Here is a 115,343-nt window from a genome sequence, read left to right on the forward strand (position 1 = left end):
AGGCGACGACCACGCCGATCACGACCACGGGAACGAGGGCGACGACCACGAGGGCCACAACCACGGCCCCGAGGACCCGCACGTCTTCCTGGACGCCGGGCGCATGGCGACCGCTGCCGAACTGATCGGCGCCAAGCTGACCGAGGTCACCGGCGATGACAAGTTCACGGAGTGTGGCAAGCAGGTCAGCGGCGAGCTGAAGAAGACCGACGAAGAGGTCAAGAAGACCCTGTCGGCGGTGCCGGCCGACAAGCGTGTGATCATCACCGACCACGATGCTTTCGCCTACTTCGCCAAGGCTTACGACTTCCAGGTCGCCGGCGTGGTGATCCCGGGTGGTTCGACCGACGGTGATGCGTCCTCGTCGCACCTGGCCGAACTGGTCAAGGTGATCAAGGAGCGCAACATCTCCACGATCTTCTCCAACTCCGCGGTGAGCCCGAAGCTGGTGGAATCCCTGGCCGCCGAAACCGGTCGTGACGTCAAGGTTGTCGAGCTGTACGTCGGTTCGGTCGGGCCCGAGGGTTCGGGTGCCGAGACCTACTCCGGCATGATGACCACCAACGCCACCCGGATCGCCGACGCGTTGAAGTAGGCTGACCGTTCGTGGATTGGTTCTTGGAGCCCTTCGCCCTCGGGTTCCAGCAGCGAGCTCTGCTCGGCGGCTTGATCGCGGTCTCGATGACCTCGGTCGTGGGCGTGTGGCTGGTACTGCGAGGGATGAACTTCTTCGGTGACGCCTTCGTACACGGGGTGCTGCCGGGCATTGCCGCAGCCGTGCTGTTCGACTTCTCGCCCTACCTGGGCGCAGCGGTGGCCGCCTTCGCGATGGTGTTGGGCGTGGAGGCGGTACACCGGTGGACCACCTTGAAGGAGGACACCGGCATCGGGCTGCTCTTCGTCGGCATGATGGCCTTGGGGGTGACGATCATCTCCAAGGCCACCAGCTACACCGGCAGCCTGACCAGCATCCTGTTCGGCGACATCATGGGCGTCACCAGAACCGATCTGATCGCCCAGACGGTGATGGCGGTGGTGATCATCGCGGCATCGCTGGTGCTGTACCGGCCGCTGCTGGCGCTGTCGTTCTCACCGCAGAAGGCCCGTTCGCTGGGCATGCACCCCAAACTGACCCACATCCTGCTGTTGGTACTGATCGCCGCTGCGGTGATCGGCTCCTTCCGAGCGGTGGGCACCCTGCTGGTGTTCGGCCTGCTGGTTGGTCCGCCGGCCTTCGCCGCGCTGGTGGCCCGCACGGTGAAGCAGATGTTCGTGATCTCGCTGCTGGTCGGTGCTTTCTCGGTGTGGCTCGGGCTGATGATCAGCTACCACCTGGGCACCGCCGGGTCGGCCACGATGGCCCTGGTGCCGATCACGATGTTCTTCGTCATGCTGATCGCCAAGCAGATCTTCCGGCAGGTGCGCGACCGGCAGGACCGCCGCGCGTCCAGTGCGCTGGACCCGTTGAAGGGAACCCTGGAATGAGCTGGTTCGCCAAGGCCGAAGACCTGGTGCTCGCCTACGGCAACCACGTGGCGATGAGCGCGTCCAGCTTCACCCTGCCGGCGCAGTCGGTGGTGGCGATCATCGGCCCGAACGGGTCGGGCAAATCGACCCTGCTGCATGCCCTGGCCGGGGTGATCGAACCCCGCTCCGGATCCCTCACGATCACCGAGTTGCCCGAGGCGGGGCACCGGATCAGCTATGTGATGCAGTCGGTGCAGTACCCCGAGGGCACCCCGATCACGGTGCGCGAAACCGTCGCGATGGGCCGCTACGCCCAACTTGGCTGGTTCGGCCGGATGGGCCGCAGCGACCGGGCCAAGGTGGCCGAGGCGATGGAGCGGCTGGAGATCACCGATCTGGCCAAGCGGCATCTCGGCGAACTCTCCGGTGGCCAGCGGCAGCGGGTGTATGTGGCCCAAGGGCTGGCCCAGGGCCATGAGGTGCTGCTGCTCGATGAGCCGTTGACCGGGCTGGACCTGCTGTCGGCGCGCAAGATCGACAAGATCATTCACGACGAGCGGGAGCATGGCCACACGGTCGTGCTCACCACCCACGATCTGGACGAGGCCCGTGCCGCCGATCACGTGGTGTTGATGAGTGGCCGGGTGGTGGCCAACGGCACCCCGGAGGAAGTGCTGACCCGGCACAACCTGGAAATCGCCTACGGCCTCGGCGCCCTGCACGATCACGAGGACCGGATCAACGGTGGCCGACTGTTCCTCGATGATCCGACCCACCCGAAACACGATTAACGTGTGACTTCTTGTTCACCCCGCAGACAAAATGTCACACGATATCGACCGGGTTGAGGCTCAGGCGTCCATGATCAGGGTGACCGGGCCGTCATTGACCAGTTCCACCGCCATCATTGCGCCGAACCGCCCGGTGGCAACCTCGGCCCCCAACTCGCGCAGGGCCTCGACGAAGGCCTCGTAGAGCGGTTCGCCCACCGCAGCGGGGGCGGCCTCGTTCCAGGAGGGGCGGCGGCCCTTGCGGGTGTCGGCGTACAGGGTGAACTGGCTGATCACCAGCAGCGGGGCACCGATATCGGAGCAGGACACCTCATCACGCAGAATTCGCTGCTTCCATACCTTGGCGGCCAGCCGGGTGGCGGTTTCGGGGGTGTCACTGTGGGTCACCCCGAGCAACACCACCAATCCCGGCCGGTCGATCTCACCAACGATTTGGTCGTCCACCCGAACCGCGGCCCGGGTCACCCGCTGCAACACCACTCGCATGCCAGCGAGGGTAACCCGTTGAACCGGCACCGCCGATGCGGCCCGAGCGCCTAGACTCGGGTGGTCCACCGATGAGGAGCAAACCTATGTTCGAGATCCCGTCCGATCTGAGCCCGGAACTGGTCGCGCTGGCCTGGATGCGTGGCCGCTGGGTCGGCGAAGGCCACGGCGAGTGGCCGGGCGTCGGCAAGTTCGAGTTCGGCCAGCAGGTGGAGTTCACCGACAACGGCGGGGATTACCTGCACTACATGTCCCAGACCTGGGAACTGGACGAGAAGCGCCAGCCGAAGAGCGCCCGCTCGATGGAGACCGGGTTCTGGCGCCCGCAGCGGGACGGCACGGTCGAGGTGGTGATGTGCCACCCGGAGGGCTACTCCGAGATCTGGTTCGGCAATATCACCGGCGCGCGGGTCGACCTGACCACCGATGCGGTGGCCCGCACCCGCACCGCAATGGCCTACACCGGCGGCACCCGGCTGTACGGGCAGGTCGAGGGCGACCTGATGTACGCCTTCGACCGCCAGACCGAGGAGCACCAATTGCAGCCCTACATGTGGGCCCGGTTGAAGAAGGTGGCGCAGTGAGGGTCGAAGTTGTCGAGGGCATCGACACCGGAGCGCTGTGGCACAGCGGCGACCCGATCCGCGAGCAGCGCACGCTGAGCGCCGGGGACGGATTCGTCGACCTCAGCCACTACGACCTGTGCACCATCGAGGGGGTCGACCGGCTGACCTGGCTGCACGCCCTGACCACCCAACACCTCACCAACTTGGCTCCCGGGCAGGCCACCACCGCCTTCGTGCTCTCCCCCACCGGGCACATCGAGCACGGTCTGGAGATGGTCGACGACGGCACCCGGCTGTGGGTGCACACCGCCCCCGGCCACGGCGAGGCACTGCTGACCTGGTTGGAATCGATGAAGTTCATGTCCCGGGTGGAGATGAGTGCACGTCCGGACGCCGGTCTGCTGTGGACCCCACGTGTCCCCGAGGACGTGGCCGACCTGTTGACCACCGGGGTACTTGCCCTGCGTGCCTGCCCGTGGGGTGGCACCGAGGTGTTCTTCGAGGCCGATGCCCGTGCCGCGGTGACCGAGCAGCTCGGCGACGAGGCCGGCATGTGGGCCTACACCGCCCTGCGGGTCGCGGCCGGGTATCCGCGATTCGGGGTGGATACCGATCACCGCACCATTCCCAATGAGATCGGGCTGGTCGGCACCCACCTGGACAAGGGCTGTTATCGCGGCCAGGAGACCGTCGCCCGCGTGCACACCCTGGGACGCCCGCCCCGCCGGCTGGTGCGGTTGTTGCTGGACGGGTCGGTCGACGTACTGCCCCCCACCGGCAGCCCGGTGGCCAACGCCGACCGGGAGATCGGCTTCGTCGGTTCGGTCGCCCAGCACTGGGAACTCGGACCGGTGGCGCTGGCGCTGGTGAAGCGCAATGTGCCGGTGGACGCGACGCTCACCTGCGGGCCGGAGAACGAGGTCTCGGCCGCCCAGGAGGTGCTGGTCGACCCGGACGTCGGCCTGCACGTCCGCGCCCGGCTCTAAGCGCTCAGGGGGTGCAGTCGACCAGGCCGAGGTCGGACTTCAAGCTCAGCACCCTGGTGGCCGAGGTCGCGACCTGTTCGGCGAACTCCGGATCGTCCTGCATCTGCCCGATCATTTTCTCCGACATGGCCGCAGCCTTGGCCGGGTCGGCATTGATCACCAGATCTCCCCCGGCGGCCACGAACTGCCATCCGCGATCGGCCACCGGCACCGAGGCCAGGTTCTCGGCCACGCCGAGGTCGTCGGAGATCACCACACCGTCGAAGTTGAGATCACCGCGGATCATCTCCTGCAGGATCACCTTCGAGAACACCGCTTGATGATCGGGGTCGATCTTGGTGTAGGTCGCCGATGAGACCATCAGCATCGAGGCGCCCGCTTCCAGTCCGGTGGCGAAGGGGGCCAACCCCGGATCGTCCCGGGTGGTGCGGTCATCGACCACCCGGTCGGCGAAGTCGGGGTTGCCGACGACCCGGCCCAAGCCCGGGTAGTGCTTCAAGGTGGTGCCCACCCCGGCCTCGCTCATGCCGCGCACGTAGTCGGTGACCGCCGCCCCGATCTCGTCCGGGTCGGAGGAGTAGCCCCGGCGCAGTTTGGCGACCGGCTCATTGGCGCTCGCCATCTCCTCGGGTACGTGGTCGGCCACCGGGGCCAGGTTCACGTTCACCCCGGCCTCGGCGAGTTGTTCACCCCAGCGTTGGGCGTCGGCGGCCAAGTCGTCGGCTTGGGCCTGCTCGACCGCGTCCGGCATCGAGTCGAAGCCGGGGCCCTGCAGGCGCTGCACCTGCCCACCCTCCTGGTCGACGGCGATCAGCACGTCCTCGCCGACCTCCTCGCGCAGCAGGTCGGTGAACTCACGGACCTGTTCGACCCCTTGGGTGGTGTTGCCGAGCAACACCACGCTGCCGATCTCGTGATCGGTGATGACCTGCATGGTGGCGGCATCCGGGACGGCGTCGTTGGTGATCGCGACCATGAACAGCAGCCCGGACTGTTCCTGCGGCGACATCCGGTCAACCATTGCCCGACACGACGATGCACCCGCGGGGGTTTCGGAGGCCGGACTCGACTCGGGTGCCGGGCTGCTGTCCGATACCGGGCTCTCCGGCGCGCGGGTCGGGGTGCCACCGCTTTGTGGCGCTCCGGCGCAGGCGGCCAGCACCAGACTCAGCGCAGCCAGCCCGGCCCAGCGCAGCCGGGTCACGAATCTTCCAGGGGCAGCGAGAGCAGGGCGTTCTCGATCAGCTCGGGCATGGCCGGGTGGATCCAGTACTGACCGGTGGCCATCTCGCGCGCTCCCAGGTCGAAGTGCAGGGCCTGGATGACCGGCTGGATCAGGGTCGCGGCCTGGGGGCCCATGATGTGTCCGCCGAGCAGTTTGCCGGTGCTGCGGTCGGCGATCAGCTTGGCGAAGTGTTCGGTGTCCTCCATCGCCCAGCCGTACGCGATCGAGCCGTACTCCTGGACGGCGGTGACGTAGTCGAGGCCCTGGTCCTTGGCATCGGCCTCGGTGAGTCCGACCGAGGCGACCTGCGGCTTGCTGAACACCGCACCGGGGACGTAGCGGTGGTCGCTGGCGATCAGGTTGTCGGGGTGCAGCAGATTGTGTTGCACCACCTTCGCCTCGTGGTTGGCAACATGCTTCAACTGGTGCTCCGAGCTGACATCGCCCAGCGCCCACACCCCGTCGGCAGTGGTGCGCTGGTATTCGTCGACGATCACCAGTCCGCCCTCGTCCACCTCGACACCGCCGGCCGACAGGTTGAGGGTGTCACTGTTCGGTACCCGGCCGACCGCGAGCAGCACCACGTCGGCCTCGTAGCTGTGGTCGGTGCCGTTCTCGTCGTCGCCGGCGCGGGTGTGGATCCGCACCCGGTCGCCGTCGAGGGGTTCGACCCGGGTGACCGACTCGCTCATCCGCAGGTTCCACTTGCCGGCGGCCAGTTCGGTGAAGCGGCGCGCGACCTCCTCGTCCTGCTGGCGCAGCATCAGCGGGGAGCGGTTGATGATCGTCACGTCGACGCCGAAGGAACCAAAGATGTGGGCGAACTCGGCGGCGATGAACCCGCCACCCAGAATCACCATGGTTTCGGGCAACTCGGACAGGTGCATCACGGTGTCGGAGGTATGGCAGACGATCTGGTCCGCACCGGGGCAATCGAGCCTGCGCGGCCGGCTGCCGGCGGCCAGCACGATCCGGTCGGCGGTGAACTCGGTGTCCCCGACCCGCAGCCGCTTGTCGGCCACGAACTCGGCGGTGCCGCGGTAGAGGTCGACGTTGCCGGCGCGGTATTCCTCGCCACCCTGCGCGATCGGATCGATTCGGCCGAAGATCCGGTCGTGGATCTGCTTCCAGGCGACCCCGTCCAGGCTCAAGTCAACCCCGAGCGCGCGGGCGTGGTCGACCGAGGCGGCCAGGTCTGCGGGGTGGACGAACATCTTGGTCGGGATGCAGCCGACATTGAGGCAGGTGCCGCCGAAGACGTCTTCGATGCCGACCCCGCGGTCGACCATGGCGACCTTCCAGTCGGCGAATCGTTCGTCGGGAATGGAGTTGCCCGAGCCGGATCCGATGATGCAGAGGTCGTAGTGCAGGTCAGCCATGGGCACCATCGTAGGCATATCCACCGACTGCACCGGTGCCGTGCAGGGTGCTTGGGGATCAGATTCCGGCGTAGGAGTGCAGGCCGGGGATCAGCATGTTGACCCCGATGTAGTTGAACCAGAAGGTGGCCACACCGATCAGGGCGATCACCGCCGCCTTGCGTCCGCGCCACCCGGCGGTGGCCCGGGCGTGCAGGTAGGCGGCGTAGGCGACCCAGGTGATCAGCGACCAGGTTTCCTTCGGGTCCCAACCCCAGAACCGGCCCCAGGCGAACTGGGCCCAGACCGCTCCGGCGGCGATGGTGAAGGTCCACAGCGGGAAGGAGAAGGCGTGGAAGCGGTAGGCGATCACGTCGAGACGTTCAGCACTGGGCAGCTTGGCCAGGTAACCGCGGACGGTGCCCTTGCGTTCGGCCCGATCCCGCACCAGGTACAGGATCGTGGCGACCGCGCCCAGGTTGAAGGCGGCCGCCGACACCGCTGCGGTGACGATGTGGATCACGAACCACACCGAGTGCAGGGCCGGCACCAGCGGTGCGACGTCGACGTAGAAGACCGTGACGGCCAGACCGATGCCGATGGTGCTCAGGAGGGTCACGAACAGGCCGGCCCAGCGCATGCCGAAGCGCACCGCACCGACCAGGTAGGCGGCCACCACGAACAGCAGGGTGCTGGTGATGAACTCGTACATGTTCGCCCAGGGGAAGCGGTCGCCCGCCAAGCCGCGGGTGACGACACCAACCAGGTGAAAGACGAAGGCGACGGTGGTCAACAACAGACCGACCTTGCCGAATCGGGCGAGCCGCGGGTCTTCGGTGGTCTCGACCCGGGTTTCCTCGGTGGCGGTCGGCAGGTCGGCACCCGCTGCTGCGCCGGCACCGACCAGCACCCGGCGCCGTTTGCGCTCGACCTTGGTGCTGAGGTTGCGCGCCACCGACCACTCCAAGGCATGGGCAACCATCGCGATCAGGTACACGACCCAGGCGGTGGTCATGGCTTGGGTGGACAGAGTCGACAGGTCCATCAGTGGATCCTTCCCGGCGTTATCGCCCCTTCAAGTGCCCCATCATGATGCATGAAGACTGATTTCGTCGCATCCACGTTCCGTTTCAGGCCTCGCGCATGTTCCGCGCCTGCATCAGTACCCGGTGGATCAGGTCGCGCAGGGTCACCAGTTCGTCCTCATCGAACTGTCCCAACAAACGTTCGGCCACGCCGACGCGCATCCGGGCGATCACCGCGGAGGTTTCGCGTCCCTCGTCGGTCAGGTCGATCAGCACCGCGCGGCCGTCCTCGGGGTCTCGGGTGCGGCTGACCAGACCGCGCTCCACCAGGGCGTCCACCAGCACACTGACTTGCTGGGGGCTCATCGCCATTGCCTCACAGAGCTGGGTCAGCCGTTGGTTACCGCGCACGCTGAGTTCGTGGAGCACTGCGGTGCGCACCGGTGTGAGTGAGACGCGCTTGGATCCGGCGGAAAACTGCTGTCCCAGCTCCACGGTCAGTTCGGACATCACGTCCATGGTTTCTTCACGCAACTGCGACACGCGCTCAGCGTAGGTCATCGAAACCGTCCATTGACGTGGCACGCGAAACTATTCAATAGTGTTGAATAATGTTTTCCGATGATCGAGGAGCCCCAGACATGCAGATCACCGTTCTCGGAGCCGGCGGGATCTCCCGTGGCATCGCGGCGGAGTTGTCCCGCCGAATATCCGCCGGAGAGTTGCCCGGTTGCTCGCTCACCGTCGCCGACATCGACGTGGATCGGGCCCGAACCGTGGCCGGTGAGGTCGGTGCCGAAGCCCGTCAGGTCGACATCACCGACCCGGAAGCCCTCGCCGCTCTGGTCGCCGACTGCGACCTGGTTGCCAGCGCGGTGGGCCCGTTCAGCCGTTTCGGTTCGGTGGTGTTGCGGGCCTGTGTAGCCGCCGGAACCCACTACCTCGACGTCTGTGATGAGGACGTCGTGGCCGCCGAAGTGCTGTTGGACGCCGACCTCGACCGGGCGGCCGCCGCCGCCGACGCCACCGTGGTGATCGGCTGTGGGGCCACCCCGGGGATCTCGAATGTGGTGGCCCGCTGGGGCATCGAAAGCCTCGATGTCGCCGACAGCGTCGACATCTTCTTGGGCATTCCCCCGATGGCCAGCTTCGGCGTCACCATCAACGAGCACATGCTGGACTCCCTGTCGGGACAGGTCACCCAGTACCTGGACGGCCGCTTCGAGCAGGTGGACGCCTGGACCGGCACCCGGGACGAGCAGATGGCCGAGGGCTACGGCGGTGGCTCCTTCGGCTACCTGGGCCACCCCGAGCCGCTGTGCCTGGGCCGGTCGTACCCCGACCTGCAGCGGGCCACGATCCGTTGGTCGTGGCTGGAACCGGAGGCCAACGAAACCTGGCAACTGTTCAACCGGCTCGGCCTGAACTCCGACGAACCGGTGCCGAGCCTGGGCCTGTCCCCGCGCACCTTCCTGGCGCACCTGCTGGACAGCCCCCAGGGTGCCCGGATCCCGGGCCTGACCCCGCAGCGCAGTCACCGCGGGGTGCCGCTGCGCACCATCGTTGAGGGCACCTTGGACCAGAAACCCACCCGCGTGGTGCTGGACCAGTTGATCGAGTGGGCGACCAAGAAGGGCAGCCCCGGTGCCGAAACGGCCTGGCCGGCCGCCGAGACCGTCGCCCGGATTGCCACCGGTGCGATCACCCGGCGCGGCGTCCTGAGCCCGGAACAGGTGCTGGATCCCGATTCGATTCTGCCCAGGTATGCCGAGGTCACCGGGGTGAGCTTCGCCCGCTCGATCGAAACGACGGGGAAGGCCTGGCTGACCGAGGGCTGAGTTCGGTGTGCTGTGGGGCGGTTCGCATCGGCGGCCGCCCCACGGTCATGTGCGGCGGTCAATCCTCGGGCTGTTCGGCCTCGGGGAAAAGGTCGACGAGAGCTTGAACTTCATCGACCAGGCCGAGGCGGGCGTCGGCGCGGTCGAGGCCGCCGATGCTGAGGGTGTGTCCGCCGTCGGACGGGGTGAGCCGGGCCCAGATCCGGCGGGGCCGGATGAACAGCGACAGCAGCAGGCCGGCGATGGCGATGACCACGCCGATCACGATCACCGGCACCCCGGGTTGTTCGGAGACCTGGAGTTTCACCCAGCGGTTCCAGCCGACGAAGCTGATCGTGCCCAGGTTGTCGGGCAGTTCGACCTCGGTGCCGGGTTTGAGCCGCAGCCGCAGCACGTCCCCGTCCTTGGTGATCTGTTCCAGGCCGGTGGTGTCGAGGGTGTAGACGTTCTCGGGCACGCCGGATTCGGTCTCCTTGGGCGGGCCGTGCCACACGTTGAGGAACAACTCGGGGGACGTGGCGTCGGGGAAGGTTGATCGCGGGCCCTGATCATCCACGGTGGCCGAGGGCAGGAAGAAGCCTTCGAAGGCGAGCCGCTGGGGGCGGGCGTCGGGGGCCTTGATCACCCCGAGTGAGGTGAACATGCCGTCCTGGGGCAGGAAGACCACCGGGCCGGCGAAGGCGATGTTGCCGTCACCGTCGCGCACCTCGACGATGGGGGCATAGCCGTGGGCGTTCAGGTGCACCTGGGTGCTGCCCACCATCACCGGGTGGTTCACCTCGAGGGCTTCGTTGCGCGGTTCGGCTCCCGGATGGTCGGTGACGGTGACGTCGGCGGTGAAGACCCGGGCCGCGCCGTGCTGGACGGGGCCGGTTTCGAACTCGGCATGGAAGGAGTTCACCTTCACCGAGAAGGGTTTGAGGTCGCGTTCGCTGAACCGGGCGCCGGCGGAGATGTCGTCGTACTGGCTGAGGTTGTTCGAGAAGCCGTACCCCTCCACCACGATCGCGGTGCCCTTGAAACCCCACAGCGCACCGACCGCCACACCGACCAGCAGCAGGGTGAGGCTGAGGTGGAAGATCAGGTTGCCCATCTCGCGCAGGTAGCCGCGTTCGGCCGACACGGTGGTGTCGGTGGTGGCCACCCGGAATCGGCGGCGGCGCAGTTCCTCGGCGATCCGGGGCAGGGCGGACGGGTCGTCCAGGGTGATGGTGGCCGAGACCGGCAGCCGGTTCAACCGGGCGGGGGCGGCCGGTGGTTGACGGCGCAGGGCCTTGGCGTAGACGCCGATTCGGGGCACGATGCAGCCGATCAGCGACACCAACAGCAGCAGGTAGATCGCCGAGAACCAGGGTGAGGAGTAGACGTCGAAGAAGCCCAGGGCGTCGTAGATCTTGCCCAGGGTGGGGTTGTCGGTGAGGAACTCGTTGACCTGAATCGGGGTGACCGGACGCTGCGGCACCAGCGATCCGGGGATCGCGGCGATCGCGAGCAGGAACAGCAGGATCAGCGCGGTGCGCATGCTGGTCAGCGCACCCCAGGCCCAGCGTCCCAGGGCCCGCAGGCCGGGTTCCTTGGTCGGCGGGGCCGGACGGGTTTCCTCGGTGGCGGTGTGCGACATCAGATCAGTACCTCGAATCCGCTCACCCACTGGCGGGCCATCCCCATCAGCCAGTCCCAGCCGCCGGTGACCATCAGTACCCCGACCGCCACCATCACCAGGCCACCGATGCGCATCACGATCTGCTGGTGGCGTTGCACGAACTGCACCAGTCGGCGCATCCGGCCGAAGGCCAAAGCGGCGACCAGGAAGGGGACGCCCAGTCCGAGGCAGTAGGCCAGGGCGAGCACACCGCCACGCAGGGCGCTGCCCTCGGTCAGGGCCATGGTGAGCACCACCGACAGTGCGGGGCCGATGCAGGGGGTCCAGCCCAGGCCGAGGACGACCCCGAGCAGCGGGGCGGCGGCGAGCCCGGCCCGGGGCACCCAGCGCAGCCGGACGTCGGATCTGCCCAGCGGCAACAGCCCGGCGAAGGCCAGGCCGAGCAGAATCACCAGTACGCCGAAGATGCGGGTGAGTACCGGGGAGTACTCCATCAGCCAGCGCCCGGCGGTGCCGGCCAGTACCCCGGTGGTGACGAAGACCGCGGTGAACCCGAGGATGAACAAGGCGGTGCCGAGCAGCAACCGTCCGCGTGGGCCCTTACCGCCGGTGACCTCCTGGGCACCCAGGCCGGTGGCATAGGACAGGTAGCCCGGCAGCAGCGGCACCACGCACGGGGAGAAGAAGGACACCAGCCCGGCGAAGGCGGCCACCGGCAGGGCGAGCAGCAGTGACCCGGTCAACAGACCGGACACGCTCAGGTCCAACAACACCATCGACATCACTTACCGGCCGCGATGTCCTCGACCAGGCCGACCAGGGTGGTCTTGTTGACCTCCCCGATCACCCGGGCGGCGACCCGTCCTTCCTTGTCGATCACCAACGTGGTGGGGATGCCGCTGGGCGGGATGGTGCCGGAGAACTCCAACAGCAACTCGCCCTGCGGGTCGAAGATGCTGGGATAGGGAATGCCCTGTTCGGCGACGAACTTCATGCCCTGGGCCTTGCCGAGGTCGCGGGTGTTCAACCCGACGAACTGCGCGGTGCCCTCGGTTTCGGCGGCCGCGGCCACCAGGTCGGGGGCTTCGGCGCGGCACGGGGCACACCACGATCCCCAGACGTTCAGCACGATCACCTTGCCGGCGTGGTCGGCGAGCGAGATCTCGCCCTCGGAGGCCAGGTCGGGCCCCGAGATCATCGGTGCCGGTTCGCGCTCGTCGGGCGGGACGATGGTGAGGCCGCCGTCCCCGCCCACGAAACCTTCCTGGGTGGTGGGTCGGTCATTGCCGCAGGCCGACAGCACCAAGCCCAGGGTGAGCACCCCGAACAGCACCAGGGCGCGCCGCAGAATGCTCATCACAGACCGGCCAGCAGCTTCTTGTCCTTGGGCGGCAGCAGGTCGGCGACGGGCTCGCGGTACTCGGTGCCGGCCAGTCGTCCGTCCACGAAGATCAGCGTGGTGACGCTGGCCAGGGTGCATTCGCGGCGGGCCGGGTTGTGCACCAACCGGCGTCCCTCGGCCGACAGGCGGGCCAGCCAGATCGGCAACTGATGGGTGACGATCAGCGCTTCGTGGCCGTCGGCGGCACTCGCGGCGTCCACCACGGCCGCGCGCATCCGGGCGGCGATGTCCTGGTAGCTCTCGCCCCAGCTCGGACGCAGCGGGTTGCGCAGATGCCACCACACCCAGGGCTTGAACAGGTCGCTGCGGCGGGAGTTGATCACCCGGCCCTGCAGGGTGTTCGCGGCCTCGATCACCCGGTGGTCGATGGTCGGCTCCAGGCCGAGGCGCTCGGCGGTGGGGGCGATGGTCTGCCGGGCACGTTCCAGCGGCGAGCAGACCAGGTGGGTGATGTCGTGCTGGGCCCAGTGGTCGGCCATCCGCTCGGCCATCTGCCGGCCACGTTCGGAGAGGTTGTACCCGGGCAGGCGCCCGTACAGCACCCGGCCGGGGTTGTGTACCTCGCCGTGACGCATCAAGTGGACGCGGGTGGTGGTCACTGGTCGACTCCTGTCGCGGGAAACTTCATCGGCATGTGGCGGACGCGGGCCCGCTCAGCCCTCGAGCGTGCTCGCTGCTGCCCGGGCGGCCGCGGGCAACGCCTCGACGATACGTGACAACGCAACGTCATCGTGTGCCGCGGACACGAACCAGGCCTCGAAGGCACTCGGGGCAAGATTGACGCCCGCGTCCAACATGGCGTGGAAGAAGGCCCCGTAGGCCTTGGACGACTGGCGTTGCGCGGTCGGGTAGTCGGGCACCGAGGTGATCTCGGCGGGGGTGAAGAAGACGCTGAACAGGTTCGCAGTGTGCTGAATCACATGCGGGACGCCGGCGGCGGTCAGCGCTTCAGCGACCTCGGCGCGAAGTTTCTCGGCCGCCACGTCCAGGTGGGCGTAGACCTCGGGGGTGGCCAGTTCCAGGGTGGTGCGCCCGGCGGCGGCCGCGACCGGGTTACCCGACAGGGTGCCGGCCTGGTAGACCGATCCGACCGGTGACAGGTGGGCCATGTACTCGGCCGCCCCACCGAAAGCGGCAGCGGGGAATCCACCGCCCATCACCTTGCCGAAAGTCATCAGATCGGGCTGGACCCCGTCCAGGCCGTACATGCCCGAGGCGGAGACCCGGAAGCCGGTCATCACCTCGTCGGAGATGAACAGCGCGCCGTGTTCGTGGGCGACGCGGCGCAGGTAGGCGTTGAAGTTCTCCCCGTCCACGATCGACGGTGGCACGACACCCATGTTGCCGGGGGTGGCCTCGGTGATCACTGCGGCGATGGAGTCACCGTGGGCGGCGAAGGCGGCGGCCACGGCGTCCCGGTCGTTGTACTCGCAGACGATGGTGTCGCCGACAGTGGCAGCGGTGACGCCGGGCGATCCGGGATGCCCGAAGGTCGCCACACCGGAGCCGGCCGCGACGAGCAGGGAGTCGACGTGGCCGTGGTAGCAGCCGGCGAATTTGATGATCTTGTCGCGGCCGGTGATGCCGCGGGCCAGCCGCAATACCGACATGGTCGCCTCGGTGCCGGAGTTGACCAGCCGCACCTGTTCGATCGGGGTGCGCTCGACGATCGCCTCGGCCAGCGCCACCTCGTCCTCGGTGGGGGCCCCGTAGGAGGTTCCCTTCGCCGCGGCCCGGCTGACCGCCTCCAGTACTGCGGGGTGAGCGTGGCCGAGCAGCATCGGGCCCCAGGAACCGACCAGGTCGACCAACTCGTTGCCGTCGGCATCGGTGAGGTAGGCGCCCCGGGCGGCGGTGATGAACCGGGGTGTGCCGCCGACCGCCCCGTAGGCGCGCACCGGGGAGTTGACGCCCCCGGGAATCACCCGCTGGGCACGGGCGAACAGATCGGCGGAACGCGAGTCGGTCATGTCTTCCTTCTGGTTACGAACGGTGCCGGCGGGCCCATTCGAGGGCCCAGTAGGTCAGGATCAGGTCGGCGCCGGCCCGGCGGATCGAGAGCAGGGATTCGTCGATGGTGCGGTCGCGGTCGAGCCAGCCGCGTTCGGCGGCAGCTTCGATCATCGAGTACTCCCCCGACACGTTGTAGGCCGCGATCGGCAGGTGGTGTTCGGCGCGCAGTCGGGTGATCACGTCCAGGTAGCCCAGGGCGGGTTTGACCATGATCACGTCGGCACCCTCGGCGACGTCGAGTTCGGCCTCGTGCATCGATTCGCGGACGTTGGCCGGGTCTTGCTGGTAGGTCTTGCGGTCACCGGTGAGGGTGGACGCGACGGCCTCGCGGAAGGGCCCATAGAAGGCCGAGGCGTATTTCGCGGTGTAGGCCAGGATCGCCACATCGGTGCGTCCGGCCCCGTCCAGGCCGCGGCGGATCGCGTCGACCTGACCGTCCATCATGCCGGACGGACCGACCATGTGGACGCCGCACTCGGCGTGCAGCAGGGCCATCTCGACGTACTTGTCGAGGGTGTGGTCGTTGTCGACGGTGCCGTCGTCGGTGAGCAGCCCGCAGTGGCCGTGGTCGGTGAACTCGTCGAGGCAAACGTCGCTCATCACCACCAAGTCGTCACCGACCTCGGCGCGTACCGCGCGCAGACCCTCGGCCAGGATCCCGTCGGGGTCGGTGGCGCCGGAGCCCTCGGCGTCCTTCTGCTCGGGCACCCCGAACAGCATGATGCCGCCCAGACCGGCCTCAACCGAGTCGGCCGCGGCCCGTTTCAGGCTGTCCAGGGTGTGCTGGACGACCCCGGGCATGGACGAGATCGGCCGGGGCTCGGTGATGCCCTCGGCGACGAAGACCGGCAGGATCAACTGCCGGGGTGCCAGGGAGGTTTCGGCGACCAGGCCACGGATCGCGGGGTTGGCGCGCAGCCTGCGGGGACGGTGCGGCAGGGACATGACCACCTCAGGAACGACGCCGGCCGCGGGCTCGCGTCTGCGAGGGGCGCAGCACCGGTGTTCCGTTGGCGATGAACTCGTCGCGGCGTTCGGCGGCGAAGCTGGCCAGGGCGTCGGCCAGTTCCAGGGCGCTCGGTTCGGCGGCCATCACGTCCACCCGCAGGCCGTGTTCGGAGCAGGTCTTCGCGGTCTGCGGGCCGATCGCGGCGATCACGGTGGTGGCATGCGGCTTGCCGGCGATGCCGACCAGGTTGCGCACCGTCGACGACGAGGTGAAGACCACCGCGTCGAACTTGCCGGTCTTGATCGCTTCGCGGATCGGCGCCGGGGGCGGCGAGGCCCGCACGGTGCGGTAGGCGGTGATGTCCTCGACCTCCCAGCCGAGTTCGACCAGGGCCGCCGACAGGGTTTCGGTGGCGATATCGGCCCGCGGCAGGAAGACCCGGTTGATCGGGTCGAGCACCTCGTCGTAGGGCGGGAACTCCGCAGCCAGGCCGGCCGCCGACTGGTCACCGACCGGGATCAGGTCGGGTTCGATGCCCCAGTCCTGCAGCGACTTGGCGGTGGTGCGGCCCACCGCGGCGACCTTCAGGCCGGAGAAGTCGCGGGCGTCCAGGCCGACGGCCTCGAAACGTTCGCGCACCGCCTTGACCGCGTTGACCGAGGTGAACGCGACCCATTCGTAGCGGCCCTCGACCAGCCCGCGGATCGCCTTCTCCATCTGCTGGGGTGAGCGCGGCGGCTCGACCGAGATGGTCGGTACTTCTTCCGAGGACGCACCGTAGGAGCGCAGCCGGTTGGTCATCGGGCCGGCCTGGTCCTTGGTGCGTGGCACCAGCACCCGCCAGCCGAACAGCGGCTTGGATTCGTACCACGACAGTTCCTGGTCGTTGCCGGCCACGCCGGGGCCGATCACCAGATGGACGTGGGCATTCTCGTCGACCCCGGCCGCGGCGACCGCGTCGGCCAACTGCGCCAAGGTGGACGGGATGGTGGTCTGGGCGGTGGAGCCACCGGAGATGATCACCATCGCCGGGTCATCGCTGACGCGTCCGGCCAGGGCGGTGGCGGCGGCGATCTCACCGACCATGCCGGCCCGGGCGTTGATCACCAGGGTGCCGGCCAGGGCCCAGTGGGCGGCCTGGCTCTTGGTGAAGCTCTCCCCCACGGTGACGAAGTGCATGCCGTCGACGGTGTTCAGCGAGATGCCGGCGTATTCGGGTACCGCGGTGAGGCTGGAGACCCCGGGGACGATCTCGAACTCGATGCCGCCCTTGACGCATTCGGCGGCTTCCTCGGCCACTCCGGCGTCCATGAACGGGTCGCCCTTGACCAGACGCACCACGCGGGAACCGTCCCGGGCGTGGTTCAGTACGGCGCGGGCGCGTTGCAGCGGGGTGAGCTGGCGCTGGTTGGAGCGCGGGGTGATCACCTGCACTTCGGCCTTGGGGTTCACCTTGACAGCGGGGTGTTCCAGGATGGAGGTGAGTTCCTCGTCCTCGATCACCACCGCACTGGCATCGGCCAGCGCGGCGACGGCACCGAGCGTGAGCAGATCGGGATCTCCCGGACCGGTTCCGACGAAGATCACCCGTCCGCGCGGGGCAGGCGTGGCAGTCGTCAGCGGTGAGGGGGTCGATGCCGGATTAGCGCTCACGTTTGCCTCTTTCGTCTTGCTGCTACAGACCGGGGGTCTTGGGATGTAGTTGTCGTACCGGACCGATTTCGGTCAGAGCCTCCTCGGCCAGCCGTTGCCCGGCGCCGGATGCGTCGGTAGCAGTGCCGCGACCAGTTACCCGAACCATCGACTCACCGGCCGGTGAATCAACAGCGATAACCGCGCTCATGTGTAAATCATGGCCCTTATCATGCCCACTTTCCAGTCGGGCAGCCACCCCCACCGGTGCGAGGCATCCGGCTTCGAGGGTATTGAGGAATGCGCGTTCGGCTACGGCAGTTGCCCTGGCGGTGGGGTCATCGATCGGTAAGACCGCCTCGCGGAGGGCCTCATCGTCGGCCCGGATTTCGACACCGAGGGCACCCTGGCCGGCCGCCGGCAGCATCACCGAAAGGTCGAGGGCGTGGGCCTGTAGATCGCGGACGGTCAGCCGGTCGCCGTCGTGCAGATAGCCGAGGCGATGGACGCCGGCGGCGGCCAGCAGCACCGCGTCCAGCTCGCCGTGGGCGACCAGGTCGAGGCGGGTGTCGACGTTGCCGCGGATCGGCACAATCTCGAAATCGATGCCACTGCTGCGGGAGTACTCGCGCAGCTGCGCGGCGCGGCGCGGGGATCCGGTACCGACCCGTTTACCGGCCAGCTCGGCCAGCGGGGTGCCGACCACCACGTCGTGCACGGGGGCACGTTCGGGGATGGCGGCGATGTCGAGGCCCGGGGCTTCGGCGGTGGGCAGGTCTTTGAGGGAGTGCACCGCCACGTCGATGGTTTTGTCGCGCAGTCGGTCGCGTACCGCGATCGCGAATACCCCTGTGCCGCCGATCTCGGTCAGGTGGCGACGATCGGTGTCACCCTCGGTGGTGATGCCGACCATCTCGATGTCGTGGCCGGCTGCCCGGAGCATGTCGGCGATGCTGTCCGCTTGGGCGCGGGCCAGCGGGGAGCGTCGAGCGCCAACCCTGATCAGCATGAAATCTCCGTGGGTCGAGCCGTCACGGCACCTCCGGTGCCCGGCTGACCGCCTCGACGGCTTGTTGGTCCAATGCGAACAAATCCCGCAGGGCTGCGGCGTAGTCGACCACCTCGTCACCGGCGAACTGCTTCACCCGCACGGTGGGGCGGTGCAGCAGTTTGTCGACGATGCGGTGCATGGTGATCTCCACCTCGGCACGCTGGGCGTCGGTGAGGTCACCGGCGCGGCGGTGCAGACGTTCGAGTTCGGTGTCCATCACCTCGGTGGCCATGGTGCGCAGGGCGACCACGGTGGGGGTGACCTGGGCGGCGCGGCGCGCCGACAGGAAGGCGGTCACCTCGTCGGCCACCAACTGGCGGGCGGCGGCGACCTCGGCGGCGGTGGTCTCGTCCAGATCCTGGGTCATCAGGCGGCGCAGGTTCACCAACGGGATCTGCTCACCGACCGACTCGTCGATGTCGGCGGGCAGGGCGAGGTCGATCGCACCGATGATGTGGGTGCCGATCTGGTCGGCGTGCAGTACTCGGCCGCGGGCGCCGGTGCAGGTGATCAGTACATCGGCTTCGGCCAGGGCTTGTTCGAGTTCGGCCATCGGACGGGCTCGGCCACCGACCTGTTCGGCCAACCGGACGGCCTTGTCGTGGGTGCGGTTGACCAGGGTGACCCGTCCGCCGACGTCGGTGACGGTGTGCGCGGCGAGGGTGGCCATCGAACCGGCGCCGAGCACCAGCACCTGGCGGTCGGCCAGGCTGACGCCGTCGCCGGCCAGCGCGCTGACCGCGGCGGTGATCAGGGAGCGTCCGGCACCACCGATGCCGGTGGCGGTCTGGACCTTCTTACCGACCCGCAGGCCCTGCTGGAAGAGGGCGTTGAGGGCCGAACCGACCGAGCCGATGGCCTGGGCGCGGGTCAACGCCTCGCGCACCTGGCCCAGGATCTGGCTTTCGCCGACCACCATCGAGTCGAGCCCGCTGGCGACTTGGAAGAGGTGCCCGACCGCGGCGCCGTCGTAGAAAACCCGACAGCCGGCGGTGACGTCGCCGACGTCGAGCCCGCTGATCGAGGCGAGTTCGGAGATTGCGTCGTCGAGGCCGCCGTGGAAGCGGGTGACATCGAGGTAGAGCTCGGTGCGGTTGCAGGTGGATACCACGACGGCTTCGTTGATCACGTCGCTGTCGAGCAGTGCGGTGGTGAGCTTCTCGCCGTCCGCAGCGTCCATCGACACTCGTCCGAGGAGGTCGATCGACGCAGATCTGTGAGAGAGGCTGACCGCGAGAATGCTCACCGAATATTCACTTCCTCCCGGCCGGCACCGGGATGGGCACGATGCTCATGGTAGGCGAGAATCTGTAGTTCTTGGGCCAAGTCGACATCTCGGATATGTACCCCAGGGGCTACCCGGACGGGAGTGGCTGAGAAGTTCAGGATTCCAGTGATTCCCGCGGCAATCAAATCGTCACAGACCTGCTGGGCCGCCGACGGCGGGGTTGCGACGACGGCGAGCACCGCCCCGGTCTGCGCCACGATGGTGGGCAGGTCGCTCGGATGGCGAACCGTGACGGTGCCGTCCCCGACCCGGAAGGTGCGTCCGATGAGCTTGGGGTCGATGTCGAAGGCGGCCACCACTTTGAAGCCCTGCAGGCCCCGTCCGGCGTGGTTCGCCACCGCCAGGCCGAGGTTGCCCATGCCGGCCACGATCAGCGGGTGGATCACGTCGGCGCCGGTGTGCTCGGACAGTTCGGCGAGCAGGGTGCCGGCCACATAGCCGACCCCACGGGTGCCGTGGAGGCCCAGAACGGACAGGTCTTTGCGCACCTGGGCGGGATTGACGCCGGTCGCTTCGGCCAGTTCGGCCGAGTTGACGGTGGCGTCGGGGTCAAGGGCAGCCAAGGCCCGTTGGTACAACGGGAGGCGGGTGATCGTCGCCGCCGGAATCGGCGGTGCAGTCGGCGCGCTGTCTGTCAACGGCCCTCCTCGACGAGATGACGCCTCTCAACCTAAGGGCTTGTGAAGAAATACACAAAGTGGTTCGTCGGGTGGAATGTGCGCTGTTATCGCCCGGTGGGTCGATCGAGGGCAGCGGCCAGGCGTTCGGGATCGACCCGCCAGATGTCGTGCTGCTCACCGTCGACGAAGGTGACCGGTACTTGGTCGGTGAAGCGGCGGCGCAGTTCGACGTCGGCGTCGATGTCCTTGGTCTGCCAGGTGATGCCGCGCGGGGTGCAGACTTCTGCGATCACCTCGAGTGCCACCTCGCACAGGTGGCAGTTGTCTCTGACCATGACCAAGACCCGGGGTTCGCTCACCCGGGCACTGTATGCCACGTGGGTGATCTCGGGCCGTGACTGCTGCGCTGGTTGCAGCAGGCGTGGCACAGGGTGGGCCGGTTGGTGATGATGGAGAGCATGGAACCGCCGGTGACCGATGCCGCCACCTCGGCGCGGATGTCACGGCAGAAGACGCGTGACACCGGGCCCGAGTTGGCGCTGCGTCGTGCCCTGCACCGGATGGGATATCGGTATCGGGTGGACGCCGCCCTGCCGGGCATGCCGAGGCGTCGCGCGGATCTGTTGTTCCCGGGCCCGAAGGTGGCGGTGTTCGTGGACGGCTGCTTCTGGCACGGCTGCCCGGAACACGCCACCCGGCCCACGCGCAACAGCACGTGGTGGGAGCAGAAGCTGACCGGCAACGTCGAACGCGACCGGGACACCACCGAACACCTCACCGCACTGGGCTGGACGGTGGTTCGGGTGTGGGAACACGAGAGCGCCGAGGACGCCTTGGCGTTGGTGCTGGCTCATTTACCCGCGCGATGAATGGGGCCGGATTCGGGCCTCGAGGGTTCGGGTGGGACGTGTAAGTTTTCTGGCATGGCGATCGGCGCTTTCTTCGACCTGGACAACACCTTGGTTCGGGGTACCTGTCTGGTGCATGTCGCCACTGCCATGTACCGGCGGGGCTATTTCTCCACCCGCAAGATGGCGCACGGGTTGTTGCTGGAGGCGCAGTTTCGGGTGCAGGGCCGCGAGGATATGAACGGCGCCAACTTCGTGCGGCAGAACTTCCTGGACTCGATCACCGGCACGAAAGCCGCTGACCTGGAAGAACTCGTCGCCGAGGTTTTCGAGGCGAAGCTGTCGGACCGAATCTGGCCCGGGGTGCACGAGCTCGCCGATGCCCATCTGGCTGCCGGTCATGAGGTCTGGATCATGACCGCCTCCCCCGTCGAGGTGGCCCGAATCATCGCCGACCGTTTCGGTTTCACCGGTGCGATGGGAACCTTGGCCGAACGCGACGAAAACGACGTCTACACCGGCCAGATGGACAACTTTCTGCATGGGGCGCAGAAGGCCAAGGCGGTCGAGGAGTTGATAGCCGAGCGCGGCATCGATGCAGCCGCCAGCCACGCTTACTCCGACTCGATCAACGATCTGGGGATGTTGGAGTTGGTCGGCAATCCGCATGCGGTGAACCCGGACGCCGCGCTGCGCGAGGTGGCCGAGCTGCACAGTTGGCCGATACACGACTACCGGTCTCGTGCCCAGTGGAAGAACTGGGTCGGCATGGGAGCGGCGGCATCGGTGGTTACTGCCGGTTATCTGGCGCGGCGGGCGTCCAAGGCGAAGAAGGCATTGGCACAGCAGTTGAAGTGAGAAGCCAGCGTCGCTCCAAGGCAGCACGAGTGCCCTAACCAAGCAGAGGCATCCATGCCGATAACTCCCGTTCCCATTTCTGTCACACCCGTGTATTAGTGGAGTAAGGAGAACCACTCTCAAGATACGGCACGACGTTGGAGCCACAAATGGATGAGCAGTTCCTGATCGACATTCTCAAGGGGCGAATGCGTCGGCACGGTGAAACTTTGGACCAAGCAGTCGCATCGACATTCAAGGGGCTGCAGGGGTTGCCGCCCGACCAAACCCCGATCCAAGAGGCTGCAGAGACTCTCGAGCAGGAAGCGCGGAAGAACAAGACTCTGCAACAGCTTCCCACTGTGCAAAGGGCCGAAGTGGAGGATGAAGCCAGAATCCACAACTGGTATATAGGCCCAGTCGAAGGCGATATCTACTGGCCCCGCCTGAAACAGCGCTTGGAGTCTTCGGGCGCTGACTTCGTTTCGAGCTTGGATGTGGAATCCACCGCTGTTGTCAGCCAACTGGCGAATCCCCGCATTAGGGGCCTCAAGAAGAAGGGGCTTGTTCTCGGTTACGTTCAAGCGGGGAAGACCGGTAACTACACAGCTGTGATGGCCAAGGCGGCCGATGCCGGATACAGACTGGTGATCGTGTTGGCGGGGCTCCACAACAACTTGCGCCGCCAGACTCAGGGACGCCTCGAAGATGATCTCTGCGGTCAGGGTTGGATCAAGCTAACTACTCGGGATGAGGACTTCGGGCGGGCAGAGGCAGATCTCCTGGGTGGGACGAAGAAGCCCATGATTGCCGTAGTCAAGAAGAACCCCTCTCGTCTGAGCAGGCTCCGAGATTGGCTACTGGACGCACCCGTCGATGTTCGCGAACGTAACGCCGTTCTGATCATCGATGACGAAGCGGACCAAGCAACCCCAAATGGCGCGAAGCTCCAAGCCGAAAGGACTGCGATCAACCGTCTGGTGGCGGAGATCTGGGGCGCAGTCAAAACCGGTACTTACGTGGGTTACACAGCGACGCCGTATGCCAACGTCTTCATGGATCCGGCGGATGAAGCGGACGTTTACCCTTCCGATTTCATTTCCGAGATTCCTCGCTCCGATAACTACTTCGGCGCCGAACGCCTTTTCGGACGCCAAGCGCTGGACAACGCGGACGATCCGGACGATGGCCTCGACATGATCCGCCATGTCACCGAGGAGGAAGAGGAGAGCCTCAGAGTCAGCGGCCTGACAGCCGAAGAGCGGAAGCTCTTCGATCCAGAGCTCCCCGCGTCCTTGGAGGACGCCATCCGCTGGTTCCTCCTGGCCACGGCCATTCGTCGACTGCGGGGGCACCAGAAGCACAGCTCCATGCTCATCCACACCACGCACTACGTGGACCCGCATTTCCTCATGCGCGATCGCGTTCAGCAATTCTTGGACGACGTAGATCTGGCGGACGGCGAGTTCGAGCGCTTATTTCATGCCGAGATCGACCGCGCCAGAGAGGTGGCCACGGAGCGAATCCCCAGCTGGAGCGAGGTCGCTCCGATGTTGCCCTCAGTGATAGACGAGACATTGGTCGTTGTCGACAACGGCAGCTCCGATCTTCGCCTCAGCTATGACTCAGAGGAACCCTTGACTGTGATCGCGATCGGCGGAGCAACGCTTTCCCGGGGCCTAACACTGGAGGGGTTGGTTGTGTCGTACTTCATCAGGTCCGCCAGTACCTACGACACTTTGATGCAAATGGGACGCTGGTTCGGGTACCGAGGCGGCTATGAGGATCTCCCTCGAATCTGGATGCCCTCGGACCTGGAGAATGACTTCCAGTTCTTGGCACTCATAGAAGAAGAGATCCGCCGGGACATGCGCACCATGCAGGAGTTGGGCCTTACCCCTGAACAGTTCGGCGTCAGGGTGAGAACCCATCCCGGCCGTTTGGAAATCACCGGAAAGATGGGCGCTGCAGTACCGGTTCGCGTGTCTTTCTCGGGTCAACGGAAGCAGACCTTCATTCTCTTCGAGAAGAATGCCGACAAACTGGCCAAAAACCTGCAGGCGACCCGCGATTTCATCGCTCGCGTGGGAGTCACAAGTTTCGCACGGGACCCCGAAGTGAATGACCGTTGGGTCGCACGTGGTGTGAGCGCCAACGAGGTGGCGCGCTTCATTGAGCAGTACGAGTTTCACCCGGATCAACCTTCGCTTACCAGTGATCTCGTAGCTGGGTGGCTCAAACGAGTAGCGCCGGAGATCCCTTGGAACGTGGTGATCCTGGAGCCTTCTCAGAGTCACAAGGGTGTCGCAGGAAGCCTCGATCTGGGCCTGCCGGACTTGGTGACCAGAACAAATCGTGCCCCACTGAAGAGTTCAAAGGCTGGAGTCGCGAACATCAAAGCACTCTTATCCGCGTCCGACTGGACGGCTGACATTCCCCGCGACAAAGTGAACATGGCCCTGGCCGACGGAAAGTCGCACGAACAGATCCGCCGACAGTCCAGTGAAGGCCGATCAGGGCTGCTGCTGGTAGTACCACTCAACCCAGCGTCGACCCCGCGTCAGTCCGCAAAGCTGTACGGTACGCGCCGCGAGATGGCCGCAGCGGACGAGGTCATCGGACTGGGGCTGGTATTTCCTTTGGCGTCGGAAGAGGCGGACCGATTTGACGCCAAGTACTACTCGGTGCACCCGGAATGGTCCGATGCCCCCGACGATCTCGACCTCCCGGTCGACACCGAGAAGTCGAGCGAGATTCGCGCCGAAGATCTGGAAGATGACTGATATGACCAACATCGCGGACGCCTTCCTGTACTTGACCGCCTTCGGATCCACCGCACGACAGTTCGAACTCAAGACGCGCGAGCTCGATATGGCTCTACCCGCCGGACCAGTCTTGGTGGGTGTCGATGCCGTGAATGGCCTCCACCTCCTGCTCCCTATAGGAGGTGCAAAAACCGAAGAGGATCGCCGCAGCAAGCACGTAGTGGTTGTCGAGAGCACGTACGGCACCAATGAGAACCCGGCTCGCTACGTCGATCTGCACTGCCGAACCCCATCCCTCGGACGAATGTTCGAACAGTTGGCTGAAGATGTCGTCACGCGTTTGAAGGAGGGAGATGATCCCGCAACGGTGTGTCAGCGAACTCTCGACGACTGGAGATATCTCCTGGAGCGAGAGCGAGGTTCTCTCGGATTCGAAGAAATCTTGGGCCTTCACGGCGAGTTGCATGTTCTTCAGCTCTTGGCTCAGCACTCGCCTCTTAGGGCGGTAGATATCTGGCAAGGCCCCCTTGGCAGTCCCCAAGACTTCTTGAGTCACGGGCGGGCGTTGGAAGTCAAGACCACTCGAAGCGTCGACGCGTCGACCATACGTGTTTCGAACGCTGCCCAGCTGGACCCCGAGGGTTTGGAGTCCCTCGATCTATTGCTCATCCAGGTCAGCGAGGATGACCGCGGCCAAACGCTCGATGAGCGAGTGGAAAAGGCCTTGGCAGCGGGCGCTCCCCAACGTCACCTGATCGAACGGGTTCAGCAGGCGGGCTATGACTACGGTAGCGGACAGTCAACGGAACCGATCCTGGTACGTGAGTGCTTCCACTGGCGCGTCACACCCGACTTCCCGAGTCTGCGGGCTGCCGATATCGACCCGACCAGGCGAATGGCTATCTCACACGTCTCCTATGACTTGACCCTGACCGGATCGGCAGACCACACCGGGGAGGACGAGATTCGCGCATTTCTGTCCCATTGGATCGAGCGAGATGGGGATGCAGCGTGACCCACAGAGCAAAGGACTCAGGTCGAGCAAGCGTTCTATTCTACAGTGCTAGCGGACGAATTGCTTGTCGGAGACGATGGGGAGGATGAACCCGTGGTTATTCTCAACACTGGCTTGGCTCCACGCTTGGACTGGTTCGCGAAACCCTATGGCCCCGGTGACATAGATGGCGCGGGCACGCTGAAGCTGCTGGGCTCCCCGGCTCTCGACCTAACCGAGTTGTTCGTTCGAGAAACCGCACAGAACAGTTGGGATGCGCGACTTCCGAGTTCGGATCTTTCCTACACGATTCATCTGCGATCTTTGGCATCCTCGGAACTGGAGGTGTTGCGAAGCGCCTTGGGCAGCGGAGCCTCACGGTTACCCTTGGCTGCGTCCCTCGCCAAGAAGAACCTGATGGTGCTCGAGGTATCCGACCGCGGAACTTGGGGACTGACGGGACCAACCCGAAATGATGTGGTGATCCCGCCGGGGGTTTCCAGGAACTACATAGACTTGGTTCTGAATGTTGGAGCGCCGCCAGACGCCTTGGGTGCAGGCACCTACGGGTTCGGTAAGACCGTCGCATTCACTGCAAGCAGGGCGCAGACTGCCGTTTATTGGACAAGGGCACGCGAACCCCACGGTTTGGAGCATCGGCTTATCGCCTGCGGTATCGGCGACAACTTCGAGATCAACCGGCAACGGTACACCGGTCGGCACTGGTGGGGAGTGCAAGCCGACAACCAACGAATCGAACCCCTGAAGGGGCCCATGGCACAGCGTTTGGGAGAGCGGTTTTTTCGTGCACGCTATGGCCCGAACGAATCAGGCACATCCATCATGATCATTGATCCGATCCTTACCGAGGGTACTCCCCTGCAGATGATGGAGGCGATTCGGAACAAGGTCGTGGAGCACTTGTGGCCGAAGTTGGTGCCTGATCATCGACGTCCCAACATGGCCATCAACTTGCGCTTCGAAGACATTGAGGTGGAAATCCCCAAGCCCGAGACGATTCCGTTCCTGCAGCCTTTCGTCGATTGCCTTCGCGCGGTTCGTGCTCAACAAAGCGGAGAGACGCCACAAAGTCAATTCAACGTCAAAGTCCACGCCCTGAAGACACAAAGACCGGCCGAAACAGTGGGTCATTTGGCCCTGACGAAGGCGCCGATCTCTCTCGGGCAACCTTCTGGGCTGACGCCACCGGCTCATCACGTCTGCTATATGCGCCACGAGGCAGAACTGGTCGTGAAGTACCAAGAATTCCCGGTTCTGGACGTCGATGGCTTCCACTGGGCGGGTGTTTTCAAGTGCACACCGCAGGTGGAGGAGTTCTTCGCCGAAGCCGAACCTCCAGCACACGATGACTGGCAGCCAAAGCTTCTGCCTCGTCCTGGTAGCACGTACGTGAATCAGGCTTTAGGCAAAACGCGAGCAGCTGTCACCGATTTCCTGCGCCCATTTCAGCCTCTGGCCAATACCACCGGCGAGACTCCGTCGGCTGCCGCTCTTGCCGATAGGTTGGCTGGCCTCTTGGGCACCGCATGTGGGACTCGACCGTTGTCAACCGGCAAGGCCGCGAAAACGCGTAGACCATCCCGGCCTCGAGTCGTGAAACCGCGTGCACGGGTGATCGACGTCCAGACGTTGACCCGCGAAGGCACATTTCGTCACATGGCCGCCTTGATCGAGTTGGACGCCGGCTCCGCAACTGCCGCACGTATCCATGCAATGGTCAGCGTTGGAGTCGACGGAGCCCGGGAACACGATCCAGATGTTGCACGGGTCATTGGGTGGTCGGATCATCCCACGGGAGCGCTTTTCGAAGACAACGAGTTTTGTTACCTGCCTCCCGGCGGCAACGCCTGGCTCCGGATCATGGCGCGCCATGACTTGGCTGTCGACGTCCAACTGGGGGTTGAAGCCATATGACACTGCGGATCATGCCGTATCGGACTGCGTGCGAGGGCTCAGTGACCTGGGGCGACTGGAATGTCAGCGTCGATGGGCAGCCGTTTGCTCCAGTGGGAGATACTCTTCCCAGTTGGGATTACCAATCCACGTTGCAGTTGGAACTCCGGCCCAGCGTCGAATGGTTACCTCTGTTCGAATCCACCCATTTGGACAATGCCGATCAAGTGTGCTTCACCGCTACAGTCGACTGCGCAGCCACCAACCGCCGCATAACTGCTTCAGAGCCCGGCCGCGCGTTCTTGAATGGCCCTTCTCCCATCAGAGTCGATGTGCCGGCTGGTTCTGTGGCCGAGCAGATCAATCTGCAGTGTCATTTGGTGCTGGCACAAGACCTACCGCACCAAGTTGGGCGAACTGGCCACACAAGCTGGGGCATACCTTCATAGCAGCGCCTCGACCCGGCTGACACTCGAAGGTCACGGGTCACGGTTTCCGGTCGAGGTTGTCTCGTTTCGCTCCTTGGCCTACGAAGATGGGCTCTGGTCGTTACAGGTGAATCCCATCTCCTTGGACTCAAGGTTCGTTTCAGCCACGCGCTTGTTCATCAACCAAGATCATGCCTCATCAGCGAGCCTGCTCGAATCGGGTGATGACTCACACATCTTCCGGTTTCTGCAACTTGACGTCGCCCGCCAACTGATGCATGCCGTAGCGCGTCTAAAGCCTTCCGACTCAGAGCTGATGGCAGATTGGGAAGAAGGAACGATTGGACAGGTCGCGCAAGAGATGGCCAGCGACGCGCTCGGGACGGATTTGGTTACCTGCATCCGGCTCATCGACCACGACCTCGTTTCTTTCGAGTTGATGCTGCAAAGCGCATTCAGGCCTTGGGAGACAACGTGAGATATGTATATCCCCGCATGTCGGATGCCGATGGGCTACACCGACTGGCCTTGATGCGTCAAACCCACAGCCAAGCGGAGATGGTGGAGCTCATCAGCTTCGAACACGATCGCGCCAGCACTGTCCCCACTGGGGGTACACCGATTCGCCCAAGCCAACTGGAGCGACTCCGACACGACGTCATGGGAGTCATGTCAGTCTGGCTCAGTGGCTCAACCCTGCGACGACAAGGGGTAGCCAACTTCGATAGAGAGCTCGGACGGGTGTTGTTCGAGCACATGAACATCGTCCCTGCCGACGCTGCTCACGATGGTGTCTGGACATTCCTGTCCACCATGATCTTTCCCGACCTGGTTTCCCTGCGTTTCCCAGATCTGCCCGACAGTCGTGTCCTGGGCGGCCTCCGGAATGCGCTGCGACGCACTTGGGTGCGGGAGTCGGTCCTTGGCGGAATCCTGCATCAGGCATCGAAGCCACTCGGCGAGGATGAACTCGTAGGGATCTTCGAGCGTGGCCGTATGGCGCGAAACGATCGTCTCGTCCGCTCTCTGGCTCGCCGGCTGATAGCCTACGAAGGCCCGAACCGCTCCGAGTTTGCGCGGCGACTCTACCGTGAGGCCCGCTACTCGACCGGAACCCGCCTGTTGGATGCCCTCTCGAATGAGCAATTGCAGTTGCACGTCGAGAGCTTGGCCAGGGAGTAACAACGCCGATGCGCCAGCCTTTGAATGCTGATTCAGACACAGCGGGCAACGAGACTTCGCAACCCACGCGGTCCATCGGCGTAAAGCTGGTTCGCGGGCCGTTCATCTCCCTGTCACACCACCCAATGCACGTGGACGACGAAGGCGCGCTCAAACGTCTGTGCAAGCGCCTGAAGAAGAAGGAGCCTGAAGGCTTACTGGCTGCGGACCTCTTCGCCGGCGGTGGTGGGTTGAGTTTGGGGCTGAGCCAAGCAGGCATCAACGTTGTACTCGGCGTGGATCATTACCGAGAAGCCGTCGAGACCCACGCACACCATTTTCCCGGCCTGAGTGTGGACTGGGACTTGGCCGACGTCGCGGTCATCGAACGCATCGCCTCTCTGATGACCGACTGTGGCATAGACGTGCTGTGCGGCGGCCCGCCCTGCCAGCCCTTCTCCAAGGCAGGTCGCTCGAAAATTCGTCACCGAGTTCGGACCGGGCAACGAGACCCCAATGACGAACGACGCGACCTGTGGCGTTCCTTCATGGAGATCGTCCGCCTGGCCCGGCCGAAAGCGGTCATTATGGAGAACGTTCCGGATATGGCCTTGGACCGAGAGATGTTCATCTTCCGGTCCATCGTGCAGGACTTCGAAACGGCCGGGTACTCGGTGTACAGCCGGATTATCGATACATCGGATTACGGCGTTCCCCAGTTTCGACAGCGCCTCATCATCGTTGCGATGGCCGATGGCAACAGCTTCACATGGCCGACGAGAGTGACACAGCAGGTAACGCTCTGGAACGCGATCGGCGATATGCCACCCGTCGAAGGTGGTTGGCGACCGGACGGTGGTCAGGACGGCTGGGCCGAATACGACGGTCCTGTCACGACGTTCCAGCATCAGATGCGGGAAGGCGTGGCACCCCGGGATCGGAGGAAGCTGTTCGACCACATCACCCGACCGGTCAGAGAAGACGACGCACGCGCCTTCGAGATGATGGACTCGAATACCAAATACTCGGATCTACCCGACGAACTCAAGCGATATCGCGACGACATCTTCACCGACAAATACAAGCGCCTGGATGAGCACGACCTGTCGCGGACCATCACCGCCCACATCGCCAAGGACGGGTACGGCTATATCCATCCACGCCAGCCCCGAACTTTGACAGTCCGCGAGGCAGCTCGCATCCAGACTTTCCCCGACTGGTACCGCTTCTCGGGTGGGCCCTCCGCTGCCTTCAAACAGATCGGTAACGCAGTTCCTCCTGCTCTGGGACGACACCTGGCGACGGCAGTGGTCCACGCGTTGGAGGCTCCCCAGCTCGAAACCCGTCAGACCTCGGACGTGGCGAAACGGCTCGCAGATTGGTTCGATTCCCTTCCTCAGTTGGTCCGGCCCTGGTTCCGCGGTGCGACCCGCTGGCAGGTCGTAGTGGCAGAAATGCTGCTTTCCCGGACCGGGCGGCGAGACACCGGTTTTGCTTGGTCAATCATTGAGCGGTGGGCGGCACCCGCCGACACGTTGGCGGAAGCGACATACTTCGGGTCGCTGGCCCGGATTGTGGGGAGCCATAGCCAAGGCAAGCGGGTGATCAAGCTCGCCGAGGACCTGCGGGACACACCCGAGCGCTTGGACGACGACACCCGAATCGCTGACATCCATGGTTTGTCCCGCCGAACTGCCGAGATGTGCGTCCTGACCGTCCCGCCGTCCGACGAGGTGGAGGGTGAGCAGCCCATTCTCGCGATCCAGGCAGCCTTGCGGGTCGCAGCCCGCTTCACCGGTCAGCCTGTTGATCGACAGAACAAGCTCACGGACGGACGCATCGCGCTGGCTCGCATGATCGGTGCCGGAGGAAACGCGCGCTCCGCTCAACTCGGTCTTCTCGAACTGGGGATGTCACTGTGCCGTGTGGAAGATCCCCTTTGCACGCTGTGCCCGCTGTTCAATGATTGCCCGGAGGCTCAGAAACCCAGTGGCCCACAAAGTGAACTGCTGACCTTATTGGTCAAAGACGGTCAAGGCCCAAGCGCCGAGCAACACCGGGGGCCTCGTCCTTGAGGACGTGCGCAATCTGAGCCAAGGAATCGTAATGGCCACCCTTCACCGCCGCCGCCAGTAGTGCCAGCGCAGCGGATTCGTCCGTAGTGGCTTCCCTGGCAGGTGAGGACGCCCGACCGCCACGTCCAGGCGAATTGCGACGGTACCGCTCATTGGCTACCTGACAGATCTCGTGCAGCGGCTTCTCGAGCCGACGCTTCAGCGACACGGGAACACTGACCCTCATCTTGGCGACGTTGATCCCGAATACAGAGTCCAAGTCGGTCGAGAAATCCAGGCTGCACCTGGCAAGCTTCGTGTGCTCGTCGATGGCGCGGATGCCGGCCCAGCCGCCCCATTGCACGAGGCGGTTCGCGCGATAGATGTAAATGCCTTGCTGACGATTCCACTTCAACGGACCGCCCATTCGTTCGAACTCGGCCGCAGAGCCGAAGGAGCTTCGGGCAGGCAGGATCCAACGGCGCAAACCGACCGTCCCGGATTGGTTGTCCTCTTGGATGTCGAAGGTCAACGGATCCAGCTCAAGCGTCTCGCTTTCACCGGTCGCAAACGGATCCCAAGGTTCGATGGGCACCTGATCAATGGTGATCGCGACCCGTCGTCCGGCACTACCGTCGATGAACCGCTGGAAGACCAGTTCCAAGTGCTCCTTGGCCTTCGCCTTCAGCATCTCAACCCGTCGAACAGCCCACGCACCTTCCTTGTAGCGTCCCGCGAAGGCTCGGTCCAGCTTCTCCCAGACCACAATCGTGCCGGCACTATCGGCTAAGCGACCCAACGCCTCCTCAACAGCCGGAGTGCGGCCCGGATCAACGATCAGCCACTCGTCCCACTTATCGATGATGTCCAAGTCGAGCTGGCGGGCATGCGGGGTGCCGAGGCGTGAATCACGAGTAACAACTGTCAGAGATCGGCATTGGGACAACGAAGCGGTCTTCAGCCCCAAGCCATAGCGGCCCAAGTCGCCTACCGAGTAGTCGCGACGACTACCGAAGCGCAGAGCCTCGTTCAGGTTGTTGCGCGTCATTCCAGAGCCGTCGTCGGAGATCACGACTCTTGGTGGGTCGGCGTTGAAAGAGATGTCCACGTTGGCAGCGCCCGCAGCAATACTGTTGTCGACCACGTCGGCAACAGCGGTTGAAAAGTCGTACCCGATGTCCCGGAGCGAAGTGGCCAGCCGCGCTGCCGACGGGGTCACGGTGTACTGCCGCGTCGCCATGGTGTTCTCCTTGCTGAGTTCTTACCTACACCCCCTTTTACCAGGGGGCACCGTCAAAAGCGCGCTCTGACACGGCCGAGGCCGAATGGATCACCTTAGGGGCTGGACAAGTTAGGGAAAACAGCATGGATGATCCTCACCAGCTCAGCTGCGCAACTCTCGTCCAGTTGCATCGACTGACTGCTCTTGGGACGCCTGGAGCGCGCGTCCGAGCCGAAAGTGGTGAGATGCAAGTACTTCGTGCCATCGCCCCCGGTCACCACTTGGTGATAACACGTGACAGCGGTCGGGTGAACTTTGACGTTCTGCTTCCCTTTCGCATAGTCCTTCAGGCGCGCCATGGCGTTTCCAATCGCAAGCTGTGGTTCCCGGCACGGTACAGGCTTCCAAGTAAGAGGGGTTGAAGGCTCACTGGAAACCCCAAGCCGACATGGTGTTGCAACGAGATGTGCCACCTACCCGATCGAGTCGATCACGTTCTTGGCCTCCATCAGCCCCGCCCCGGTTCGTTCGCGATATGCCTTGATGGCCTCGATCTTCTTGCCGCGCGCCACGAGATCGTGTTCCTTGGCTGAGATGCCCATCGGCTGAGCCCATTCCACAGCGACGCCGGACTTGTTGGCCAGCATCTCCACCACGGATTCCAGGTGGGCAATCCTGCGCTCGAGCTTGTCGATGCGTTCGGTGTCGCCGCTCTTGAGCCAGCCCATGCCTACTCCTTCATCACTGACCAGACAGGTGCCTTCAAGCTAGTACGTATTGAACGACCCCGCAGTAGGCCTGGCCGTTGAGGGATTGAGGTCACCGCTGGTGAAACGTCAACTTGGCGCTGACTGTGGATAAGGGCTCTTCGGGCACGGGCTTTCCACAATTCTGTCGCACACCCTCCGAATGGCACCTCGGCCGTGCCAGAGTGACATTCGTCGAACGGGGGTGAGTCCATGAAACGACGGAGTGTCTGGGCGATCACGATGATCAGCGTGATGGCTTTTGTCGGCTGCGCCGGCGCTGGTGCTGATACTCCGACACCCACACCGACTTCGACGCCATCAGCCTCTGACAAGCCGTCCGCGACGCCGACCCCAACACCGACTCCGGAGAGTGAAGAAGAGCGGGCTGCAACGGATGCCATCGACACGTACAAGGCGTTCATCCATGCAGCTCACGCCTTCTTGAATGATCCAGACAATCAGTCCGTCGAAGATGCGCTCGTGCTCACAACGGACGACGGCTCCGCACGGTCCGGACTACTGGCCGAGGCCTCCCAAATCGAGGAGTCTGGATTTGAGTTCGAAGGAGTTCCAACCATCAAGCGTGCGGCGCCCACCTCTATCGATGTCGAAGCTGGCGTGGTCATTTTATCGGCTTGCGTAGATGTTCGAGCCTTGCGAGTTAATGGCGAGGCTGCGCCTGATCGTCCTGATTTCTTTATCGAGAGTCCAGAACTCCATAGGGTGAACGGTCGCTGGCTAGTGCACAAGATCGACGGGGAACCGGGATCATGCTGAAGACCGTCGTCGTAATGATCGCCTCGTCACTTATGGCGTTGCCCATCATGTCGCCGCTATCAAATCCGTACCGTACCGGCAGTTGCGATCACATGAGTTCCTCTCGCTACGGAAAGACCATCCGTTGCGAGCACAGCGCTCCCTCGACCACAACCACAACGCGCGACAGCAGCCGCCGTCCGGCCAGTACATCGACCGCACCACGCATCGGCCGGCCTTCATTCGGCCCGGGCCCGGCCGCAATCAAAGCGGTCTTCGACCAGGTGGTCTGCGTGGGGCACGGCGCAGTCGACGGACGCGAAGGCCGCCTCTGCGGCGTCGAGGGCAAGCCCGCTGCCGGCGGCCGTCCGGTTGATCGCGCCCGTCCCGCCGCTCCGACGATCACCTCTCATGAGGCAGCCCGGCGAGCCGTGGCCACACTCGACCTGAAAGTGCCCGAACCGCATCTCGGCCCCACCCCCGACGATCTCGAATGGGGCTTCGTCCCGGTCGGGTATCCGGTCTGGTTGTGGACCACCGGCGGGTCCACGTCCACCAGCCAGGTCACGACCACGGTCGAAGGCATCACCGTCTCCATCCGCCACGACCCGCCGGTACTGACCTGGTCGATGGGTGACGGCACCCCATCGTTCAGTTGTCCCAGTGACGCGCCTCGTTACCAGCCACCCGCAGACGGTGTGGTCACCGAGCCGACCACCTGCGGCCACCGATTCACCAAGCTCGGCCGTTACACCCCGACGGTCACGGCCACCTGGACGATCCACTGGCAGGCCGGCCCCGATTCGGGCACGTTCACCGAAACACTGACCCGGTCCATGAACGAGATTCCCGTGGGCGAATTGCAGTCGGTGGTCACCCGCCGCGGCTGACGGCGGCGCCACCCCGGCTCACCAGAAGACCGAGCGGCGTTCTTCGAGCAGGTCGTGCAGGGTGCGCTGGATCGTATGGCGCACCTGATCGGTGAGCCGCAACACGGTGGCGGGATCGTCCTCGAAGCCCTGCAGAACCTCGGTGTAGATCGGCTCGCCGAACTTGATCGACCACTTCGACGGCAGCGGCACCGCACCCAGCACCCCCAGCCAGGGGAAGGTCGGGGTCACCGGGAAATACGGCAGATCGAACACCCTGGCGATCGCGGGCACCTGGCTGAGCATCGGGTAGATCTCTTCCGACCCGACGATCGACACCGGCACGATCGGCACCCCGGCCTTCAAAGCGGTGGAGACGAATCCACCCCGACCGAAACGCTGCAGGCGATACCGCTCGGCATACAACTTGCCCAGGCCCTTGAAGCCCTCGGGGAAGGCCGCGACCAGGTGGCCCTCCGACAACAGCCGCAGCGCGTCCTCCTGGCAGGCGTAGGTCGAACCGGTGCGGCGGGCGAACTCGGCGATGAACGGCGTCCGAAAGGCCAGATCGGCGGCCAGCGGCCGGACCCATCGATCGGCCTCGTCGTGCACCAGGGTCTGCAGCACCAGAGAGTCCCAGGGCAGCGCGCCGGCGTGGTTCGACACCAGCAGCGCCGGGCCGTCGGGCAAGTTTTCGATGCCGGTGGCCTCGACCCGGAACCACTGCCGGACGATGGGGCGCATCATCGGCAGGAAGACCCGTTCGGCGTATTCGGGGTCGAACCCGAACTCGTCCACGGCATACTCGCCCAGCCAGCGGTTGCGGGCGAACTCGATCGTCGCCTCGGGCCCGTCCTGCCAGTCGACGCCGAACCGTTCCGCGAGCCGCACCAGTCCGGCGATCGGGTCGTCCAGCCAGCCGCGAAGATCGTCGGGCGAGATTTGGCGCAGATTGTCCAGCAGCGCCCCGGCCGATTGCAGGGTCTCGACCAGCAGGCCGGCCACGTCGGGCATCGGAGGACCGTCGGTGGGAGCCGAACCGGTGAACGAGGGCTCGTCCTGGGCCGCGGCGTCGGGCTCGGGCCCGACCTCATCGCGGTGGTCGTCGAACTCGGCGGCGCTCATCGCTCATCTCCGGTGAACTTGGCCAACCCGGCCAGTACTCCGTCCAGCCGGTCGGCCGACCACAGCCCCGGACGGACGAAGGCGGCGAACTCCTCCACCGCCCGCCGGCTGGAGGTGCGGGCCGTCCAACCGGTCGCCTCGGTCAACCGGGACGAATCGACCACCCGGCCATAGGCGAGCTCGTCGAAATCGCGGCCCGGAATCGGTTGCTTCAAGGTGCGGGCCACCACGGGCGCCAACGGTTTGGGCACCGGCAGCGGCGGACGTCCGACCAGACGCAACACCAGCGACAACGGCAACACATCGGGGGCGGCGGCATTGAACACCCCGGACTCCCCGGTCGCCACAACCGCTTCCACCGCAGCCACGGCGTCGGCCGGATGCAGGAACTGCACTCTGGCGTCGAAGCCCGCCAACCGGATCACGGCCCGCTGGGACAGGAATCGCGACCAGACCGTGTCGACTCCCGACCCCATCAGGGCACCCAGGCGCAGCACGGTCACCGCCATCTCGGGATGACGGCGGGCCAATCCGGCCACGGCTGTTTCCACCTCGATCAGGTGGCGTCGGGCCCCATCGGTGGGCCGTGAATCCATTGGCACCGATTCGGTCAGGTAGGTGACCTGGGAGGCGGAGGCGGAGTAGACCGACACCGAGGACAACATCACGAACTGCTCGATACCGGCCTGTTCGACCGCCGAGATCAGGTTCAAGGTGCCCATCACGGCCAGTTCCTTGGCCGTGGCCGGCAGGTTCGCGGGCAGATCGGGCCCCGCGGTGGAGGCATGATGAATCACCGTGGTCGGGTTCAGCCGACGCACGGTCTCAGTCAGTGCCGGGCTGCGCAGATCTGCGCGAATGAAAGTACCGCGCCCCAGATCACGGCGAGGCGCGGTGACGTCGATACCGACGACTTCATGGGTGGCTGACAGGGCCCGGGCGCAGCGAGCTGCCACATCCCGAGATACGCCGGTGACCAGGACCACCCCTGTCATCGCCGGCCCCCGGGCTCACTTGCCGGCGCGGCGACGCTGGATGCGAGTCCTCTTGAGCATCTTGCGGTGCTTCTTCTTCGCCATGCGCTTACGGCGCTTCTTGATAACAGACCCCACAGGTCACCCTCTCGTCAACGAAGCCCTTCTCGGGCGGACAACTATCCAATGATACTCAGGCGGCGAAAGCCAATGCCAATCGTGCCCGTCGAACAGCCTCGGCAGACGGCTAGCCGGTCTCGTAGTACGAGTCGTCGAGATAGTTCTGCACCGCCGACTCCGGCACCCGGAAGTTGCGCCCAAATCGCACGGCTTCGAGTTCTCCGGAGTGAATCAGCCGATACACCGACATGCGTGACACCCGCATCACCGACGCCACTTCGGCGACCGTCAAGAACTTCACCTCGGACAGCGGCGCCGGACGGCCCTTCGCCTCGCTCATGGGTTTGCCCACACTTTCTGGATGCGGTGCGTCGCCGGCTTCCCCTCCGGCGCACGCCCGCACTTGGGCGAAAGCCTAGTGGTTCACGTGCCGCCTGTGAAACCTGGGGCAGAAGAAAGTGAGGATTATCGCATCACGAGCCACTGAAACCAGTACGACACGCCGAGAAGACTGTCTCCGGACGGGTTCGGCTACATCGTCGCGGGGTCGAGGCCCAGTTCGGGAAACACTGCCCGCCGGGTGGCGCGGATGGCCTGGTCCAGCCTGCTGGCCGGGTCGAATCCCTCGTCGAAGGAGGTGAAAACCGGGACGGTGCCCTCCCCCATCGTTTCGGGAGCGGATTCACCCAGCGGTTCCTGCCAATCCGCCGGTACCGGCGTGGTCGGATCGATCGGGCTACCGGCCACGGTGGCGATCAGGTGCGCCCAGGCCCGGGGCACCACGTCGGGCATCGCGTATCCGCCGCCGCCGAGAGCGGCCCACCGTCCGCCGGCGTATTTCTCGGCCAGCTCGGCAACCCACCGGTACGACAGCGCCATCCCGTCCAGGGTGAGTTGCAGGTCGGTCAGCGGGTCGTACCGGTGCGCGTCGGCACCGTGCTGGGTGACCAAGAGATCGGGGCCGAACGCCTCCAGCACGTGCGGGACGATCGCGTCGAAGGCCCGCAACCAGTCCTCGTCGCCGGTGGTGGCCGGCAGCGCCACGTTCACCGCCGTGCCCATCGCATCGCGTCCGCCGACCTCGTGGGCGAAGCCGGTGCCGGGAAACAGGTGCAGCGGGGTTTCGTGCAGGCTGATCGTCATCACATTGGGGTCGTTCCAGAAGACCTCCTGCACCCCGTCGCCGTGGTGGGCGTCGATATCGAGGTAGGCGATCCGGATACCGGGATGGTCGGCCTGCACCTTGCGGATCGCGATCGCGGCATCGTTGTAGACACAGAATCCCGAGGCTCCGGACGGCATCGCGTGGTGCAGTCCGCCGGAGATGTTCACCGCCCGGTCGACGTCACCGGAGGCCACCGACTGCACCGCCTCGACCGTGGCGATCGCCACCTGGGCGGAGATCTCGTGCATCCGGGGAAACAGCGGGTTGTCGGGGGTGCCGATGCCGAACATCGCCTGGGGTGTGCCGGACTGCACCGCGGCGATGTACTCGTCGCTGTGCACCAGGCGCAGCAGGTCGTCGTCGGGGGGTGCCGGGCGGGTCAACAGCATCCGATCGAGTACCCCGAGGGATTCGGCCAACTCGAAGGAACGCAGCACCCGATTCGGCCCCATCGGGTGGTCGGGCCCGAATGAGTACTCGGTCAGCACCGGGCTGTACATCAATCGGCTCGACACCATTGTCGTTCCCCTCTCCGCGCGCGGGCTCGCGGCCCGCACCCCTCAGTCGCCGGACAGTTCCCGACTGCGGTCGCGGGCGGCGACCATCGCTTCGGCCACCGCGGCGCGCATCGCCCGGGCGTCCAACACGTGCAATCCGGCGGCGGTGGTGCCTCCCGGGGAGGTGACCCGCTCGCGCAGCAGCACCGGATGATCACCGGTGTCACGGGCCAGGGTGGCCGACCCCAACACGGTCTGTACCGCCAGGGTGGTGGCGACCTCTCGGGTCAGCCCCATCATCACGCCGCCCTCGATCATCGCATCGATGAAGGCGAACACGTAGGCCGGGCCCGACCCCGACAGGGCGGTGACCGCGTCCTGATCCTTCTCGTCGACGGTGACGACCTCACCCATCCCGCTCAGCAGGGCAGCCACCTGGTTGAGGTGGTCGTCGGTGGCATGCGAGCCCTTCGACACCGCTGCCACCCCGGCCCCGATCACCGCCGGAGTGTTGGGCATCACCCGAATCACCGGCAGTTCGGACGGCCCGCCGGCCTCGGCGATCGCCGCCTCGTACCGTGCTGTGCCGACGCCGGCGGCCAGCGACACGACCAGGGTGCCGGGACGAAGGTGCGGGGCGACCTCGGCCAGCACCGCAACCGCGTCGGCGGGTTTGACCACCACCGCGACCACGGTGGCATCGGCCACTGCCTCGACCGCCGAGCTCGTGGCCGACACCCGGTACACCTCGGTCAGTTCGTCCAACCGGTCGGCGCGGCGCTCGCAGATGGTCAACTGGGAGCGCTGCCAACCGTCGCGCAGCAGTGCGGCGAGCAGGGTCTCCCCCATCACCCCCGCGCCGAGGATGGCGATTCTGTGTTCGGGTGTCGGCGCCATGATCAGCTCCTGGCTGCGATGATTTCGGCGATCTGGATGGCGTTCAGTGCCGCGCCCTTGCGCAGGTTGTCGTTGGAGACGAATAGCACCAAGCCGTGGCCCTCCGGGGCGGATTGGTCGCGGCGGATCCGGCCGACATAGGAGGCGTCCTTGCCGGCGGCGGCCAACGGGTTGGGTACTTCGGTCAGCTCGACCCCGGGGGCGGAGGCGAGCACCTCGCGGGCCTGTTCGGGGCTGATCGGGTCGGCGAACTCGGCGTGCAGGGCCAACGAGTGGCCGGTGAACACCGGCACCCGCACGCAGGTGCCAGACACCAGCAGGTCGGGGATGTGCAGGATCTTGCGCGACTCGTTGCGCAGCTTCTGTTCCTCGTCGGTCTCGTCCGAGCCGTCGTCGACGATCGAGCCGGCGACCGGCACCACGTTGAACCCGATCGGGGCCCGGTAGGGGCCCAATTCGGTGATGCCGTGGGCCGACCCGTCGAAGGTCAGCTGCTTCGGGTCGGAGACCTGGGCGATCTGGTCGGCGAGGGTGTCCACCCCGGCCAGGCCCGACCCGGAGGTCGCCTGGTAGGTGGCCACGATCAGTCGGCGCAGGGAGGCGACGTCGTGCAGGGCCTTGAGCACCGGCATCGCCGCCATCGTGGTGCAGTTCGGGTTGGCGATGATGCCCTTGGGCGGGTTGATCGTGTCCTCGGGGTTCACCTCGGAGACGACCAGCGGCACCTCGGGGTCGAGCCGCCAGGCCGAGGAGTTGTCGACCACGGTCGCGCCGGCCTCGGCGACCTTGGGGGCGTACTGCTTCGACATCGTGCCCCCGGCGGAGAACATCGCCAGGTCGAGACCGCTGAAATCGGCGGTGGCGGTGTCCTCGACGGTCACCTCGCCATCACGCCACGGCAGCTTCTTGCCGGCCGATCGGGCCGAGGAGAAGAACCGGATTTCGTCGACGGGGAAGTTCCGCTGGTCGAGCAGCTCACGCATCACATTGCCGACCTGACCGGTTGCCCCAAATACTCCAACACGCATGTGGCCCAGACTATCCCGCCGGGCGGTGGGCCAGATAGCACCGGCTGCGCGGTGGGCGTCGATCGCCGGACGCGAACCGGCCCGGGGTCACGGTTCAGGCGTCGGCGGCGAGCCGGAAGCCCAGGTGCCCGGTGCCGGCATCGGGGGTGTTCTGGGTGCGGGCGGCGACCCGGTAGCGGTTGCAGTAGGAGTCGTGGCACATGTAGGAGCCGCCGCGCATCACCTTGGCTGTGCCGTCGGCCGGGCCCGTCGGGTCGGTGAACGGCCCCGCGCCGTGGTCGGTGCCCCACCAGTCGGCGACCCATTCCCACACATTGCCGGCGGTGTTGTACAGCCCGTACCCGTTGGGTTCGAAGGTGTCCACCGGGGCGGTGCCGAGGTGGCCGTCCTCGACGGTGTTGGTCACCGGGAACCGGCCCTGCCAGATATTGCACCGATGCTCGCCGTTGGGGGTCAGTTCGTCACCCCACGGGTAGCGGGCCTGGTCGAGACCGCCGCGGGCGGCGAACTCCCATTCGGCCTCGGTGGGTAGTCGTTTGCCGACCCATGACGCATAGGCATTGGCGTCGCGCCACGACACGTGCACGACCGGATGGTTGCCGCGGCCGTCCAGGTTGCTGTCGGGTCCTTCGGGGCGGGACCACATCGCCCCGGCCTGGCCGATCCACCACGGTGCCCCGTAGGGACGCGGCGCGTCCGGGCCCTGCAGCTCGGGTGGCAGGAAGCCGGCGAACACGTACGACCAGCCGAACTCTTCCGACTCGGTGCGGTAGCCGGTGGCCTCCACGAAGGCGGCGAACTGATCGTTGGTGACCGCGCAGGTATCGATCCAGAACGGGGACAGGGTTACTTCACGGATCGGGCCCTCCCCGTCGGAGGGGAACCCGATCCTGTCGTCGGTGCCCATCCGGAAGGTGCCCTCCAGCCGCACCATGCCGGTGGTGTCGACCGGCCCTGCCGCGGGGGCGGCCGTCGCCGGGCTGGACGGGACTTGCTCGCGCCGCGGTGTGCAGCAATCTCCCGCGTCACCCATGGTGTTCTCCCTCAGCCATCCAGTTCGATATCCACATAGCGTAGGGAACCATCCACGAATGGGTAATGGGCCGGGAAGGCTCCGACCGGGGAACCGTGGGTGTGGCCGACGTCGAAGGTCTCGTCGATCGAGAAGAACACCAGCGGGGTGGCCTTCACCGAACCCTCAGCCACCACGTCGCCGTCCACCACCATGGTGAAGTCGGCGGGCTTGGCGAACCCCGGGCCCTGGTAACGGCAGGTGACTTCAATGAGCCGTTCGCCGTCGGCGAGAGGTTCTCCGCGCAGGGTGAGGTGGTCGAACTCGAAGGTGTGGAAGTCGAAGACCGGCACCGCGCCCTCGTCCAGCCACAGTGCCGTACCGGCCGGGCGGCCACCGACGGTCAGGATCACGCCCCGGGTGCGTCCGGCCTGCACCTCGACCTTGGCCTTCAGGTGCCAGGACCGGCCGACCAGCTTCGGGGCCTGGCCCTCGGGGAAGCCGACCGCGCCGGGGTGGAAGCGGAACGAGGTGCGACCCTCGCTCATCGGCCGCTGGGGCGGCTGACCCCGATGGTCGCGGGTGTCGCTCATCGGCCAGATACCGACCCGCTCGGCCTCGTCCTGGAACATGGCGGTGAGTTCGGCCAACTTCTCGGGGTGTTCGGCGGCCAGATCGTGGGCCTGGCTGAAGTCGTTGTCCAGGTGGTACAGCTCCCACACGTCTTCCTCGAAGGGCCGGGTCTTCGAACCGACGCCGACCGTCCACGGCACCCCGCCGTGATGGGCCGAGGCCCACCAGCCGTCGGCGTAGATCGCGCGGTGCCCGAACACCTCGAAGTACTGGCGGTGGTGCACCTCGGCGGCGTCGGCATCGTTGAAGGTCGGTTGCAGGCTGACCCCGTCGATGGGCAATTGCTCGGCCCCGTCGACGGTGTCGGGCATGGTGATGCCTGCCAGATCCAGGATCGTGGGGACGATGTCGTTGACGTGTCCGAACTGGCTGCGCACCTCACCGGGGGTGTCGATTCCGGCGGGGTAGCTGAGCACCATTGCGTTGCGAGTGCCGCCCAGGTGGGAGGCGATCTGCTTCACCCACTGCAGCGGCGTCGACATCGCCCACGCCCATCCGGCCGGGTATTGGGCGTAGGAGTTGGGTCCGCCGAGCTCGTCGAGTTTGGCCAGTTGGGTCTCCAACGGCTCCTGAAGACCCTGCAGGGCACCCATGTAGTTGATCGACCCGGGCGGGCCGCCCTCGGCAGAGCCGCCGTTGTCGCCGACGATGTAGACGAACAGGGTGTTGTCGAAGATGCCCTGTTCCTTGAGTTCGGTGACGACCTTGCCGATCTGGACGTCGGTGTGTTCCAGGAAGCCGGCGTAGACCTCCATCATCCGGGTGGCGACCTTGCGTTCGTCGGCGCTGAGGGTGTCCCATGCCGGAATTGCATCGGGCCGGGGGGTGAGGTCGGTGCCCTCGGGTACCGTCCCGGCGGCGATCTGGTCGGCCAGCATCTGCTCGCGGATCGCGTCCCAGCCCTGATCGAAACGTCCGGCGTACTTGTCGGCCCAGCGCATCGGCACGTGGAGAGGTGCGTGGGTGGCACCGGGGGCGAAGTAGGCGAAGAAGGGACGCTCGGGGTTGGCGGCACGCTGCAGTCGGATCCAGTCGATCGTCTTGGCGGCCAGGTCTTCGGTGACGTGATAGTCGGGGTCGGTGGACGGCTCGACCGGTGCGGTGCCCTCGTACAGCGACGGCTCGAACTGGTTGGTCTCCCCGCCGAGGAAGCCGTAGAAACTGTCGAATCCGACCCCGGTGGGCCAGCGGTCGAAGGGGCCGGCCTGCGAGCATTCCCAGGCCGGGGCGAGGTGCCATTTACCGAAGCAGCCGGTGGCGTACCCGTTCATCTGCAGGACGCGGGCGATGGTGGCGGTCTCGTCGCGCAGCACACCGCAGTAGCCGGGGTGATCCCACGAGGAGTTCAGCACCGTACCCACCCCGGTGACGTGCGCGTCGCGTCCGGTGAGCAGGCTGGCACGGGTCGGGGAGCAGATCGCGGTGGTGTGGAAGCGGTTGTAACGCAGACCGTCGCGGGCCAGTTCGTCCAGCGCGGGGGTTTCGACGACCCCGCCGAAGGCGCCCGGCGCCCCGAATCCGACGTCGTCGAGCAGTACGACGACAACGTTGGGGGCGGTGGTCTGGGTTGCTTCAGCCATGTGTTCTGTCCTGTCCCTTGGTTGCACCTCGTCCGCGACCTTAAGGGCAGAGACTTAAGTGAGCGAGAATCCTTCCCGGCCACCGGCCGGGGTCACAGCCAGGACAGGTGCGGGGCGAGCAGGGCGTATCCGACGAAGGCGAAGATGTCGAGCAGGGTGTGGCAGATCACCAGTGGCATCACCCGGCGCCAGCGCCAGTAGACCAGGCCCAGGACGATGCCCATCAACACATTGCCGACCGCCATACCGGGGCCCTGGTAGAGGTGGTAGCTGCCGCGGATCAGCGCCGAGGTGATGATCACCACCGGCCAGCGCCACTGCAGTTGCCGCAGCCGGGTGAACAGCCAGCCGACCATCACGACCTCTTCGGCCGCGCCGTTCATGAAGGCCGCCCCGATCAGCACCGGGATCGTCCACCAGTTCTCGGCCAGGTTCGCCGCGACGATCTGGGTGCTGAGGCCCAGTTCGCGGGCGATCAGATAGACCCCCAACCCGGGGATGCCGATCGCCGCAGCCAGGCCCACCGCGACGAGCAGGTCGCGGGCCGGGCGGCGCAGGTCGAAGCCGATCGTGGCGAAGGGACGGCCGTGGCTGAGATGGAGCAGGTACAGCACCAGCACCACCGGCATCAGGCCGAAGCCGATGTTGGCGATTTGGTACAGCAGATCGAGCCAGGGACGCTCGGGCACCGCCGAGGAGTTCATCGTGGCCTGTTGCCGGGCGAGTGCTTCGGGACGGGTCAGGCGTTCGGTCAGCCGCAGGATCGCGTACACCGCGCTCTGACCGAAGGTGACCCCGAGCACCACCCACACTTCGATGCCGGGACGGGGTCGTCCGGGCTTTTCGGCTGGTTCGGCTCGCGCGGTTCGTTCGGCTCGCGCGGCTCGCTCGGCCGGGTTGGCATCTGTGCTCGGCTTCGGCGCCGATTCGGGTGCCGGGTCGGTCGGGGAGGTCATCGGTCCGCCCGGGTGCGGTAGTGGTAGCGATGATGTTCGGTGAACCCGAGCCGGTCGTACAGCGCCAGGGCGGGCTCATTGCCCGACTCGACCTGGAGATACGCGAAGTCGGCGGTGGTGTCGGCGGCCAGTAGTTGGGTGACCATGCGGCCCAGGCCGCGACGGCGGTGTTGCGGGTGCACCTCGATACACGAGATGCCGAGCCAGTTCTCGGCCGCGGCTCCGCGTCCGATCGCGACCGGGCCGTGTTCATCGACCAGAGTCAGGTAGCGCGCCGGGCCCGCGGTGAGCACCGGCACCGCTCGCGGGTCCTCCCCCTCGCCGCCGCGCAGCAGGGTCAGCCATTGCGGTGTCGGCGCGTGGTGCCAGACCGGACGCAGCCCGTCGGGAAGAGCGGCCGGGGCCAGCGAATCTTCGGTGAGGTCGCGCACCATGACATGGACGGGGTCGCTCGCCCGCCAGCCGCCGGCGGCTGCCGCGGCGTCGACCTCGGCGATCGAAGGGCCGGCGTCGCGGGTCGGGCCGAGAGGTTCCCCGTCGTTGGTCAGGGTGATCTGCAGCCGTCCCGGCAGGTCACGGTGGCGGTAGAAGTCGTCGACCGCGGCCAGGGCCTCGGGTACCGGTAGCCCGGGGTCGCCGGCGACCAGGGTGGAGTTCGCCCGGCTCGTCCAGCCCGAACCGGCGCGCAGCAGCCAGCCGCCCAGCCGGAACCGTTCCACCCCGGGCCAGCCGTGGGTGGCGACGCGCTGCAGATCGAGCGGGGTGGAGACGGGGCGCACCATCCGGGGGCCGGTTTCGCGGCGGTGGGTGATCTTGGACCGTTCCACCCACTGGGGCCCGGCGTCGGCCGGCAACACGATCAGGTGTGGCCCGTCCACGCCGAGGGGGTGGCCGACCAGGTCACGAGCTCCGGTGTCGTCGGCGATCCGCAACGACACCCGTGGGGCGTCGGCCGGTGGGGCCGACACCAAGGTGACGGCCTGGTTCACCGCTGGCCCAGGTGGGTGCGGGTGAACTCGAGGGCCTCGGCCAGATCCTTCTCCCGTTGCGCCCGGGAGCCCGATTTGCGGGTGTTCACCTCCAACACCACATGACCCCGGTAGCCGCGTTCGGTGAGGGCCTGCAGCACCTTGTCGGCCTGCTGGTTGCCGCGTCCGGGAATCAGGTGCTCGTCGTTGAACGAGCCCATCCCGTCGGTGAGGTGCAGGTGCTGCAGTCGGTCGCCCCAGCTCTCCACCAGGTTCAGGGACTGCATCCGGGCGGTGGCGGCATGCGACAGGTCGAGGGTGAGGGCGTCGTAGTCCAGGTCGGTGGGGTCCCAGCCGGGCTGGTAGGCCTTCAGCTCACCGGCGGGGGTGCGCCAGGGGAACATGTTCTCGACACAGAAGGTGACATGGTGTTCCTCGTTCAGTCGGCGCACCCCGGCGATGAAGTCGGAGGCGTAGCCGCGCTGCCAGATGAACGGCGGGTGCACCACCACCACGTCGGCGCCGAGCCGTTCGGCGACTTCGGCCGAGCGCACCAGTTTGTCCCACGGGTCACTGCCCCAGACGCGCTGGGTGACCAGCAGGGTGGGGGCGTGGATCGCCACCACCGGGATCTGGTGGTAGTCGCGCAGCTTTTCCACCGCGTCCACGTCGGCGGCCACGGGGTCGATGCCGACCATCACCTCGACCCCGTCGTACCCGAGGCGTCCGGCCAGTTCGAACGCACTGGACGTCGACTCGGGGTAGACCGAGGACGTCGACAGGGACACCTTGGGGCTGGGGTGGTCGTTGCTCACGGAGCCCACTTTAGTGGGGTGCGGGTAAGCCGGGGTCAAGCCGTCGTACCGGCCGATCGGCGGGTTTCGGGTGCCGGACTCGACCCGGTTAACGCTTCTGAAGCTTCGTCGGGAACAATAGGCGCATGCGATTCGACCACCTCTCCTATGCAGCCGGACCAGAAGGGTTGGCGGCGGCGGCCGCCATGCTCAGTGAGCAATTGGGAGTGGACACGATCGATGGTGGGTTCCACCCCAGATTCGGCACCCGTAACCGACTCATCCCGTTCCGCGACAACAAGTACCTCGAGATCGTCGAGGTGCTCGAGCATCCGGTCGCCGACAAGGCCCCCTTCGGCCAAGTGGTGCGTGCGCGCAGCGAAGCCGGCGGTGGCTGGCTGTCGTGGGCGGTGTCGGTGAGCGATATTGCTCCCTTCGAGTCGCGGTTGGGCCGCAAGGCGGTGCAGGGTTCGCGGCAGTTCCCCGATGGACGGCGCCTGGAGTGGCGCCAGTTGGGGGTCAAGGGCACCCAGGCAGACCCGCAGTTGCCGTTCTTCCTGCAGTGGGTCAGCGAACCCGAACTGCAGCCCAGCGCCCTGCCCGGTGAACTCGACCTGGTGCGTCTGGAGATCGGCGGCGACCGGGATCGGCTCGAGGAATGGCTCGGCGGTGACGTCGACGAGTTGCTCAACGGCGAACCGATGATCGAATGGACCGCCCCGCACGGTCTGCCCGGCATCGTGGCGGTGCACTTCAACACCCCGCGCGGGATGATCCGGCTCTGATTTTTCGGACCGCTGCTGTGGTGGCGGTCGGGCGCGTAAGGTTCGGGCTGTGAGCGTGCGTTTTCGTCCCGAAGTTGCGGCCATGCCCCGTTATGTCCCGGGCAAGCCGCCCGGCCCGGGCCCGGATGGTCGCGCCTACAAGCTGGCCAGCAACGAGAATCCCTTCGACCCGCTGCCCAGTGTGCGGGCGGCGTTGGCCGAGTGTGCGCTGAACCGATACCCCGACCCGGGCAATGCCGCGATCACCGCCGCGCTGAGTGCGCGGCTGGGAGTTGCCGGCGAATCGTTGGTCTTCGGCACCGGGTCGGTGCAGGTGCTGGCCCAGTTGCTCAGCGCCACCTGTGGGCCCGGCGACGAGGTGGTCTTTCCGTGGCGGAGTTTCGAGGCCTACCCCTTGGCGGTGCAGATGACCGGGGCGAGCGCAGTGCCGGTGCCGCTGGCCGGAGCCGAACACGACCTGGCCGCAATGGCGGACGCGATCACCGACCGCACCCGGGCAGTGTTGCTGTGCAGCCCGAACAACCCGACCGGCCCGGCCCTGGGTGCCGATGCGGTGGAGTCATTCGTGACGGCGGTGCCCGACGATGTGTTGGTGGTGCTGGATGAGGCCTATGTCGAGTACGTCACCGACCCGGCCGCGGTGCGCGGGCTGGACGTGCTCGCCCGGCACCGCAATGTGGTGTCGTTGCGGACCTTCTCCAAGGCTTACGGACTGGCCGGGTTGCGGGTGGGGTTCGCGGTCGCGGACCCGTCCATCACCGAGGTGATCCAAGCCGCAACGATGCCGTTCGCGACCTCGGTGCCGGCACAGGTTGCGGTGCTGGCCTCGCTGGCGGCGAGCGACGAACTGGATGAGCGGGTGCGTTCGATCGTCGCCGAACGGGAACGGGTGCTGGCCGGATTGGCCGAGTTGTCCGTGCCGGTGCCGGACAGCCAGGGCAACTTCTTCTGGCTCGCTGCCGGAATCAAGGGTTTGGACGCGGCCGCTTGGGCCGAACGTTTCGACGCCGTCGGGTTGTCGGTGCGGGCCTTCCACACCGGTGGGCCCGGCGACGGGGTGCGGGTGTCGATCGGTGAGGTGGAGGCCAACGACCGGACCCTCGAGGTGATCGCCGCGGCCGGCTGAGGGTTTCGTCCGCCTTCGGGGTTCATTCGCCGTGGGGGTGCGGTCGCCGATGCGGTGGATTGTCGGTGTGGGTACATAGTCTGAAGCCATGGCGAAGAGCAGGTCGGAGTACCGGTGCACCGAATGCGGTTGGACCACGGTGCGGTGGGTCGGTCGGTGTGGTGAATGCCAGACCTGGGGCTCGGTGGTCGAATCGAGCGGACCGGCTGCAGCGGCGGCGGTGCAGGCGCGGACCCCGGCGACCGCTGCGGTACCGATCGGCGAGGTGCCGCTGGCCGCGGCGAAACGCGACCTGACCCGGATCGGGGAACTGGACCGGGTGTTGGGTGGCGGTTTGGTGCCCGGGGCGGTGGTGTTGCTGGCCGGGGAACCCGGGGTGGGCAAATCAACCCTGCTGCTGGACGTGGCCGCGCACTGGGCCCGGGCGGAGCGTCCGACTTTGTATGTCACCGGTGAGGAGTCGGCCGCCCAGGTGCGGTTGCGGGCCGAACGAACCGGAGCGTTGACCGACAACCTGTGGTTGGCCGCCGAGGACGACCTGGAAGTGATCCTGGGCCATATCGAGCAGGTCGAACCGTCGCTGATGGTGCTGGACTCGGTGCAGACCGTCCGGGCCAGTGCCGACGGGTCCTCGGGATCGGTGACCCAGGTGCGCGAGGTCACCGGCGCCCTGGTGCGGGTGGCGAAACGACGCGGAATGGCGGTGATGATCGTGGGTCACGTCACCAAGGACGGTGCGATCGCCGGGCCCCGGCTGCTGGAGCATCTGGTGGATGTCGTGTTGTCGTTCGAGGGTGACCGGCACTCGGGCTTTCGGATGGTGCGGGCCACCAAGAACCGGTTCGGGCCGGCCGATGAGGTGGGCTGTTTCGAGATGGCCGAGGGCGGCATCGTCGAGGTGACCGACCCGTCGGGGCTGTTCACCTCCCATCATGAAGAGCCCGTGCCGGGTACGGCGGTGACGGTGACCCTGGAGGGTCGCCGGCCCTTGCTGGCCGAGGTGCAGGCCCTGCTGGCCCCGACCGAACAGCACGCCCGGCGCACCACCCAGGGGGTCGACTCGGCCCGGGTCGCGATGATCGTGGCGGTGTTGCAGCGGCGGGTGCGGGTGCTGGCGGGCATCAATGACGTGTATGTCTCCACTGTGGGTGGGGCGCGGGTGGTGGACCCGGCCGCGGACCTGGCGATCGCGTTGGCACTGGCCTCGGCCAATGCCAAGGAAGCCCCGTGGGGCCGGGTGGTGGCGTTGGGTGAGGTGGGGCTGGCCGGTGAACTCCGTCCGGTGCCGGCGATCTCGCGGCGGCTGAACGAGGCAGCCCGGTTGGGCTTCAATCTGGCCGTGGTGCCGGCGCGCAGTGAGTTCACCCCGCCGGCCGGGATGCGGGTGATCGCCGCGCCGACCCTGGCCCGGGCCCTGGCCGAACTCGACGGTTGAACATCCCCTTGGGTGTAGGTGCCCAACAGGGGGTTAATACACTTGACCCCTTGGCCGTCGGCGACAAGGGAGTACAACGGTGTCAACCAACCCCGATCAACTGCGGCGCGTTCAGGCCCTGGTGGCCCCGGGCACGCCGCTGCGCGACGGCCTGGAACGCATCCTGCGCGGGCAGACCGGCGCCTTGGTGGTGCTCGGGGCGGGACGGGCGGTCACCCAACTGTCGACCGGCGGGTTCGATCTGGACACCCCCTTCACCCCCACCGCGTTGCGGGAGCTGGCCAAGATGGACGGGGCGATCATCGCCACCGCCGACCTGACCCGGATCGTGGCCGCGGGCGTGCACCTGATGCCGTCACCGACCCTGGCCACCGACGAGGTGGGTACCCGGCACCGGACCGCCGACCGGGTCAGCCAGCAGACCGGGGTGCCGGTGGTGACGGTGTCGTCGTCGATGTCGACCATCGCCTTGTTCCTGGACGGCGAACGACATTTGGTGGACACCTCCTTCCAGATCATCTCCCGGGCGAACCAGGCGCTGGCCACCTACGCCCGCTACACCGAACGACTGCTGGACGTGTCGCGCCGGCTGTCGATCCTCGAGGCCCAGGATCAGGTGACGTTGAAGGACCTGGCCTACGTGCTGCAACGGCTGGAGATGGTGCGACGCCTGGGTGACGAGTTGGAGGGCTATGTGGTCGAGCTCGGCACCGACGGGCGCCTCCTGGCACTGCAGCTGCACGAACTGGAGCCCGGCACCGACTACCTGCGCGACCTGCTGCTGCGCGACTATCCGCCGAACGAGGAACACCGTCCCGAACAACTGGCCGCACTGAGCGGGGACGAACTGCTGGATCCGCAGGCGGTCGCCAAGGCGGCCGGCTACTCCGACGCCCTCGACGCCCGACTTTCCGTGCACGGCTACCGGCAACTCGCCCAGATCCACCGACTGCCGAGCAGTGTGGCCGAACGCCTGCTGGACCATTTCGGCGGACTGCAGGGGTTGATGGGCGCGACGATGGCCGAACTGCTCGATGTCGACGGCATCGGGGAGAGCCGGGCTCGCCTGGTGCGCGACGGACTGATGCGGCTGTCGGAGTCGATCTACGAGACCTGAGCCCGCAGCGATCGACGGGACGATTCCTCGCGCACTATGTGCTGCAGTTCGACGTGCACCCGGGCGCTCAAGGACTCTCGTCCCCGGCAGGCTCCGTCCTCGCGATTCAGCGCAGGCTCATCACGTGCTGCACGGCCTTGGCGCCTTCCAGTTGGGCGGTGGCCACATAGGTACCCGGTCGCAGGACCTCGTCACGGATCTTGCACTTGTCGGCCGAGCGTTTCGCCGGCCAGGCCATCGTCCACGTGGTCGCCTTCTCCGGCGGCAGTTCCGCGGCCAGCTTCGGCACCCAGTCGGCGCAGTTCTTGGTGGTCCAGATCCGGTCGGTACCCGAGTACACCTTCAGCTCGAAGTTGTCGGGACCGATCTTCAGCGCGCACGGGCCGGAACCACCGTTGATCACCGACAGTTCGAAGTCCACAGTTTTTCCGGCGGTGACCTTGGGCGGCCCCGTGAGGGTTACCCGCAGGTCGTCCGGTTTACAGGCCGCAACCGCCGTCGGAGTCGGCGTCGGCGTGGCGGTGGGGGTAGCGCTGGGCGATGGTTGCGTGGTCGTCGGAGGGGCCGACGAGGACGGTGCCTGTGTCGGCGACGGAGCCGGCGTGGGGCTGCTTCCGGCCGGCGGGCTCGTCTCTTGGCCGGCCGTCTCGCTCGGATCCGGCGTGGGCTCGGAAGCGGCGGGTGTTTGCGGGGTCGACGGCGCGGTGGCCACGGGCTCGCTGCCCTTGGGCCACAACAACCACATCAACAGGGCAACCGCCACCAGCACCGCCAGCAGGACCACAACTCGTCGGGCCCAGTAGGTGCGCGGACTGTCGGGACCGACCGGGCGCACCAAGCTACTCATGACGACATGCTAGGCACTGCGAACGTCCCCGCTCGGCCTCGACGCGCCGTTGTGCCCGACTCAGGCGGCCCTGTCGCGGGCTGTTTCGACGCTCTGGGCCCCGGTCGCCATCCGCCGGTGACGCAACGGTCTTCGCTGGGGGTCGACCCGCTGTGGTGGCAACACTTCTGCCAACCCGTCTGCTCCCATCCTGACCTGCCACCGGCTACCCGGGATCGACCGCACATGGGGTTCGACCAAGCGGTGATGGTGCGGGCACAGCAGCGTCAGATTCGACATGTCCGTCGAACCGCCCTTGACCCACGGCACGATGTGGTGGGCCTCGCAGTCACCAGGGGGCCGGTCACAGCCCGGGAAGACGCAGCCGCCGTCGCGAATCACCAGCGCACGGCGCAGATCCGGGGTGACCAGGCGTTGCTCCCGGCCGAGGTCCAGCACCGTCGAGTCTCCGCCGAGCACCGCGGGCAGTACCCCGGCATCACAGGCCAGTCGCCGCAACTCCGCCGGGTCGATCTGCTCCCCGGATTCGGCCAGGGTGCCCATCCCGAGATCGTCGAGCAGGTTCTCCACCGGCACCAGCACCGTCAGCGTGGGCCGTCCGGGTGATCCTTCCGGACCACGTCCGGCGAGCTCGATCAGGGCATCGGCCCGCAATTGGCTCATCGTGGACGATTCGGTTTCGTCCACCGCGCCGGTGCCGCGTGCGGCCGCCCGGGTCGCGGCCTCGCTGCGCCACGCCTTGTGCGCGATCGCGTTGATCGCATTGACCAACACCTCCCCGTCGGCAAGTGGCACCCGGCCGCGGAACCACATCACACCGTCGGCCTCGTCGCGACCGTAGGACAGGTAGCGGCCACGCCGGGCCCGCTGCTGCTGTTCGATGGCGGCATCGGCCTGACTGGCAGCGGCCTGTTCGGGCAACACCACTTCCGCGACCGTCTGGGCGGCCCGGTGCAGTCCCTTCAGGTCGAGTCGCTGAGCTTCCCGCAACAGATGGGTCTGGGCGTCGGTGATCGCCTCCGCCGGGGCGTCGGACGGTAGCCGCACCAGCCCCGACACCACGGCCGCAGCCTGTTCCCCCGACAACTCTCCGGCCGCCAACGCGGCCTGCACCAACCCGAAGGCGGGCAACTCCCGGGCCAACCGCACCCGCAACCGCGTTGCCCGGCCACTGACCTGGCCCTGAGCCTGCCACCATTCTGCAGTGTCCAGGCCGTGACGCTGCCCGGTGGTCTTGCGACGTTCCAGTTCACCGAGCAGGTTCAGTTCCAGGGCACGCACCATCGACGCCAGCACCTGGGTGCCGGCGAACCGGTCCATCAACTCGTCGTCGCCGGTGTCGGTCCACGCTTTGTCGGCCAGGCGCCGCAACAGGGCGATGGCCTCATCCACCTCATCGGCGGGTTCGATTTCTTCTCCGCTCACACCCCATACGGTGGGCACCCATCCCGAGAACTTCCCTCCCACCCGCTTCCCTGTGGACAACCACCTCAACCCGCCGACCCGACACCTGTGCACAACTGGTCTACGCTGTGCCCGATGCCCACCGACCCCCAACGCAGCGACCCGGCCACCCGTCGGCGATCCAGCCGGATCGTGACCGCGGTGAACAGCTGGTTCGCCGATGCCGCCCGCGATCTGCCCTGGCGGCCCACCCCGACCCGTACCGTCACCCCCTGGCAGGTCATGGTCAGCGAGTTCATGCTGCAGCAGACCCCGGTCTCCCGGGTTCTCGAACCATGGACGAACTGGGTGCACCGTTGGCCCTCCCCGGCGGCACTGGCCGATGCGCCGGTGGCCGAGGCGATCCGGGCCTGGGGACGGCTCGGCTACCCGCGCCGGGCACTGCGCCTGCACCGGGCCGCCACCGAGATCACCGACCGATTCGACGGTCGGGTACCGGCAAAGTTCGACGATCTGCGTTCCCTACCGGGAGTCGGCGACTACACCGCCGCCGCGATCGCGACCTTCGCCTTCGGGCAGCGCCATGCGGTGTGTGATGTGAACGTGCGTCGCGTCCTGGCCCGGGCCATCGACGGCCGGGCCCAACCTGCCCCCAACCCCAAGGTCGAACAAGCCATCGCCGAACAGATGCTGCCGCGCGACACCGAGCGCGCGGTCACCTGGGCCGCCGCAGCGATGGAACTCGGCGCCCTGGTCTGTACCTCCCGCTCCCCCGACTGCCCCTCCTGCCCGATCGCGAAACACTGCGCCTGGCGGGCCGCCGGCCATCCGGCCGCCGAGGTTGTGCAACGTACCCAGGCCTGGCACGGCACCGACCGGCAATGCCGGGGCCGATTGATGGCCCATCTGCGCAGCACCGATCAGCCCGTTCCCGCCGCTGATCTGATCCATTGCTGGCCCGACGACGATGATCAACGAGACCGCTGTCTGTCCTCCCTGGTCGAGGACGGTCTGGTCGTCGAGGTCGAGAACAGGTTCGCACTACCCCACTGAGCCACCTTCGACACGACCCAACCGGCGCACACCCTGCCTGGTGGCCCCGACGCTGGCCACCACCACACACACCACGGCCAACCATTCCCGTCCGGTCAGGATCTCCCCGAGCAGCACCAGGGCCGCCAGTGCGGCAGCGGCCGGTTCCAGGCTCATCAGGATTCCGAACACCCCGGCACGCAGCTTCTGCAGGGCCGCGATTTCCAGACTGTAGGGCAGCACCGAACTGAGCAGGCCGACCAGCGCCGCCATCGCCAACAGCCGGACGTCCACCAGACCCGCACCGTCCACCCAAACGGCCGGCACCGCCAACACCACCGCCCCGAAGATGCTCGCCATGGTTACCGCCGATGCCCCCGACCAGCGCGCCCCGGTCGGACCCGACAAGATGATGTAGCCCGCCCATGAGGCCCCGGCCAGCAGCGCCAGCAGCACCCCGACCGGATCGAGGACGGTCGGTGACCAGCCGAGCAGCACCACCCCGCCCCCGGCCAGCACCACCCACACCAGATCCCGCATTCGCCGTGACCCGAGCAGTGCCACGGTCAACGGCCCGAGAAACTCGATGGTGACCGCCAATCCCAGTGGGATCCGGGCGAAGCTGTGGTAGATCGCCACGTTCATCGTCACCAGGCACACCGAGTAGCCGAGCACCAGCAGCCAGTCGGTACGGCTCCGGCCGGTCAGTCGGGGCCGGGCGATCACCAGCAGCATCAGCGCGGCCATGGTGAGTCGCAGCCAGGCCATCGACAGGGGGCTGACCTGCTCGAACAGCCCCTTGGCGAAGGCGGCCCCGACCTGCACCGACACGATCGCGGCCAGCACCAGCAGCACCGGCCGCCCGGTCATACCGTGTTCGCCCCGCACCGCCCCATCGTCCTATCCCCGGCAACAACAACGGGCCCGGGGTCACACCCCGGGCCCGTCACTGTTGGAATCTCAGGCTTCCTCGGCCGATCCCGATTCGCCCTCTTCGGTGCCGCTCGGCACCAGGTCGGGCACCTCGGCCTTGCGGTTGCCGGTGAAGGAGAACGGCAGTTCCGAGCCTTCCTCGGCCACGTCGACCACGACGATCTCGCCGGCCCCGACCTCACCGAACAGGATCTTCTCGGCCAACTGGTCCTCGACATCGCGCTGCAGGGCGCGACGCAGCGGACGCGCACCGAGCACCGGGTCGAAGCCACGGTCGGCGATCAGTTCCTTGGCGGCCTGGGTCAGCTCGATACCCATGTCCTTGTCGCGCAGGCGCTCCTCGATGTCGCGCACCATCAGGTCCACGATCCGCAGGATGTCGTCCTTGCTGAGCTGGTGGAAGACCACCACCTCGTCGATGCGGTTCAAGAACTCGGGACGGAAATGCTGCTTCAGTTCGTCGGAAACCTTCGCCTTCATCTTCTCGTACGAACCCTCGACATCACCGGCCTGGGAGAACCCGAGATTGACCGACTTGTTGATATCGCGAGTACCGAGGTTCGTGGTCATCACGATCACGGTGTTCTTGAAGTCGACCACCCGACCCTGTGCGTCGGTGAGGCGACCCTCGTCGAGAATCTGCAACAGCGAGTTGAAGATATCCGGGTGGGCCTTTTCGATCTCGTCGAACAGCACCACCGAGAACGGCTTGCGGCGCACCTTTTCGGTGAGCTGGCCACCCTCTTCGTATCCGACATATCCCGGTGGGGAACCGAACATCCGCGAAGCGGTGTGCTTTTCGGAGTATTCACTCATGTCGAGCGAAATCAGCGCATCCTCGTCCCCGAACAGGAATTCGGTCAACGCCTTGGTCAGCTCGGTCTTACCCACACCCGACGGTCCGGCGAAAATGAACGAACCGCTGGGTCGCTTCGGGTCCTTCAACCCGGCTCGGGTACGACGGATCGACCGCGACAGCGCGCGCACCGCATCGTCCTGACCGATGTAGCGTTTGCCGATTTCCTCTTCCATGTGCAGCAGTCGCGAGGATTCCTCCTCGGTCAGCTTGAACACCGGAATACCGGTGGCACTCGACAGCACCTCGGCGATGGTTTCCTCATCGACCTCGGCCACCACATCGGCGTCCCCGGCCTTCCAGGCCTCTTCCTTCTCCTGGCGCGCCGAAATGAGCTTCTTCTCGTCGTCGCGCAGGGCGGCGGCACGCTCGAAGTCCTGGGCGTCGATCGCGGCTTCCTTCTCCAGCCGCACCGCCGAGATCTTCTCGTCGAACTCGCGCAGGTCCGGCGGGGCGGTCATCCGGCGGATCCGCAACCGGGCACCGGCCTCGTCGATCAGGTCGATCGCCTTGTCCGGCAGGAAGCGGTCGGAGATGTACCGGTCGGCCATCTGCGCGGCCCCGGCCAGCGCCTCGTCGGTGATCGTCACGCGGTGGTGGGCCTCGTAACGGTCCCGCAGGCCACGCAGGATGTCGATGGTCTGGGCGATCGACGGCTCGTTGACCTGGATCGGCTGGAATCGTCGCTCCAGCGCGGCGTCCTTCTCGATGTGCTTGCGGTACTCGTCCAGGGTGGTCGCACCGATGGTCTGCAGTTCACCGCGGGCCAGCATCGGCTTCAGGATCGAGGCCGCGTCGATCGCGCCCTCGGCCGCGCCGGCACCCACCAGGGTGTGGATCTCGTCGATGAACAGCACGATGTCACCGCGGGTGCGGATCTCCTTGAGCACCTTCTTCAGGCGTTCCTCGAAGTCACCGCGGTACCGCGAACCGGCCACCAGCGCACCCAAGTCGAGGGTGTAGATCTGCTTGTCGCGCAGCGTCTCGGGAACATCACCGCGCACGATCGCCTGGGACAGGCCCTCGACCACCGCGGTCTTGCCCACACCGGGCTCACCGATCAGCACCGGGTTGTTCTTGGTACGCCGCGACAGCACGGTCATCACGCGCTCGATCTCGGTCTCGCGGCCGATCACCGGGTCCAGCTTGTTCTCGCGCGCGGCCTGGGTCAGGTTGCGGCCGAACTGGTCCAGCACCGCCGACGAGGACGGCGAACCGGCCCCCTCGGGCGCCCCGGAGGTGGCGGATTCCTTGCCCTGGTAACCGCTGAGCAGCTGCAACACCTGGTTGCGCACCCGGGTCTGGTCGGCGCCGAGCTGCACCAGCACCTTGGACGCCACGCCCTCACCTTCGCGGATCAGGCCCAGCAGGATGTGCTCGGTGCCGATGTAGGAGTGGTTCAGCTGCAGCGCTTCGCGCAGGCTCAGCTCCAGCACCTTCTTGGCGCGCGGGGTGAACGGGATGTGTCCCTTGGGCGAGTTCTGGCCGGGGCCGATGATCTCCTCGACCTTCTCCCGGACGGCCTCCAGCGAGATCCCCAGCGACTCCAGCGCCTTCGCCGCCACACCCTCACCCTCGTGAATCAGCCCCAGCAGGATGTGCTCGGTGCCGATGTAGTTGTGGTTGAGCAGCCGGGCTTCCTCCTGGGCAAGCACGACCACCCGACGGGCTCGGTCGGTGAAACGCTCGAACATGGGCAACTCCTCTCGGTTGGCTCAACTGTAGTCGTCCCCTCGGACAATCAGGCCGGAATTATTCCGCCCCAGCTGACCCATGCCCTAGACAACACCGATTCGGTGCCGGATTGTTCCCGTTTCACCTCGTGGGTTTTTTCACGCCCCCACCGGCATCCCTCACGGGTGGGCGGCGGCGTAGGCCTCGCGGATCTCCTTCGGCACCCGGCCCCGGGGGCTCAGCTCGTGGCCGGCTTCGATCGCCCAGGCCCGGATCTCGGCTGCCGAGGCACCCGAGGCCGACGACGCGGCGGGCGCCGACGACTTGCGGGGGGTGCGGGCCGAAACCTTGCGGGCATGGCCGATATACAGTGCCAGGGCATCGCGCAGCTTCGCGGCATTGTCGGCCGAGAGATCGATTTCATAAGTGGTGTTGTCAAGGGCGAAGGTAATGGTCTCTTCCGCCACGGAGCCGTCAATATCGTCTTCCAACGACACATGAATACGCTTGACCATGATTTCCTCCTTGCACCGTTTAACGAATTGAATACTAAGCCTTCCAGGACCTGATGTGCCAAATCATGAGCCAATTATCCCCTCGGATCCCGCCGGGTCGGCATTTCATGATTCCACCCAGCACAGTTTCGCCCGCCAATCCGCCGTCAACCGGCATGACCCGGTATCGGCTTGGCAATCGGCCAGTACCGGCCCCGATGGCTGGTGGCACACCCGGCATCCGCATGATCATTTCCGAACCTCTTTGTTCGCCGCCGATCAGGTGGCCGAAATCATTTGCACGATGGTGAACCGATTCCTGCCCGACCACAACCCGGCTTTCCTCGATCTCGGTGCGGGATCGGGCGAACTCACCGCGGCGCTGACGAATGCCCGGCCACAATCCCCGTTCGCCGGGGTGGACCTCCGCGCCGGCCCGACCGACGTCACCTGGCTGGTCGACACCTGGGACGTCCTGCGCGGTGAATGGTCGACCGGTGCGGTGGAGAAATGGTGGACCAACCGGGACGGCCCGGTGGTGGTGATCGGGCACGAGTTCCTGGACGAGCTGCCCTGCCCCATCGGCCCGGACGCCGACCCGGAGTGGGCCGCGCACTGGTGGCCGAACGCCGACCACCCGCACCTACCCGAAAATGGCCGCACCCGCGACCTGGCCTGGGCCGATGTGATCCGGCGGCTGCGCCGCACCGGCGGCCTGGCGGTGATGGTCGATTACGGCCATGTGCTCCCCGACCGCCCGACCGATCCCACCTTGCGGGGTTTCCGGGACGGCCGCCTGGTCGAGGCGGTCTTCGACGGTTCGGTGAACCTGACCGCGGACGTGGCGGTGGACGCGGTGGCCGCCGCGGCCGAGGCCGAGGGTGCCGAACGGGTCTGGTTCGCCCGCCAATCCGCCACCGTCGAACACTGGCTGCCCGAACCGTCCACAGCCTCATCACCCCTGACCGACCTGATGGCCCGGAACCGACGTCGCGTGCTGGCGACCGAAGAGGTGGCCGGTTCCCGCGGTCTGGGCGCCTACTGGTGGCTGGTGCACCACGTCCGCCCCAGCAGCGACCCCACCGGCGACATGGCAGGCTGAACCCATGCCTGTTGCGGATGAACCTGCCGACCTCAAGGTGTTGGTCGGCTCCCCGGGTGCCGGACTGTTACCCGGCCCGGACCTGCCCGACGGCACGCTGTTGTTGGACCTGGGCCCCGACCATCCCTCCCGCGCCGGTTTGCTGGAACTCGATCTGTGGTTGTCGGACGATCACGCCACGATCCGCGCCGCCGACGTCCGGGTCGGCGCTCTGCACCGAGGGGTGGAGAAGCTCTTCGAGGTGCGCGACTACCGCCAGGTGTTGATGCTGGCCAACCGGCACGACTGGCACGCCCCTTTTGCCGGCGAACTCGTCGTCGCTCTGGCGGTGGAGGATCTGCTCGGCCTGGTGGTGCCCGAACGGGCCGTACTGCTGCGGATGGTGCTGGCCGAACACACCAGAATCTCCTCCCACCTGGGATTCCTGGGCTGGCCGGCCCGCCGCATCGGCGATCTGGCGCCCCTGCACCCGATCCGCGAACAACTGCGCATTCAACTGCTGGCCCTGACCGGCAACCGGGTGCACCCGATGATCACCCGCCTCGGCGGTCTGGCCATCGATGCCGGCGAAGCCTGGCTGACCAACGAGGTCACCGCGACGGCCGCCGCCGCACATTGGGCCACCGAGCTGCTTTCCGCGATGGACACCGAAACCCCGGTCGCCCCGGGCATCACGCCGGTCACCACGGAGGTGATCGAAGGGTACGGACTGTCGGGTCCGGTGGCCCGGGCGGCCGGGATCGACCTCGATGTGCGCCGCCTGAGCCCCTACCTCGATTACGCCGGCCACCCCCCGCCGACCACACCGCCGGTCGCCAACGATGCCCCCGGACGGTTGCGGCAGCTCGCCGCCGAAGTTGCCACCTCCGCAGAACTGATTCGCACCCTGGTCGACCGGCTGGCCGACACCCCCGAGCCGGTGGAGGTGCCCTTGCCGAAGGTGATCAAGGCGCCGGAGGCCGAAACCTATGTCGCCACCGAGGCTCCCCTGGGTCGGGCCGGGTGCCATCTGGTGTCGCGGGGGCAGGCCACCCCGTGGCGGTTGCGGTTGCGCACTCCCTCGGCGGCCACGGTGTCGGCGCTGCCGGCGATCCTGCCGGGCTGTCCGGTGCCGGAGTTGGAGGGCGCGCTGGCGTCCTTGGGCTATGTCGTGGGTGACGTCGACAAGTAACCGGACGAGCAGCCGGCAGCACGAGTGGCCGAACGCAAAAGCCACCGGGCCCGTTGACCCGGTGGCGTTGCGTCAAGCTGTCAGGCTTGGCGGCGTTCTTCCTGCTGCTCCTCGCCACCCAGGGCGAGCGCCTGCAGATCCACCACGGTCGGGTGCTCACCCTCGGCCCAGATGTCCTCGGCCTTGGGCAGGGCGTCCCAGTCACTCTTGGTCGCAACCCGGCGCGGCAGGGCGAGCAGTTCGGCGTCGTCCTCGGTGAGGGCACGCACCTCGTCCTCGCGAGCGCTCAGTTCGGTGCGCAGCTTGGCGATGGTGGCGGTCAACGAGACGTTGTCACCACGCAACTGCGACATTTCCTGCTGCTGGCGGCTGACCTGGACGAGGAGTTCCTCGATCTGTGCGTTGAGTTCCTCGATCTGCTGATGCAGGGTGCGTACCCGATCGGCGGCCTGGGAGTTGTACGACTCCATGGTCGACAGCACCGACACGTGCTGGGCACGTTCGGTACGCAGGGCGTCGCCGTGCGCGACGGCATGTTCGGCCGCCTGACGGCTGCGACGCTGTTGTTCGGTTCGCACCTGACGCCACAGCAACACCGCGGCGACGATGCCGGCCACGATGGCGATTCCGATCCCGACCCGGATCACCCAGATCGGCCCGAACGCTGCGGCCACGGCTAGAACGGCGCCGACACCCAGAACCACCTGGGCGGAACGGCGCCAATGGGAAGGAGACATGGCCCGATTCGTCTCTGTGCTCACGCGGGAAATGTAACAGTGGCATACGAAAATCTGTCCCATTTGCCCCGCGTGTCACCTGTTCCACAGGCTTCGGCTCTCCCGGAGCCGGAAAAGAACGAGTATCAGTCGGTCGGTTCGGGTTCGGCCGACGTTTCCTCGTCCTCGTCCTCGGGTCGTTTGCAGGCACGTTCCAGATAGAGCCCGGCCGCCACCAACCCGGCACTGGTCAGCACGGCAACCAGCGACCAGATCACCCGTTCCCGGGGTGCGGCCGCGTCCCACCGGGGCAGGTTCACCAGGGCGTAGCCGAGGTAGCCGCCGAGCACCACCGCGCCGCCGAGGGCGGCCGATTTACCCAGCACCAACAGCCGGACGGCCTCGAAGGCGTTCACCCGCACCCGTTGCACGTGTACCCGTTGCCGCATCCGGTAGCCGAAGACCGCCACCACGATCGCAGCCAGCGCGAGCATCAGCGGCGCGGCCGGCGGTACCGACGGCGGGGTCGCGCCGCTGCGTCCGATCAGGTCGGTGATGAACCAGACCAGCACCCCGCCCACCAACACGGCGGTGATCAACAGCCGCCAGCTGGTCAGGGTCAGCCGGGGCGGCTCGGGCTGGGGTTGGCTCATCGGGTTGTTCCGTTCGCCGTTCAGTCCTCGAGGTGCAGGTCGTCGCGGCGGGTAATGCCGTCGCGGCCGACGGCCTCGAGCAGGTCGGCGACTTTGCCGCGTCCCTCGATCTCGGCACCGGGGTCGATGTCATTCCAGGGGGCCAGCACGAAGGCCCGTTCATGGGCGCGCGGGTGCGGCAGGGTCAGTTCCTCGTCGTCCAGGGTCTGGCGGCCCACCATGATCAAATCCAGATCCAAGGTGCGGGGCCCGTTCGGCAGGTCGCGGGTGCGTCCGAAGGCGTCCTCGATCGCGTGGGCACGTTCCAGCAGGGTGCGCGGGTCCTGGGTCGTTTCGGCCACCACGACCAGGTTCAGGAAGTCGGGGCTGTCGCTGGGGCCACCGACGGCCTTGGTCTCGTAGATCGGTGAGACGTCGACGATGATCACGTCCGGAGTGTCCCGCAGTGCGTTGACCGCTCCGGAGATGGCCGCCAGGCGGTCTCCGAGGTTCGATCCGATCGCCACCACGAGCTTGCTCAGGGGCTTCATGCCCGAGAGCGTGTCGACATCGATCGCATAGGGGTTGGGACTGGTCATGGGGTGGTCCTTCGCTTCTGGTGCATCGTCACCGCAACGTCTTCGAAAGGCACGGTGATCGGGGCTTGGGGCTTGTGGACGGTGACGCTCACTTCGGCGACCCGGTCGTCGGCCAGGCAGGTTGCGGCGATGCGACCGGCCAAGGCTTCGATGAGGTTCAGCGGCTCCCCCGTGATATCGGCGACGATTGCTTGCGCGAGTGCACCATAGTCGACCGTGTGGCTCAGTTCATCGGTCTCCACAGCGGCGGTCAGGTCCAGCTCCAAGGTGACGTCGACCACGAACCGCTGACCATTGCGCCGTTCGTGCTCGAAGACACCATGATGTCCGTGGGCGGCGATGCCGGTGAGTTTGATCTGTCCCATCGCACGCTCCCCTCGCATCAAACCTCCTAGACCCTAGCCGAACCACCCACCCGGCTCCGTATCGCCGATCACACCCGGCACCGTTGCGGCGGCGTTCATTCCGGACGCGACGGTCCGGTGCCGCGCAGTTCGCGCATCACCCTGGCCGCGTCCAGATGTGCCGCGACGGTGTGGGTGCGTACCGCCCAGATGCCGCGTTCGGCGCACCAGGCGCTGATCGCCGCGGTGGCATCGTCCAACTCGCCGGGTGGCCGGGCCACCCCGCCGCTCGACAGTCGCGCACCGAGGAAACTCTTGCGTGACACTCCCACCAACACCGGATGACCGAGCCGTTGCACCGCGTCGATACCGCGCAACAGCTCCCAGTTGTGGTCGGCGGTCTTCGAAAAGCCGAATCCGGGGTCGACCACCAGCCGGGACGGGTCGATGCCGGCGGCCAGCGCCTCGGCGACCCGCTGCCCCAGTTCGGCACAGACATCGGCGACCACATCGTCGTAGTGCAGGTGGTCGGCATGCTGCATCGTCGCCGAGTGCCCGCGCCAGTGCATCAGCACGTAGCCCGCCCCGGCCTCGGCGACCACCCGGTACATCTTCGGGTCGGCCAGGCCGCCGGAGACGTCGTTGACGATCTTCGCCCCGGCTTCGACCGCCTGCCGGGCGACCTCGCTGCGCATGGTGTCGACCGACACGACCGCCCCGGCTTCGGCCAGGGCGCGAATTACCGGGATGACGCGGGCCAGTTCCTCACCCTGAGTGGGACGGGCCGCGCCGGGACGGGTGGATTCCCCACCCACGTCGAGCAGGTCGGCCCCTTCGGCCAGCAACTGTCGGCCGTGGGCGATCGCGGATTCGGCATCGGGCCACGATCCTCCGTCGGAGAAGGAATCGGGAGTGACGTTGATGATGCCCATCACCAGCGTCCGGTCGGCCCGGGGGATCACTCCGCCCGGTTCCCGTCGAGTATCTCGCCGGCGGCATGGAGGTTCTTGAGTTTGACGTAGTTCGCCGCCCCGACCCGGAACCTGGCGGCCTTCTCGGGGTCGAGTTCGCGCACCACCTTGGCGGGGCTGCCCATCACCACCGAACGGGGCGGCACCTCGGTGCCCTCGAGCACCAGGGCTCCGGCCGCGACCAGCGATTCGGCGCCGATCACCGCGCCGTTCATCACCACCGCACCCATCCCGATCAGGCAGCCGTCACCGATCGTGCAGCCGTGGATGACCGCCCGGTGTCCGACCACGACGTCGTCGCCGATGACCGCGGGGATGCCTTCGTCCACGTGCACCACCGAGTTGTCCTGCAGGTTCGTGCGGGCCCCGATGCTGACCCGGTCGGAGTCGGCACGCACCACGGTGCCGTACCAGACCGACGAGTCGGGGCCCATCGTGACGTTCCCGGCGACGGTCGCCGAAGGTGCCACCCAGGCTCCCTCGGCCAGTTCGGGACGCAGGTCATTGAGTGCGATCAGCATGGTGGCACCTTACTCAGCGGCGGCCGCTGCGTCCTGCTGTGACCGTTCAGCCGACTCGTGACGATTGACGATCTGCAGGCCGACCACGCAGCCGATCACCCCGAGCAGGAACAGCACCTTGAGCACACTGAAGGCCTCGGTACCGGTGGCCAGCGCCCAGGTCACGGTCAAGACCGCCCCGATGCCGGTCCACACCGCATAGGCGGTGCCGGTGGGGATGCTCTTCATCGCCAGCCCCAGCCCGACGGTGCTGATCACCACGGTGACGGTGAACACCAGCGAGGGCACCAGCCGGGTGAAACCGTCCGAGGCGCCCAGCGCGGTGGCCCAGACCGCTTCGAGCAGTCCGCTGCCGATCAGGATCGGCCAGCCGTGCCGTTCCAGGAAGGTGCGGTTCGTCTTCGGCATCTCAGGCCACCACCTTCAGGCCGATGACGCAGCCGACGATGCCGGTCAGCAACAGGATCTTCGCCAACGAGATCTTCTCGACACCGCGCCACATCGCCCAGGCAACGGTCAGGCTCGCACCGATGCCGACCCACACCGCGTAGGCGGTACCGGTCGGCAGGGAACGCATCGCGATGCCGAGCCCGACCAGGCTCGCGACGCCGGCGACCAGGAAGATCACCGTCGGCACCGGCCGGCGCAGACCTTGGGACGCGGCCAGGGCACTGGCCCAGACCGCTTCCAGGGCCCCCGAGGCGATCAGGATCAACCAGGCCATCACATCCTCCGTTCGCATCGGGTCGGGTTCGACCGGGACGTGCCCGGCATGGGCTGTCTAGCACATTGCATCCCCCCGATGAGCATCGGCGATGTGCCATCCGAAGACTCACCCCGGTTCGGACTCACCCCAGGATGGTTACCGCCACTACAGGTGGGTCTGACCTAATCTGGCGGAAACTCGACCGAAGGGAGCTCCCGCGATGAAGGCTTTCCTGCAGGTGTTGCGTGACATCGCCCTGCTCCTGGCCCGCTGTCTGCTGGGCGGGGTGCTCGTGATGAACGGGTGGCGGTCGTGGATCCGCGAGGGGATGCAGGCCAAGGTGAACGACTTCACCGATCTGGGCGTGCCCGAGCCGCAACTGTTCGCCTGGTCACTGGTGATCGTCCAGTTCGTCTGCGGGGTGCTGCTGATCGTCGGCCTGTTGACCCCGATCGCGGGCGCCCTGGTGGTGATCATGTCGGGGCTGGTGATCTTCTTCGCCCAGTTCGGTCAGGGTCTGTGGGTCGATCAGGGCGGTTACGAATACTCCTTGGTGACCATCGGTCTGGCCCTGCTGCTGACCGCTTTCGGCGGTGGCCGAGCCGCACTCGACATGCTGTTCAAACGCGACGTTCCGGCCGACGCCCGCGACGACGTCTTCGAGGTGGACGACACCACCCCGGCCTGATTGATTCGGGCGGCACGGTCGTAGGCTGATCGGCATGGAGCTTTCTGCCGCTGAACTGGCCACCATGGTCGACCACACCCTGCTCAAGCCCGACGCCACCGCCACCGATGTGGCCGGTTTGCTGGTCGAGGCCGCCAACCTGGGCGCCTATTCGGTCTGTGTCTCGCCGTCGATGCTGCCGCTGCCGGGGGCCGAGGTGAAGGTTGCCACGGTGTGCGGTTTCCCGTCGGGCAAACACACCTCGGCGATGAAGGCGGCCGAGGCGGCCGAATCTGTGCGGTTGGGTGCCGACGAGGTCGACATGGTGATCGACATCGGACGGCTGATGGGCGGCGATGTGGCGCACACCGAACGGGAGATCCGGGCGGTGCGGGAGGCCACCGAGGGTGCGGTGTTGAAGGTGATCATCGAGTCGGCGGCACTGACCGATGAGCAGATCGTGTCGGCCTGTGAGGCGGCCGAGGCCGCGGGTGCCGACTTCGTGAAAACCTCGACCGGTTTCCATCCCGCCGGTGGGGCGAGCGTGGACGCGGTGGCCCTGATGGCCCGCACGGTCGGCGGACGGCTGGGGGTCAAGGCCTCCGGCGGGATCCGCACCTGGGACCAGGCCGTCGCCATGGTCGAGGCCGGGGCCACCCGGTTGGGCCTGTCCGGCACCCGCGCGGTGCTCGAGGGTGCTCCCTCCGCCGGCTGAGTCGACAACCGCAGGACGGCGGGTCAGTTCAGGTCGCGGTCCTTCAGCCAGGCTGCGGCGGCTTCCTCGGCCTCGGTCTCGGGATCGGCGGTGAGTTCGAGCAGGCCCTTCTCGTCCAGGGCGGCCTGAACCTTGTCGATGGTGGTCGCCACCGGGCCCTCGGTCAGCTCGGCGCGGATCAGCGGCACGATGGCGTTGTTCGGCGTCATCTGCTGCGGGTCGTCCAGAATCACCAGCACCTCGACGCGCGGGTCGGTGGAGCGCAGCGCGACCACGGTGAACGTGCCGGCTTCGAGCCCCTTGACCGCCGCATCGGCATCGGGGACAGCCCGGAACTTCAGGTCCAACCCGTACAGCCCCTTCAGCCCCGGCGGGCCGTAAGGGGCCTCGGCCAGGTCGGCGGGCCCGCCCAAGGTCTTGCCCTTGAGGTAGGTGCCGGCATCGGCCAGGGAACTCAAGTCGTACTGCTCGGTGACGGCCGGCGGAATCGCGAAGATCAGCCTGCTGCCCGACTCGGCGGCGGTACCGACCGCGACCTCCTTGCCCGCTGCGTCGTCCAGGGCGGCCAGTTCTTCGTCACGGTTACCCACTGCCGGGTTGCCCTGATCGAAGAACAGCAGGGCTTCGGCGGAGTACTCCGGCACCACGTCGACCTCGCCCTTGGCCAGGGCCTCCATCGATTCGGCCCGGGTCTCGAACTTCTCGGTGCTGGCCTCGGCACCGTCGGCGCGCAGGGCGCCGGCATAGGCCTCGGCGATCAGTTCCTGCTCCCCACCGACCCAACCGATGCGCACCGGTTGGTCGGGCACCTGCCCCTTTTCGGGGGACGGGGGCGGGTCTTCGAGCGGGTCACCGCCCAGTCCGCAGCCGGTGAGCACCACCAGCGCGGCCACCGCCGCCAGCCACCGTTTCGGGCTACGTGGTCGTCGCATCGATTCGTCCTTCGACTCGAGATGGTTCCGCTTCGTCGGCCTGGGTATCCCGGGGGCGCAGCAGCCACAGCGCCAGTTCCACCGCCAGGGCCAGCAGGATCAATCCCACCGCTCCGGCCAGGGCGGGTGGGTACTGTCCGGCGCGAAGTGCGGTGGCGATCAACCCGCCCAGCCCGTATGACGCTTCGGGGGACACCGGCTCGTCAGAAGACACAGTCCCGTTAGAAGACACAGTCTCGTCGGAAACAGCAGTTCCCTCAGAAACAACAGTGGCGAGCAGTCCGGCGATCGTGGTGACCGCCAGGCTGCGCCGCCACAGTGCGGGCGTGATCCGGTGGATGCCGTGCCGCACCCGTCCGCGGCCGAGCCGGATCACGTCGGCGCGGGGCAGGTCGAGGGCCCGGGCGGCGCGCAGTCTTTCCCCGCGCAGTTCCCCGGCTTCCAGGGCGGCGACCCATACTGCGGCGAAAACGGCCAAGGCGACCAGCCCGATGCTGAGCCAGGGCCAGCCGCGTCCCACCAACATCGCGGTCAGCAGCACCAGGGCGAGGGCGGGCAGGTAGCCGATCACGGTGCGGACCACCCGTCCGATCGTCACCACCGGCACGATCAGCGACAACAGCAGCCCCGCTGCCACGCCGAGACCGAGGCCGGCCAGGGTCAGGCCGGCCTGCCACAGCAAGGGCAAGCCCCACGTCGCCGGGTCGGCCAGGGCATCGAACATCAGCGCACCTCCACCGGGGTGACGCCGGCGGCGCGGCCGAGCAGCCGGAAACCGAAGTCCCCGGCGGCGGCCAACACCATCACCAGCAGCGTGGCCGCAATCACCGAGAGTTGGTCATCGGCCCGCCATCCTTCGAGCAGCATCCGGCCCAGACCGTTCGAGGCGTTCTTGTGCAGTAGAGCGGCCAGGGTCACCCCGAGCACGGTGGCCACCCAGGCCGGCGCCAATCCCCGGCTCAGTGCGGGCAGCCAACGGCGCAGGCTCCACCAGGCCCGCAGCCACAGCGGCATCCCCAGGGCACGCACCGTGCGCTCCGCGGCGAGATTGCGGCTGACCCCGGCCAGCGCGGGATAGACCAGGCCGAGCACGAGCAGGCTCAGCGCGATTTCGAGGTGGACGGTGCGCATCAGCGGCTGTCCGGTGACGATCGGCAGCAGCACCCAGACCGCCACCACCGGCAGGGCCCCGGCGAACCCGATCAGCGTGTCCAGGACGCGGCCGGCCGAACCCGGGACGTCGCGACGGAGCAGGCGCAACAACACCGCCACGCCGGTTCCGGCCACGATCGGCAGAACTGCGAGCACGAAGTGCCGGGCCACCAACTCAGCGACCATCGCGTCCGCTCACCGGTTCACGGACGGAGTCGGTCTCCGCCTCATCCTCGGGGGTCTCGAGGTCGGCCGGTTTCGGCGTTTCGTCCTCCCCCGGTCTCTCGTCCAGGCTCGGCTTCTCGTCCTCGCTCTCGGCGCCGTCGAGCTGCGCGTCCACCTCGGGCTTCTCGTCCGTGCTCTCGGCGTCGTCGACTTCGGCGGCCTCGGCCTCGGCAGCCGCAGGCGCCTTCCGGGCGGCCTCGCGTTCGGCATAGGCCTGTTCCGCACGGGCCTCGGCCACCTCGGCACGCCGCCGGGTGACCAGCTTCCAGATCGCATCGGCATCAACCACGCCCAGGTAGCGGCCGTGTTCCCCGACCGCGACCCCGAGCCCGGTGGGTGAGGTCAGCACCGCCTCCAGGGCATCACGCAGGGTGTCGGTGGTCGGGGTGAAGGACGCACCCAGCCCGGCGGTCAACACCTCACCATCGGGGGCCGGGTTGCCCTGGGTCCAGGCCAGCGGTTGGGCCTGCCGGTCGACCACCAGGGTCGGCGTGCCCGGCCGGGCCGATTTCGGATCGCGCACCGTCGCCACCCGCACCGGGACGAGTTCGGCGGCCGGCATCAGCGCCAGGGACCGCACTCCGCGGTCGGGGCCGATCAGTTCGGCCACCCGCTCGTTGGCGGGCAGATCCACCACTTCGGCCACCGGCCCGTCCTGCAGAATCCGGCCGTCGTCGAGCACCACCAGCCGGTCGGCCAGGGCGATCGCCTGATCCAGATCCCGGGTCGCGACCAGCCATCGGTCGCCCCAGTCGGGTTGGACGCGGCGGGCCGCCGACGCCACCGTCCCGGCCGCCTCCGGGCTCAGATCGCGCAGCGGGTCATCACCGAGCACCACCTCGGGGGCTGCGGCCAGGGCCCGAGCCAGCGCCACCAGCGCCTGCTGGTCGACGGGCAACTCGTCGGGCCCGCGCACCGCCACAGCCCGGGGCAGGCCGAGTTGTTCCAGCAACTCGAAGGCCCGCTGCCGTTGCAGATGTTCCTCCCAGCCGAGCCGCTCCAGCACCACCACGATGTTGTCCAGCACCGAGCGCTCGACGAACAACCCCTCGGGTCGGCTCCACCAGCCGACGGCGGTGCGCAGATCCGAACGGCGATGGTTGCGCAACGGCTTGTCGTCCCAGGTGATCGTCCCCGACCGGGGTTCGACCATCCGGTTCATCAACCCCAGGAGCGTGGATTTGCCGGCTCCGGCCGGCCCGAACAGGGCCACCCGGGCACCGGCCGGCAGGGTCAGTGAGATCTCGTCCAGCGCCCGCTGCCCACGTCGCGCCCTGGTGCCGACCGCCTCGAACCGAATCATCACCCCTCCTTCGCCCAGCGACGATAACCCGCTGACCGGCGCCGACCGCTGAGCCCGCGCGGCGCGGTCGGTACTCGCAGGTGCAATCGCAACGGTGGGCGCTAAAGTCACCCACGTTCCTCCGTATCGAAAGGTCACCATGACCCATCTGCGACGCACTCTGCTGGCGGCCCTGGCCGCCATCGCGGTTCTGCTCGGTGCCGCCGGCACCGCTCAGGCCGAGGACGGTTACCGGTTCTGGGGCTACTACACCTGGACGGGTCAGGAATGGACCTTCGCGACCGTCGGTGCCCACGAGAACATCCCCGAGGACGGGTCGGTGGAGGGCTGGCGGTACGCGGTCTCGGGCAACACCCCGCGCCTGCCGCGGGCCAAACCCGACTTCGACACGATCTGTGCCGGGGTGCCGGGTGAGGACGGCAAGAAGCGGATCGCGGTGGTGATCGATTACGGCACCGACTCCGACGCCCCGGACGGGTCGGCCCCCGAGGCCACCGGCACCTGCGTGGTGGCCGACGACAATGCCCACGGCCTCGATCTGTTGCGGGCGGCCGGTGAGGTGCGCGACGAGGCGAACATGGTGTGCGGGGTGAACAGCCACCCCGAGACCGGCTGTGGCGACCCGGTGCCGAATATCGACGTCCCCACCGATGAGGAACCGGTGGAACTGAAGATCACCGACCCGGTCGGCTCCTCGCAGTGGGATCCGTCCACCACCCCGACCGCCAAGGCCGACGGTGACGACGATGCCGAACCGGTCGATGACAGCGACAGTGCTTGGCCGACCGTGTTGCTGGGCGGCGGAATTCTGCTGGTGATCGTGGCAACCGGTTTCATTCTGACCCGCCGCCGACAGCGTCACCACGAACACCCCGGTTCCGACCCCGACGAGACATAGTTCACAGGGCTGTCAGCGAGACTGGCCGCCGACCGTGAGTGATCCACGACATACTGGTGAGTTGACGGGCGCGGTCGGGCCGTGATCGCTGCACCGTAGGCTGACCGCACGCCCGCCTAGTGAGAGGCAGAGATCAGTGAAGATTGTGGCCATAGTTCTGGCGCTGGCTGTAACCGTCGTCGGGCTTGCCCTGTTCATCCGGATGATCGCCAAGATCGTCTCGGTGGTGAAGATCGGGCAACCGACGCTGGGACGCACCGACAACGCCGGCAGCCGCTGGAAGAACGTCGTGGTGGAGACGCTGGGTCATACCCGGATGCTCCAGCTCAAACCGATCGGCGTCCTGCACTGGCTCGTGATGATCGGCTTCTTGGGCTTGGTGCTGACCCTGGCCAACGCCTTCGGGCAGTTGTTCAACCCCTACTTCGCGCTGCCGCTGATCGGTCACTTCCCGCCGTATGAGTGGTTCACCGAGATTCTCGGCTGGCTCACCGTGATCGCGATCGTGGCCCTGATGGCGGTGCGGTTCATCGGGGTCGGCGCGCAGAAGGGCCGCTTCTTCGGCTCGCGCACCTGGCAGGCGGTCTTCGTCGAACTGGTCATTCTGACCGTCGGCATCTGCATCCTCACCCTGCGCGGCCTGGAATACCGACTGTTCGACTCGGCCGGGATGGAATCGGCCAGCGCCCTGCACTTTCCGCTGACCTTCTTCCTGTTCCCCGCCGGTATCTCCACCCAGGCCCTGGAAACCGCGATCGTCCTGATCGCGGCGCTGAAGATCATCATCTCCTTCACCTGGATGATCGTGCTGGGTCTGAACTCCACCATGGGTGTGGCCTGGCACCGGTTCACCGCTTGGCCGAATATCTGGTTCAAGCGCAATGCCTCCGGACGCACCGCGCTGGGTGAATTGCAGCCGGTCAACGTCGGCGGCAAGCCGCTGGACTTCGAGGACATCGAAGAACTCGACGAGGACGCCCCGCTCGGCGTGGGCAAGGTCGAGGACTTCACCTGGAAGGGCCTGCTGGACTTCACCTCCTGCACCGAGTGCGGACGCTGCCAGTCCCAGTGCCCGGCCTGGGCCACCGACAAGCCGCTGTCACCCAAGCTGTTGATCATGGGGCTGCGCGAGCACACCTACGCCAAGGCCCCCTACCTGCAGGCCGCCGAGGCGGCCCGGGACAACCTGCCCGAGGCGGTGCGCAACGAGGCCGCCCGTCCGCTGGTCGGCCCCAACCCCAACGCGGTCGCCCAGGCCCACGGCAACCCGATCGCCGCCGACGAGAACGGTCTGCTCGGTGTGATCGACCCCGACGTGCTGTGGTCGTGCACCTCCTGTGGTGCCTGCGTGCAGCAGTGCCCGGTCGACATCGAGCACGTCGACCACATCATGGATATGCGCCGCTACCAGGTGATGCTGGAATCGGAGTTCCCCTCCGAGTTGAACCAGCTCTTCAAGGGCCTGGAGAGCAAGGGCAACCCGTGGAACATGAACCCGCGCAAGCGGATGGAATGGGCCAAGGATCTGCCCTTCGAGGTACCGGTCGTCGGCGAGGACGTCGAGGATCTGACCGAGGTCGAGTACCTGTTCTGGGTCGGCTGTGCCGGTGCCTTCGAAGACCGCGCGGTGAAGACCACCAAGGCGATCGCCGAACTGCTGAACACCGCCGGGGTGAAGTTCGCCGTGCTCGGCAACGGTGAGACCTGCACCGGTGACCCGGCCCGCCGGGCCGGTAACGAGTTCGTCTTCCAGCAGCTCGCGATGGAGAACGCCGAGATGCTCAAGGAGGCCAAGGCCCACAAGGTGGTCACCGCCTGTGCGCACTGCCTGAACACCCTCAAGAACGAGTACCCGCAGGTCGGGGTCGAACTCGAGGTCGTGCACCACACCCAGTTGCTGAACCGTCTGGTGCGCGACGGCCGGCTCACCCCGGTCGCCCCGCCCTCGGGTTCGGTGGCCGGACGGTCGATCACCTACCACGACCCCTGCTACATCGGTCGGCACAACGGCATCTACGACCCGCCGCGGGAACTGCTCGGCGGCCTGCCGCAGGCCACCTACACCGAGATGCCGCGCCACGGTTCGACCTCCTTCTGCTGTGGCGCCGGCGGTGCCCGGATGTGGATGGAGGAGACCATCGGTGAGCGGATCAACATGAACCGCACCGAGGAGGCCTTGGCCACCGGCGCGGACACCATCGCCACCGGCTGTCCCTTCTGCCGGGTGATGCTGTCCGACGGACTCACCGCCAAGCAGTCGGACGGCGCGCACGAGAACGTCGAGGTGATCGACGTATCGCAGTTGCTGCTCGAAGCGGTCAAGCGGGGCCAGGAACCGGCCAACGCCTGAGCCGGCACAAGCCTGGCAACCGAGCCAATCGAAGGGCTCCACTCACCGCGAGTGGGGCCCTTCGCTCATTGGCTCACCAGACGCCGATCGGGCGGTACTGGATCGAGATTCGGGGTCCGACCGGGGTGCGTTGTTTCGGGACGCAGTGATCGAAGGTGCGCTGACAGGAGCCACCCATCACCAGCAGGTCGCCGTGGGCCAGTTCCAGCCGGATCGCCTCCCCACCACCGCGGGGTCGCAGGGCCAGTACCCGGGAGGCGCCGAGCGAGACGATCGCGACCAGGGTGTCGGCATTGCGGGCACGACCGATTCGGTCACCGTGCCAGGCCACCGAATCCTGCTGATGGCGGTACAGGCACAGCCCGGCGGTGGCGAAGCCCTCGGGCAGTTCGGGACGGTAGGCCCGGGACAGTTCCGCGCAGGCTTCCCGCAGCACCGGATGAGGCCACCGATCCTGCGGCCCGTAGGTGCGGGTCAGTCGGGGCACGGTGACGACCGAGTCGTACATCTGCCGCTCCCCGCTCTGCCAATCCACCTCGGTCATCAGGTGGTCGAAGACGCCATCGGCCCCGGTGAGCCAATTCGGCCGCCAGTCGATCCAGGCTCCGCGGCCCAGGTCGGTGCGCACAGCATCGGCCGCGTCCCCGAAGGTCGGTTCGGCGGCGACGTCGAACAGCGTGCTCTGCATACCACCGAGACTAACAGATTAGCTCACGTGTTTGAATAATCCGAACGGGGTTTCGTGTCTCAGGCTTGTTCCCGCAGGCCCCGGACGATGATCTCGGCGAGTTGTTCCAGCACCCACCGGTTCGGGACGCTCTTCACCGGCACCTCGATCTTGGTGCCGTCGGTCGCGGTGATGGTGAAGTCGGTGGCGTCGGCGTTCAGGGTGCTCAGGTTGTCCCAGGTGATGGTTTGTTCGTTCGCGGTGATGCCCGCGGCCGAGGCCTGCAGCGTCCCGAAATCGAGGGTCTGCCCCGCACTCAGGTGCTGCATCGCCGGAGCCAGATGAGCCTCCAGCACCCGTTCCCGCATCCGGGGTCGGAGCAACTCGGAGTCGGTGAAACTGGCTTCGGCCTTCAACGTGGTGTCGGGGCCGAGCACCCGGATCGAGCTGTCGGGCCGGTCCACCACGCGGGCGTCGGCCCACGGCAGGCTGCGCACCTTGGCGCCGTTGGCGACCAGGATCTCGTCGGGGGTGATCCGCAGGAAGTGTCGCGGGTGAATGCTCATCGTCAGCAGGGTCAGCACCGCCAGCACCCAGGGAATCGCGGCCGGCCACAGTCGTCCGCCTTCGTGCAGGCCCTGCAACAGCCAGTGGTAACCGAGCAGGAACAGCAGGATGGAAACCGCCACCCCGATCGGCCGCATCAGGCCGGTGTGCGCGTGGCCGGCGACCTCATCGGTTGTCGGCGGCGGGATCTTGGCCAGCCGTGGTTCGATCGTCCCCCGGTAGACCATGAACACCAGCAGCACCGCCAACGCGGCGGCCAGGAACGGCCAGACCTGACTGTTCACCCCGTCCCGGAAGGCATTCTCGGCCATCTGCTCTTCGTAGGTGTACGACTTACCGCCGAAAACGATGCACGCATCGCCGGGGCCCATCGTTTCGCCGTCGCACGAGGGAGGGCCGTCGTTGGGCCGCCACAACTGCCAGGTGACGAAGCCACCGACGACGATCAGCACCAGCGGGGTGATCCAGTCGAGCCGACGAAACTTGTCCAGGGCCTGCTGGTGGGTGAGCGGCTCGGTCTTGTTGCTCATGCCCACACCTTTCCGGAGAGGGCCTGCAGCAACGAGCTGAGGACGACGAAGTCGGGGGTCTTGGCGACCTGCTGGGAGTGGGTGCGTTGGTTCACCGTGCCGTAAGCGACCTCCAAGGTGCCGTCGCGGACGGTCATGGAGGTGACCTCGGGGTAGCCGATCAGTTCACCGCCGGGCACCCGGAAGCCGGCGCCGGTCAGCGTCAACTTGCCGAAAGGTACTTCCTCACCGCGCTGCAGGGCCGCTTGCACCATGGGCAGCTTGGCCTCGGCCGCGGTCAGTTTGATCCGGGGAAGGGCGTTGTCCTCGAACAGTGCGTCGCCCTTGAGCTTGGTCGACCCGTGTGGTCCCTCGATCACGAAGGTGTGGATCGGACGACCGTACGGCCGACCGTTGCGGACGCGCTGGACGACCTCCTCGTTCACCACCGACCGGGTCAGGTCGATGGCGTCGGTGACCTGCTCTCCCGCCACGCGCACCAAACCGGTGCGATACAGAAAGACACCTGTACGCTCGGCGCGGCCCAGCCCGATCAGGCCGCGCACACCGGCGGCCATGGCGACCAGGGCGACGGGGATCATGGCGATGGTCGGCCAGGATCTGAATCCGGTGACCCAGATCGCGATCCCGAGCAGGATCAGGAAGACCACCGCCAGGATGCCGGCTACCCGGAATTCCTTGAAAGCGGTCTCTTTGCTGTGCGCATACCAACTGGCGACCTGTTCGCCGAAGCCCTGCTGCTGAGCGGCCGCCTCGGCAATGGCGTGCATTCCGGACATGGCAGCAGTGAAGCAGCGGCCGGGGTCACCGGCGGCCGCCGGATTGGTGGCTCATTTCGCCCAGGAACGCACCTTGGCGAAGACCTCCGGTTCCCGCTTGGCCAGGATCTTGGCTCCGAAATGCCAGCCCACGCGCAACATCACGAAACCGGTGGCCAGCGCCACCAGCGGCGCCAGTTGCAGCATCCACGGCCACACGACGATGCCCAGCACATAGGCCGTGGCCGCCGGAATCAGCGGGATGTACAGTCCGAGCATCGCTGCGAAGGCACTCAGGAAGGCGTTCACGCCGGCGCCGGATCCACTGGAGAAGGAACTGGCACCCGGGGCCTTGATCGGATAGGGCAGGGCTGCGGACAGCATCGCCGAGATCCCGAGTTGAGTCCCCAGGATTCCGAGGGCTCCGCCGACCACCGGCCAGATCAGATCCGGGCGGCCCGCCACGAGCGAGGCGGCGACACCGAAAACCACCGCCACGGGGCCGAACAGCGTCAACGCGGCGATCCCTCGTCCGGCCAGGTTTGCCCGGGCATCGAGCCCGGCGGTGATGTTCACCCAACCGGCCGGGCCGTCATAGCCGAAGTCGTCGGACAGCGCCATTGCTCCCCAGGCGGCCAGCACGGGGGCCAGGAAAGCGGTGAACGGCTGGTTCTGGATGATGCTCAGCGCGATCATCACCACGCCGACGATCGGCGTGATCACCGCGCCGGTCAGGTAGCGCTTGTCGCGGAACCAGTACCGCAATGACCGGGCGGCCACTGCCCCGACGGTGGTGGTCGGGTAGATCCGCGGGATGAACGAACCGGTGAGTCGCTGTGCCGTGCCGCCACCCTGGTCGACCACACCGGTGACCAGGGTGCGTTCGAGGCTGTGCCGCCACCACAACCACACGGCCACCAGGGTCGCGACGGTGAGCACCACCGCCCCCAGCGCGCCGAGATAGTTGCCGGTGGCGAGCCGGAAGGGGATGGCGAAGGGTGCGCCCAGCGGCGTCCACCCGGCGATCAGGCCGACCCGTTCGGCCGCCTCACCGAAGTTCATTCGGCTGATCCGTTCGGACTCGGCGCTGATGAAGATCTGCGTGCCGTAGATGACCAGCAACATCAGCACCACGAAGACCACCCCACCGACTTCGCGGCGGCGGCGGGACACCCCACCTACCGAGGTGGCGGTGACCAGAGCCCGCGGAAGCAGCACGCACAGCGCCAGGCCGGCCAGGAAGGCCAACGGGGTGATCACCATGGCGAGCACCCCTCCCCCGCTGCGGTGGATCGCCACGATGCCCGCCACGATCATGATCAGCACCCCGATCACGGTGCACAGCACCGGCACCGAGACGAAGGCGGCCGCGAACAGGCCCGGCTGCAGCTTCTTGGCCCGCACCGGGAATTGGGCGAACTTGTTGGCGGCCAGCGTGTCGTCCAGCCCGAAGGAAGCGATCGGAATGACCATCCACAGCAACAGGGCGACAGCCCCCAGGACGACCAGTGCCGACATCGCCACCTGCGGCTCGATCCAACTCAGCACGGGCAGCCCGATGGCCAACCCTCCCAGCGCCGACAGGGCGCCCAGCAGCCCGAACACCAAGCCGATGATGCGCACCCGGTCCTGCTGGTAGCCGCCCTTCCACAGCCGCCACTTCAGTTTGGTCAGGAGCGCAACCACCCGAGACTCCCCTCGTCCAAGTGGGCTCCACCGACCAGTTCGATGAACCGGTCGGTCAACGAGGCGCCGGCGCGCACCTGCTCGACTGTGCCGGCGGCGCGCACCTGCCCTTCGTGGATGATCGCGACGTGATCGCACAGGCCCTCGACCAGTTCCATCACATGGCTGGACAGCACCACCGTGCCACCACCGGCCACATAGGAACGCAGGATCTGCCGGATCACCTGACCCGAAACCGGGTCGACCGCCTCCAGCGGTTCGTCCAGCACGAGCAGCCGAGGTGCGTGGATCAGCGCCGAGGCGAGCAGCACCTTCTTGGTCATGCCGGCGGAGTAGTCGGCCACGAGCTTGTTCGCATCATCGGCCAGGTCGAGGGCGGTCAGCAGGTCGGAGGTGCGGGTCGCGAGTTGGTCGGGGGCGACCCCGCGGATCAACCCGACATAGTGCAGGAGTTCCTCGCCCGACAGCCGATCGAAGGTGCCCAGCCCGTCGGCGAGCACACCCATCTTGGCCTTCGCCGCCGGCGGATCGGCCCACACATCGTGGCCCATCACCACCGCCTTGCCCGCGGTCGGGCGCAGCAGCCCGGTGGCCATCGACAGGCTGGTGGTCTTGCCCGCCCCGTTGGGGCCGACGATGCCGTACAACGAACCCATCGGGATGTCGAGGCTGAGGTCGCGCACCACCGGGACGCCGTCGAATTCCTTGGTCAAGCGGCTCAGCGACAGGGCGGGCATCTGCCCGGCGACCTCACGCTGCGGGGCCTGTTCCTCGCCCAGCCCCGGGACGGTCGTGGGCGGGCCGGCGGCCAGGTCGTGGGCATCACCCACCCCCGGGTCGAGCCCGCCGGATCCGGGTTCGGGCTGGGGTGGGGTGGGGTGTGTCGGGGTGTGGTCGTGCTGATCCATAACCGCCAGCGTAATCACACCCCTAGGTCATCGAGAAAAAGCCGCGTTACGCTGCCGGACATGACTTCTGCCGACACCTCCGCCGTCCATGCCGGACGCGACGACCTGGCCGCCCAGGGCCTGGTGATTCCGCCGATCGATCTGAGTTCGACCTACCCCTTGCACGACATCGACCGGGGTGGGGATTCCTACGAGAATCTCACCGGCGGCGGCGATCTGGTGGTCGGCGAATCACCGGTCTACCAGCGGCTGTGGAGTCCGACGGTGTCCCGTTTCGAGGACGCGATGGCCACCCTGGAACATGCCGACGGAGCGGTCGCCTTCGCCTCCGGGATGGCGGCGATCGCCGCTGTTTTGCAGGCTGCGGTCGCGGCCGGCACCCCGCACATCGTGGCGGTGCGTCCGCTCTACGGCGGCACCGATGCGCTGCTGTCGGCAGGCATCCTCGGCACCCGAGTGACCTGGGCCGAGGCCGACCGGGTCGCCGAGGCACTACAACCCGACACCGGTCTGGTGCATGTCGAAACCCCGGCGAATCCGACCCTGGAGTTGGTGGACATCGCTGCGGTGGTGAAGCAGTCCGGCGCGGTGCCGGTGTCGGTCGATTCGACCTTCGCGACCCCGGTGCTGCAGAACCCGCTCGACCTGGGCGCGAGTCTGTCGATCCATTCGGCCACCAAGTACATCGGCGGGCATTCCGATGTGGTGGCCGGGGTGGTCGCGGCCAAGGGTGACTGGCTCGCCCGGTTGCGTTCGATCCGCGCCCTGACCGGGGCGATCCTGCACCCCGAGGCCGGGTACCTGGTGCACCGTGGCCTGCAGACCCTGCCGGTGCGGATCCGGGCCGCTCAGGAGGGGGCTCGGAAGCTGGCCGCCTGGTTGGCCGAACAGCCCGAGGTCGCCGAGGTGTACCACCCCGAGGCACCCGGACGCGATCCACTCGGGTTGATCGGTACCCAGATGCGTGGCCCCGGGGCGATGGTGTCCTTCGCGCTGGCCGGCGGCTATGACCAGGCCGCGCAGGTGGCCTCGGGAGTGCGGCTGATCAAACATGCGGTGTCCCTGGGTGGGATCGAGTCGCTGATTCAGCACCCGGCCGCGCTGACGCACCGGCCGGTACCGCCGGAGGCCCGTCCGGCCGCCTCGGTGCTGCGCCTGTCGGTCGGCCTCGAGGACCCCGACGACCTGATCGCCGATCTGACCCGCGCCCTGCGCCCTTGACCGCACATGCAACCCGCGGGCCGGGGATGCGGCGTCGGTTATCCGCACGGGCTCGTCGGGGTGACCGTGAGGCCAGAAGTGTCCGTATGCCCGGGTTGTACGGGGTGCCGGTCCGAAAACGCACCCGAAACGGCCCTATCCGGTGCTTTCGTGCCTCATCGGGGCCTGAGGGGTGCGTTTTCATCCACATGGGGATCGGAAGAAGGAAGCTGGGCCATACCCCGACCGGACCCCCGACATCGCAAATGCAACCCGGACTGATTCCTGCGTGGCCTAGTACGTGCCGCAGGAGTCAGTCCGGGTTGCGTTGGTGAGGAGCTACTCGGTGATCTGGGTGCGGTGGAAGTTCTGGTACGACTTGGACGGCGTCGGGCCGCGCTGTCCTTGGTAGCGGTTGGCGGTGCGCTCATCGCTGCCGTAGGGGTACTGGGCCGGTGAGCTGAGCCGGAAGAAGCAGAGCTGGCCGATCTTCATGCCGGGCCACAGCTTGATCGGCAGGGTGGCCACATTCGACAGCTCCAGGGTCACGTGACCCGAGAAGCCGGGGTCGATGAAGCCGGCGGTTGAATGCGTCAACAGGCCCAGCCGACCGAGTGAGGATTTGCCCTCCAGTCGGGCGGCCACGTCGTCGGGCAGGGTCACCACCTCGTAGGTCGAGGCCAGTACGAACTCCCCCGGGTGCAGGATGAACGGCCCGCCCTCGGTGAGCGGCTCGACCAGGGCGGTCAGCTCGGGCTGTTCCTCGGCCGGGTCGATGTGCGGGTAGCGATGGTTCTCGAAGACCCGGAAGTACCGGTCGATGCGCACGTCGACGCTGGCCGGCTGCACCATCTCGGGCTCATAGGGTTCGAGGCCGATCCGGCCGGCGTCGATTTCGGCGGTGATGTCACGGTCCGACAGCAGCATGGGGGCAGCCTAGCGCCCGCCGGGCACGGGCCACGCAGCCGAATCCGATCCGGACGAGGTCAGGAGAAGGCGCGCTGAATCTCCAGGCGGTGCTCACCGAAGCTGACGATCTGGCCCTCCCGAACCCGGACGACTTCACCCGGGGCACACGGTTCGTAGTCACCGCCGGCATTGGCGATCGCCGAGCCGTTGGTGGAACCGCGGTCGGTGACGTAGATGCCGCGATTGTCGACACCAACAGCCAGGTGCGTCTTCGACACCGTACGGGCGGCCTCGCCGACCCGGACGAGTTCGGCATGCTCCTCCCCGGCCCGGGGCTGGGGGTTGCGGCCGATCAGCACCAGCGATTCGACCTTGATGTAGCGGCCGTCGTCGAGGGCGATCGTCCAGCCCTGGTCGGGGGCGCGACCGCCGGCGCGGGAGATCATCCGGGTGCCGTCGTCGGGTTCGGAGGTCGGTTCCTCCATGCCGGGCGGGCGTCCGTAAAGCTCCCGATCCTCGGGGCGACCGGGTGATCCGAAGGCCGGGGCCGGTCCCCCGGCGAGGTCGATCGGCACCGTCGGCTCGGGGCCGGCCGGCTGCCCGGGCTGACCCGGCATCGGCTGACCCGGCACCTGCCCGGGCCCGAACTGATCGGGTGCTCCGGCAGGTCGTGGAGCCGACTGCGCCGAAGCGGGCTCCCCGGTCTGGAAGGGGACGCTGGTGATCGGCCCACCCTGTCCGGACGGAGCCTGCGGGGCGCCACCCCACGGCTGGGGCTGCCCACCCGGTGCACCGGGCGCACCGGGTGCCTGCCCGGGCTGACCGGATCCCCACGGCTGAGCCGACTGATTCCACGGTTGGGCACCGGGAGCCGAGGGCTGCGATTGCGGGTACGCACCGGGCGCGGACGGCTGGGACTGGGCTGATTGCGGCACACCTTGGGGTGCCGACTGTGCCGATTGCGGCATGCCCTGCGGCGCCGACTGAGCCGATTGCGGCATGCCCTGCGGCGCCGACTGCGCCGACTGCGGTGCCGCCTGCTGGGGCGGGAAGTGCCCACCCGGGGCGGACGACTGGGATTGCGGGAACCCACCCCCGGACGGGGCGAAACCACCGCCGAACTCCGGCGCCGACGAGGACGACTGCGGCGGGGCGAAGCCGGAATCGTCCCAGTTCTGACCGGGCGCGAAACCGGCATTGGCTTGTAGATGCGCGGGCAGACCGACCGGCGCCGCACCACTGGGCGCCTGGGAAACCGGGGCCTCGACGGCCACCGAGGAACTACCGACGCGCGCACCGCGGGCCCGTTCCTTGATCACGACGCCCTTGCCGGCCTTGTCGTGCAGGCCCTGGTTGCGCACATCGGTGAGGATCGTGATCAGCACGACCACCGCCCCCACACCCGACCCGGACAGCACGCCGAGCACGATCTGGCGCAGGATCGCCGGACCCCAGCCGACCGGTTTGCCGTTGCGCAGACTGACGAACTGCAGCTTCATCAGCTTCATGCCGGGGGTCGCGCCCTTGGTCGCGAGCATCCACCAGCACAGTACCAACCAGCCGAGCCCGACCACGCCGACCGCGATCGACAGCACCAGCAGCACCGTGGTGTCGGTGACCACCCGGGCGGCCACCAGGCCACCCACCAGGCCGCCGAGCACTCCCGGTACCAGGTTGTCGATCAGATAGGCGACGAATCGTTTGCCCAGGCTGCCTGCCGCTACTCCCGGCGGCAGCACCCCTGCTTGGCTGCTCATTGGTCCACCTTCCCACCCGGTCGGCTCGTGCCGATGCCGGGGCCTACTTCCATTTCCGCAGCGAGCGCAACGAGAATGTGCCGCGCAAGCGCCTGAAGAATCCCACTGATTCACCCATCCCGGCCCGCACCGCGTCAACCCCACGCCAGTAGTGGTCGATCTGTTCCCCGGACGGGTGGCCCGGCCCGAAGACCGAGGCATCGGCCCGGTGGGCCAGCCATTGCGGGCTGGTGCCCCGGTCGCCGGCGTTGACGAACTCGCTGACGATCACCTGCGCCTGTTCGGCCCGGGTGGCGTTGACCTTCGGGTCCACCCCGAGGTCGCGGGCCTTGTCCATCACTTCCGACCAGCCACCGGCCACCCGGTCGGCGGGTTCGGTGGCGAGCAGCCGGCTCTTGCGGCGACGTTGCTTCAACCCGAGGATGATCGCGAACGGCGCGGCGAGCACCACCAGCGGGATGCCGATGCCGAGCACCCACGGCACGGCCTTGCGCCAGACCGGTTCGTCCTCCTCCTCGTCGTCGACCTTGGAGTCCTCCGGCGGAGTGTTGTCCGGCGGCGGGTTCTCGGGCCGCTCCGGCGGCGGGGGCGGGTTCTCGACCTGGGGGCGAGGCTGGGAGGGTTCGGGCACCTCCTGCTGTTCCGGGGAGCGGTCCCGATCCGGGGTCGGGCTGAACTCCACCCAGCCGAGCCCGTCCAGGTTCACCTCGACCCAGGCGTTCACGTCCTCGCCGGTGATCTCGACGAGGTCCTCACCGGTCGAGGTGCTCGTGTAGCCGTAGACGACCCGGGCGGGCACCCCGGCGTGGCGCAGCATCAGCGCCATCGCGACCGCGTACTGCTCCTCGTCGCCGATCATCTGCTTGCCGGTGACCAGCAGCTCGTCGACCCGTCCCACCGAGTGTCCCGACAGGGACGGGTGGCTGCCCTCCAGCCCGTTGGAGTAGTAACCCTTGCGCAGGTTCTCCTCCAGGGTGCGGGCCAGGTCACCGGCGGTGGTGGCGTCCTTGCCCCAGGTGTCGGCACACTCCTTGACGGTGTCGGGCAGCGGGTCGGCATCGGGCAGCGACAGGGACGCCGCCCCGGCGGCCTTGATCCGTTCCGGGGCCGGCGGGTTGGCCACGATCGCTTCCAGCCGGTAGGTGTCGCCGCGGCGCAGGGCGCTGGTGTCCAGGCCGGTGCCGGTGGCCCGGTTGTAGAAGAAGTTGTTGGTGAGTTCGCGGCTGCGGGCGCCGTCGAACTCGATCTTGGTGGTCTTGCCGATCGTCGGCACCCACACCCCGCTGTAGTCCTCGATGGTGACCTCGACGTTCGCCGGCTCACCTACGAGTTCTTCGGGCACCCTGGCCCCGATCCGGGTGAAGGCGCCGCCGTCGGGGGCCCCGTCGGCCGCGTCGGTGACGTTGTAGGAGACCCCGTCGTAGGCGTCCAGGGTCGCGATTCGCAGTTTCGCCCCCTCGGGCAGCCCCCGCACGGTCAGCAGGACGTCTTCCTTGTGGTCCTTCATGTTCTTGCGGAAGCTCTGCAGCGGGCTGGGGTACTGATGGACGTCCAGGGGCGGTTCGACCACATCGCGCAGCACATGGCGGTAGGTGGTCGGCTCGGCGATCGGGGTGGCCGCGGCCGCGACCCCACCGGCCAGGGCGAGCACCACCAGGCCCAGGACGGCCGACTGCCAGCGCACCTGCGGACGATGCCCGAGCACCGCCTCGCGCTGATAACCACGGCGATACCCCGTCCAGGCCAGCACGATCGCCAGGAAGCCGATCGCCACCAACAACGGCAGGAAGGATTCCTGCACCCCGAAACTGATCGCCACCACCAGGGCCAGGGTCGGTGCCAGCCAGGCCAGCGCCGGAAACCGGGATCGCAGGGCCAGCGAGGCGCCGATCACCCCGGCGAGCAGGTTGGTCAGCAGCGGCACCACCAGCAGCGAACCGGTTTCGCCGACCGGGGCGTCGATGGTCAGCAGCCCCTTCCAGGCGTCCACCACCCCGAACAGCAGCCCGGCCAGGGTGCTCGGAGTGGGTATGAACCCGGCGATCACGGTGGACGGCATCGCCAGCGCACCACCGAACAGCAGGTAGACCGCAACCACCGCCACCGCGGTCAGCCACACCGGCCAGCGGCGCAGCGCGGCCAGGGTGCCGACCCCGAGCCCGAGCACGGCGCCACCGAGCGCGGCCACCCAGCCCCAGCCCGATCCGTAGGTGAGGTGGAAGGCCACCGAGGCCAGGGCCAGCAGGGCGAAGAGGGCCCCGACGTCGACCAGGATCCAGACCAGCCTGGCCCGTCCGGTGACGTCGAAGATGGACGCCACCGCGAACCGGGCCCGGTCGGCCATCGTGGTGCCGCCGGTGAACCCACTCATCGAGCCGCGCGAGCCACGGGTGTGCGGCCCACCGGTGTGGGTATTGCCGGTGTTGTCGGACGGCCCGCCGCGGCCGAGGAAGGGGAAGCTCATCAGGTGGCCCGCCGCATCGCCTGGGGAAGCTGGTCGAGCTTGCCGATGGTCAGCATCGTGTTGTTGTTGATCGTGCGCACCGACAGTTCGGCCGAGGTTTCCACCCGGATGGTCAGGATCCGCACGTCGACATCGAAGATCGTGCAGGCCCGGCGCAGGTCCATCGCGCTGGTGTGCGAGCCGGAGACCACCACCAGCACGCTGGCGCCGGGAACGTGGCGGGCCAGGGCGCGGGTGGTGTCGATCAGCGACCCGGAGTTCTGCATTTCGACCCGGCACAGTTCGTCCAGGGTGCTGCGCGGGGTCACCGCCCGCAGTCGTCCGGCGGTGGTCAGCAGGTCGAGACCGTTCTCGTCGCGCAGGGTCTGTACCGCGATCGATCCGGCGACGCTGACCGCGAGTTCGAACTCCTCGTCCGAGTCGTAGGCATTGCCGGCCAGGTGCAGGCCGATGCCGACATGGCTGCGGCGGGTTTCCTCGAACTGCTTCACCATCAGCGTTCCGGTGCGCGCCGAGGACCGCCAGTGCACGTAGCGGCGATCGTCGCCGGCCACGTAATCGCGCAGCGCGTGGAAGGAGACGTCGGAGTTGGAGATCTCGGGGGTGACGTGACCCTCGAGGTCACGGATGAAGCCGGCCCGGCGGCCGGGCAGGGCAACCGTGCGCGGGTGGACGAAGAGGTCGATCGCCGAGGTCCACAGGATCTCGCGGCCCATCAGCCGAAAGGGGTCACCGCGCACGGTGCGGGCCGGGCCCACGGTGATCACCGACCGTCGCGAGGTGGGCACGGCGAAGATCTCGTCGAAGGACGCCTTGCCACCCAGGGACGGAAGCCAGAAGCTCGCGGTCCGTCGTCCGACGGGCAGTTCGATCCGGGCCGGTAGCAGCCGACGGCTGGACGTATTGACCACTTTCAGCTCACCCAGGGCCCGCTCCCCGACCACGACCTGGCGGTTCTCCAGCCGCAGGTCGACCGCGTAGGTCTGCCGGCCGATGGTGAACGCGATCGCGGCCAGCCACACCACCGCGCCGGCGATCGCCAGGAAGCGCAGCTCCACCCAGCCGAGCCTGGTTCCGATCACCCAACTAATGATCACCAGTACCAGCAGCAGCCAACCGGCGGGCAGCACCCCGCTGCGTCGGTTCAGCTCGGCGAGCCGGTCGATGCCTCGCCGCGGCAGGCGTTGCCACCACGCCAGGTCGACCACCTTGACGGTGTGTGTGCCGGTGTGGGAGATCGGCCCGGTGCCGGTCGGCGAGGTCGTGGTGACCGGTTCGCCGCCGTACTGCCCCGTGGTGAAGGACGGGCCGGGATGGACGGGAGCGGTCATGCCGTGGCGCGCTCCGTCGGCGGGTTGACCGCGCCCAGTACTCGGGCCATGACTTCTTCGTTGGTGATGCCGTTGAACTCCGACTCGGGGTCGAGAATGAGTCGGTGGGCCAGGCAGGGCTGGGCCAGCATCTTGATGTCGTCGGGCACCACGAAGTGGCGTCCGTGCGAGGCCGCCCACACCCGGGAGGCCCGCACCAGGGCCAGGCCGCCGCGGATCGAGGCGCCGAGCCGCACGTCGGCGGTGCTGCGGGTCTCCTCCAGCAGGCGGGCGATGTAGTCCATCACCGAGTTGTCGATGTGCACCCCGGCGGCGAGCTTGGACATCTCGCCGACCACCTGGGTGGTGATCACCGGGGCGAGCGCGGCCGAGGTGGGCCGCGATCCGCCGGAGACCAGGATTCGCATCGAGTTCTCGCGGTCGGGGTAGCCCAGCGAGGTCTTCATCAGGAAGCGGTCGAGCTGGGCTTCGGGCAGCCGGTAGGTGCCGGCCTGTTCGACGGGGTTCTGGGTGGCGATCACCATGAACGGGTTGCCGACCGCGTAGGGCTTGCCGTCGACGGTGACCCGGGCTTCTTCCATCACCTCGAGCAGCGCCGACTGGGTCTTCGGTGAGGCCCGGTTGATCTCGTCGGCCAGCACGATCGAGGCGAAGATCGGGCCCTTGTGGAACTCGAACTCCTCGGTCTTCTGGTCGTAGATCGTCACACCGGTGACGTCGGAGGGCAGCAGGTCGGGGGTGAACTGGATGCGCGAATGGGTGCCCTGGACGGTTTGGGCGATCGAGCGGGCCAGGGAGGTCTTACCGGTGCCCGGGTAGTCCTCGAGCAGCAGGTGGCCCTCGGCCAGCATGCAGGTCACCGTGAGCCGGATCGCCTGGGTCTTACCCAGGATCGCGCGCTCGACATTGGACACGATCGACCCGAAGGTCTCGGCGAACCAGCGGGCCTGGTCTGGGGTCATCGGCATGAGGCTACTTCTTTCGGGCTACTTCGGGGGCTACTTCGTGATCTCGTCGGACAACTTGTATTGACCGTCCGTGCCACAGTCGATGGTGACCTTGTGGTTCGGGTAGCCGTAGATATAGGTGCGGCCACTGGTGTTACCGGAGGATTCGCCGGCTTTGAGCAAGTAATGACCCGACCACGTATTGCCGGTGTAGTTGTCGCTGATCTTGCAGGTCGCGTCCTTGTTCAGGTTGTAGGAGGTGACAACGAGTTCTTGGCAGTGTTCGGTCGTGCAGTCCTTCACATTGCGGTGCTTGCCCCAACTGGCCTCAATCCTCGGCTTGTCCAGGGTGACCGAGTCCTTCGCCACCTTGCCGCCCTGGTTGTGTTCGTTCGTGGCCGCCGCGGTGAAGTGGTACGTCTTGCCGTATTCGCCGGTCATCGTGACTGTGGTGTCGAAGTTCGGTTTGGTGTCGGACGATTGCGCCGGCCCGCTGATGTCCAGACGGGCGATCGCGGCACCGTTGCTTCGATTGCCGATCGTGGCTCGGACAGTGATCTCGCGGCCGTTGCCTTTCGCAGCGATGTTCGGTGCTCCCGGCGGGCCGTAGGGCTTGACCGAGTTGCCCGACTTGCTGGTGGCACACAACGACTTCGAACAGGCGGTCAGCTTGGCCGAGTAATTGTTGCCGTTGTCGAGATCCCCGAAGGTCACCGAGCCGCCACCCGAACCGCTGACCTCGCGCTTGCTGCCGTTCGAGAGGGTCACCACATAGCGGCTCACCGGAGCACCGTTGGGCTGAGCCGCTTCATAGGTCACGGTCACCTTCGAATCACCGGCTTTGCTCCGCGGCGGCTTCACGCCGGTGGGCGCGGCGTACGGGGTGAACGGGGCGGTGGACTTCGACTTGGCGCCCTGGCCGGCCTTGTTGGTGGCCGCAACTGTGTAGGTGTACTTGGTACCGATCTTCAGGCCCGAGTCGGTGAACGAGGTCGTCCCCGCCCCGGCGGTGTGCACCGCGGTGCCGTTGCGGTAAACGGTGTACTTGTTCACCGCGTCACCGTTGGCTGCTTTACCGGTGACCTCGGCCCACGACACCGTGGCGGTGGTGCCCCACGCATCACTGGACGAGCCGGGGCTCACTTCGACCGCCGTCGGTGCGCCGGGTTTGCCGGCCGGAATCGCGGTGGCCGACCAGGCGGAGAAGTTCGACGGCTCGGGAGCCTTGTTGTGCGCCTGCAACCGGAAGGCGTAGGCCGAACCGTTGCTCAGCCCGTCCCAGGTCATCGTGGTGGTGCCGGGGCCCAGGGTGCGTGGTTCGATCCCGTTCGGCCCGCGCATCTCCAACACGTACTGGGTCAGCGCCGAACCATTGTTCACCGGCGGGGTCCAACTCACCGCGACCTGCTTGTCACCCCACTTCACCTTCGGCGCGGCCGGGGTTTCGGGACGCACATCGGGGCGCACCGCAGCCGACTGACCCGACGGTTCGGAGTCACCGACCTCATTGGTGGCGACCACGGTGAACCGGTACTCGACGTCATTGGTCAGCCCGGTGATGGTGCAACTGTTCGAGGGGCACTGCTGCTCCACCGAACCCCCCGCAGCACTGGTGCCGCGCACCTTGTACTGGGTGATGTCCTTGCCGTTGGCGGCCGGCGCGGTCCACTGCAGGGCGGCGCGTCGATCGCCCACCTCGAGCACCCGCGGCACCCCGGGCTTGTCGGGCTTGCCCACCACGGTCAGGAAGATCCGCCCCTCGGCACGCCGTTCCGCAGTACCGGTGGCGTCCTCGATCTGGTAGCGCACCACGGCTTCGCCGACGAAGCTCTCCCCCGGTGTGACGCTCACTCCGGTGTCGGTGAAGGAGACATTCACCGAACCCGATTCGGTGTTCGCCCCGATCACCCGCAGCGCCTTGCCCTCGGATTCGAAGGGGTTGAAGTCGTTCGACAGCACCGGCACCTGCTGGGTTTCGCCCTGTTTGACCTCGCCGAGGCTGTCGTCGGCGGCCCGCGGGGACGGTTTGCTGGACGCGGTGACGTTGATCGTCACCAACACATCGGCCTCGCCGCCCTTGCCGTCGGTGGCCTTGCCACGCCACTTCATCGTGGTGCCCGGGGCGACGGTGAGTTCGGCCTCGGCGGTGATCGTCGAGCCGTTCACCGTGACCTTGGTGCCGGTGGCGGTCTCGCCGGTCAGCTTGGTGAACTCGAGTTCGTCCCCGTCGGGGTCGGTGACACCGCGGGACACGTCCAGACTCTTCGGCCCCTCACCGGCACCGATGGTCAGGGTCATCGGTTCGCCGGACGGTGGCCGGTTGACCTCGTCGGGATCCTTCTCGTCCTCGTCCTTCTGCGGCTCCGGTGGCGGCAGCACCTCGATCGGGATGCTGACCACGGCCCGGCGTCCGGATTCGTCATCGGTGCTGGAACCGTCGGTGACCTCGAAGGTCACCGAGGCCGGTCCGACATAGCTTTCCGGTGCGACGAAGGCCAGTTCGTTCTTGGCATTGGCGGTGGCCTCACCGTTGGAGGCCCAAATCCGGTTCTCCCCGGTCAAGATCACCTTGCGCCCCCGGGTGCCGACCACGAAGTCGTTCACCGCCAGGGTGAGGGTTTCCCCGGCGACCACCTTCTGCGGGGTGATGTCGTCCTTCAGGGCCGGGACGGCGTCGGCATTGCCGGGCACGGTGATCACCGCCGAGGAAGTCATTCCGTCGGCGTCGGTGATCTCGTAGCGAACCTGCTGCATCCTCTCGCCGACGATCACCCGCACGTTGTCGCCGACCACCGAGGCGGCGGTGCCCTCTTCGGCGTCGTATTCGGGCACCGAGACCCGCAGTTCGGAGTTCGGACCGTCGGGGTCGACGTCGTTGTCCAGAACCGGTACCTCGATCACCTGCTTGTTCGCGACCATCGCCGACGAGACCTGATCGTCGCGGGCGACCGGCGCCATCAAGGGAGCGGTCGGGTCGGATTCGATCAGCACGTAGCCGGTCGCCTCGGCGCCGCGGGCATCGACCACGTCATAGGCGCCCAGGTAGTTGCCGGGTTTCAGCGGGACGGTGAACTGCACATCACGGTCGACGACCTCGGCATCGTCGATGCCGTCGAACTGCAGCGGATCCTTGTCGGTGTAGTAGAAGGCGTCGCCGTCGGGGTCGGTGTCATTACCCAGGGCCGGCACCTGCACGGTACGGCCGGGACGGGCCGCGACCGGGTCGTCCACGGTGGTGGGCGGGGAGTTCACCGCCGACCGGGGCACCACCCCGACCCGCACCTGACCCACCGATTTGGCGCCGCGGCTGTCGGTGACGGCGTAGCTGAAGGTGTCGGTGCCGCCCGATTCGGGGTAGGCCTCGTATTCCAGCCACTTCTCGTCCACGGCGGTGACCCGGCCGAGCTTGGGACCCGAATCGACGCCGATCAGTCGCACCGCGTCACCCTCGGGGTCGATGCCGTCCAGCGGCACCAGGATCTTGCCGGTGGTTCCGGCCAACACCCGGCCCTCCACCTGGCGGGGGGCCGGTGGGGTGTTGGGCACGTCGTCGCCGACCACGAAGATGCGCACCTGCGCCGAGGCGGTCTGATCGCGCTCATCGCGGATCTGGTAGACCAGCCGGTACTCGCCGTCCTGCTTCGGGGCGGCGAAGCGGACGTACTCACCGTCCACCCAGGCCTTGCCGGCGCCGGGTTCCTCGGGCAATTCGTCGTCCAGGGTCAGTTTCAGGCCCGCCGGGGACTGGTCGTTGCCCATCACCCGCACCGAGGCGGTGTCCCCGGCACGCACCGTCACCTCGTCGCTCTTGGCCACCGGGGCGCTGTGCTGCACCGGCGGGGCGGGCACCACAACCAGGGTGCCGGTGGACGATTCCTGCCCGTCGGAGACCGTGTAGTTCAACGACACCGGCCCGGACGGGGTGTTCACCGCGCTGATCTCGACCAGCTTGCGCTGGATCATCCGCACCTTCAGGTCGGGGTGGGTGGAGATGTTCTGCAACACCAGCACGTCGTTGTCGAGGTCTTCGTCGTTGGCCAGCGGGTCGACCAGCACCGATCCCCCGGCCGGCAGCAGGGCGACATCGCGGGTGGCGACCGGTGGACGGTTCTTCTTGTCGGCCTCGACCACGTCCACCCGCACGATGCCGAAGGCCTTCGGGCCGTTCGAGACGATGTAGCCCACGTAATAGGTGCCGGGTTTCGCGGCCGAGAAACTGAAGGTGTTGTCGTCGTAGTTCGGCACCACCTTCGCGCCCGGGGTTTCGGCGGCCACCGCCACCAGGGCGAGTTCGTTGCCGACGTCGTTGGCCAGGGGTTTGGCGAGCAGTTGCTCCCCGACCGAGACCTGGTAGTAGTCACCGTTGGCCAGCGGCGGGATGTTGCCCTTCTTGGTGGCGCTGACCACGAGTTGTCCGGCGGTCTCGGACACCCCGTCCGACACCACCACATCGATCACCTTGCGGCCCTCGGTGGTGCCGACGTCGGTGTAGGTGAGCATGCCGTCGGGGGTGAAGGTGACCTCGTCGTCGCCCGGGGCGGTGGCCTCAACGAGCACCAGGTCGTCGCCGTCGGGGTCCATCCAGTCGAGCAGCACCCGGCGTTGCGCGGTCGAGCCCAGGGTGACCTGCAGGGGTTCGACATTGCGCTTCATCTGCGGCGGCTGGTTGTCGACCTGTTGGTCGTCGGCGCGGATGTTCAACCGGACGGTGGCGCTGTCGCGGCCCTTGCGTCCGTCGTCGATGGTGTAGCGGAAGGTGATCGACCCGGTCGCCTCGGGGGGCAGGGTGACCTGCAGGCCGGTGCCGCCGCGAACCAGTTCCAGGGTGCCCTGGGAGATCTCGGGTGGGCCGATCACGGTGAGGATGTCGCCGTCGGGATCGGAGTCGTTCTCGATCACCGGAATCGTGGTCGATCGGCCGGCCCGCACCCCGAAGGTGTCGTCGACCGCGGTGGGTTTGCGGTTCTCCTCGGTGCGCTTCGGGTCGACCCGGGTGACCGTCTCGTCGTTCTCGGTCGACTCCCCCTCCTCGGGGGTGGGTGGGGTGACCTTCTGCCAGTCGCGCACCAGTTGCATCGCGTCGGTGACCATCCAGACATTGCCGGAGATCTCGTCGTTCAGCACCACCACGTCACGGTTCACCCGAAAGACCAGTTCACCGCCGCTGAAGGACGGAATCGGGGTCACCTGCGCCTCGGCGTGGGAGCACACCGTGGCGACCCGTCCGCTCGGGCCGGCGGCGAAGGCACCGTAGGCGCAGCCGTTCACCACCACGGGTTGGATCGGGGTGCCGCCCACCTGCGAGGTGAGGTCGACCAGTTCCTTTTCGGTCACGCCGAGCATTCCGGTCGGGGTGGCGACCACCCCGGCGAAATCGGCATCGGCGGTGCGCACCGTGGTGGCCGAGGAGTCCTGCAACATCGCGTTGGCGAGCCGCTCGTCGGTGATGGCTTCCTTGCTGCCCTCGACCCAGATCCGGTTTCCGGTGCGGTCCAGGACGATCGCGGTCTCGCCGACCACCGCGACCTGCACGTCGGCGTCGGCGGCCAGGTCGAAGGGCAACGGCGTTCCGGTCGGTTCGCCGTCGACCTCACGGACGAGTTCGGAGTCGGTCACCGATACCGCCACCGGCACACCGTCGTCCGAGACCGCGGCGACGCCGCCCCGGCCGATCTCCCAATCGGCCTTGGCCTTGGCGTATTCGATGCTCATCGCCTGTTCGACCGGACGGGCCCACATCCGTCCGCTGGTTTCGTCCACCACCGCGACGGTGTCCTTGCCCAGGGTGACCTCGGCGTTGGCGCTGAGGCTGACCGGGGTGCCCAGGGTGGTGGTGGCCGGATCGACCCGCTGCAGCAGGTTGGTGGTGCTGTCGACGACGAGCACGTTCTTCTCGTGCTGCAGAACGTCGAAATCCTTGTTGACCATCAACACCGAGGTCTCGAGGTCGTTGATCTGCTTGTTCAGCTTGCCCAGCAGCCGTTCTTTGCGGTTGGTCACCCAGACCGAACCGTCGTGCAGGTCGAGGTCGGCGGCCGGGTAACCCGGCGACACCGAGGCGCCGACGACCAGGATCACGGTGAGCAGTCCGACGACAGCGGTCGGCAGGATCCGCCCCAGTAGGGCTCGTCTGCGCCTGTTCCCTCTCGCCATAGTCACTTTCCTCGTCGCGGCTCCGGCAACCTTGGCGACTGTACGTGAACGGAGGTTTAACCCTTGGCGGGAATGGTCGCCGAGCGCCCTGTCAAGACCGCTGGACATCCTAAGGGCGGCGGTCACGCCTCACAATTTGTCGATCTGCCGGGGCCGTCAGCCCGCGGCGCAGCGACTCACCGGCTCACTGGAGCGTCCGTTGTCACCCAACGCCACCACCTGGATGCACGGCTGCAGCCCCTCGGGTACCTCGGTGTTGAGCTTCGGGTCGCCGACGGTGGTCGCATCGGCGGGGCGTTCGGTCCACGACCAACTCCACCGCTGTACCGGCACGTCCCCGTCCGGCTGGGTCCAGGTGCAACTCAACTGTCCGCCGGTCGACTCACAAGCCAGGTCGGTGACCGCACCGGGCGCCTGCACCGGCTGCGCGGTTTGCTGTTCGGGGGTCGGTTTCTCCGGCCCCTGTGGTGGCGGCGGTGGATCGACGAAGAGCAGTACCCCGACGATCACCCCGATCACCAGCACTGCGGCGATCGACCCGATCACCAACATCAGCGGACGCCGCGGCGGCCCGTCCTCGTCCTCGATCCGGTATCTGGTGGAGGCGGTGCTGGCCGCGGAGGTCGACCCGTCGTCCTGGTCGATGGTGACCACGCCGCGCATCCGGGTCGGGGTGTCCTCCTCGGCCTCCGATTCGGTCACCTGCCCGGTGTCCATCACCTCGATCGCGGTCGGGGTGAGACCCATCGCCATCTCGACCCCCTGCAGGGCCTGGGCGAGTTCGAGGGCCGATCGGAACCGGGCCTCGGTGCGTTTGTGCAGCGAACGGGCCAGCACCTGTTCCAGCAGCGGGGGCACATCGTCGCGGCCGGTGGACGGCACCGGCTCGCGCTCGATCCGGGAAATCAGTGCGGTGGTCGAGTTGTTGCCGCCGAAGACCTCGAAGGGTGAGCGGCCGGCCAATAGGGCATAGACCGTGGCCCCCAGCGAGTAGACGTCGGTGCGCCAGTCGGGTTGGGTCAGGTCGTTGAACTGTTCCGGCGCCGACCAGGGCACCGACAGCCCGTCCAGTCGTTCGAGGTTGGCATCGATCTGGGCCGAGATGCCGAAGTCGGTGAGCGCCGGCCAGCCGTACTCGGTGACCAGCACATTGGCCGGTTTGATGTCGCGGTGCAGGATGCCCGCGTTGTGGGCGGTGGCCACTGCACTGGCCAGCCGGATCCCTATCCGCAGGGCCTCGGGCACCGGGATGCGTTCGCGCCGCAGCCGCACCGACAGGTTCGGTTTGGGGCAGTACTCCATCACCAGACAGGGACGCCCGTCGGGGGCGATGCCGGCGAAGAAGATCGACACGATGGACGGGTGGGTCGACACCTGGGCCATCGCGTTGGCCTCGGAGATGAACCGTTGCCGCACCGAGTCGTCAACCGCCGAGTCGATCAGCACCTTCACCGCCACCTTGCGGCGGGGCAGGTCCTGTTCGTAGAGGAAGACGTCGGCGAAGCCACCCGAACCCAGGTGCTGCAGCACCCGGTATCCGGGCAACTCCGGCGGCGGGGCCGGGGTGCGTTTCGAGGTCACAGCGGTCAGGGCGCGTCGATCACCACGGTGACCCCGTCGCCGAGGTCGAGGACCGTGCCGATCGGCACGATCACCGGCTCACCGGGGGTGAGGCGTTCGCGATCGTCCCCACCGGGGTGAATCAGGGTCGTGCCGTTGGTGGAGTGCAGGTCGGTGACCACCACGTCCCACTCGTCCGGGTGCACCTGGACGTGGGTGCGCGAGATGTCGTGGCTGGGGCTCGGCACGGTCATCAACTTGGGCAGTTGATCGCGGCCGACCCGGTTCGCCGAGGGGGCTCGTCCGATCAGCACATTGCGGTCGACCTCGACCACCGCTCCCGAGGGCGGACGCAGGATCGCCAGCACCGGACGGGCCACCAGCCGGGGGTTCTGCGGTGGGACGTGCGAGGAACACAGCCGGCACTGGGTGGAGGACGGCGGGTTCGGGTGCTGCTGGATGCACATCGAGGCCAGCACGAAGGAATCGTCGCGGCCCTCGGCCGGGGCCGACTTGAGCGCGCGGGCCAGCCCGGTCTGGAAGACCGTCGCCCCGTCGTGGTCGCTGGCCGGATTGTCGGCGGCCGAGCTCGGCGCCGAGGGTTGTCCGGCGCCGAAGTCGGGCACCGAGGCGATCAACCCGGACGGCGGCACCGGTGCCGGGGGTTCGACCGCCGCCGGCGGTTGGGCGTAGGGCGAGTTCATCGGGTCGGGCTGGGGTGGCTGACCGTAGGCGCCCGGCTGCTGGCCGGGGTGCTGCCCGGGAGCCTGGCCCGGTTGCCCGGGGGCCTGGCCGAACTGCTGCTGGCCGTAGCCCTGCTGACCGTATTGGCCGGGCTGACCCGGCTGCTGACCGTGTCCCGGAACCTGCGGAGGCTGACCGTAGCCCTGCCCCGGCTGCTGGGGCTGGCCCGGTTGCGGCTGCTGACCCGGCTGTTGGCCGTATCCCTGCCCCGGTTGCCCGCCGGGGTAACCCTGTTGCCCGTAGCCCTGCTGCCCGTACTGGGGCTGCTGTTGACCGGGCTGGCCGGGCTGCGGCGGCATCCCGGGAGCGCTGGGCTGTCCCGGAGCGCTGGGCTGTCCCGAAGCGCTCTGCTGTCCCGGAGCGCTGGGCTGTCCGGGAGCAACGGGAACTCCAGGAGCACTGTGCACTCCAGGAGCACCGGGCATTCCAGGAGTACCGGGCATTCCAGGAGTACCGGGCAATCCCGGGGCACCGAAGGACACCCCGGGCGGGGGCGGAGCGATCCCGGCACCGAATCCGGGCCCCGGCGGCGGAGCCTGCGGCGGCCCGGCCTGCTGGCTCTTGCGGACCTCGCTCATCATCTCGGTCGCGTCCGACACCGCACCGATCTCTTCGGTCGGAGTCTCCTGACCGGCCGATTCGGCCCACGCCGGCGCAGCCGATGCTGCCGAACCCGGCTGACCCGCATCGCCCCACGCGGGAGGCGCCGAGGCTGCTGAGCTCGCCTCCGCCCACGACGGCTGCTGGGCGTCACCCGCATCCGACCAGGCCGGAGCCTGACCGGCGCCGGCATCGGCCCACGCGGGAGCCTCGGGCTGTGCGGGTTCGCCCGCATCTGCCCACGAGGGGGGCTGCCCGTCATCCCCGGCATCGGCCCAGGCCGGAGCCGACTCGGCAGGCGCCTCACTCTGCGCGGATTCCTGCTGGGCAGGCTCTTCCGGCTGAGCGGATTCGTCCGTAACTTCTTCGCCGGACGGCGCGGCGGGGGCGGGCGCTCCCCACATCGCGGCGGCCGGATCGACCGCCCCGGAAATGACTCGGCCCGAGTCGCCCTCGTCGCCGGACTCGGCCTGCTGCTCGGGCACCTCCCCGGACATCGGGGCTTCTTGCGGCGCAGCGTCGGCTTCGGTTTCCGCTTCAGGTGCGCTGTGTCCCTCGGAGAGACTCTGCTCCTCGGAAGCACTGTCCTCAGAACCACCGTACTCGGAAGCGCTGTCCCCGGAAGCACTGTCCTCATCGGGAGCACTGTCTTCTTCGGAAGCTGCATCTCCTGCGGCAGCCGGATCTTCTCCTTGAGCGGCGTCCACTTCAGCCGCCGAGGCTTCGTCTTCCTGCGAGGCCTCTGAGAAGTCGGGGTCATGGATCACCGTGTCGGAGTACTGCGTGGTGTAGTCGTCCGTATCGCCCCGGGCTTCACCCGACACCCCGGCTCCGGCGGCGGCCGCCGGGGCACCCCACATCGCCGCGGCCGGATCAACCGATCCGCTGATCACCGGCCCCGACCCCGACTCCGGGGTTTCGGCGGATTCCTCAAACGGCTCGTCGGCCTCGGCCGGTTCCTCGGACTGGCCCGGTTCTTCCGACCGGCTCGGCTCCTCGGACTGGCTCGGTACCTCAGTCTGGGCGGACTCCTCAAACTGGCTCGGTTCCCCGGTTTCTTCGGCGCCGACGACTCCGATCGCCGGGGCAGCTTCAGCCGCCTCGCCGGCACCCACCTGCACCGACACCGGCGCGTTCGTGGCGTCCAGCACCACCGCCCCCGCGGTGACCACCCCGGTCACCAGCGGCAACTGCAGCAGGCTCTCCTGGTCGTGGACCTCCAGGTCGATCCGCACCTTGCGCACCTCGCCGAGGCCGGCCTCGACCCAGGTGACCACCTCGGCGCCCCGGGCAACCTGCTGGCCGGTGTCCAGATCCACTGCGGTCACGTCCCCGCGCATCAGCGAACGCAACTGGTCGCCGTGCCAGAAGAAGGCGGCGAAACTCGGCAACTGGTCGATCCGGAAGGCGGCCAGGCGTTCCACCAGGTTGGGCATCGACGCTGCCGACAGCAGGTCGTCCCACAGGTCGTTCAGCAACTGGCTGACACTCGGCGGGGCCGGGGGCATGATGACCATGGCCGTGGGCCCGGCCAACACCACCCAGCGTCCGGGAATGTAGGTGGCGCGCCAGCGTCCCACTTCTCCGTTTGCCACGACTACCTCCACGCCTTCGCCATCGGGATCGTCGTTTCGTCCGGTTCGGTCGAGCCGACGTCAACGACAATTATCGAAACATTGTCTCGCGCACCAGACTGCAGGGCCAGTTCGAGCAGGTCATCGGTCGCCTTCGCCGGATCCGGTTCGGTCACCAGCACCGCCCGGGCCTGCTCTCTCGGTGCGTCCAGCAGACCGTCGGTGCAGAACAGGAAGCGGTCGCCGGTCACCATCGGGATCAGCCAGAAATCCGGATTACAGCCGTCCGGGGAACCGATCGCGCGGGTCACCACATTGCGTTCGGGATGCTGGTCGGCCTCGCTGGCACTCAACTGCCCGGCTTCCACCAACTCCTGGACGTGGGAGTGGTCGACGCTCACCTGGGTGATCCGGCGTGCTCCGGGCGCACCGTAGATCCGGAAAGCCCGCGAGTCTCCCAGGTTGAAGATCAGCCAGTAGTAGTGCTCGCCGTATTGCAGTACCACTGCACCGCAGACTGTCGAACCGGCTCCCGGCGCCCGCAACTGCAGGGCCCGCACCTGCTCGTGGCTGCGCTGCAGGGTGGCCACGACCCCGTCGGAGTCCAGCTCCCCCTGTTCGGCCAGCGCCCGGAAAGCACCCACCACCATCGCGCTGGCGTCCTCACCGGCCTCGGCACCCCCGATACCGTCGGCAACCACGAACACCGGGGGTTCGGCATGAATGCTGTCCTCATTGAGGGCGCGCACCATGCCGCGATGGGTCACCGCGCCGAAGTCGAGTTGATGCACCCCGCGAGCGTAGCCAGCGAGAGTTTCACCTCACCCGACCAGGTTTCGCGGTACCAAAACCTCCAACTCAGGAATCCTTTTCTGCCCGGATCGGGGTTATCGCCGAGATAGGTGGGAGATCTTGGTACCCATCCGGCGCCGGTACTCATGCCGACGAGCAGCGTCCTGACCGAGGCCGGACGCCAGTCAGGATTCCTGACCCTCCAAGATCGTGTGACATCTTGCTCGCCTGCCGGACAAAAAGTCACACGATCTTGAGGGTCCACCCAACCCGAGCGTCTTCCACAGACTCTGGCGTGGGGAGCCCGGGAAGCAACCTGGGATCCCCCCCCCCGGAGCGGGCGTGGCTGGGTGCAGATCGAGTGCCGGGAGATCCGGGTCAGCCTGAAGTGGGTACCAAAATCCCCAACTCACCCGGCCTAAACGACCGGATCCACCCAATTCCGAGTCCTGAGTTAGGGATTTGTGTACCCCCGGCCACCGAACCAGGGGTTTGCGTACCCGGACAGCAAGCAGAAACGAGGAAAGCGGACGTCGGGTCTCCCCGACGCCCGCCTTGGACGTATTTCGGCGCTACTCAGCCTTCGCGGGCATCCAGCGCGGCCCGGGCCGCCGCGAACCGGGCGATCGGCACCCGGAACGGCGAGCAGGACACATAGTTCAGGCCCATCGGGGCGAAGGTCGCGATCGAGGCCGGGTCGCCACCGTGCTCACCACAGACACCGGTCTTCAGGTCGGCCTTGGTGCTGCGGCCCTTCTCGACACCGATCCGCACCAGTTCCCCGACACCGTCGGCATCGACGGTGGCGAAGGGGTTGGCCGACACCAGTTCCTCACCGACATAGGACGCCAGGAAGGAGCCCTCGGCGTCATCACGCGAGATGCCGATACCGGTCTGGGTGAGGTCGTTGGTGCCGAAGCTGAAGAAGTCGGCTTCCTCGGCGATCTGATCGGCGGTCACCGCGGCCCGCGGCAACTCGATCATGGTGCCCACGGTGTAGGGCAGCTCCACCCCGGCATTGGCCAGCTCTTCATCGGCCACCCGGGTGATCAGCTCGCGCATCCGGCGCAGCTCGGAGGCGTAGGCCACCAGCGGCACCATGATCTCGATGATCGGGTCGCCACCGCGCTGCTTCACCGCCACCGCGGCCCGGATGATCGCCCGCACCTGCATCTCGGGAATCTCCGGGTACAGCAGCGCCAACCGCACGCCACGGGTACCCAGCATCGGGTTCATCTCCGACAGCTTCTTGATCCGGTTCAGCAGCGCCTCGGCCTTGGCGATCTCCTCCTCCGAGCCTCCGGTCAACTGCAGTCGCTGTACCTCCAGCGACTGCTCGACCAGCCCGGGCAGGAACTCGTGCAGCGGCGGATCCAGCAACCGCACGGTCACCGGCAGCCCGCTCATCGCCTCGAAGATCTCCTCGAAGTCGCTCTGCTGCAGGGGCAGGATCTTCTCCAGCGCCACCGCCCGCTCGTCGGTGCTTTCGGCCAGGATCATCTGCTGCACCGCGGGCAGGCGCACCTCGTCCATGAACATGTGCTCGGTGCGGCACAGGCCGATACCCTCGGCACCGAACTCGCGGGCCCGGGCGGCATCGGGGCCGTTGTCGGCGTTGGCCCGCACCCCGAGGGTGCGCACCTCGTCGGCCCAGCCGGTGATCTTCTCGAAGTCCTCGTTCACCTGTGGCGGCATCAACTGCAGCGCCCCGGCGAAGACCTCACCGGTGGAACCGTCGATGGTGAACACGTCACCCTCGCCGTATTCCTTACCGCCGACGGTCAGCTTCTTCGCGGCCGCGTCGATGTGCAGTTCGTGGGCACCGGCGACACAGGGCTTGCCCATGCCGCGCGCCACCACCGCAGCGTGCGAGGTCATCCCGCCGTGGGCGGTCAGCACGCCCTGGGCCACCAGCACACCGTGAATGTCGTCCGGGGTGGTTTCCCAGCGCACCAGAATGACGTCCTCGCCGGCCTTGCCGCGCTGTTCGGCCTCGTCGGCGCTGAACACCAGGGCGCCGACACCGGCACCCGGGGAGGCATTGAGGCCCACGGTCACCGGTTCGGTCTTCGTGGCCGGGTCGATCGCGGGGTGCAGCAACTGGTCGAGTTGGTTCGGCTCGATCCGCCGCAGCGCGGTCTCCCGGTCGATCACGCCTTCCTCGACCATGTCGCCGGCGATCTTCACCGCGGCCTGGGCGGTGCGCTTACCGGTACGGGTCTGCAGCAGGTAGAGCTTGCCGTCCTCGACGGTGAACTCGATGTCCTGCATGTCGAGGTAGTGGTTCTCCAACCGCTTCAGGGTCTCGATCAACTGCCGGTAGGCCTCCGGCAGCACCTGCTCCATCTCCACCAGCTTGCGCGGGGTACGGATACCGGCCACCACGTCCTCACCTTGGGCGTTGACCAGGAACTCGCCGTACACCTCGTTCTCGCCGGTGGAGGGGTCGCGGGTGAAGCACACGCCGGTGGCCGAGGTGTCACCCCGGTTGCCGAACACCATCTGCATCACGTTCACCGCGGTACCCAGGTCGGCCGGGATGTTGTTGGCCTTGCGGTAAACCTCGGCGCGCGGGTTCAGCCAGGAACGGAAGACCGCGTCCACCGCGCCGCGCAACTGCTCCATCGGGTCGGTGGTCCACTCCTGTCCCAGTGCCTCGGCCGACAGCCGCTTGAAGGTGCGCACCAGTTCTGCCATGTCCTCGGCCGACAGGTCGGTGTCCTGCTGTACGCCGCGGTCGGCCTTCAGCGCGCTGAGCGCGTCCTCGTAGACCGACGGATCGATGCCTTCGACGACCTCGCCGTACATCTGGATGAAGCGCCGGTAGGAGTCCCAGGCGAAGCGTGGGTTGCCCGATTCCTCGGCGAGCGCCTTGACCGATTCGTCGGTGATGCCGAGGTTCAAGATCGTGTCCATCATGCCCGGCATCGACTGCACCGCACCCGAACGTACGGCCACCAGCAGTGGCTTGGTGGCCCCACCCAGGGTGCGTCCGGTGCGCTCTTCGAGCCGCTTGACCGCCGCGACGATCTCGTCCCAGAGCCCTTCGGGCCAGTGCCCCAGCCGCATGTTCTCGACCGACGCGGTGGTGGTGACGGTGAACGCGTCGGGCACGGGGACGCCGATGCGAGCCATTTCGGCAACGCCGGCACCCTTTCCGCCCAACAGGTTCTTCATGGACGCATCGCCTTCGGACAGGTCGTAGACGTAGCGCTCCTGATCGGTCATGTCGATCTCCTTCGATCCCTGGGGTTTCTCATGGCGTGACGGTGAGTTCGTTGCTGGATTGCCGGCGCAGGTGGGTGCCGGCCATACGGGCTCGCGTTTCGACGATATCGATCACGCGCGCGGCCGATTCCTCGAGGGCGATGTTGGTCGTATCGACGATGCGGGCGCCGAGTTTGCGCTGCATCGCGGTGATCTCGTCGAGTTCGGTGTAGATCCGGGCCAGGTCGGCGTAGCCGTCCTTCGGGTTGAACGAGCCCATGCCTTGGACGCGCTTGTCGCGCAGTTTGGCCAGCCGCTGCGGGTCGATGGTCAACCCGACCAGCCGCCAGCGTTCGACGCGGGCCAGTTCGGGCGGGTAGGGGATGCCGTTGACCAGTGGCACATTGGCGGTGCGGTAGCCGAGGTAACCCAGGTACATCGACAGCGGTGTTTTGCCGCTGCGCGAGGGACCGATCAGCACGATCTCGGCCTCGGCCAGCCCCGACAGCAGTTGGCCGTCGTCGTGGCGGACGGCGAATTCCATCGCCGCGATCCTGGTGAAGTAGTCGGCCTCGACCCCGACCGGACGCATCGGCACCCGTTCGGCGGCGGTTCCGGTGGCGACCTCGAGCCGCGACAGGGTGGGCCCGAGCAGGTCGCAGTGCACGATGCCCATGTCATTGCAGGCATCGTCGACCAAGTCGCGCAGCACCGAGTTCACCAGGGTGGAGAACACCGCGGCGGGACGTTCGTGGTTGCGCACATCGTCCAACGCCAGGTACAGCGATTCGGCACTGGCGATCCGCGGATGGCGCACGATGACGAAAGGGTGCTGCGGGAACTGGGCCTGCGCAGCACGAGCCAATCGGGCGGCGGTCTCCCCCGTGGAGTCGGCTATCACGTGGATCTCCAGTGGCTGCGCTGGCACAGCCCAAAGCCTATCTGGGCCCCTTTGCCGCCAACCCCGGCCCTCCCTCGGTGCGGAACGGCGACTACTGGGTTATTCGAGTTCGTCCAACAGGCTGCGCAGATCTCGCAGGCACTCGTCCGACACGTCAAATGGCTCGGCCTCGGCCAGGGCAAGCAACTCCTCGATCAGCCGGCGCTGATCCTGCGGTGCTGTGGACGAGCCCAAGAAATGCTGGCGCGTGCCACCGGATTCGAAGACCTGCGCGCGAAACTCCGGGTTTCCCCGTCCGCTGCGCAGATAGGCCAACGTGCCCTTGGGCAGCCGCAGGTCGTCGGGTTCCGGATGGCTGGCATAGATGAGTTCGCGGACGGCCGCGGCCCGCGCCCGGGGGCCGAGCGCCTCATCGGTGGCCACCTGCTCGGCCGCCTCCACCGCAGGAATGCCATGTTCGGCCGCGAGCACCCGGATGTAACCCGCCACCGCCGGCGGGTTCGCCGCACCGTAACGCTGGTCCTTGGCATAGGCGAGTTTGCGCAACCGCTTCAGGGCATCAGGGGGTCGCCGTTCGGTCAGCACCGTGGCCACGTCCCACCGGAAGGACCAGGCCCGTTGCCGCTCGGCTTCGGCGAGGGTCGCGGTGAAGCGCTCGTCCTGCTCGGTCCACAGGGCATCGAGCAGTTGCTTCACCGGTGCGGAATCCCCGTAGGCCCGATGGGCCTCGGGCCAGGTCGTCAGCACCGCTTCCAGGACGGCCGGGTTGCTCAGGTTCCTGGTGGCCGTGTCCAGGACGGCGGCCTGGGCCTTGGGCGTGCCCTCGCGCAAGACGGCGACCAGCCAGTCGAGGCCGGTCTCGTCCAGTTCGTCGAGATCGGCCAACCGCGCTGCCGCGGTTCGGATTTCCGGCAGTGCGGCATCGATCGGGGGCAACTCGATGACACCATCGGCCGCGTCGGGCAGGGTCACCTCGAAGGCATGGTCCTCGCCGTGGTCGTAGGCCTCCCACGGTTCGGGCAGGTACGCGAGGTGGTTCACGATCACCTCGTGGCTGCCACCCCAATGCAATTGCACCGGCGCCCGCAGGCTCCCGTCGGCGTGGAAACACCGCTCGACGGTTTGGCGGTGCATGAAGACATAGCTGAGCTGATCGGCTCCGAGTTCGGCGGCAATTTCATGGCCGTGCGCCTGGTCGTCGATCTGTCCGGTCAGGACGACGAACTCTTCGCTTTCGAGCTGCTTGAGGTCGCGCAGCAACTGCGCTCGATCGGTCACAAGGGCGACCTTAACGTTCGCCGGAGCACGTTCGGCCGGAAAACTTTCGTCGTTCGCGATGAGTTTCGCCGCCGGGACCGGTCTGTACAGGTGAAGCGGCGGGACCACCTCGGTTTCGCCGGGCGAAAGGAGCCACGATGCACCAGATGGTTTTCATCAATCTGCCGGTCAGCGATCTGAACCGCAGCCGGGAATTCTTCACCGCGCTCGGCTACACCTTCGACGAGAAGGTCTGCCAGGACGGCACCTCACTGGGGGTGATCCTCGGCCCGAACATGTACGCGATGCTGCTCGACCGCAAGTTTTTCGACAGCTTCCACGACGCCCGGACGGCCGAGCCCGGCCGGCACGAGGTGATCACCTGTCTCACCGCCGAGAGTCGCGAACAGGTCGACACACATGTCGAGAAGGCCCTCGCCGCGGGAGCGACCGCGGTGCGTGCCGAGGAACAGGGTGACTGGATGTTCTACCGGTCGTTCGCCGACCCGGACGGACACCTCTGGGAGATCATGTGGATGGATGACGCGAAGGCCACCGCGGCCGGAGCCCTCGGCTGACGGGACGCACATGGACAGCAAGGAGTTCGAGACCGAAGCCCTGCCCCTGCGCGCCGGTCTGCTCGCGCACTGCTACCGGATGATGGGCTCGGCGGTCGATGCCGAGGATCAGGTGCAGGAAACCTACCTGCGGGCTTGGCGAGCGTGTCACCGATTCGAGGGCCGGGCCTCGGTGAAGAACTGGATGTACCGGATCGCCACGAACACCTGCCTGAATGCGCTGTCCTCGGCGCAGCGTCGCCTGTTGCCCACCGATCTCGGTGGTGCGGCGGGCGACCCTGCCGCCCCGATCCATCCCCGTCCGGAGCAACCGTGGCTGGAACCACTCCCCGATGCGATGTTGTGGCAGAACGCTTCCCCCACCCCGGAGGAAGAACTCCTGGCCCGGGAGAACATCACCCTGGCCTGGGCCGCCGCCATGCAGCACCTGACCCCACAACAGCGCGCGGTGTTACTGCTGCGGGAGGTGTTGGGCTTCTCGGCCGCTGAGACCGCCGAGGCGCTGAACACCACGGTGGCTTCGGTGAACTCGATGTTGCAACGCTGCCGGGCGACGGTCGGCGAGGGTCTGCCCGCCACGAACACGGACACCCACACCGAGGACGAGCGGGCCGCGGTTGACGCCTTCGTCGATGCCTTCGAGCGGCACGATTTCGACGCGATCGTGTCGTCGATGTCGCAGGACGTGGTGTGGCAAATGCCGCCCTTCGACCGCTGGTATGCCGGTAATCGGGACGCCGCCGTATTGGCCTTCACCCATTGCCCGGCCCGCGAGGCCGGTGACCTGCGCTTCCGCCCGGCCAGGGCCAACGGACAACCCGCCCTGGGGATGTATCTGCGCAAGGGCGAGGAATGGGAGGCCTTCCAGTTCCTCATCCTGAGCGTCCGCGAAGGCACGGTCGGTCGGGTCACAGCTTGGTTCGATCCGCACCTGTTCCGGCTGGCGGGCCTACCGCTGATACTGGACGACCAACCGAGCTGAGCCCTGCAGCAGAGAAGCACCAACAGATAACCGTGAAACCAATTTGAAAGTGAGAACCATTCTCATTTAGTGTTTCGGGCATGATCCCCTCCTTGACTTCCCGTGCTCTACTGGCCGGCGTGATCGGCGCGCTGTCCCTGACGGCGTGTGCCGCCGGCGAAACCCCACCCACCGAAGTGCCCTCCGAGACCGTTGCCCAGGGCAAGGCGGGTGAGGACGAGCGCGAGGTGAGCTCGCTGCGTCCGCGCGCCCTGCTCGCCCACGACAAGGGCCTGACCCTGATCGATCTGACCACCGGCGACACCGTGCTGGAGACCGAACGACCCGGGTTCAAACGGCTGAATCAGGCCGGCAACGGCCGGCACCTGTTGGTGACCGAGGGCGACAAGTTCACCGTTTACGACGGCGGCATCGAATCCCAGCCGCACGGTGACCACGACCACAAATACGAGTACAACCCCGGCCCAACCGAGGTGAGCTATGCCGCCCCCAAGGCCGGCCATGCGGTGGTGCACGCCGAGCACACCGTCCTGTTCTCGGACGGCACCGGCGAAATCACCGTGCTGCCCACCGCCGACATCGCCAAGGCGGACGCGAAGACCGAGAAGTTCAAGACCGAGGAGGCCCACCACGGGGTGGCGCTGCGGCTGACCGACGGTTCGCTGCTCACCACCCAGGGCAATGAGGACGCCCGCACCACGGTGCAGCAGCTCCGCGACGGCAAGCCCGCCGCCGAAACCAAGGACTGCCCCGGCGTACACGGTGAGGCCGCGGCCGCACCCAACGCCAAGGGTGATGTGGTGGCCTTCGGCTGCGAGAACGGCCCGGTGATCTTCCGCGACGGCGCCTTCCACAAGGTCAAGGTCGCCGACGCCTACGCCCGCTCGGGCAACCTCTTCGGCAGCCACGATTCCCCCATCGTGTTGGCCGACTACAAGGTCGACAAGGATGCCGAGAAGGAAGAACCGACCCGGGTCGCGTTGATCGACACCCGCACCGACGAGCTCAAGCTGGTCGAGCTGGGCTCGTCCTACTGGTTCCGCTCGTTCACCCGCGGCGAGCACGGTGAAGGCTTGGTGCTGACCCAGGACGGCAAGCTGCAGGTGATCGACCTCGACCAGGGCACGGTGATCCACTCCATCGAGGTGATGAAGCCCTGGACCCAGCCCGACGATTGGCAGGAGCCCGGCCCGCTGGTCAAGGTAGCCGACCACCGCGCTTATGTCGTCGACACCGAGGGCAAGCAGATCGTGGTCGTCGACTTCGACAAGGGCACGGTCGACCGGCGGATCCCACTGGAACACGCCCCCGGCGAAATGGAAATCGTGACCGGCAGCGCCGGGCACAAGCACTGACCACCCACCCCCACAAACCGGCGAAACCTCACTCTCGGCGTGCCCCGGCCTGATTCCACCGGGGCCGGCGGGAGTGAGGTTTCGCCCCGTAACAGGCACAATGCCAACGTGACCAGTGCCCACGACAACTCCGGCGCCCCGCGACGGCTCGAGAAGACCTGGCACGACACCCTGCGCCGGACGGCCGCGCTGGCCGGCGCGACAGTGACCGCCATCCTGGTGGTGATGTTTCTGCTCGAGGCCTTCGGGGTGTGGCGGCCGCTGGGCCAATCATTGTTCTGGGCCGCCCTGTTCCTTCCGGCGGTGATCTGGACGATCTGGTTCGGCACCACCGTGACCTACCGGGTGGTGCTGGACGAACACGGCATCACCCGCACCCGGGGCAAACACGAGTTGCACCTGCCCTGGGACGAGGTCACCGATGTGGTGAAGCTACCCACCCGGCAACGACATCTGGCGGTGCTGTCGGCCCAAGCGGAAATGACCCGCGAGCCCGGCGAGATGGGGCTGATCCGGGCCTACCGCCTGCCCCGATTCGGAGTGGTCGTCCAAGCCGACGACGAGCTCCGGGAAGCACTGCTCGTCCATAGCGGTCAGCGGCTGCGGACGGTCGAGGAGATCGTGACGTGAACCACGGACTGCAGATTCTTGGCGATGGCCCGCCCGACCCGGTCGACCGGATGCTGGTCGACCAACTCACCGGCCTGCCGTCCCTGCCCGGCTCGGTGGTGGTGCTCGACGATGCGACCGGTGACCTGGCGCCGGCCGTGGCCAAGGCCGTCCGGGGTCAGGTGCGGGTGCACTGCGACGACCTGGCGGCCGAGGAAGTACTGGCCGGGGCCGGCTTCACCCCCTCGGCCCTGTCCGCCGATCTCTTCGACGGCGCCGGCTTGGTACTGATGCGGCTGCCCCGCGCCCTGGCCGCCCTGCGCGAATACGCCGAGCTGACCGCGGCCCACGCCGCACCCTCGGTACGGCTGATCGGCGCAGCCCGGATCAAGCACATGAGCCGGTCGATGAACGAGGTTCTCGGCGAAAGTTTCGAGCACGTCTGGGCCGGCCTCGGACGGCAGAAGTGCCGCGCCCTGCACGCCTCGGGGCCGCGGCCGGTCGACCCACAATGGCCCCGGGCCGGGATGGTCGAGGTACCCGGTGGGCCGCTGGAGTTGCGCTCCCACGGCGCGGCCTTCGCCGCCGGCCGACTGGACGACGGCACCCGGTTGTTGCTGCAGGCCCTGGCCGACGCCCACCCCGGCAGTTCCCTGACCGGGAGGCAAGCCCTCGATCTGGGCTGCGGTACCGGCATTCTGGCCACCTGGCTGGCCCGGGCCGGAGCGGACGTCCAAGCGGTAGACAGTTCGGCCGCCGCACAACGCTCGGCGATCGCCACCGCCGCAGCCAATGAGGTGGACGTGGAGGTGCGCCGCAGCACCGACCTGTCCTTCCTGGACGACGCCTCCCTCGATCTGGTGGTCTGCAACCCGCCCTTCCACAAGGGCGCGGCCAAGGACTCCACCGCCGCCTTCGAGATGATCCACGGCGCCGCCCGGATACTGCGTCCCGGTGGTGAATTGTGGCTGGTCTACAACTCCCACCTGCCCTATCTGCGCGCCCTGCGCCGCCACGTCGGGGAGACCCGCATCGTGCAGCGCAACCGGCACTACACCGTCACCCGCACCACCCGCTGACTCCACCGGCAGCAAGCAGGCAATTCGACACTTTCGGGCCATCTATCGTGATCGGCATGTCGGCTCTGGCATCGGCCCGGACGCAACGGCGGCCGCGGCGCAAGCGCTCCCCCGGCTGGGTACCGAACCAGCACGGGGCCTGGGCGATGCTGACCGTCCCCTATCTGATCGGGGTGGCGCTGACGATTCAACACGACCGGTTCCGGTGGTACGTGGTGCCGCTGCTGGGCTGCTGGATGATCGGCTACTTCTGTTTTCACGCCACCTCGCAGTGGTTGAAGAGCCGGCGCGCGGCCCGGTTCGTGCCGCCGATGCTCACCTACGGGGTGATCGCCGCACTGTTCGGGGTGCTCACCTGGACCTTGGCCGGGTGGGCGCTGGCCGGGTGGGTGCTGGTCTACACGCCGATCCTGGCCTTCGCCCTCCATCTCGCCGCCGCCCGACGGGAACGCGATCTGATCGGCGGGTTGTTGACCGTCGCCGCAGCGGCCCTGATCCTGCTCGTGGTCACGAACCCCGACCCGCGTACCGCCCTCGCCGATCGGGACGCACTACCGCTGGCGCTGATCTGTTTCGGGTATTTCGCCGGGACCGTGTGGGTGGTCAAGACGATGATCCGCGAACGCGGCAAACCCGGCTGGGTGGCCGCCTCGATCGGCTGGCATCTGGTGGCCACGCTGGCCGCTGCGGTGGCTGCCGCGTCCGGGAATCTGTCGTGGCTGTGGGCCGGGTTCTTCGCCGCCACCACGGTGCGGGCCACCGTCCTGCCGTTGTTCTGGCCGATGCGTGGACGGGTGCTGTCGGCGGCCCGGATCGGCATCATCGAGATCGTCTTCTCGGCCGTCCTGCTGGTCTCGGCCCTCACCATCGGGGTGGGCTGACCGGGGTGGTGACGCGGCCGAGGGCGACACCGTGCGCCACGACCGTCCACTCAAGATCTTTTCAGGATGTTGCCGATTCAGGCTAGACTCGATCGAGCCGTGAGGGAGTATCCCGAGAGCTGTGGGTCGTCAACACGTTGGATTCGCCACCGGATCCGACCGGCTGCAGCGGCGCCACGTCCACCCAGGTCGTGTCGCGGAGAGACTCATGGGTTAGTTCCCAACCCCTGACGGAAGCTCCGGTTCCTTGGAAATCAACGGTTTGACGTGGGCAATCACGATTGCCGCGATCGTTGGCCTACTCGCCTTCGACTTCATCTTCCACGTCCGCAAGGCGCACATTCCCACCCTGCGTGAGGCCGCGGTCTGGTCGGCGATCTACGTCGGTGTGGCCCTGCTGTTCGGCTTGGTCTTCCTGCCCTTCGGCGACACCCAGCACATGGTCGAGTACTACGCCGGGTACGTCACCGAGAAGGCCCTCAGCGTCGACAATCTCTTCGTCTTCCTGATCATCATCGGCTCCTTCAAGGTGCCCCGCGAAGACCAGCAGAAGGTACTGCTGTTCGGCATCGTCTTCGCCCTGATCGCACGTACCGCCTTCATCCTGGTCGGCGCGGCCGCGATCAACCGCTTCGCCTGGGTGTTCTACCTGTTCGGACTGATCCTGATCTGGACCGCCGGTAAGACCCTCAAGGGCGCGGTCAGCGACGACGAGGAGGAATCGGCCGACAACATCGTGGTGCGCCTGGCCAGCCGGGTGCTGCACACCACCGACAAGTACGACGGAGACCGGCTCTTCACCATCGAGAACGGCAAGCGGATGATGACCCCGATGCTGCTGGTGATGGTGGCGATCGGCGGCACCGACATCCTCTTCGCCCTGGACTCGATTCCGGCCATCTTCGGCCTCACCCAGGAGCCCTACATCGTCTTCACCGCGACGGCTTTCTCGCTGATGGGCCTGCGGCAGTTGTACTTCCTGATCGACGGTCTGCTCGACCGCCTGATCTACCTGTCCTACGGGCTTTCGGCGATTCTGGCGTTCATCGGCGTGAAGCTGATTCTGCACGCCCTGCACGAGAACAACCTGTCGTTCATCAACGACGGTGAGCCCGTGCCGGTGGTCGAGGTCGACATCGGTGTGTCGCTGACGGTGATTATCACGGTGTTGGCCATCACCATCGCCGCTTCGTTGCTGAGTCCGCGCGGACGGGCCCTGGCGGTGATCAAGAAGACCGAGAAGCTGGCTCAGGCCTACATCGCGCTCGGTGACGATGCCTCCGATGCCGAGCGCAAGAAGATCAACGCGCAGCTCGCCCGGCAGATGAAGCAGATGCCGCGGATCAGTGAGAAGCACCGCAACGATCTGATCGAGAACGAGGCCAGGTTCCGCGATCAGGTGCGCCGGGCCCACGGTGAACACCGCGACTACCTCACCGCTTCGGGACAGGAAGTCAGCGACGAGGAACTGTGATCCGGCGCGATCCGTCCCGTCCCGGATCGTGCTGATCTCGTCCGTTCCAGTCGTCCGGATGTGCTTGGAAGTGGGCGCGCGAAGGTCCGCCCATAGCAGGTCGTCCGCGGTCTGTCCATGCCCTGTCCCCCGCCGGATTCGGCGGGAAGTCGCCGGTTAGGGTGGTCGAAGACTTTTCCTACCGGGGGTTTCGCATGACAGATCGCATCAGAATCGACAGCCAGCGCTCCAAAATCATGCCGGCCGAAGCCGCGGCAGCGCTGATTCAACCCGGCGACAACGTCGGCATGAGCGGGTTCACCGGAGCGGGCTACCCCAAGTTGGTGCCGGTGGCCCTGGCCCAGCGCATCCGTGAGTCGATCGCCGAGGGCAACGATTTCCGGATCGGCGTCTGGACCGGTGCGTCCACCGCCCCCGAATTGGACGGCGCCCTGGCCGAGGCCGACGGCGTCCAGTTGCGGTTGCCCTACCAGTCCGACCCGATCACCCGCACCAAGATCAACCAGGGCTCGATGAGCTACATCGACCAGCACCTGTCGCACGTCGCCCAGTGGGTGTGGGAGGGCTTCCTCGGCAAGCTGGACGTGGCGGTGATCGAGGTCACCGGCATCACCCCCGAGGGCAAGCTGATTCCGGCGTCCTCGGTCGGCAACAACAAGACCTGGATCGATCAGGCCGACAAGGTCATTCTCGAGGTCAACTCCTGGCAGTCGATGGACCTCGAGGGCATGCACGACATCTACTACGGCACCCGGCTGCCACCGGACCGCAAGCCGGTGATGATGACCAGCCCCGCCGACCGGATCGGCTCGCCCTACTTCGAGGTCGACCCCGACAAGATCGTCGCGATCGTCGAGACCGACCTGCCCGACCGCAACACCCCCTTCAAGCCGGTGGACGAGGACTCCAAGGCCATCGCCGGGCACCTGATCGAGTTCCTGCAGCACGAGGTGAAGATCGGCCGCCTGCCGGAGAACCTGCTGCCGCTGCAGTCGGGGGTGGGCAATATCGCCAACGCGGTGCTCGACGGGCTGTTGCACAGCGATTTCGAGAACCTGACCAGCTACACCGAGGTCGTCCAGGACGGCATGGTGAACCTGATGGACGCCGGCAAGATCGTCCAGGCCTCGGCGACCGCCTTCTCGCTCAGCCCCGAGTACGCCGCCCGGATGAACAACGAGGCCGCCCAGTACCGCGACCGGTTGGTGCTGCGTCCGCAGGAGATCAGCAACCACCCCGAGTTGATCCGCCGCCTCGGTGTGATCGCCACCAACGGCATGATCGAGGCCGACATCTACGGCAACGTGAACTCCACCCACGTGATGGGTTCGGCGATCATGAACGGCATCGGCGGCTCGGGTGACTTCGCCCGCAACGCCTTCCTGTCGATGTTCGTCACCCCGTCGACGGCCAAGGGCGGGGCGATCTCGACCTTCGTGCCGATGGTGTCGCATGTCGACCACACCGAACACGACGTGCACGTGCTGATCAGTGAGCAAGGTCTGGCCGACCTGCGTGGCCTGTCGCCGCGGCAGCGGGCCAAGGCGATCATCAAGAACTGCGCCCACCCGGATTACCGGCCGATGTTGGAGGAGTACTTCGAGCGGGCCCAGAAGGTCGCCAACGGGCAGCACACCCCGCACGACCTGTCGCAGGCACTGAGCTGGCACCAGCGGTTCCTGCAGACCGGGTCGATGGTTCCGCACTGACCGGTTCTCGATTCGCGACGGCGCCCCACTTCTCGGCAAGTGTGGGCGCCGTTGGCGTTGGTGGGCCCTGGTTTCTCGGGTCTCGGGTCTCGGGTCTGGGGGTCTCGGGTTCTCGCTTCTCGATTTCTCGGCTCAGCGGCGGTCGGCGTGGACGGTGACCTCGTGCGCCTTGACGGTGAGCCAGACCGGTGAGCCGGCGGTCAGTTCGAGGTCGGCGGCTGCCGCGGTGGTGATGTCGGCGGACATCGTCGGCCCGTCCGGGCCGGCCGTGGCCCGCACCCGCACCCCGGACGGGGTGGCGCGCAGGTCGATCACCTGAGCGGCCAGGGCGTTGCGGGGGCTGCCGCCGGGTGCGGTGTCATCGGTGCGCCGGTGCACCGCCAGGGACGCGGGCGTGATCAGGGCGATCACCGACTCGCCTTGGGTTGCCTGGCCGACCAGTTGGTCGGTTCCGGTGATCTGCCAGGGGCCGGTGCGCATCCGCGCCATCCCCTCGGAGGCATCGATGAGGGTGCCGGGCAGCAGGTTCATCCCGGCCAGCCGGGCGGTGAAGTCACTGCGTGGGGTGCTGAGCACCTCGTGGGCGGGGCCGTCCTCGACGACCTTGCCGCCCTCGAGGGTGATCACCCGGTCGGCCAATGCGAGCACGTCCAGCAGGTCGTGGGTGACGATGATCGCGGTGCGTCCCTCGAGGCGCTGTGCCAGTAGGTGGCGCAGGTCTTCGGCGACCGACACGTCCAGGGCGGCCAGGGGCTCGTCCAGCAGGAGGAGCTCCGGGTCGCCGGCCAGAGCCCGCGCCAGGGCGACACGTTGTTGCTGACCGCCGGAGAGTTGCCCGGGTTTGCGGTCGGCCAACTGCACCGCGTCCACGGCCTCGAGCCATTCCTGGGTGCGCGCGGCACCATCCTTCAGGCCCCGGGATTTGGGCCCGAAAGCAACATTGCTGCGAACGCTCAGGTGCGGGAACAGGGCGGGATCCTGGGCCAGTAGCCCGATCCGACGCAGGTGGGTGGGAACTTGGACCCGGTTGCTGTCGGTGAGAGTTCGTCCGCCGAGAGTGACCCGTCCGGTGTCGGGGGTGAGCAGGCCGGCGATCACCGACAACAGGGTCGATTTGCCGGCCCCGTTCGCGCCGAGCAGGGCCACGGTGCGGCCGTCCTCGATGTGCAGGTCGACGTCCAGGCCGCGGCTCTCGACGGTAGCCATCACGTGAAGGTCAGGCACGTTGCCCCCGTCCGTAAACCAACGCCATCACCAGGGCCGAGACGACGACCAGCACCAGGGCCAGGGCGACCGCGGCCGCGGGGTCGGACTCGCGTTGCAGATAGATCTCCAACGGCAGGGTGCGGGTTCTGCCCTGCAGGGACCCGGCGAAGGTCAAGGTCGCGCCGAACTCGCCCAGGGCGCGGGCGAAGGACAGCACCGCGCCGGCGGCCAGGGCCGGGCCGATCAGCGGCAGGGTGACCTGCCACAAGGTGCGGGTCGGAGAAGCGCCCAGGGTTGCCGCGGCCACCTCGTAGCGGGTGCCGGCGGTGCGCAGGGCCCCCTCGAGGCTGACCACCAAGAACGGCATCGCCACGAAGGTTTGGGCGATGATCACCGCCGTGGTGGTGAAGCCGATCCGCAGCCCGGCCATCTCGAAGTACTGGCCGATCAGGCCGAACCGCCCCAGGGCCATCAGCAGGGCCAGACCGCCGACCACCGGGGGCAGCACCAGTGGCAGCAACACCAGCGACCGCACCAACCGGCGTCCGGGCACCCGGCCGCGGGCCAGCACCAGTGACATCGGCACCCCGAGCAGAATGCACAGCAGGGTGCTGATCGCGGCAGTGCGGAGGCTCAGCCACAGGGCGTCCAGGGACGCTTCGGAGGTGACCAGGGGCCACCAGTGCGCCCAGTCGACCCGGAACATGATCGCCACCAGCGGAAGAACCACCAGCAGCGAGCCCACGATGGCCGGGGCAAGAATCCAGCCGGGTAGATGCGTGCGCTCCCGTACCGTCCGAGTGGTTTGCCGGGGCACGTCAGGGCTTGTCGAAGCCGGCTTCGCCGAGCACTCGCTGGCCTTCCTCGCCGGTCACCAGGTCCACCCAGGCCTGGGCGAGTTCGGCATGGGAGCTGTCCTTCACCACCGCGATCGGGTACTTGTTGATCGCGTCATCGGCCTCGGGGAACTTCACCGCTTCCACCTCGGCGCGGGAGATATCGGTGGTGTAGACCAATCCGGCGTCGGCCTGACCGCTGGCGACCTTGCCGAGCACATCGGTCACCGACGATTCCTCGCTGGCCGGTTTCAGGTCCACCCCGGTGGCCTCGAGGATCTTCTCAGTGGCCGCCCCGCACGGCACCTGCGGAGCGCAGACCACGGTCACCACGTCATCGCGGGTGAGATCCTGCAGGCTCTTGATGCCCTTCGGGTTGCCCGGATTCACCGCGATCACCAGCGAGTTGGTGGCGAACAACACCGGCTCGTTGACGTATTCCTCGGCCGTCTTCATCGTCTTCTCGTTGGCGGTGGCCAACACATCGGCCGGTGCGCCCTCGGAGATCTGGGTGACCAGATCACTCGACCCGGCGAGGTTGAGCTGCACCTTGACGCCCTCGTGCTCGGCTTCGAAGGTCTTCGCCAGTTCCTTGAAGGTGGGCTCGAGAGAAGCCGCGGCAAATACCGTCAGCTCTCGCGGGCCCTCGTCCTTGCCGGGGTCGGAGCCTTCACCGCCTCCGTTCGAACAGGCGGCCAGCGCAAGCATCAGCATGGCCAGCAGGGCGGCGAACAGGGGGCGCTTTTTCATTTCTTCTCCGGAACCTCAA

The 115,343-nt window shown here is 67.2% G+C and carries 104 protein-coding genes (1 of these 104 running past the window's edge); 36 read left to right on the forward strand and 68 right to left on the reverse strand.

What is annotated here, in order from left to right; translation table 11 throughout:
- The 3 genes from ACR4XW_RS09385 to ACR4XW_RS09395 all read left to right on the forward strand — a co-directional run.
- A partial coding sequence (locus ACR4XW_RS09385; RefSeq protein WP_434760288.1) for a metal ABC transporter substrate-binding protein occupies positions 1-595 on the forward strand: 595 nt, incomplete at its 5' end.
- A gap of 11 nt (positions 596-606) precedes the next feature.
- Positions 607-1,485 carry a metal ABC transporter permease gene (locus tag ACR4XW_RS09390; protein WP_434760289.1) on the forward strand — a complete coding sequence of 293 codons (879 nt, stop codon included), beginning with the start codon at positions 607-609 and terminating at the stop codon, positions 1,483-1,485.
- Positions 1,482-2,258: a metal ABC transporter ATP-binding protein gene (locus ACR4XW_RS09395; RefSeq protein WP_434760290.1), complete on the forward strand. Its 777-nt coding sequence runs from the start codon at positions 1,482-1,484 to the stop codon at positions 2,256-2,258. Before ACR4XW_RS09390 ends, ACR4XW_RS09395 begins: the two co-directional genes overlap by 4 nt.
- Before the next feature lie 60 nt (positions 2,259-2,318).
- Here ACR4XW_RS09395 and dtd read toward each other — a convergent pair whose 3' ends face one another.
- Entirely contained in the window at positions 2,319-2,744 is a 426-nt protein-coding gene (gene dtd, locus ACR4XW_RS09400) for a D-aminoacyl-tRNA deacylase (protein WP_434760291.1), read from the reverse strand.
- 71 nt (positions 2,745-2,815) lie between these two features.
- Between dtd and ACR4XW_RS09405 the strand changes: the two genes are divergently transcribed.
- Both ACR4XW_RS09405 and ygfZ read left to right on the forward strand, forming a co-directional pair.
- Entirely contained in the window at positions 2,816-3,328 is a 513-nt protein-coding gene (locus ACR4XW_RS09405; protein ID WP_434760292.1) for a heme-binding beta-barrel domain-containing protein, read from the forward strand.
- The gene (ygfZ, locus tag ACR4XW_RS09410) at positions 3,325-4,296 is read left to right on the forward strand and encodes a CAF17-like 4Fe-4S cluster assembly/insertion protein YgfZ (protein ID WP_434760293.1); all 972 of its coding nucleotides are present in this window, start codon (positions 3,325-3,327) and stop codon (positions 4,294-4,296) included. Before ACR4XW_RS09405 ends, ygfZ begins: the two co-directional genes overlap by 4 nt.
- Positions 4,297-4,300: 4 nt before the next feature.
- Here the strand turns inward: ygfZ and ACR4XW_RS09415 are convergent, their stop codons facing one another.
- The 4 genes from ACR4XW_RS09415 to ACR4XW_RS09430 form a co-directional block, all read right to left on the reverse strand.
- Positions 4,301-5,500, reverse strand: a complete 1,200-nt coding sequence (locus ACR4XW_RS09415) for a glycoside hydrolase family 3 N-terminal domain-containing protein (protein ID WP_434760294.1) — start codon at positions 5,498-5,500, stop codon at positions 4,301-4,303.
- Positions 5,497-6,900: a mycothione reductase gene (locus ACR4XW_RS09420; protein WP_434760295.1), complete on the reverse strand. Its 1,404-nt coding sequence runs from the start codon at positions 6,898-6,900 to the stop codon at positions 5,497-5,499. Before ACR4XW_RS09420 ends, ACR4XW_RS09415 begins: the two co-directional genes overlap by 4 nt.
- A gap of 58 nt (positions 6,901-6,958) precedes the next feature.
- Positions 6,959-7,924, reverse strand: coding sequence for a c-type cytochrome biogenesis protein CcsB (gene ccsB, locus ACR4XW_RS09425; protein WP_434760296.1), 966 nt, complete (start codon positions 7,922-7,924; stop codon positions 6,959-6,961).
- Between the two features lie 85 nt (positions 7,925-8,009).
- On the reverse strand, positions 8,010-8,447 hold the full coding sequence (locus tag ACR4XW_RS09430; protein WP_434760297.1) for a MarR family winged helix-turn-helix transcriptional regulator: 438 nt from the start codon (positions 8,445-8,447) through the stop codon (positions 8,010-8,012).
- 98 nt (positions 8,448-8,545) lie between these two features.
- On the opposite strand from ACR4XW_RS09430, the gene ACR4XW_RS09435 reads away from it, so the two are divergent.
- On the forward strand, positions 8,546-9,742 hold the full coding sequence (locus tag ACR4XW_RS09435) for a saccharopine dehydrogenase family protein (protein WP_434760298.1): 1,197 nt from the start codon (positions 8,546-8,548) through the stop codon (positions 9,740-9,742).
- 58 nt (positions 9,743-9,800) lie between these two features.
- On the opposite strand, the gene resB is transcribed toward ACR4XW_RS09435, so the two are convergent.
- The 11 genes from resB to ACR4XW_RS09490 form a co-directional block, all read right to left on the reverse strand.
- Positions 9,801-11,363, reverse strand: a complete 1,563-nt coding sequence (gene resB, locus ACR4XW_RS09440; protein WP_434760299.1) for a cytochrome c biogenesis protein ResB — start codon at positions 11,361-11,363, stop codon at positions 9,801-9,803.
- A complete protein-coding gene (locus ACR4XW_RS09445) occupies positions 11,363-12,121 on the reverse strand; it encodes a cytochrome c biogenesis CcdA family protein (RefSeq protein WP_434760300.1) in 759 nt (252 codons plus the stop codon). Before ACR4XW_RS09445 ends, resB begins: the two co-directional genes overlap by 1 nt.
- 5 nt (positions 12,122-12,126) lie before the next feature.
- A complete protein-coding gene (locus ACR4XW_RS09450; protein ID WP_434760301.1) occupies positions 12,127-12,702 on the reverse strand; it encodes a TlpA family protein disulfide reductase in 576 nt (191 codons plus the stop codon).
- Positions 12,702-13,322, reverse strand: a complete 621-nt coding sequence (locus ACR4XW_RS09455) for a histidine phosphatase family protein (RefSeq protein ID WP_434760425.1) — start codon at positions 13,320-13,322, stop codon at positions 12,702-12,704. The genes ACR4XW_RS09450 and ACR4XW_RS09455 overlap by 1 nt, the downstream gene beginning before the upstream one ends.
- Positions 13,323-13,400: 78 nt before the next feature.
- Positions 13,401-14,717, reverse strand: a complete 1,317-nt coding sequence (gene hemL, locus ACR4XW_RS09460; RefSeq protein WP_434760302.1) for a glutamate-1-semialdehyde 2,1-aminomutase — start codon at positions 14,715-14,717, stop codon at positions 13,401-13,403.
- Positions 14,718-14,730: 13 nt separating this feature from the next.
- Entirely contained in the window at positions 14,731-15,705 is a 975-nt protein-coding gene (hemB, locus tag ACR4XW_RS09465) for a porphobilinogen synthase (RefSeq protein WP_434760303.1), read from the reverse strand.
- A gap of 7 nt (positions 15,706-15,712) precedes the next feature.
- Positions 15,713-17,362, reverse strand: a complete 1,650-nt coding sequence (locus ACR4XW_RS09470) for a bifunctional uroporphyrinogen-III C-methyltransferase/uroporphyrinogen-III synthase (RefSeq protein WP_434760304.1) — start codon at positions 17,360-17,362, stop codon at positions 15,713-15,715.
- A 22-nt stretch (positions 17,363-17,384) separates the two neighbouring features.
- Positions 17,385-18,350 (reverse strand): hydroxymethylbilane synthase, encoded by a 966-nt coding sequence (gene hemC, locus ACR4XW_RS09475; RefSeq protein WP_434760305.1) that lies wholly within the window; start codon positions 18,348-18,350, stop codon positions 17,385-17,387.
- Positions 18,351-18,372: 22 nt separating this feature from the next.
- Positions 18,373-19,638, reverse strand: a complete 1,266-nt coding sequence (locus ACR4XW_RS09480; RefSeq protein ID WP_434760306.1) for a glutamyl-tRNA reductase — start codon at positions 19,636-19,638, stop codon at positions 18,373-18,375.
- Positions 19,635-20,318, reverse strand: a complete 684-nt coding sequence (locus ACR4XW_RS09485; RefSeq protein ID WP_434760307.1) for a redox-sensing transcriptional repressor Rex — start codon at positions 20,316-20,318, stop codon at positions 19,635-19,637. Before ACR4XW_RS09485 ends, ACR4XW_RS09480 begins: the two co-directional genes overlap by 4 nt.
- 86 nt (positions 20,319-20,404) lie before the next feature.
- On the reverse strand, positions 20,405-20,659 hold the full coding sequence (locus ACR4XW_RS09490) for a glutaredoxin family protein (protein ID WP_434760308.1): 255 nt from the start codon (positions 20,657-20,659) through the stop codon (positions 20,405-20,407).
- 99 nt (positions 20,660-20,758) lie between these two features.
- Here ACR4XW_RS09490 and ACR4XW_RS09495 point away from each other — a divergent pair, with 99 nt between their 5' ends.
- The 8 genes from ACR4XW_RS09495 to ACR4XW_RS09530 all read left to right on the forward strand — a co-directional run bounded on the left by ACR4XW_RS09495 (position 20,759) and on the right by ACR4XW_RS09530 (position 31,322).
- Entirely contained in the window at positions 20,759-21,169 is a 411-nt protein-coding gene (locus ACR4XW_RS09495; RefSeq protein WP_434760309.1) for a very short patch repair endonuclease, read from the forward strand.
- A gap of 54 nt (positions 21,170-21,223) precedes the next feature.
- The gene (locus ACR4XW_RS09500) at positions 21,224-22,006 is read left to right on the forward strand and encodes an HAD family hydrolase (protein ID WP_434760310.1); all 783 of its coding nucleotides are present in this window, start codon (positions 21,224-21,226) and stop codon (positions 22,004-22,006) included.
- Positions 22,007-22,155: 149 nt separating this feature from the next.
- The gene (locus tag ACR4XW_RS09505) at positions 22,156-24,768 is read left to right on the forward strand and encodes a Z1 domain-containing protein (RefSeq protein ID WP_434760311.1); all 2,613 of its coding nucleotides are present in this window, start codon (positions 22,156-22,158) and stop codon (positions 24,766-24,768) included.
- 1 nt (position 24,769) lies between these two features.
- On the forward strand, positions 24,770-25,765 hold the full coding sequence (locus ACR4XW_RS09510; RefSeq protein WP_434760312.1) for a PD-(D/E)XK motif protein: 996 nt from the start codon (positions 24,770-24,772) through the stop codon (positions 25,763-25,765).
- Between the two features lie 126 nt (positions 25,766-25,891).
- Positions 25,892-27,679, forward strand: coding sequence for a hypothetical protein (locus tag ACR4XW_RS09515; RefSeq protein ID WP_434760313.1), 1,788 nt, complete (start codon positions 25,892-25,894; stop codon positions 27,677-27,679).
- Positions 27,680-28,180: 501 nt separating this feature from the next.
- Positions 28,181-28,564: a hypothetical protein gene (locus ACR4XW_RS09520; protein WP_434760314.1), complete on the forward strand. Its 384-nt coding sequence runs from the start codon at positions 28,181-28,183 to the stop codon at positions 28,562-28,564.
- An 80-nt stretch (positions 28,565-28,644) separates the two neighbouring features.
- On the forward strand, positions 28,645-29,268 hold the full coding sequence (locus tag ACR4XW_RS15870) for a DUF6339 family protein (RefSeq protein WP_491777771.1): 624 nt from the start codon (positions 28,645-28,647) through the stop codon (positions 29,266-29,268).
- A 131-nt stretch (positions 29,269-29,399) separates the two neighbouring features.
- Positions 29,400-31,322: a DNA cytosine methyltransferase gene (locus ACR4XW_RS09530; protein WP_434760316.1), complete on the forward strand. Its 1,923-nt coding sequence runs from the start codon at positions 29,400-29,402 to the stop codon at positions 31,320-31,322.
- On the opposite strand, the gene ACR4XW_RS09535 is transcribed toward ACR4XW_RS09530, so the two are convergent.
- Both ACR4XW_RS09535 and ACR4XW_RS09540 read right to left on the reverse strand, forming a co-directional pair.
- Positions 31,270-32,541 (reverse strand): ATP-binding protein, encoded by a 1,272-nt coding sequence (locus tag ACR4XW_RS09535; RefSeq protein ID WP_434760317.1) that lies wholly within the window; start codon positions 32,539-32,541, stop codon positions 31,270-31,272. The genes ACR4XW_RS09530 and ACR4XW_RS09535 overlap by 53 nt on opposite strands.
- 455 nt (positions 32,542-32,996) lie before the next feature.
- Positions 32,997-33,251 (reverse strand): ribosomal protein L7/L12, encoded by a 255-nt coding sequence (locus ACR4XW_RS09540; RefSeq protein ID WP_434760318.1) that lies wholly within the window; start codon positions 33,249-33,251, stop codon positions 32,997-32,999.
- A gap of 231 nt (positions 33,252-33,482) precedes the next feature.
- On the opposite strand from ACR4XW_RS09540, the gene ACR4XW_RS09545 reads away from it, so the two are divergent.
- Together ACR4XW_RS09545 and ACR4XW_RS09550 are read left to right on the forward strand one after the other, a co-directional pair.
- A complete protein-coding gene (locus ACR4XW_RS09545; RefSeq protein ID WP_434760319.1) occupies positions 33,483-34,049 on the forward strand; it encodes a hypothetical protein in 567 nt (188 codons plus the stop codon).
- Between the two features lie 272 nt (positions 34,050-34,321).
- Positions 34,322-34,918, forward strand: a complete 597-nt coding sequence (locus tag ACR4XW_RS09550; protein ID WP_434760320.1) for a hypothetical protein — start codon at positions 34,322-34,324, stop codon at positions 34,916-34,918.
- An 18-nt stretch (positions 34,919-34,936) separates the two neighbouring features.
- Here ACR4XW_RS09550 and ACR4XW_RS09555 read toward each other — a convergent pair whose 3' ends face one another.
- The 12 genes from ACR4XW_RS09555 to ACR4XW_RS09610 all read right to left on the reverse strand — a co-directional run bounded on the left by ACR4XW_RS09555 (position 34,937) and on the right by ACR4XW_RS09610 (position 46,667).
- Entirely contained in the window at positions 34,937-36,022 is a 1,086-nt protein-coding gene (locus ACR4XW_RS09555; RefSeq protein WP_434760321.1) for a lysophospholipid acyltransferase family protein, read from the reverse strand.
- Positions 36,019-37,017 carry an NAD-dependent epimerase/dehydratase family protein gene (locus ACR4XW_RS09560; RefSeq protein ID WP_434760322.1) on the reverse strand — a complete coding sequence of 333 codons (999 nt, stop codon included), beginning with the start codon at positions 37,015-37,017 and terminating at the stop codon, positions 36,019-36,021. Before ACR4XW_RS09560 ends, ACR4XW_RS09555 begins: the two co-directional genes overlap by 4 nt.
- Positions 37,018-37,032: 15 nt before the next feature.
- The gene (locus ACR4XW_RS09565) at positions 37,033-37,134 is read right to left on the reverse strand and encodes a 30S ribosomal protein bS22 (RefSeq protein WP_434760323.1); all 102 of its coding nucleotides are present in this window, start codon (positions 37,132-37,134) and stop codon (positions 37,033-37,035) included.
- Between the two features lie 109 nt (positions 37,135-37,243).
- Positions 37,244-37,456, reverse strand: coding sequence for a helix-turn-helix domain-containing protein (locus ACR4XW_RS09570; protein ID WP_434760324.1), 213 nt, complete (start codon positions 37,454-37,456; stop codon positions 37,244-37,246).
- A gap of 191 nt (positions 37,457-37,647) precedes the next feature.
- Positions 37,648-38,799: an acetoin utilization protein AcuC gene (locus ACR4XW_RS09575; protein WP_434760325.1), complete on the reverse strand. Its 1,152-nt coding sequence runs from the start codon at positions 38,797-38,799 to the stop codon at positions 37,648-37,650.
- A 42-nt stretch (positions 38,800-38,841) separates the two neighbouring features.
- Positions 38,842-39,675, reverse strand: coding sequence for a pyrroline-5-carboxylate reductase (proC, locus tag ACR4XW_RS09580; protein ID WP_434760326.1), 834 nt, complete (start codon positions 39,673-39,675; stop codon positions 38,842-38,844).
- A 2-nt stretch (positions 39,676-39,677) separates the two neighbouring features.
- On the reverse strand, positions 39,678-40,712 hold the full coding sequence (locus tag ACR4XW_RS09585; RefSeq protein WP_434760426.1) for an aspartate-semialdehyde dehydrogenase: 1,035 nt from the start codon (positions 40,710-40,712) through the stop codon (positions 39,678-39,680).
- Between the two features lie 85 nt (positions 40,713-40,797).
- A complete protein-coding gene (locus ACR4XW_RS09590) occupies positions 40,798-41,736 on the reverse strand; it encodes a formylglycine-generating enzyme family protein (RefSeq protein WP_434760327.1) in 939 nt (312 codons plus the stop codon).
- 11 nt (positions 41,737-41,747) lie between these two features.
- Positions 41,748-43,928 carry an arylsulfatase gene (locus ACR4XW_RS09595; RefSeq protein ID WP_434760328.1) on the reverse strand — a complete coding sequence of 727 codons (2,181 nt, stop codon included), beginning with the start codon at positions 43,926-43,928 and terminating at the stop codon, positions 41,748-41,750.
- 92 nt (positions 43,929-44,020) lie between these two features.
- Positions 44,021-44,884: a CPBP family intramembrane glutamic endopeptidase gene (locus ACR4XW_RS09600; protein WP_434760329.1), complete on the reverse strand. Its 864-nt coding sequence runs from the start codon at positions 44,882-44,884 to the stop codon at positions 44,021-44,023.
- Positions 44,881-45,873 (reverse strand): GNAT family N-acetyltransferase, encoded by a 993-nt coding sequence (locus ACR4XW_RS09605; protein ID WP_434760330.1) that lies wholly within the window; start codon positions 45,871-45,873, stop codon positions 44,881-44,883. The genes ACR4XW_RS09600 and ACR4XW_RS09605 overlap by 4 nt, the downstream gene beginning before the upstream one ends.
- The gene (locus ACR4XW_RS09610) at positions 45,870-46,667 is read right to left on the reverse strand and encodes a sugar phosphate isomerase/epimerase family protein (RefSeq protein WP_434760331.1); all 798 of its coding nucleotides are present in this window, start codon (positions 46,665-46,667) and stop codon (positions 45,870-45,872) included. Before ACR4XW_RS09610 ends, ACR4XW_RS09605 begins: the two co-directional genes overlap by 4 nt.
- 125 nt (positions 46,668-46,792) lie before the next feature.
- Between ACR4XW_RS09610 and ACR4XW_RS09615 the strand changes: the two genes are divergently transcribed.
- From ACR4XW_RS09615 to disA, 4 genes are all read left to right on the forward strand, one after another.
- Positions 46,793-47,431: a VOC family protein gene (locus ACR4XW_RS09615; RefSeq protein ID WP_434760332.1), complete on the forward strand. Its 639-nt coding sequence runs from the start codon at positions 46,793-46,795 to the stop codon at positions 47,429-47,431.
- Positions 47,432-47,480: 49 nt separating this feature from the next.
- The gene (locus ACR4XW_RS09620; RefSeq protein WP_434760333.1) at positions 47,481-48,557 is read left to right on the forward strand and encodes a histidinol-phosphate transaminase; all 1,077 of its coding nucleotides are present in this window, start codon (positions 47,481-47,483) and stop codon (positions 48,555-48,557) included.
- Between the two features lie 88 nt (positions 48,558-48,645).
- Positions 48,646-49,992 (forward strand): DNA repair protein RadA, encoded by a 1,347-nt coding sequence (gene radA, locus ACR4XW_RS09625; RefSeq protein WP_434760334.1) that lies wholly within the window; start codon positions 48,646-48,648, stop codon positions 49,990-49,992.
- 79 nt (positions 49,993-50,071) lie between these two features.
- Complete coding sequence (gene disA / locus ACR4XW_RS09630; protein WP_434760335.1) at positions 50,072-51,109, forward strand: DNA integrity scanning diadenylate cyclase DisA; 1,038 nt, start codon at positions 50,072-50,074, stop codon at positions 51,107-51,109.
- A 106-nt stretch (positions 51,110-51,215) separates the two neighbouring features.
- Here disA and ACR4XW_RS09635 read toward each other — a convergent pair whose 3' ends face one another.
- Together ACR4XW_RS09635 and ACR4XW_RS09640 are read right to left on the reverse strand one after the other, a co-directional pair.
- Entirely contained in the window at positions 51,216-51,956 is a 741-nt protein-coding gene (locus ACR4XW_RS09635; RefSeq protein WP_434760336.1) for a hypothetical protein, read from the reverse strand.
- Positions 51,957-52,016: 60 nt separating this feature from the next.
- Complete coding sequence (locus ACR4XW_RS09640; RefSeq protein ID WP_434760337.1) at positions 52,017-53,381, reverse strand: HNH endonuclease signature motif containing protein; 1,365 nt, start codon at positions 53,379-53,381, stop codon at positions 52,017-52,019.
- Positions 53,382-53,495: 114 nt separating this feature from the next.
- Between ACR4XW_RS09640 and ACR4XW_RS09645 the strand changes: the two genes are divergently transcribed.
- Positions 53,496-54,413 (forward strand): HhH-GPD family protein, encoded by a 918-nt coding sequence (locus ACR4XW_RS09645; protein ID WP_434760338.1) that lies wholly within the window; start codon positions 53,496-53,498, stop codon positions 54,411-54,413.
- Here the strand turns inward: ACR4XW_RS09645 and ACR4XW_RS09650 are convergent.
- From ACR4XW_RS09650 to ACR4XW_RS09660, 3 genes are all read right to left on the reverse strand, one after another.
- Entirely contained in the window at positions 54,402-55,262 is an 861-nt protein-coding gene (locus ACR4XW_RS09650; RefSeq protein WP_434760339.1) for an EamA family transporter, read from the reverse strand. The two genes, ACR4XW_RS09645 and ACR4XW_RS09650, sit on opposite strands and share 12 nt — an antisense overlap.
- A gap of 90 nt (positions 55,263-55,352) precedes the next feature.
- Entirely contained in the window at positions 55,353-57,875 is a 2,523-nt protein-coding gene (locus tag ACR4XW_RS09655; protein WP_434760340.1) for an ATP-dependent Clp protease ATP-binding subunit, read from the reverse strand.
- A gap of 159 nt (positions 57,876-58,034) precedes the next feature.
- The gene (locus ACR4XW_RS09660) at positions 58,035-58,370 is read right to left on the reverse strand and encodes a histone-like nucleoid-structuring protein Lsr2 (RefSeq protein ID WP_434760341.1); all 336 of its coding nucleotides are present in this window, start codon (positions 58,368-58,370) and stop codon (positions 58,035-58,037) included.
- Between the two features lie 283 nt (positions 58,371-58,653).
- Between ACR4XW_RS09660 and ACR4XW_RS09665 the strand changes: the two genes are divergently transcribed.
- Both ACR4XW_RS09665 and ACR4XW_RS09670 read left to right on the forward strand, forming a co-directional pair.
- Positions 58,654-59,451: an SAM-dependent methyltransferase gene (locus tag ACR4XW_RS09665; RefSeq protein ID WP_434760342.1), complete on the forward strand. Its 798-nt coding sequence runs from the start codon at positions 58,654-58,656 to the stop codon at positions 59,449-59,451.
- Positions 59,452-59,455: 4 nt separating this feature from the next.
- Positions 59,456-60,622 carry an NADH-quinone oxidoreductase subunit D-related protein gene (locus ACR4XW_RS09670; protein ID WP_434760343.1) on the forward strand — a complete coding sequence of 389 codons (1,167 nt, stop codon included), beginning with the start codon at positions 59,456-59,458 and terminating at the stop codon, positions 60,620-60,622.
- Between the two features lie 80 nt (positions 60,623-60,702).
- Here ACR4XW_RS09670 and ACR4XW_RS09675 read toward each other — a convergent pair whose 3' ends face one another.
- The 8 genes from ACR4XW_RS09675 to ACR4XW_RS09710 form a co-directional block, all read right to left on the reverse strand.
- Positions 60,703-61,383, reverse strand: a complete 681-nt coding sequence (locus ACR4XW_RS09675) for a hypothetical protein (RefSeq protein ID WP_434760344.1) — start codon at positions 61,381-61,383, stop codon at positions 60,703-60,705.
- Positions 61,384-61,484: 101 nt separating this feature from the next.
- The gene (locus tag ACR4XW_RS09680; RefSeq protein WP_434760345.1) at positions 61,485-61,991 is read right to left on the reverse strand and encodes a DUF3180 domain-containing protein; all 507 of its coding nucleotides are present in this window, start codon (positions 61,989-61,991) and stop codon (positions 61,485-61,487) included.
- Positions 61,992-62,011: 20 nt separating this feature from the next.
- A complete protein-coding gene (gene folK, locus ACR4XW_RS09685) occupies positions 62,012-62,569 on the reverse strand; it encodes a 2-amino-4-hydroxy-6-hydroxymethyldihydropteridine diphosphokinase (RefSeq protein ID WP_434760346.1) in 558 nt (185 codons plus the stop codon).
- Positions 62,566-62,952, reverse strand: coding sequence for a dihydroneopterin aldolase (gene folB, locus ACR4XW_RS09690; RefSeq protein ID WP_434760347.1), 387 nt, complete (start codon positions 62,950-62,952; stop codon positions 62,566-62,568). Before folB ends, folK begins: the two co-directional genes overlap by 4 nt.
- A gap of 77 nt (positions 62,953-63,029) precedes the next feature.
- On the reverse strand, positions 63,030-63,845 hold the full coding sequence (gene folP, locus ACR4XW_RS09695) for a dihydropteroate synthase (protein ID WP_491777774.1): 816 nt from the start codon (positions 63,843-63,845) through the stop codon (positions 63,030-63,032).
- Between the two features lie 26 nt (positions 63,846-63,871).
- Positions 63,872-64,405: a gamma carbonic anhydrase family protein gene (locus tag ACR4XW_RS09700; protein ID WP_434760349.1), complete on the reverse strand. Its 534-nt coding sequence runs from the start codon at positions 64,403-64,405 to the stop codon at positions 63,872-63,874.
- A 9-nt stretch (positions 64,406-64,414) separates the two neighbouring features.
- Positions 64,415-64,813 (reverse strand): DMT family transporter, encoded by a 399-nt coding sequence (locus ACR4XW_RS09705; RefSeq protein WP_434760350.1) that lies wholly within the window; start codon positions 64,811-64,813, stop codon positions 64,415-64,417.
- Between the two features lies 1 nt (position 64,814).
- Entirely contained in the window at positions 64,815-65,129 is a 315-nt protein-coding gene (locus tag ACR4XW_RS09710) for a DMT family transporter (RefSeq protein WP_434760351.1), read from the reverse strand.
- A 202-nt stretch (positions 65,130-65,331) separates the two neighbouring features.
- Between ACR4XW_RS09710 and ACR4XW_RS09715 the strand changes: the two genes are divergently transcribed.
- Together ACR4XW_RS09715 and deoC are read left to right on the forward strand one after the other, a co-directional pair.
- Positions 65,332-65,799: a DoxX family protein gene (locus tag ACR4XW_RS09715; RefSeq protein ID WP_434760352.1), complete on the forward strand. Its 468-nt coding sequence runs from the start codon at positions 65,332-65,334 to the stop codon at positions 65,797-65,799.
- Between the two features lie 34 nt (positions 65,800-65,833).
- Entirely contained in the window at positions 65,834-66,493 is a 660-nt protein-coding gene (deoC, locus tag ACR4XW_RS09720; RefSeq protein WP_434760353.1) for a deoxyribose-phosphate aldolase, read from the forward strand.
- Between the two features lie 23 nt (positions 66,494-66,516).
- On the opposite strand, the gene ACR4XW_RS09725 is transcribed toward deoC, so the two are convergent.
- The 4 genes from ACR4XW_RS09725 to ACR4XW_RS09740 are packed head-to-tail and all read right to left on the reverse strand — an operon-like array spanning position 66,517 to position 70,105.
- Positions 66,517-67,425: a glycine betaine ABC transporter substrate-binding protein gene (locus tag ACR4XW_RS09725; protein WP_434760354.1), complete on the reverse strand. Its 909-nt coding sequence runs from the start codon at positions 67,423-67,425 to the stop codon at positions 66,517-66,519.
- A complete protein-coding gene (locus ACR4XW_RS09730; RefSeq protein WP_434760355.1) occupies positions 67,409-68,149 on the reverse strand; it encodes a hypothetical protein in 741 nt (246 codons plus the stop codon). The genes ACR4XW_RS09725 and ACR4XW_RS09730 overlap by 17 nt, the downstream gene beginning before the upstream one ends.
- Positions 68,149-68,763 (reverse strand): hypothetical protein, encoded by a 615-nt coding sequence (locus tag ACR4XW_RS09735; protein WP_434760356.1) that lies wholly within the window; start codon positions 68,761-68,763, stop codon positions 68,149-68,151. Before ACR4XW_RS09735 ends, ACR4XW_RS09730 begins: the two co-directional genes overlap by 1 nt.
- The gene (locus tag ACR4XW_RS09740) at positions 68,753-70,105 is read right to left on the reverse strand and encodes an ATP-binding cassette domain-containing protein (RefSeq protein ID WP_434760357.1); all 1,353 of its coding nucleotides are present in this window, start codon (positions 70,103-70,105) and stop codon (positions 68,753-68,755) included. The genes ACR4XW_RS09735 and ACR4XW_RS09740 overlap by 11 nt, the downstream gene beginning before the upstream one ends.
- 139 nt (positions 70,106-70,244) lie before the next feature.
- Here ACR4XW_RS09740 and ACR4XW_RS09745 point away from each other — a divergent pair, with 139 nt between their 5' ends.
- Positions 70,245-71,003, forward strand: coding sequence for an SCO2322 family protein (locus tag ACR4XW_RS09745; protein ID WP_434760358.1), 759 nt, complete (start codon positions 70,245-70,247; stop codon positions 71,001-71,003).
- A 136-nt stretch (positions 71,004-71,139) separates the two neighbouring features.
- Complete coding sequence (locus ACR4XW_RS09750; RefSeq protein WP_434760359.1) at positions 71,140-73,353, forward strand: (Fe-S)-binding protein; 2,214 nt, start codon at positions 71,140-71,142, stop codon at positions 73,351-73,353.
- Between the two features lie 73 nt (positions 73,354-73,426).
- On the opposite strand, the gene ACR4XW_RS09755 is transcribed toward ACR4XW_RS09750, so the two are convergent.
- The 5 genes from ACR4XW_RS09755 to ACR4XW_RS09775 are packed head-to-tail and all read right to left on the reverse strand — an operon-like array spanning position 73,427 to position 78,298.
- Positions 73,427-74,041: an alpha-ketoglutarate-dependent dioxygenase AlkB gene (locus ACR4XW_RS09755; RefSeq protein ID WP_434760360.1), complete on the reverse strand. Its 615-nt coding sequence runs from the start codon at positions 74,039-74,041 to the stop codon at positions 73,427-73,429.
- Positions 74,042-74,100: 59 nt separating this feature from the next.
- Entirely contained in the window at positions 74,101-75,117 is a 1,017-nt protein-coding gene (locus ACR4XW_RS09760) for a DUF6585 family protein (RefSeq protein ID WP_434760361.1), read from the reverse strand.
- Positions 75,114-75,896, reverse strand: coding sequence for a DUF6585 family protein (locus tag ACR4XW_RS09765; RefSeq protein WP_434760362.1), 783 nt, complete (start codon positions 75,894-75,896; stop codon positions 75,114-75,116). The genes ACR4XW_RS09760 and ACR4XW_RS09765 overlap by 4 nt, the downstream gene beginning before the upstream one ends.
- 51 nt (positions 75,897-75,947) lie before the next feature.
- A complete protein-coding gene (locus ACR4XW_RS09770) occupies positions 75,948-77,561 on the reverse strand; it encodes a hypothetical protein (protein ID WP_434760363.1) in 1,614 nt (537 codons plus the stop codon).
- On the reverse strand, positions 77,546-78,298 hold the full coding sequence (locus tag ACR4XW_RS09775) for an ABC transporter ATP-binding protein (protein WP_434760427.1): 753 nt from the start codon (positions 78,296-78,298) through the stop codon (positions 77,546-77,548). Before ACR4XW_RS09775 ends, ACR4XW_RS09770 begins: the two co-directional genes overlap by 16 nt.
- 231 nt (positions 78,299-78,529) lie before the next feature.
- Here ACR4XW_RS09775 and ACR4XW_RS09780 point away from each other — a divergent pair, with 231 nt between their 5' ends.
- Positions 78,530-79,690 carry a trans-sulfuration enzyme family protein gene (locus ACR4XW_RS09780; protein ID WP_434760364.1) on the forward strand — a complete coding sequence of 387 codons (1,161 nt, stop codon included), beginning with the start codon at positions 78,530-78,532 and terminating at the stop codon, positions 79,688-79,690.
- Positions 79,691-80,008: 318 nt separating this feature from the next.
- Here the strand turns inward: ACR4XW_RS09780 and dcd are convergent, their stop codons facing one another.
- From dcd to ACR4XW_RS09840, 12 genes are all read right to left on the reverse strand, one after another.
- On the reverse strand, positions 80,009-80,596 hold the full coding sequence (gene dcd, locus ACR4XW_RS09785; RefSeq protein ID WP_434760365.1) for a dCTP deaminase: 588 nt from the start codon (positions 80,594-80,596) through the stop codon (positions 80,009-80,011).
- A gap of 59 nt (positions 80,597-80,655) precedes the next feature.
- Complete coding sequence (locus tag ACR4XW_RS09790) at positions 80,656-82,335, reverse strand: RDD family protein (RefSeq protein WP_434760366.1); 1,680 nt, start codon at positions 82,333-82,335, stop codon at positions 80,656-80,658.
- A 43-nt stretch (positions 82,336-82,378) separates the two neighbouring features.
- Positions 82,379-84,799, reverse strand: a complete 2,421-nt coding sequence (locus ACR4XW_RS09795) for a transglutaminase TgpA family protein (RefSeq protein WP_434760367.1) — start codon at positions 84,797-84,799, stop codon at positions 82,379-82,381.
- Complete coding sequence (locus tag ACR4XW_RS09800; protein WP_434760368.1) at positions 84,799-86,130, reverse strand: DUF58 domain-containing protein; 1,332 nt, start codon at positions 86,128-86,130, stop codon at positions 84,799-84,801. Before ACR4XW_RS09800 ends, ACR4XW_RS09795 begins: the two co-directional genes overlap by 1 nt.
- Positions 86,127-87,092: an AAA family ATPase gene (locus ACR4XW_RS09805; protein ID WP_434760369.1), complete on the reverse strand. Its 966-nt coding sequence runs from the start codon at positions 87,090-87,092 to the stop codon at positions 86,127-86,129. Before ACR4XW_RS09805 ends, ACR4XW_RS09800 begins: the two co-directional genes overlap by 4 nt.
- Positions 87,093-87,128: 36 nt before the next feature.
- The gene (locus tag ACR4XW_RS09810) at positions 87,129-93,230 is read right to left on the reverse strand and encodes an Ig-like domain-containing protein (protein ID WP_434760370.1); all 6,102 of its coding nucleotides are present in this window, start codon (positions 93,228-93,230) and stop codon (positions 87,129-87,131) included.
- 156 nt (positions 93,231-93,386) lie between these two features.
- The gene (locus tag ACR4XW_RS09815) at positions 93,387-94,811 is read right to left on the reverse strand and encodes a serine/threonine-protein kinase (protein WP_434760371.1); all 1,425 of its coding nucleotides are present in this window, start codon (positions 94,809-94,811) and stop codon (positions 93,387-93,389) included.
- Positions 94,812-94,816: 5 nt separating this feature from the next.
- Positions 94,817-97,729 carry an FHA domain-containing protein gene (locus ACR4XW_RS09820; protein ID WP_434760372.1) on the reverse strand — a complete coding sequence of 971 codons (2,913 nt, stop codon included), beginning with the start codon at positions 97,727-97,729 and terminating at the stop codon, positions 94,817-94,819.
- A gap of 2 nt (positions 97,730-97,731) precedes the next feature.
- Positions 97,732-98,499, reverse strand: a complete 768-nt coding sequence (locus tag ACR4XW_RS09825; protein WP_434760373.1) for a PP2C family protein-serine/threonine phosphatase — start codon at positions 98,497-98,499, stop codon at positions 97,732-97,734.
- 577 nt (positions 98,500-99,076) lie between these two features.
- Positions 99,077-101,728, reverse strand: a complete 2,652-nt coding sequence (gene ppdK, locus ACR4XW_RS09830; RefSeq protein WP_434760374.1) for a pyruvate, phosphate dikinase — start codon at positions 101,726-101,728, stop codon at positions 99,077-99,079.
- A 28-nt stretch (positions 101,729-101,756) separates the two neighbouring features.
- Positions 101,757-102,635: a pyruvate, water dikinase regulatory protein gene (locus tag ACR4XW_RS09835; protein WP_434760375.1), complete on the reverse strand. Its 879-nt coding sequence runs from the start codon at positions 102,633-102,635 to the stop codon at positions 101,757-101,759.
- 72 nt (positions 102,636-102,707) lie between these two features.
- A complete protein-coding gene (locus tag ACR4XW_RS09840) occupies positions 102,708-103,886 on the reverse strand; it encodes a hypothetical protein (protein WP_434760376.1) in 1,179 nt (392 codons plus the stop codon).
- Between the two features lie 137 nt (positions 103,887-104,023).
- Between ACR4XW_RS09840 and ACR4XW_RS09845 the strand changes: the two genes are divergently transcribed.
- The 8 genes from ACR4XW_RS09845 to scpC all read left to right on the forward strand — a co-directional run bounded on the left by ACR4XW_RS09845 (position 104,024) and on the right by scpC (position 112,532).
- The gene (locus ACR4XW_RS09845) at positions 104,024-104,443 is read left to right on the forward strand and encodes a VOC family protein (RefSeq protein ID WP_434760377.1); all 420 of its coding nucleotides are present in this window, start codon (positions 104,024-104,026) and stop codon (positions 104,441-104,443) included.
- Positions 104,444-104,453: 10 nt separating this feature from the next.
- Positions 104,454-105,425 (forward strand): RNA polymerase subunit sigma-70, encoded by a 972-nt coding sequence (locus ACR4XW_RS09850; RefSeq protein ID WP_434760378.1) that lies wholly within the window; start codon positions 104,454-104,456, stop codon positions 105,423-105,425.
- Between the two features lie 80 nt (positions 105,426-105,505).
- Positions 105,506-106,780 (forward strand): hypothetical protein, encoded by a 1,275-nt coding sequence (locus tag ACR4XW_RS09855; RefSeq protein WP_434760379.1) that lies wholly within the window; start codon positions 105,506-105,508, stop codon positions 106,778-106,780.
- A gap of 108 nt (positions 106,781-106,888) precedes the next feature.
- On the forward strand, positions 106,889-107,410 hold the full coding sequence (locus ACR4XW_RS09860; RefSeq protein WP_434760380.1) for a hypothetical protein: 522 nt from the start codon (positions 106,889-106,891) through the stop codon (positions 107,408-107,410).
- Positions 107,407-108,468, forward strand: a complete 1,062-nt coding sequence (locus tag ACR4XW_RS09865) for a class I SAM-dependent methyltransferase (protein WP_434760381.1) — start codon at positions 107,407-107,409, stop codon at positions 108,466-108,468. Before ACR4XW_RS09860 ends, ACR4XW_RS09865 begins: the two co-directional genes overlap by 4 nt.
- 56 nt (positions 108,469-108,524) lie before the next feature.
- Complete coding sequence (locus ACR4XW_RS09870) at positions 108,525-109,349, forward strand: YwiC-like family protein (RefSeq protein WP_434760382.1); 825 nt, start codon at positions 108,525-108,527, stop codon at positions 109,347-109,349.
- A 247-nt stretch (positions 109,350-109,596) separates the two neighbouring features.
- Positions 109,597-110,823, forward strand: a complete 1,227-nt coding sequence (locus tag ACR4XW_RS09875; protein WP_434760383.1) for a TerC family protein — start codon at positions 109,597-109,599, stop codon at positions 110,821-110,823.
- A 194-nt stretch (positions 110,824-111,017) separates the two neighbouring features.
- Positions 111,018-112,532 carry a succinyl-CoA:acetate CoA-transferase ScpC gene (gene scpC / locus ACR4XW_RS09880; protein ID WP_434760384.1) on the forward strand — a complete coding sequence of 505 codons (1,515 nt, stop codon included), beginning with the start codon at positions 111,018-111,020 and terminating at the stop codon, positions 112,530-112,532.
- Positions 112,533-112,664: 132 nt separating this feature from the next.
- Here the strand turns inward: scpC and ACR4XW_RS09885 are convergent, their stop codons facing one another.
- The 4 genes in view from ACR4XW_RS09885 to ACR4XW_RS09900 are tightly spaced (at most 10 nt apart) and all read right to left on the reverse strand, a layout consistent with a single transcriptional unit that may run on beyond the window.
- Complete coding sequence (locus ACR4XW_RS09885; RefSeq protein ID WP_434760385.1) at positions 112,665-113,738, reverse strand: sulfate/molybdate ABC transporter ATP-binding protein; 1,074 nt, start codon at positions 113,736-113,738, stop codon at positions 112,665-112,667.
- Positions 113,739-113,748: 10 nt separating this feature from the next.
- Positions 113,749-114,555, reverse strand: a complete 807-nt coding sequence (locus ACR4XW_RS09890) for an ABC transporter permease (protein ID WP_434760386.1) — start codon at positions 114,553-114,555, stop codon at positions 113,749-113,751.
- Position 114,556: 1 nt separating this feature from the next.
- Complete coding sequence (gene modA / locus ACR4XW_RS09895; protein WP_434760387.1) at positions 114,557-115,324, reverse strand: molybdate ABC transporter substrate-binding protein; 768 nt, start codon at positions 115,322-115,324, stop codon at positions 114,557-114,559.
- A protein-coding gene (locus ACR4XW_RS09900; protein ID WP_434760388.1) for a TOBE domain-containing protein crosses the window boundary here: on the reverse strand, positions 115,321-115,343 show its final stretch. It continues 379 nt past the right edge of the window; 23 of the gene's 402 nt are visible here — the last part of the coding sequence; the start codon falls outside the window, past its right edge; the stop codon is at positions 115,321-115,323. The genes modA and ACR4XW_RS09900 overlap by 4 nt, the downstream gene beginning before the upstream one ends.

Source organism: Pseudenemella bisphenolivorans (assembly GCF_051133435.1).
Taxonomy (GTDB): domain Bacteria; phylum Actinomycetota; class Actinomycetes; order Propionibacteriales; family Propionibacteriaceae; genus JAAYAO01.

What these genes read in the sequence shown, in the direction of transcription:
- ACR4XW_RS09705 (WP_434760350.1), bottom strand. Translation starts at nt 64,813, where the DNA reads ATGCCGAAGACGAACCGCACCTTCCTGGAACGGCACGGCTGGCCGATC.
- ACR4XW_RS09420 (WP_434760295.1), bottom strand. Translation starts at nt 6,900, where the DNA reads ATGGCTGACCTGCACTACGACCTCTGCATCATCGGATCCGGCTCGGGC.
- hemC (WP_434760305.1), bottom strand. Translation starts at nt 18,350, where the DNA reads ATGCTGATCAGGGTTGGCGCTCGACGCTCCCCGCTGGCCCGCGCCCAA.
- ACR4XW_RS09665 (WP_434760342.1), top strand. Translation starts at nt 58,654, where the DNA reads ATGGTGAACCGATTCCTGCCCGACCACAACCCGGCTTTCCTCGATCTC.
- modA (WP_434760387.1), bottom strand. Translation starts at nt 115,324, where the DNA reads ATGAAAAAGCGCCCCCTGTTCGCCGCCCTGCTGGCCATGCTGATGCTT.
- ACR4XW_RS09615 (WP_434760332.1), top strand. Translation starts at nt 46,793, where the DNA reads ATGCGATTCGACCACCTCTCCTATGCAGCCGGACCAGAAGGGTTGGCG.
- ACR4XW_RS09575 (WP_434760325.1), bottom strand. Translation starts at nt 38,799, where the DNA reads ATGGTGTCGAGCCGATTGATGTACAGCCCGGTGCTGACCGAGTACTCA.
- ACR4XW_RS09540 (WP_434760318.1), bottom strand. Translation starts at nt 33,251, where the DNA reads ATGGGCTGGCTCAAGAGCGGCGACACCGAACGCATCGACAAGCTCGAG.
- ACR4XW_RS09755 (WP_434760360.1), bottom strand. Translation starts at nt 74,041, where the DNA reads ATGCAGAGCACGCTGTTCGACGTCGCCGCCGAACCGACCTTCGGGGAC.
- ACR4XW_RS09435 (WP_434760298.1), top strand. Translation starts at nt 8,546, where the DNA reads ATGCAGATCACCGTTCTCGGAGCCGGCGGGATCTCCCGTGGCATCGCG.
- ACR4XW_RS09855 (WP_434760379.1), top strand. Translation starts at nt 105,506, where the DNA reads ATGATCCCCTCCTTGACTTCCCGTGCTCTACTGGCCGGCGTGATCGGC.
- ACR4XW_RS09670 (WP_434760343.1), top strand. Translation starts at nt 59,456, where the DNA reads ATGCCTGTTGCGGATGAACCTGCCGACCTCAAGGTGTTGGTCGGCTCC.
- ACR4XW_RS09505 (WP_434760311.1), top strand. Translation starts at nt 22,156, where the DNA reads ATGGATGAGCAGTTCCTGATCGACATTCTCAAGGGGCGAATGCGTCGG.
- hemB (WP_434760303.1), bottom strand. Translation starts at nt 15,705, where the DNA reads ATGTCCCTGCCGCACCGTCCCCGCAGGCTGCGCGCCAACCCCGCGATC.
- ACR4XW_RS09765 (WP_434760362.1), bottom strand. Translation starts at nt 75,896, where the DNA reads ATGTCCGGAATGCACGCCATTGCCGAGGCGGCCGCTCAGCAGCAGGGC.
- ACR4XW_RS09780 (WP_434760364.1), top strand. Translation starts at nt 78,530, where the DNA reads ATGACTTCTGCCGACACCTCCGCCGTCCATGCCGGACGCGACGACCTG.
- ACR4XW_RS09715 (WP_434760352.1), top strand. Translation starts at nt 65,332, where the DNA reads ATGAAGGCTTTCCTGCAGGTGTTGCGTGACATCGCCCTGCTCCTGGCC.
- ACR4XW_RS09680 (WP_434760345.1), bottom strand. Translation starts at nt 61,991, where the DNA reads ATGAGCCAACCCCAGCCCGAGCCGCCCCGGCTGACCCTGACCAGCTGG.
- scpC (WP_434760384.1), top strand. Translation starts at nt 111,018, where the DNA reads ATGACAGATCGCATCAGAATCGACAGCCAGCGCTCCAAAATCATGCCG.
- ACR4XW_RS09725 (WP_434760354.1), bottom strand. Translation starts at nt 67,425, where the DNA reads ATGCGACGACCACGTAGCCCGAAACGGTGGCTGGCGGCGGTGGCCGCG.
- ACR4XW_RS09500 (WP_434760310.1), top strand. Translation starts at nt 21,224, where the DNA reads ATGGCGATCGGCGCTTTCTTCGACCTGGACAACACCTTGGTTCGGGGT.
- ACR4XW_RS09660 (WP_434760341.1), bottom strand. Translation starts at nt 58,370, where the DNA reads ATGGTCAAGCGTATTCATGTGTCGTTGGAAGACGATATTGACGGCTCC.
- folP (WP_491777774.1), bottom strand. Translation starts at nt 63,845, where the DNA reads ATGGGCATCATCAACGTCACTCCCGATTCCTTCTCCGACGGAGGATCG.
- ACR4XW_RS09560 (WP_434760322.1), bottom strand. Translation starts at nt 37,017, where the DNA reads ATGACAGGGGTGGTCCTGGTCACCGGCGTATCTCGGGATGTGGCAGCT.
- ACR4XW_RS09655 (WP_434760340.1), bottom strand. Translation starts at nt 57,875, where the DNA reads ATGTTCGAGCGTTTCACCGACCGAGCCCGTCGGGTGGTCGTGCTTGCC.
- ACR4XW_RS09730 (WP_434760355.1), bottom strand. Translation starts at nt 68,149, where the DNA reads ATGTTCGATGCCCTGGCCGACCCGGCGACGTGGGGCTTGCCCTTGCTG.
- ACR4XW_RS09455 (WP_434760425.1), bottom strand. Translation starts at nt 13,322, where the DNA reads ATGCGTCACGGCGAGGTACACAACCCCGGCCGGGTGCTGTACGGGCGC.
- ACR4XW_RS09850 (WP_434760378.1), top strand. Translation starts at nt 104,454, where the DNA reads ATGGACAGCAAGGAGTTCGAGACCGAAGCCCTGCCCCTGCGCGCCGGT.
- ACR4XW_RS09700 (WP_434760349.1), bottom strand. Translation starts at nt 64,405, where the DNA reads ATGCTGATCGCACTCAATGACCTGCGTCCCGAACTGGCCGAGGGAGCC.
- ccsB (WP_434760296.1), bottom strand. Translation starts at nt 7,924, where the DNA reads ATGGACCTGTCGACTCTGTCCACCCAAGCCATGACCACCGCCTGGGTC.
- folK (WP_434760346.1), bottom strand. Translation starts at nt 62,569, where the DNA reads ATGACCAGTCCCAACCCCTATGCGATCGATGTCGACACGCTCTCGGGC.
- ACR4XW_RS09595 (WP_434760328.1), bottom strand. Translation starts at nt 43,928, where the DNA reads ATGGCTGAAGCAACCCAGACCACCGCCCCCAACGTTGTCGTCGTACTG.
- ACR4XW_RS09710 (WP_434760351.1), bottom strand. Translation starts at nt 65,129, where the DNA reads ATGGCCTGGTTGATCCTGATCGCCTCGGGGGCCCTGGAAGCGGTCTGG.
- ACR4XW_RS09535 (WP_434760317.1), bottom strand. Translation starts at nt 32,541, where the DNA reads ATGGCGACGCGGCAGTACACCGTGACCCCGTCGGCAGCGCGGCTGGCC.
- ACR4XW_RS09790 (WP_434760366.1), bottom strand. Translation starts at nt 82,335, where the DNA reads ATGAGCAGCCAAGCAGGGGTGCTGCCGCCGGGAGTAGCGGCAGGCAGC.
- ACR4XW_RS09650 (WP_434760339.1), bottom strand. Translation starts at nt 55,262, where the DNA reads ATGACCGGGCGGCCGGTGCTGCTGGTGCTGGCCGCGATCGTGTCGGTG.
- ACR4XW_RS09445 (WP_434760300.1), bottom strand. Translation starts at nt 12,121, where the DNA reads ATGGTGTTGTTGGACCTGAGCGTGTCCGGTCTGTTGACCGGGTCACTG.
- ACR4XW_RS09885 (WP_434760385.1), bottom strand. Translation starts at nt 113,738, where the DNA reads ATGGCTACCGTCGAGAGCCGCGGCCTGGACGTCGACCTGCACATCGAG.
- folB (WP_434760347.1), bottom strand. Translation starts at nt 62,952, where the DNA reads ATGCGAGGGGAGCGTGCGATGGGACAGATCAAACTCACCGGCATCGCC.
- ACR4XW_RS09740 (WP_434760357.1), bottom strand. Translation starts at nt 70,105, where the DNA reads ATGATTCGGTTCGAGGCGGTCGGCACCAGGGCGCGACGTGGGCAGCGG.
- ACR4XW_RS09555 (WP_434760321.1), bottom strand. Translation starts at nt 36,022, where the DNA reads ATGAGCGCCGCCGAGTTCGACGACCACCGCGATGAGGTCGGGCCCGAG.
- dtd (WP_434760291.1), bottom strand. Translation starts at nt 2,744, where the DNA reads ATGCGAGTGGTGTTGCAGCGGGTGACCCGGGCCGCGGTTCGGGTGGAC.
- deoC (WP_434760353.1), top strand. Translation starts at nt 65,834, where the DNA reads ATGGAGCTTTCTGCCGCTGAACTGGCCACCATGGTCGACCACACCCTG.
- ACR4XW_RS09800 (WP_434760368.1), bottom strand. Translation starts at nt 86,130, where the DNA reads ATGACCGCTCCCGTCCATCCCGGCCCGTCCTTCACCACGGGGCAGTAC.
- ACR4XW_RS09810 (WP_434760370.1), bottom strand. Translation starts at nt 93,230, where the DNA reads ATGGCGAGAGGGAACAGGCGCAGACGAGCCCTACTGGGGCGGATCCTG.
- ACR4XW_RS09510 (WP_434760312.1), top strand. Translation starts at nt 24,770, where the DNA reads ATGACCAACATCGCGGACGCCTTCCTGTACTTGACCGCCTTCGGATCC.
- hemL (WP_434760302.1), bottom strand. Translation starts at nt 14,717, where the DNA reads ATGACCGACTCGCGTTCCGCCGATCTGTTCGCCCGTGCCCAGCGGGTG.
- ACR4XW_RS09745 (WP_434760358.1), top strand. Translation starts at nt 70,245, where the DNA reads ATGACCCATCTGCGACGCACTCTGCTGGCGGCCCTGGCCGCCATCGCG.
- ACR4XW_RS09795 (WP_434760367.1), bottom strand. Translation starts at nt 84,799, where the DNA reads ATGAGCTTCCCCTTCCTCGGCCGCGGCGGGCCGTCCGACAACACCGGC.
- ACR4XW_RS09775 (WP_434760427.1), bottom strand. Translation starts at nt 78,298, where the DNA reads ATGCCCGCCCTGTCGCTGAGCCGCTTGACCAAGGAATTCGACGGCGTC.
- dcd (WP_434760365.1), bottom strand. Translation starts at nt 80,596, where the DNA reads ATGCTGCTGTCGGACCGTGACATCACCGCCGAAATCGACGCCGGCCGG.
- ACR4XW_RS09845 (WP_434760377.1), top strand. Translation starts at nt 104,024, where the DNA reads ATGCACCAGATGGTTTTCATCAATCTGCCGGTCAGCGATCTGAACCGC.
- ACR4XW_RS09805 (WP_434760369.1), bottom strand. Translation starts at nt 87,092, where the DNA reads ATGACCCCAGACCAGGCCCGCTGGTTCGCCGAGACCTTCGGGTCGATC.
- ACR4XW_RS09405 (WP_434760292.1), top strand. Translation starts at nt 2,816, where the DNA reads ATGAGGAGCAAACCTATGTTCGAGATCCCGTCCGATCTGAGCCCGGAA.
- ACR4XW_RS09870 (WP_434760382.1), top strand. Translation starts at nt 108,525, where the DNA reads ATGTCGGCTCTGGCATCGGCCCGGACGCAACGGCGGCCGCGGCGCAAG.
- ACR4XW_RS09450 (WP_434760301.1), bottom strand. Translation starts at nt 12,702, where the DNA reads ATGAGCATTCTGCGGCGCGCCCTGGTGCTGTTCGGGGTGCTCACCCTG.
- ACR4XW_RS09760 (WP_434760361.1), bottom strand. Translation starts at nt 75,117, where the DNA reads ATGAGCAACAAGACCGAGCCGCTCACCCACCAGCAGGCCCTGGACAAG.
- ACR4XW_RS09590 (WP_434760327.1), bottom strand. Translation starts at nt 41,736, where the DNA reads ATGGGTGACGCGGGAGATTGCTGCACACCGCGGCGCGAGCAAGTCCCG.
- ACR4XW_RS09570 (WP_434760324.1), bottom strand. Translation starts at nt 37,456, where the DNA reads ATGAGCGAGGCGAAGGGCCGTCCGGCGCCGCTGTCCGAGGTGAAGTTC.
- ACR4XW_RS09735 (WP_434760356.1), bottom strand. Translation starts at nt 68,763, where the DNA reads ATGGTCGCTGAGTTGGTGGCCCGGCACTTCGTGCTCGCAGTTCTGCCG.
- radA (WP_434760334.1), top strand. Translation starts at nt 48,646, where the DNA reads ATGGCGAAGAGCAGGTCGGAGTACCGGTGCACCGAATGCGGTTGGACC.
- ACR4XW_RS09495 (WP_434760309.1), top strand. Translation starts at nt 20,759, where the DNA reads ATGGAACCGCCGGTGACCGATGCCGCCACCTCGGCGCGGATGTCACGG.
- ACR4XW_RS09600 (WP_434760329.1), bottom strand. Translation starts at nt 44,884, where the DNA reads ATGACCTCCCCGACCGACCCGGCACCCGAATCGGCGCCGAAGCCGAGC.
- ACR4XW_RS09545 (WP_434760319.1), top strand. Translation starts at nt 33,483, where the DNA reads ATGAAACGACGGAGTGTCTGGGCGATCACGATGATCAGCGTGATGGCT.
- resB (WP_434760299.1), bottom strand. Translation starts at nt 11,363, where the DNA reads ATGTCGCACACCGCCACCGAGGAAACCCGTCCGGCCCCGCCGACCAAG.
- ACR4XW_RS09635 (WP_434760336.1), bottom strand. Translation starts at nt 51,956, where the DNA reads ATGAGTAGCTTGGTGCGCCCGGTCGGTCCCGACAGTCCGCGCACCTAC.
- proC (WP_434760326.1), bottom strand. Translation starts at nt 39,675, where the DNA reads ATGGCGCCGACACCCGAACACAGAATCGCCATCCTCGGCGCGGGGGTG.
- ACR4XW_RS15870 (WP_491777771.1), top strand. Translation starts at nt 28,645, where the DNA reads ATGGTGGAGCTCATCAGCTTCGAACACGATCGCGCCAGCACTGTCCCC.
- ACR4XW_RS09395 (WP_434760290.1), top strand. Translation starts at nt 1,482, where the DNA reads ATGAGCTGGTTCGCCAAGGCCGAAGACCTGGTGCTCGCCTACGGCAAC.
- ACR4XW_RS09645 (WP_434760338.1), top strand. Translation starts at nt 53,496, where the DNA reads ATGCCCACCGACCCCCAACGCAGCGACCCGGCCACCCGTCGGCGATCC.
- ppdK (WP_434760374.1), bottom strand. Translation starts at nt 101,728, where the DNA reads ATGACCGATCAGGAGCGCTACGTCTACGACCTGTCCGAAGGCGATGCG.